Origin of the sequence: Streptomyces sp. W1SF4 (assembly GCF_003950035.1) — a bacterium.
GTDB lineage: Bacteria > Actinomycetota > Actinomycetes > Streptomycetales > Streptomycetaceae > Streptomyces > Streptomyces racemochromogenes.
Genome location: NZ_CP034350.1, coordinates 6872460 through 6986491 on the forward strand (window position 1 = coordinate 6872460; position 114032 = coordinate 6986491).

The following is a 114032-nucleotide window of genomic DNA, read 5'->3' on the forward strand; positions in this document are numbered from 1 at the left end:
TGCCGCGATCCAGCCGAGGGTGTCGGGCGCCGTCGTCAGCCCGGGCACCGCGCCCGCGAGCCCGCCGGGGACGGCCGCCGCCAGCATCGCGGTCTGGTGCCAGCACAGGACGGTCATCGCGGACAGGTTGACCACCACCACCGGCGCCCACAGCACCGGCCGGGCCAGCAGCCCCGCCAGCCGGTCCCGCAGCAGGATCGCCGCCCCCGACTGCGCCGAGGCCAGCGCCAGCACCAGCAGCGACGGCGGATGCGAGTTGGTCCGCGCCTCGCCCGGCACCCCGACCATCGACGCCGGGTAGTGGAAGACGAGCAGCAGCACCGCGAACAGTGCCGCCCCGCCCGCCAGCAGCAGCCACGCCCCGCGCCGCCCGATCCGCCGCCCGGCCCACGCCACGCCCAGCTGGTACGCGAACATCCAGCCCGGCAGCACGTTCAGCACGGACAGCCAGGACGGCACCGCCCCGGACAGCGGCCCGTACCGCAGGAAGTCCACCACCGCGACCGACCCGAGCAGCGGCGCTGCCGCCCACCCGCCGAGCCGCCCCGCCGCCCGCACGCAGTACGGGGTCAGGGCCGTGACCACCGCGTACACCCCGACGAACCACAGGGGTTGCACCACCAGCGTGGCCCCCGTACGCAACGTGGCCTCCGGCACGCCCGCCGCGTACAGCACCGGAGCGGCCAGCGCCCACACCACCGTCACCCCGAGCACCGGCCGCCCCAGCCGGACCATCCGCCCCTTCAGCCACGCCCCGGTCGAGCCGGTGCGGCGGCCGAAGGAGAGCGCCGACGCGTAGCCGCCCACCAGGAAGAAGACGCCGAGCATCTGGAGCACCCAGCTCGCCGGGGCGAGGGCGCCGAAGGCCGACAGCGGGCTGGCGTTGTGCAGGCCGCCCTCCGCGTCGAGGGTGAATCCGCCGAGCAGCCAGTGCCCCGTGGGCACCGCCAGCAGGGCCAGCGCCCGCAGGCCGTCCACCGCCCGGTCCCGGTGGGCCGGCGTCCGCCGCTCGATCCGCTCCGCCGCGCCCCGCAGCAGCGCCACCGCGCTCATCGGACCTCCCCCTTCGCGATCACGGCGAACGCCGCCAGGGACCGGGTGCCCGGCGTGAAGTAGCCGGTGTGGCCCCGGACGTCGCCGGCCGGGACCCGGCGCGCGCCGAAGGCGGGGGAGGACGGGTCGGCGCCGTGACCGAGGCCCGCGAACTCGACGTTCGGCACGTCCGCGATCCAGTCGGAGGGCCCGCGTGCCGCCCACACGCGGGCCCGGGTGCCGAGGCCCGCCGCCGTGTCCGCGCGCATGCCCGGGGAACCGAGCGCGACGACGTCGGAGGCGTCCGTGTGACGGGCCGCCAGGCCGCACACCACGGAGCCGTAGCTGTGGCAGAACAGCACCGGATCGGGAGCCCCGACCGCGTCCAGCCCGGCGGTGAACCGGGCCAGCCGGACCGCCCCCGCTCCGGCCAGCCGCCCGGTCGCCGCGTCCAGGCCCACCCCCACCGGGGTGGTGTAGCCCGTCCACGCGATGACGGCCGTCCCGTCGCCGGCGGCCCCCCGCAGCGCGCGGGCCATCCCGGCCGGTCCGGTGTGCGGGGCCCGTGCCGCGTCGTGCGTGCCGGCGTCGTTGTCCGACCCCGGTACGACCACCGAGACGTGCGCCGCGCGCTCCAGGTCCCCGAACACCTCCACGACCTGGCCCCGCCCGCGCGGGTCGAAGGCCAGGATCCGCCGGCCGGGTCCGGCGAGGGAGGCGTAGCGGGCCTCGCCCGTCGCGAGGACGGCCAGCCGGTTGGCCTCGTACCGCAGGGGGAGCGGCGCCCCGTCCAGATTGCCGACCACGAGCGGGTGGGCCCGTACCAGCTCCCGGCGCGCGTCCCCGTCCAGGGCGGCGAAGAACCGCGCCACCTCGTACGGGGAGGCCGCCTCCGGATCGGGCAGCGCCCGCCCCCCGGCCGACCCCGCCCGCCAGGCGGCACTCCCGGGCGGCGGCCCGGTGACGGCCGGCCGGCTGTCCCCGGCGGCCCATCCGGCGGTCCCCGCCACCACGGCCACCGCCAGCGCTGCCGCGACGACCGTCCTACGGAAGCGGCGCATGCCCCTTCCCCCTCTCCTCGAGCCGGCCCCCGTGCCGGGCCGTTGCCGAGGAGGAAGGTAGGAAGCAGGTACCCGGCCGCACGTCGGACCGTGGAGCCAAGCCGGATGTCATACCCCGGTAGGGGGTGGAGGAGGCGGGTCGCCATCGGAGGCGTTCCTGCGGGTGAAGGTGGCCACCTGATCGGATGACGGACCTTCCCGAGGACGCGGAGGGCCGATAGAACCAAGCTCGTGACCAGCACCCTCGCCCGCCGGGCCGCCGCCTTCGCCCTGGCCTTCGTCCCCCTCTCCCTTCCCGCCACCACGCACGCAGCGCCGACCGCTCAGCTGGCACAGCGCATCGTGCTCACGAACTCGGACGACGGCCGCACCCTGGTCGCGAACCCGGGTGACGAAATCGAAGTCCGGCTCACCGGTTACCGCGAGAACGGACTCACCTGGACCTGGAGCACGCCGACGTCCGGCGATTCCACGGTGTTCCGGCGGACGGCGGGACGCACGGCGCCGAACGGAGACGCGTCGGCCGCCTTCCAGGCGGAACAGGACGGCGCCGCGACCATCACCGCGCAACGAAGCTGCCGCCCCGACGCGGGCCGGGTCTGTCCCTCGGTGATCACGCCGTGGAAGGTGACGGTCGAAGCGAAGTGACACGCCATTGACGTGCCCCGCCGTGTGACGAGCCCCGGGCGGCGCCTCCGGCACGGCGCCTCCGGCACGGCGCCTCCGGCACGGCGCTCAGGACGGCGTCACCAGCATGCGCAGGAGCCCGGGTTCGCCTTCGAGTGACGACAGGGCCTTCCCGAGGATGGCCCCGATTGCCTGCCCGCGGTCGGACACGCGCATGGCGCACCCCTCGGTGGGTGAGGTCGTGAGGAGGTCCCCCGTGGAGATCGCCCCGTACTGAGGGTCTGCTTTGACGTAGACCTGCCCTGCGAGTGCCAGCGTTACGTGGTGCTCGGAGTCGGGGTTGCTCTGCATGACGGATCCAGGGTTGAGGCCGCCGGCCCCTGATACGACTCCGGTCGCGCGTGTCGTATTGCGTGCCGCAGGGTGTGAGGAGACCTTCGTTTCCGATGACGAGCACGGTACCCGGTTCGAAATCGTCTTCCGACGCAAAGGTCTCCGCATAGTCGCCGCCCAGCGCGCTGAATTTGTAAGAGCTCACCTCATCGGGGAAATACCCGGTTTTCGCGCTTACTTGATTGGTGCTCTCCAGGTTGCCCTCGATTCTGACATTTCCTGAAGCCAGGACCCTGCCATCGAATCTCGCGGCGTACTGCTGGCCCTTGCCGTAGACGCCGATGCCCTGTTCGCTGTGGCCTGCGACCCCGCAGGTACTTCCCTTGCCCTGTCCGCGTACAGCGTCTGTTCCCGCTCCGCCTGTTGACTCCCCGTAGACGCCGATCCAGGTTTCGCTCACCCCTACGACGCCACTCCCGCGTGCTCTCCCCTCGACCCCGAATCCGTCCTTGCTCACGCCCGAGACTGCTGTGGCATTGGCCTTTGCCACCAGGGTAACTACGCCATCCGCCGTGGTGATCCGCACTTGTTCATTGAAGTCGCTCGCTTGATCCTCCGAGATGGAAGACGGGCGGTAGTCGATCCAGGAGAAGCTGACCGATTGGCGGCAGCGGAAAGTCGGCTACTCTTCGAACGTACGACTGCGTTCGGTACGGCAAGTCGTCAAATGCGATTGAAATTGCAATATGTGATGGGGCGACGAAAGATTCGGCGACGGCCTGTCCCGGCGCGACGACGGACACAGGTCTGCGCCTCGTGACGGAGCGGCCGAGCGGCTGACCCGGGCCCTGGCCGAGGGCGGGGTCGCCGGGGTGGTGCCTCCAAGGCGGGCCGGGTGCGGTCACCGGCGGTCTGTCACAGGGGCCTCCCGGAAAGGGCTTCCGGGAGGCCGGTTGCGCGCGTCAGCGGGCGGCTGCCTCCAGGAGGACGTCGACCAGGCGGTCGGCCGCGTCCGGGCGGCCGTACGCGCGGGCGCGGTCGGCCATGTGGGCCCGGCGGTTGGGGTCGGTCAGGAGCGGGCCGATCGCGTCGGCCAGGTGCTGGGCGGTGACCTCGCCGAGCAGTGCGACGGCGGCGCCCGCGTCGGCCAGGTGCTGGGCGTTGTGCGCCTGCTCGTTGCCGGCCGAGGTGGCCAGCGGGACGAACACCGCCGGCTTGCCCAGCGCCGTGAGCTCGGCCAGCGTGCCGGCCCCGGACCGGGACAGCACCACGTCGGCGAGCGCCAGGACGTCCGGCAGCTCCGGGCCGACGAAGCCCGTCACGTGGTAGCGGCCCTGGAGGACCGGGTCCAGGCCGGCGGCCGCGAAGCGCAGCTCGTCCACGTTGGCCGGGCCGCACTGGTGGATCACGTTCGCGTGGCTCAGCAGCCACGGCAGCACCTCGCGCACCACGCCGTTGATCTGCTGGGCGCCCTGCGCGCCGCCGGTGACGTAGACGGTCGGCAGGCGGCGGTCGAAACCGGTGAGGTTCAGCGCGTGCACGGCCTTGTCGGGGTGCCCGGACAGCACCTCCGGGCGGACCGGGTTGCCGGTGACGACGGCGCGCTCGCGGACCTCGGCCGGCAGCAGCGGCAGCGAGGACTCCGAGGACACGGCGATGCGGGTGGCCGACCCGGCCAGCTTCCGGTTGGCTAGGCCCAGGCGCACGGTCTGCTCGTGCAGCACCAGCGGCCGCTTGCACATCCGCGCCGCCAGTCCGGCCGGCACCGCGACGTACCCGCCGGTGGCGAGCACCACGTCGGGGGCGAACTCGGACACGATCGTCCGGGCCTGGGCCACGCCGAGCGGCACCTTCGCCATGTCCTTCATGTTCGCCGCGGACAGCATCTTCAGCGGGTTCGCCGAACGGCGGATCTTCCCGGTGGCGACGGTCTTGAACGCGATCCCCTCGGCGGGGGCGACCCGGGCCTCCAGGCCGTCGGCGGTTCCGATCCACAGCACGTCCAGCGTGCTGCCGGCGGCCGCGAGACGGCCCTGCAGGGTACGGATCGCGGTCAGGGCGGGGTAGGTATGCCCACCGGTCCCCCCGCCAGTGACGAGCAGCCGGAAGGAACGGGGAAGCGCGGAAGAAAGGTTCACCCGGCCACCCTAACCGCCCTGGTGGAGCGGGCCGCGGCGCCGGGTGGCCCGACGCGGACCGGACCGGCGGACACACCGGCCGTCAACTGTCAGGAATGGGGTCTATTGGGGTGTATCCGCCGCTCGGACCGCCCCGGGGGTGTCCTCACCGCCGGGTCACGGGTCCCGGCGTACCGTGGCGGGGTGCACACCGCCCCGGCCCAGGTGCAGGCCGTCCTGGAGGCACTGCCGCGCGCCGCCATCGTCCAGAGCGGGGACGAGCAGGTGATCGCCGTCAACCGCCGCTTCACCGACATGTTCGGCCTCGACGCCGTGGGCGTCGCCCACACCCCCGGTGCCCCCCTCGGCCCCGTGGTGGAGGCGGTCTGCGCGACCTTCGCCGAACGCCCCGCCTGGGTGGTCGACACCGCGCACGCGATCGCCGCCCGCAGGATCCACCGGACCGCCGAGATCCCCCTGAAGGACGGCAGGATCATCCGCCGCGACGTGGAGCCCCTCTACGACCCCGACCGCAACCTGCTCGGCTCGCTGTGGACCGCCGAGGACGTCACCGAGGAGAAGCGCCGCGCGCACGCCCTCGAACGGGACAACCGGACCCTCGCCGAACTGGCCGGCCAGCGCAACGAGTTCGTCGCCCTGGCCTCGCACAGCCTGCGCACCCCGCTCGCCTCCGTCATCAGCTTCTGCGAACTGCTGGCCGATCCCGTCTCCGGCCCGCTCACCGCGGAGCAGCGCGAGTTCCTCGACGCGGTCCACCGCAACGCCCGCCGCATGGAACGGGTGATCACCACCCTGATGGAGACCACCAGGATGCGCGCACCCCAGCTGAACCTGGAGTTCGGCCAGGTCGACGTACCGCGCATGCTCACCCACGCCGTCCTGGACCGGATCGCGACCACCGAGGCCGCCGGCGTGTTCGTCGTCCTCGACGCGGCTCCGGGCCCGCCCCTCCACGGCGACGAGCTCCGCCTCGAACACGTCCTCGCCAACCTGCTGGAGAACGCCGCCAAGTTCACCCCGCCCGGCGGCACCGTCACCGTCACCTCGGCCGTCGACGGCGACCACTGGACCGTCGACGTGGCCGACACCGGCATCGGGGTGCCCGCCGACTACCGGGAGGAGATCTTCTCCGGCTTCGTCCGCGCCCCCAACGCCGAGAACGGCGGATACCCCGGGACCGGCCTCGGCCTGGCGCTGAGCCGCGACATCGTACGGCGCCACGGCGGCGACCTGTTCGTCGCCGACGCCCCCGGCGGGGAGGAGGGCGGAGCCGTGTTCACCGTACGGCTGCCCGTCGCCGGGCCGGGCCCCCACACCGGCGCCGACACCGGCGCGGTCGTCCCGTGAGCCGGATCCTCCTCGTCGAGGACGACCCCGACCTCGCCGCCGCCCTGCGCGCCCTCCTCGGCCGAGCCGGGTACGAGGTCCGGCACGCCGCCGACGGCAGGGAGGCCCTGCGCCGCCTGTTCGCGGACCGTCCCGACCTGATGCTCCTCGACATCGGCCTGCCGGAGCTCGACGGCTGGCAGGTGCTGGAACGCACCCGGGACCTGACCGACCTCCCGGTCCTGCTCCTCACCGCCCGCGGGGAGGAGGCGGACCGGGTACGGGGGCTGCGCGCCGGTGCCGACGACTACCTGCCCAAACCCTTCGGGCAGGAGGAACTGCTCGCCCGGATCGAGGCCCTCCTGCGCCGCGCCGGACGGCCGGGCTGGGCGGGGGACCGGCAGGACTCCGCGCTGCACCTGGTCCCCGAGCGCCGCGCCGTCCTCTGGCACGGCGCCGAGATCCGCCTCAGCGACATCGAGTACCGGCTGCTGCAGACGCTCGTACGCAACCGGGGGCGGGTCGTCACCACGGACCAGCTGCTCGTCCAGGTGTGGGACGACCCGGCGGGCCTGGGACGGGACCGGGTCAAGTTCGCGGTACTGCGGGTCCGGCGCAAGATCCAGCAGGCCGCCGGCCGCCACGCGGAGGACCCCATCGAGGCGGTGCGCGGACTCGGCTACCGCTACCAGGGCGACGAACGCGACGAACGCGACGAGCGGCCTTGAGGCCGTTGCCGGTCCCGGTCCCGCTGCCGGTCCCGTCGCCCAGGCCCGGGACGTAGGGCCCGCCCCCGGCGGGGCGCAAAGGCCCCGCCGGCACGGGCCGAAAGGCCCGAGCCGCCCCGCCGTCCGTGATCGCAACCGTCCGGCAACCGGTACGGCGGCGTGCGGCAACCCCCGCTCCCCACGCTCCGGGGTGTCCCGCCCCGTCCGGCCGCAAGGAGCCTCCGCATGACCGGCCTGCCCCCGCGCAGCATCGCCGTCGTCCTCGGGACCCGTCCCGAACTGGTGAAGCTGACCGAGCTGTGCCGCCTGCTCGGCCCCGCCGCCCGGCTCGTGCACACGGGGCAGCACTACGACGAGGACATGTCCGGCCGCTTCCTGGGCGAACTGGGCCTTCCCGAGCCGACGTACCTGACGGGCATCGGCGGCCGGCCGCGCGCCGTGCAGATCTCGGCCGGCCTCGCCCAGCTCGACGAGCTCTTCACCCGGCACCGGCCCCGCGCGGTCGTCGTCCAGGGCGACACCAACGCGGCCCTGTCCGGCGCCCTCGCGGCCAACGCCCGCGGCCTGCACCTGGTCCACGTCGAGGCGGGGCTGCGCAGCCACGACCGGGCCATGCCGGAGGAACACAACCGGGTGCTGATCGACCGGCTCGCCGACGTGCTGTGCGCGGCGACCCCCGAGAACCGGGAGAACCTCCTGGCCGAGGGCCTGCCCGCCGACCGGATCGAACTCACCGGCAACACGGTCGTCGAGGCCGTCCGCGCCCACCTGCCCGGTGCGCGGGACCGCGACGCCCTGCTCGCCCCGCTCGGCGTGCACCCGGACGCGTACGTACTGGCCACCGTGCACCGGCCCGAGAACACCGACGACCCGGCCGCGCTGCGCGCCGTGCTCGGCGAACTGGCCGGCCTGGCCCGGACCCTCCCGATCGTCCTCCCGCTGCACCCCCGCACCCGGGCCCGGATCGAGGCCGAGGGCCTGGCCGGGGCCCTGGACGCACTGCGGGTCACCGCGCCGCTGGGCTACGCGCAGTTCCTGGGGCTGGCCCGGCACGCGGCGCTGCTGGTCTCCGACTCCGGCGGGGTGCAGGAGGAGGCGACCGTACTGGGCCGCCCGCTGGTCGTGGTCCGCAACTCCACCGAACGCCCCGAAGCCATGGCCGACTTCGCGACCCTCGTACGCCCCGGACCGGAGCTCGGCGCCGCCGCGCGCGAGCGGCTCGGCCAGGGCCGGGCCCTGCGCGAGCGGCTCGCCGCGCTGCCGAGCCCGTTCGGCGACGGCCTGGCCTCGCGCCGGATCGCCGCCCTGCTGGCCCGCCCGGCCACCCCCGCCCCCGCCGCCACCGCGTCCGCCCCCGCCGCCCGGCCCTTCGCCGCCTGAGGACCCGCCCCCGTGCCGCACACCGACCACCTCCTCCTGTTCCTCTTCCCCTTCCTCCTCCTCGCCGGCTTCCTCCTCTACGCCGCCGGATCCCGGCACGCCTACCGCAACCGGCCGGCGACCGAACCGGGCGATCCGGCCGCCTTCGACTGGCACTTCTTCGTCCCCTGCCGCGACGAGGAGGCCGTGGTCGCCACCACCGTCGCCCGGCTCCGCGCCGACTTCCCGTACGCCCACGTGTGGGTGGTCGACGACGCCAGCGACGACCGCACCGGCGCCATCGTCGCCGCCCTCGCCGAGGACGACGTACAGCTGCACCTGGTGAGCCGGTTCCGGCCCGAGGCCCGTACCGGCAAGGGCGCCGCGCTCAACGCCGCGTACCGCGAACTCGGCGAGCTGCTCGGCCCCGGCGCCGACCGGGAGCGGGTCGTCGTCTGCGTCGTCGACGCCGACGGCCGGCTCGACCCCGCCGCCCCGTCCCTGGTCAGCGGCCCCCAGGGGTTCGGTCACCCGGACACCGGGGGAGTGCAGGTCAGCGTGCGGATGCGCAACGTCGACGACCCGCGGCCGCTGCCGGACCGCGGCCGCGCCGCGAACGCCCTCGCCCGCCTGCTGGTCCGCGTCCAGGACATGGAGTTCGCCGTGTCCAACGCCGGCATGCAACTTTTGCGCGCCCGCACCGGATCGGTCGGGCTCGGCGGCAACGGCCAGTTCACCCGCCTGTCGGCGCTGGACCGGATCGCCGAGGCCGAACGCCGCCCCTGGCGCGAGGCGGCCCTGCTGGAGGACTACGAACTCGGCCTCCACATGATCCTCACCGGCCACCGGATCAGCCACGTCGCCGACACCTGGGTGTCCCAGGAAGGCCTGCCGCACGCCCGGCGCCTGCTCGCCCAGCGCACCCGCTGGGCCCAGGGCAACCTCCAGTGCGTCCGCTACGCCCCGCGCATCCTCTCCTCACGCCACTACACCGGCAGCGGCGTCCTGGAGACCCTGTACACCTTCGGCCAGCCGCTGGCGCACCTCTTCTCCCTGGTGCTCTCCGCCGTCCTGCTGGCGGTCCTCGCCCTGAACGGTTTCACCGGTGCCCTCGCCTGGTGGCCCCTGGCGCTCGGCCTGGCGGTGCTCTCGGTGCTGCCCTTCCTCCTGTGGGGCCCGGTCTACCGCAGGGACTTCACCCCCGACGCCTCCCGGGCCCGGGGGCTCCTGTGGGGCGTCGCCCTGTGGCTGTACGCCTACCACCTCTTCCCCGTCGCGGCCCGGGCCTTCGTCCGCATCCTCCGGGGCCGCACCGGCTGGTCCAAGACCCGCCGCAACGCCGACCCCGTCACCACCGGCCCGGTCGCCCTGGAGCACTAGCCACCCGCCACCAGGCACCGGCCACCAGGCACCGCCACCACGCATCAGGCGGCGTCGCCCGGGCGGACCAGGCCCGCCTCGTACGCGAAGATCACCGCCTGGGCCCGGTCGCGGAGGTCCAGCTTCCCCAGGACCCGGCCGATGTGCGTCTTCACCGTCTGCTCCGCCAGGACCAGGTGCGCGGCGATCTCCTGGTTCGACAACCCCCGCGCGATCAGTTCCAGCACCTCCGTCTCGCGCGGCGTCAGCCCGTTCAGCCGCAGCGCCGGATCCCTGCGCGGGGCCGGCCGCTGCCGGACGAAGTCCGCGATCAGCCGGCGCGTCACCGACGGCGCGAGCAGCGCCTCGCCCGAGGCGACCACCCGGACCGCCGCGATCAGGTCCGCCGGCGGGGCGTCCTTCAGCAGGAACCCGGACGCGCCCGCGCGCAGCGCCTCGTACACGTAGTCGTCGATGTCGAAGGTGGTCAGCATCAGCACCTTCGGCCGGTGCGTCACCCCCGGCGGCGGGTCCAGCAGCTCGCGGGCCGCGGAGAGCCCGTCCAGTTCCGGCATCCGTACGTCCATCAGCACGACGTCGGGGTGCACCGTGCGCGAGACCCGGATCCCCTGGCGGCCGTCGGCGGCCTCGCCCACCACGTCGATGTCGGCCTGCGCCGACAACAGCGCGGCGAACCCCGCCCGGACCATGGCCTGGTCGTCGACGATGATCACGCGGATGGTCAACTGGGCTCCTCGGTGCGGGAGGCGACGGGGTCGGGCGGCGGGTCGAGGGGGAGCCGGGCGGCCACCCGGAAACCGCCCTCGGGCAGCGGGCCGGCGTCCAGCGTCCCGCCGGTCAACCGTACGCGTTCGCGCATCCCCACCAGCCCGTGCCCCGTCCCGGAACGCTCCAGCTCCACCACCGCGTCCCGGGCCGGCCCGTTGACGACCAGCACCAGGACCTCCCCGTCCTGCGCGGAGTACGTCACCGAGACGCGGGCCGGCGCGCCCGGGGCGTGCCGCACCACGTTGGCGAGGGCCTCCTGCACGATGCGGTACGCCGACAGGTCCACCGCCGGCGGCACCGGCGCGTCCGCCAGAGCGGCGGCCAGGGAGCACTCCACCGGCTGCCCCGCCCGCACCGTCGCCTCCACCAGCTGCTGGATCCGCGCGATGCCCGGCTGCGGCGCCCGGTCGCCTTCCGCGCCGTCGGAGCCCGAGTCGCCCCGCAGCACCGTCAGCAGCCGCCGCATCTCGCCGAGGGACTCGCGCGCACTGGCCGCGATCGCCGCGAACTCCTCCCGCACCGGCCCCTCCAGGCCGGGCAGCCGGTACGGGGCGGAGTCCGCCTGCACCGTGATCACCGACATGTGGTGGGCCACCACGTCGTGCAACTCCCGCGCGATCCGCGCCCGTTCCTCCAGCAGGGTGCGCCGGGCCCGCTCCGCCTCGCTGATGCTCTCCTGCTCGGCGACGCGCTGCCGAGCGTCACCCAGCCCGCGCAGCGCGCCCGTCACGGCCAGCACGCAGCCGCTGAGTACGAACAGCAGCGCCACCGTGTTCGTCACCCCGGCCGGCGCGAAGAACCCCAGCACCACCCCGGCCGCACCCGTCACCAGCCCCACCCGCACCAGCGTCCGCACCGGCTCGCGCAGCCCCACGCACACCATCAGCGCCAGGTAGCCGACCACCACCATCGGCGTCCACGGCCAGGCTTGCCCCGCCACCCGGTCCGCGCCCACCAGCAGCAGCACCGCCCCCACGACGTCCGCGAGCAGCACCGCGCCCCAGGCGGCCACCGGACGCGACACCGCCAGCAGCAGCGGCACCGTCTGCGCCACGCCCAGGGCCCCGGCCAGGCCGCCGCCCATGCCGTAGTCGTTGGTCAGCACCGCGATCGTCACCGGCAGCAGCGACACCACGAAGACGCCCATCACGGCGAAGGGCAGCATCCGCAGCCACGGGCTGGCCGCCCGCGCCAGCAACGGCTCGCCCGCCCGCGCGGGCGTCCGCAGCGCCCGCGCGAACCGGTCCCACCCGACGGACGGCCGCGGCTCACGGGCCGCGCCGGCCGTCGCCGCCCCCGCGTCCGGCCTTCTCCCGCCGGCGGGCTTGCGCACTCTCAGGCTCATGATCCCGCCAGCCTATGCGCACGCGCCGCCGGCCGGGATCCGCGAGGGTCTCGTTCCCCCGGCGCGTCCCGCTCGTTGAGCGGGCATGGAGCTGCTGCCGACCATCGCGGGGCCGGGCGTCGGTGAACGGGCCGACGCCGCGGCCGACGCCGCCTGCCACCTCTACGACGCCGTCGCGCCCTGGAGCGGGGGAGGGCCCGGCGGATGGAGCCGGACCGCCGCCGAGGACGCCGCCGAGACCATCGAGACCACCGCGCACGCCCTCGCGTACGTCCACCCGCGCGCCGAGGTGATCCTCGCGCCGGTGCACGCCGCCCTGGCGGACCTGCGCCGCCAGCTCGCCCTCTCCCCGGCCGACCCGCTGACCGCCGCGGGCGTCCCGGCGACGCCCCGTACGGTCGGCAACCCGCGCCGCACCCGCTGGGAGCGGGTGGTCACCGCACCAGTGCCCCGGCAACCGCCGTCTGGTACAGCTTCCTGATCTCCGCCCCGAAGTAGGAGCTGTACGAGGTGTCCGCGGTCGGCCCGCCCGTCTTCCAGCCGCCGATCACCCCGACGACGTCCCCGGTCATCGTCTGCGCGTCGTAGCGGGCGAGGAAGGGGCCGCCGCTGGTCCCGCCGGGATAGCCGGTGCAGTCGATCCGCAGGAAGGAGCCGGGGCTCTTCGGGTCGCCGCTGGTGAACTTGGTCGTCTTGTTGACGCACACGCGCGGGCGGGCCGCCGCCGCCGGATGGCCGATCAGGGTGACCTTGGGGTGGTTGAAGGTGGCCCCGGTGACGAGCCGGTTCCCGCCGACGACGTCCTCCACCGGGAGGCCGTCGGAGCCCGGACCGACCTGGGCGAAGGCCACGTCGAGGGTGGCCGCCCGATCGGGCCCGTCGGTGCGGTACCGGGGGGCGATCCACACCTTCGAGCGGCCCGCCGCGTCCCGCAGCACGGGGAAGAGGCCGTACGGGCGCGGTTTCGCGCGCGTGTACTGCGGTACGAAGGCCACCTGGCGGGTGTCCGTGCCGAGCAGGCAGTGCGCGGCGCTGAGCACCATGTCGCGGCTGGGGGAGGAGACCACGCTGGCGGTGCAGAAGTAGGCGCCGCCGCCCTGCATGACGAACATCCGGCCGACGACCGGGATGCCGTCGAAGTCCTGCCCGACGCCGTTCGTGGCCGGCACGGCCGCCTTGTCGGACCCGCTCGGCGCGGGCGCCGGTACGGGCACGGCGGGTTCGGTCGGCGGTGCCGGTGCCGGTGCGGCCGGCGCGGGTGTGGCGGACGCCGGGCCGGGGACGGCGGCGTCGGGTGCCTCAGGAGCGGGCACGGCGGCGTCCGGAGCGGGTACGGCGGCATCGGGGGAGGCCGGCGCGGGCGGCGCCTCCGGCCGGGCCGGCGAGGCCGGGTCGGCAGCCTGGGACGGGGCCGTCGCCGGGGACGGCCCCGGCGACGCGGGACCGGCCGCCGCCGGCCCGGGACCGGAGGCCGGGACGGCGCCCGAGCCCGGCTCCGGTTCGGTCACGGGCAGGGCGGAGGCCATCCGGTCCTCCGTCCAGAAGGCCGTGGCCTCCCGCGCCGACCAGCGCTCGGAGGCGGCCTCGGCCCGCTCCGCCGGAGCGACGGGCAGTGCCCCGCCCGGCAGCATCAGGGCGGCGGCCGCCGCGGCCGCGGCCGTCACCACTGTCAACAAACGTCGCATGTCTCGCTCGCTCCTGTCGTGACCGGCCTGATCCACAAGACGCCGCCTAGACGGCCTGGGGGAAGCGGAACAGCCTGCCCGGGTCGTAGGCACGCCTGATCTCCTCCAGGCGGGGGAGGTTGGACCCGTAGTAGGCCCCGCGCCAGCCGGCGAGTCCCGGGTCGGCGTAGTTCTGGTAGGCGCGGCCGCCCGCACACGGGCGCAGGTCCCGCCACAGCCCGTCGAGCCAGCCCTGGTGCCGCACGACCTCGGCGGGCGCCGCCGACCGGGGCCAGTACGCGAGGTACTGGGCCAGGAAGGCGCTGTCCCGGTGCACGAACGCGGTGGCCGCGGCGGGCACCCGGTTGACGGCCCCGCCGCACACCCCGTCGAGCTGGACCACCCCGAACCCGCCGCCCGGCACCTCGCGCCCGTACCGCCCGATCGCGGCGAGCACCGCCGCCACCGCGGCATCCGGCAGGCCCCCGCCGTCCCAGAAGTCGGAGCGGGCCGCGTACGACTCCCGGCCCAGACGCCCCCGCGGATCCCGGCCGGGCAGCCGCCCCGGCAGCCGGCACTCCCCGGCGCCGCGGTCCGCGCAGCCGGCCATGGCCCGCACGGTGTCCCCGTAACCGCGTACGGCGGACCAGGCGTCCCGCGGCTCCCGGCCCACCAGGCCGGTCAGCCGGGCCAGTTCCCGCTCCAGCTCCGCCCGCCCGTCCAGGCACACCGCCCGGAGGGCCGGGACCGACTCCCGCCCCGCCTCCACGGTGAACTCCACCTGGCTCCAGAACGGGTCCGGCAGCCCGCCCAGCCACCGCTGCCAGCCCCGCACCACCGCCGCGGAGTCCCCGGCGGGCCAGTGCAGTTCGGCGTACGCGGCGTCCCCGACCGGATGGGTGCGCAGCCGGAGCTCGGTGACCACGCCGAAGTTGCCGCCCCCGCCGCCGCGCAGCGCCCAGTACAGGTCGGGGTCCCGGTCGGCGCCGACCTCGCGGACCACCCCGTCCGGGGTGACCACGCGGGCGCCCGAGAGCCGGTCCGAGGTCGTCCCGTATGCCCGCGAGCCCAGCCCCAGCCCGCCGCCGAGGGCCAGCCCGGCGATGCCGACGGAGGGGCACAGCCCGGCGGGGACGCCCAGGCCGCGCGCGGCGAGGGCTTCGTGCACCTCCGCGAGCCGGGCCCCGGCGCCGACCCGCACCTCGTCGCCGTCGGCCGTGACGGCGGCCATCGCCCCGGTGTCCACCACCAGCGCGCCGGCGGCCGTCGACCACCCCGCGTAGCTGTGGCCGCCGCCGCGCGGCACCACCGCGGCGGCGGAGCGCCGGGCGAAGTCGAGGCAGACGGCCACGTCCCCGGCGTGCGCGGGATAGGCCACCGCCGCGGGCGCGACGGTGTCGTAGCGGGGTTGGAAGAGCTGCCGGGCCTCCGCGTAGTCCGCGTCCCCCGGAAGGACCAGCCGGCCGTCCATCGCACGGCCGAGCGCCCCGAAGTCGGGCCCCGCCCCGCCCGCGGAACGCGCACCTGGCCGCCCGCCGGCGGTCCGCGCGCCGGCGGTCCGCGCGCCGTCCGCCCGCGCGCCCGTCCCGGTGGCGGCGAGCACGGCGGCTGCCGTACTCGCGAGAATCCGGCGGCGTGGAAGGCTCATTCCTCCTTCCTGCCACCGCCGGGCCCGATCGCCGAGCAGGCGGGCCCGCCGGGCGCCGCTTCCCGCCCGAACGGACCACGGCCGCGCCCGCGGGCGGCCCCCCGACCGGCTTTAACGTTCCGCCAGCGCGGCCAGCGCCGCACGGGCCGCGTTCTCGCCCTCCTCGTACGCGTGGGCCCGCGCCTCCCGCACGGCGTCGTCGAGCTGGCGCACCGCCTCGCCCCTGCGGCCCGTCGCGGCCAGAGCCTCGCCGTACAGGGTGCGCAGCACCACCCGCCGGGGCGCCGCCGCCGGCGGGGCCACCAGCGCCAGGCCCCGGACCGCGTGGTCGGCGGCCGCCTCGGCCGCTCCCACCGTCAGCAGGTGCTCCGTGAGGTGCTGGAGGGCCAGGGCGGCCGTGTCCGGCCGGGCCGCCCGCTCGGCCAGCGCGAGCGCCGCGCCCAGCAACTCCGCGGGCCGGGCACGTTCCCCCGCCCGTACGAGCGCCACGGCGAGGTTGATCCGGGCGATGGCCTCCGCGTTGGCGTCGCCCGCCAGGGCCGCGAGGTCCGGCGCCAGCTCCAGCTGCGCGAGGGCCTCCTCGGGGCGGCCCTCCTCCGACAGCACCCAGCCGAGCAGGGCCCGGGTACGGGACTGGGCGCCGGGGTCGCCGTCGGCCTCGGCGCAGGCCAGCGCCCGTTCGAGCAACGGCACCCAGCCGTCGCGGACCTGCCACACGATCAGCGGCCACTGGAGCAGCACCAGCCGCCAGGCCCGGTCGTGCAGCCCGGCGGCGACGGCCGACTCGACCGCGCCGCGCAGCGCGTCCCGTTCGGCGGAGAACCAGGCCAGGGCGTCCGCGCGGTCGGCGAACGGCCGCACCGGGGCGGCCCGCCGGACCCCGTCGGGCAGCGCACAGCAGGGCTCGCTGCCCGGCTCGGCGGCGGCGCAGGCCGCGAGGAGCGTGCGCAGCCAGTGGTCGAGCAGCCGCAGCAGCCCCTCCGGGTCGTGCCCCGGCGACAGGCTGCGGGCGTAGAGCCGCACCAGGTCGTGCAGTACGTAGGACTGCGGGCCCGCCTCCACCACCAGCTGGGCGGCGGCCAGCTGGTCCAGCGCCGCGGCGGCCTGACTGGGCAGGCAGCCGCCGAGCGCGGCGGCGGTGCGGACGTCGAGGGCGGCCCCGGTGTGCGGCCCCAGCCGGTGGAACATCCGCCGGGCCGGCTCCGGCAGGTGCTGGAGCGTGAGGCGGAGCGCGGCGGCGACGCCGGTGTTGCCCACGTTCAGCAGGTCCAGCCGGGTGTGCTCGTCGGCGAGTTCGCCCGCGAAGGCGGCCAGCCCCTGGTGCGGGCGGGTCGCGAGCCGGGCCGCCGCCACGCGCAGCGCCAGCGGCAGGCCGTCGCACAGCCCGGCGAGGCGCGCGGCGGCCTCCGGCTCGGCCGCGACCAGCTCCGGGCCGAGCACGGCGGCGAGCAGCTCGGTGGACTGCGCGGCGGGCAGCTCGCGCACGGGCACGGGGCGGGCGGCGTCGGAGACCACCAGCTCACCGAGCCGGCTGCGGCTGGTGACGAGGGTGACGCAGTCGTCGCCGCCGGGCAGCAGCGGCCGCACCTGCGCGGAGTCACGGGCGTTGTCGAGCACGACCAGCATCCGGCGCCCGGCGGTCAGCTCCTGGTAGCGGGCACCGAGGGCCTGCGGCGAGTCGGGCATCCGCTCGGCGGGGAGGCCGAGCGCGAGCAGGAACTCGCGCAGCACGGAGGTGGTGTCCCGGGCGGGGATGGGGCTGTAGCCGTGGAGGTCGGCGAAGAGCCGGCCGTCGGGGAAGTCCGCGCGGCGCCGGTGCGCCCAGTGCAGGGCCAGCGCGGTCTTCCCGACGCCGGCGCTGCCGGTGAGCATGACGACGGGGCCGGGGCCGGCCGCCACGGCCCGGTCGAGCGCCGCCAGTTCCCCGCCGCGCCCCGTGAACCCCCCGGGCCGCCGGGGCAACAACTGCGGCCCCACCGAGTCCCGCCCCCACGAAAACGCCTCCCCATACCGAGCCCCGGGGGTGCCGGGGGTGCCGGTGACCCCTACGGCCCCTATGGCCCCGGGGGCCCCTATGGCCCCGGGGGACCCCTCGGCCCCGGTAGTACTCGCGGCCTCGGGTGCCCCGGGGGTACCTGCGGTCCTGCCGGCCCCTGTGGCCCCGTCCGCGGCCCCGCCGCGGCCTACGGCCCGGGGGGTCCCCGCCGCGCCGGTAGTCCCCGCGGCCTCGGGAGTGCCGGTGGCCCCGGCGGGGCCAATGACTCCGGATGCCCCGGGGGTCCTCGCGGGGCCGCCAGTACCCGCGGCCTCAGGGGCGCCGGTGGTCCCGGCGGTGCCTGTGCCCCCGAGTGCCTCGGGGGTCCTCGCGGGGTTGTGGGTACCCGCGGCCTCGGGGGTGCCGGTGGTCCCGGCGGTGCCTGTGCCCCCGAGTGCCTCGGGGGTCCTCGCGGGGTTGTGAGTACCCGCGGCCTCAGGGGTGCCGGTGGTCCCGGCCGTGCCTGTACCCCCGGATGCCCCGGGGGTCCTCGCGGGATTGTGGGTACCTGCGTCCTCGGGGGTGCCGGTGGCTCCGGCGGTGCCTGTGCCCCCGAGTGCCTCGGGGGTCCTCGCGGGGTTGTGAGTACCCGCGGGCTCGGGGGTGCCGGTGGTCCCGGCGGTGCCTGTGCCCCCGAGTGCCTCGGGGGTCCTCGCGGGGTTGTGAGTACCCGCGGCCTCAGGGGTGCCGGTGGCTCCGGCGGTGCCTGTTTGCGCGGGTATCCCAGGGTTCCCCGCAGCGCTGCCGGTACCCCCCGCCCCAGGGGTGCCTGCTGTCTCGGTGGCTCCGGGAGTGCCCGCCACCCCTGCGGCTCCACCGGCCTCGGGGGTCCCTACGCCCTCGGCAGCCCCTACGACTCCACTGGCCCCGGCAGTACCCCCAACCCCTTCGTCTCTGGAGGCATCCGGGGTCCCGGCAGCGCCAGTGCCCCAGGGGGTCCCTGTGGTTCCGGGGGTACACGCGGCCCCGGTACTCGTGGCCCCGGGGGTCCCGGAGGCCCCCGTGATGCCGGGGGTATGTGTGGCCCCGGAAGCCCCTGTGACCCCCATGGCCCTGTGGGCACCTGACGTCCCGGCAGCATCCGTGGCACCGGTGGTACCTGCGGCCCCCGCTGCCCCTGCCGCCTCGGCTGCGCTCGTGGCCTCGGTGGCCCTTACGGTCCCGGGCGTCCCGGATCCTCCCGGCGTCCCGGATCCCCCCGGCGTCCCGGGCGTCCCGGCTACCCCGGCCACCTCGGACGTTCCGGGGCGGGGACCGGTCCCGGCGGCTCCCATTCCTGTCGCCCCGGCCTGCCGCCCGGCTCCGCTGCCTGCCGTGCCCGCCGGCCCGGCCTGCCGCCCGGGTCCGCCGACTCCCGGGCCTGCGGCCCCGCCGGCTCCACGGCCCGGCCGGGCTGGGGGCCTTGTGGCCGCACCGGGGGGCGTCGCGGAGCGGAGCAGAGCGGTGTACGCGTCCGAGAGCACCGCTCCGGGGTCGACACCCAGTTGCTCGGCGAGCAGTTCCCGCGTGCGGTGGTACCAGTCCAGGGCGTCCGACTGCCGGCCCGACCGGCCCAGCGCCAGCATCAGCGCGGCGATCAGCGGCTCCCGCAGCGGGTGCAGCACGGCCTCCACCCGCAGCAGCGCCGCCGCCGCCGCGTATTCGCCCAGCAGCGAGTGCGCCCCGGCCAGCTCCTCCACGGCGGCCAGCCGAAGCTCGTCCAGCCCGTGCGCGGCGGCCTCCAGCAGGGGCCCGCCCACGGTCCCGCCCAGCGCGGGCCCCTCCCACAGCGCGAGCGCGTCCCGCAGGAGCCGTACCGTGTCGGCCGGTTCGCACTGTTCCCGGGCTTCCCGGTGCAACCGCTCGAAGCAGTGGGCGTCCACCCGGGCCTCGGGCAGCCGCAGCGCGTACGCCGGCCCCTGGGTGAGGAGTTCGACCCCGTGGTCGGCGGCGCCGTGCTCGGCGAGCAGGGCCCGTAGCCGCGAGACGTGACCCTGTAGCACCGTCCGGGAGTGCCGGGGCGGGTCCTCGTCCCACAGCGCCCGGGTCAGCCGGTCGACCCCGACGGCCGCGTTGGGCCGCAACAGGAGCATCGCCAGCAGGCTCCGCCGCTTGGCGGGACCCAACTGCACGGGCCTCCCGCACTCCGCCACCGCGGAGACCGTCCCCAGCACGCGGAACCGCATGCATGCCCCTTCCATCTGCTTTTCCCCGCCCGAGCATATGTCTCGGTATTTCGGTGGATGAGGGGGATCCCGGCCAATCGTCACCGGCCCGCGCAACCGCCCCGCACCGCCCGTACCTGCGACGACGCGCGGACGGGCACTCGGACGACAGTGTGACGCAAGGATCCGGCGGCGGTTCCTTAGCCCGGCGTTAGGGCCGCGTTTGCGGGCGCTGGAACGCTGTTCCTCGTCGGGGGAGGCCCACACCGGACACCCGTCCTCCCCGCCCCGTGGGGGCGGGTGCCCGGTGCGGCCGACTGACCGGTGTGGCGTCGGCGGCTCCGGCCCCGGCCCGGCCCGGAACCCGGCCGCGGCCGGCTCCTGCCACGTGTCCGGCCTCGGCGGCGACTACGTCTGCGAGTACGGGGAGGCCTGGCAGACCTTCCCGGACGGCACGCGACAGGTCTTCATCGTCGGCACCGACTTCGCCGTGTGGACCCGCTACGGCAACACAAGCGGCGGCTGGTCCGGCTGGGAGTCGATGGGCGGCGAAGTCCGCGGCGGCGTCCGCATCGAGGGCAACCACACCTGGAACCCGACGATCTCCGCCGTGGGCAGGGACGGCGACCTCTGGTTCCGCCACCGCCTGAACAGCGGCAGCTGGACCGGCCGGCAGAGCTGACGACACCGGGCGGACGGCGGAGCCACCCGTGCGGGCCCGCCCGGCCCCGCAACGCCCCGGCACGCGGGCCAGCCCGCGCACCAGGCGCGTCCGGAGCCGCCCCCGGTTTCCCGAGCGCGCCCGCGGCGCCCCCGCGCGGCTCAGCCCACAGCCCCCGCCGGGCCCTGCGGGGCGGCAGGAACCCGCGCGGCTCAGCCCGCAGCCCCCCGCGGGGGCTTGCGGGCCAGCAGGAAGCCCTGGGGGTCCTGCTCGTCGGCGCCGGGCTCCCGGACCGTGCGGGCGACTTCCGCGAGGCCCGCCCCCGCGAGCAGCGAAGCGATCAGCTCCGGCGGGGTCCCGTACACGTCGAGGTCGACCGGATGCCCGTAGGCGTGCTCCAGCCGGCGCTGCCCGTCCCCCGCCGCGAACGCGACGAGCGCATGGCCTCCCGGCGCCAGCACCCGGGCGAACTCCGCGAAGACGGCGGGCAGTTCCCCGGGCGGGGTGTGCACGGTGGAGTACCAGGCGAGGACCCCGCCCAGCACGCCGTCCGCCATGTCCAGCCCGGCCATCCGGCCCACCTCGAACCGCAGACCCGGATAGCTGCGCCTGGCCACCGCCACCATCGCGGGGGAGAGGTCGACGCCGAAGGCCCGTACGCCGAGGCCGTCCAGGTAAGCCGTCACCCGGCCGGTGCCGCAGCCCAGGTCGGCGACCGCCCCGCCGCCCCCGCCGCGCACGTACTCGGCGAAGGCGTTCAGCAGCGCCCTGTCCAGGGGCCGGCCCTCCAGGTCGCCGTCCAGCAGCCGGGCGTAGTCGGCCGCGACGGTGTCGTAGGACGCCTGGACGGCACTGAGCCGCGAGGTCTGTGTCATGCCCCTGAACAGTAGCCCGTCCGGCAGCCCCGCTCACCCCGGCAGCCCGACGCCGGTCAGCCCCCGGCGAGCGGCGGCGGCAGCTCCGCCCACTGGTCGCCCGGCACCCCCGGACTCAGCCGCATCAGCGTGAGCGCCTTGACCGGCAGCGGTCCGCTGCGCAGCGCGTCCGCGTCGGCGGTGGGCTCCGCGGCGTCCAGCCCGGCCGCCAGGCAGTCGGCGAACGCCTCCGCCGAGCCCGCCGTCGAGGCGAGGGCCCCGGCCGCCAGGGAGCCGAACAGCTTGCGCCGCAGCGCCGTCCCGTCGTCCGTGACCAGCCGCCCGGAGAGCGGCGGCACCGGCAGGCCGTGCCGGGCCAGCCGGGCCGGGCTGATCCGGATGTCCGCCAGGTCGCGGTAGACCAGCCGCAGCGGGCTCCCGTCGGGCGCCAGCACCACCAGCAGGTTCTGCCCGTGGGCCTCCAGCGCCACCCCGAGGTCCAGCACCCGCAGGCACACCGACAGCGCCAGCCGGGCGAACGCGGCCCGCCAGGCCGCGGACCCGGCCAGGTCCGTGCCCGCCAGCGCCGCCACCGGCACGACCCGCTCGCCGGGACCCGCGTACGCCTCGGGGGGCTCGCGGAGGACCGCCGCCAGGTCCGGGCTGTACGCGGTGGCCGCGCCCAGCGTGCGGGTGACGTGCAGCCGGCCGTCGAGCCGCTCGGTCAGCGCGTGGGCGAACGAGGAGACCACGGCTGCCGTCTCCACCGAGTACGCGGAGATGTCCCGGACGGAGGAGGTCAGCCGGGTGCTCAGCGCCGTCTTCACGTGCGGGCCGCCCGCCGCCGGGGCGAGCGTGCGCAGCGCCATCAGCGGGTGCGCGGCGAACCCCGGCAGGACCTCCTCGCCCTTCAGGACGTGCTCGGCCTGCCAGGGGTGGACCGGCACCAGGATCCGGTCCCCGTCGCGCAGGTGCTCCGGCCACCGGCCGGCGACCAGGCACTCCGCGGCCCGTACGGGAACCAGCCCGAGCTCCACCACCGGCCGGTGCTCCGGCGCGTACGCCAACTGCTCGGCCACCGTGAATCCGGGCCGGGAGCGGCAGTTGGGGTGGTACGGGTGCCCGTCCACCACCCGTTGCTCCCACTCCCACCCGGCCGCCGGCTCCGCCCGCTCCCCGTCCGGCTGCCCCGCCCGGGACAGGGCCAGGGAGGCGGAGCTGTCGTCGAGTTCGGCGGCGAAGGCGGCGCCGTGCGGCACCCCCAGCGCCTCGACCAGCCGGGCCGCCTGCCGGTGGGGCCGCCCGTCGAGCCGGACCTCGGCGACGCGCGAGCCCGTCGCGTACGGGTCGGGGCGCGGCCCCTCCAGCCGCCGGCCGTCGGCCAGCAGCAGGGTGAGGGAGTCCGGCCCCGGCTCCCGGCCCGCCACCCACGGCAGCGGCTCGAAGGCCAGCGCCCGCCAGAGCCGGGTCAGCACGGCGGAGCGGGCCCCGTCCAGCGAGGCCTCGTACGCGGCCCCGAGCCCGGGCCGTACGCCGGCCAGCGCGAGCGCGGCGGCCGCCTCGGCGGCGGTGGCGGGAGAGTGCCCGGGGTCGGGCGGGGAAACATGCCTGCTGCGGTCCAGGGGTCCGGTCCTCTCGGGTCGGTTCAACCGGTGATCAGGTCATCATCGCGGATACTGAAGATCACGGCCGGTGGTCCCTCCCGCGCACCGCCGGCACACCTCGGACGGACCGAATGGAACCAGTGGACCTCAACACCGACGCCGACGCCCGCAGCGCCGCCCCGCTCCTGAACTGCCTGCTCCGGGAGGTGGGCGAGGCCGAGGGCGGGCAGGTCCACCGGCTGCGCGGCAGCGGGCGGCTGCTGCGGGTCTCCGGCGGCCGCCGGCCCGACCGCGCGGAGCTGCGGACGGCGGACGGCTGGCACCCGCTGGGCCACGCGGAGCTGGTCAAGCTGGTCTCCGACGAACTGCACCGCTACACCGGCGTCTCCAACGACGAGCTGCCCGGCGAGATCGAGGACAGCCGCCGGGCCGTCGCCGCGCTGCTGGCCGCCCGGGCGGCCGCCGACGCGCCCGAGGACCCGTACGTCCTGTCCGAGCAGGCCCTGGTGACGGGCCATCCGCACCACCCCGCGCCCAAGGCCCGGGGCGGCGCGCCCGCCGCGAGCTGGCTGCCGTACGCCCCCGAGGCGCACACCCGCTTCCCGCTCGTGATGCTCGGGCTGCGCGAGGACCAGGTGGCCGAGGAGGGCGGCCGGGCCGCCGCCGACGCGGTCGACGCGCTGGCCGGGATCCTCGACGGCCCCCGCCCGCCCGCCGGCTACCGCGCGCTGCCCGCGCACCCCTGGCAGCTGGAGCTGGTCGGCGGCCGGCGGGAGGTGCGCGAGGCCTTCGCCGACGGGCGGCTGCTGCGGCTCGGCCCGACCCGGCTCCCGGTGTGGCCGACCGCCTCCGTGCGGACCGTGTACGCGCCGGGGGCCGACGCCGACCTGTTCGCGAAGTTCAGCCTCGACGTCCGGATCACCAACGACGTGCGCCGGCTGTGGCGCCACGACCTGCTGAAGCTGCGCCGCACCGACTCCGCGGTGGAGGCCGGCTTCGCCGACCTGCGCCGCCGTACCGGATCGGGTGCGGTGTGGCTGGCCGACCGCGGGTACCGCACCGCCGCCTTCGCCTTCGAGGAGCTGGCCGTCCTCGTCCGCGACGGGTTGCGCGGCGGGGTGGCGGCGGGCGCGGTGCCGCTGCTGTCCGCCGCCCTCGCGGAGGGCTACCCCGGCAGCCCGCTGGAGTCCGCGCCCGACCCGGCCGGCTGGTGGCGGGCGTACCTGCGCCATGTCGTGCCTCCGGTCCTGGACCTGTTCGCCCGGCACGGGATCGTGCTGGAGGCCCACCTCCAGAACTGCCTGGTCGCCGTGGACGGCCGGGGCGTGCCGGTGCAGGCCCTCTTCCGCGACGCGGAGGGCGTGAAGCTCCCCGGGGACATGCCGCGCGAGGACGCCTGGCAGCGGCTCGTCTACTGCCTGGTCGTCAACCACCTCGCGGAGGTGGGCGGGGCCCTGGCCGAACGGCACCCCGGGGCGGCCGGCGGGGTCTGGCCGGCGGTCCGCGAGGAGCTGCTGCGCTACGACGCCGAGCACGGCCTGCCGGAGATCGCGGAGCTGCTCGCGGCCCCGGCGCTTCCGGCCAAGACGAACCTCCTGCTGCGCTGGACCCGGGCGGACGGGGCGGACGCGCGCTACCTGCCGCTGCCCAACCCGCTGCGGGGGGAGTGAGCGGGCGGCGGCCGGGCGTGGGATTCGGCCAAGCTGGGCCGGGCCGCCGCAGCCCCCGTGTGGAAAGGTATAGACCAATGCTAGGTTGGGCGGGCAGACCGCGCAGTCCTTGACCACCCGTCAGAGGAGAAGCCATGCCCTCCCCTTCGCGGGGCGGCGGCCCGGCCGCCACGCCCAAGTACCAGCGGATCGCCGCACAGCTGCGGGACGAACTAGACCTCGCCGCCCGGACATCCGGCGGCAGACTGCCCTCCGAACGCACCCTGGCCGCCCGCTACGCGGTCAACCGGCAGACCGTCCGGGCCGCGCTCCAGGAGCTGCGCGCCGACGGACTGGTCGTCACCGGGCGCCGGGGCACGCGGGCCGTGGTCCTCCCGGGCGCCGGGCGCGCGGGCGCCGGCCCCCGGAGCGGGCCGTCCGCCGCCGGTGCCGGTGCCGGTCCCCGCCTCACGCGGACCCGGCTCGCGCTGGTCACCGTGCCGCCGTCGCTCGCCGGGCTGCTCGGGATGGGCGGCGGGGAACGCACCCTGGTCCACCACCACCACGTGTACGGGCCGGGCGGGCGCGCGGTCCGGCACACGGTGACGTACCTCTGCCCGCGAACCGTGGCCCGGACCCCGGAGCTCGCGGCCTACCTCGACCGGCCGGACGGGGCCCGCGGCGACGACCTGCGGCCGCTGCACCGCTGGCTGGAGCGGGCTGCCGCGCACGGGCGGACCTCGGAGACCATCACCATGACCCGCACCACCCGTCCGGCCGGCGGGGCGACCGCCTGCGGGCTGTCCGTGCGCCGCACCGTGCACGACGGATCGGGCCGGCTGCTGGCCGTGACGGACCTGGCGTTCACGGACTGGGACCGGCTGACGTTCCACCGGGAGCCTGCGGCGATCGGCTTCCGCGTGACATAGCGCACATCGCGGCCGGGGCGGGTGGGGGCGCCGCTGCGGGGGTGCGGGTGCCGCTGCGCGGGCTGCTCCCCGCCCCACCCTTCGCCCGTTCCCCGGGCTGCGCCCGGACCCCTCCCGGGGGCTCCGCCCCCAGACCCCCGCGCCTCAAACGCCGGCGAGGCTGGGGGTGCCGGCTCGGCCCCCGGACCCCCGCGCCTCACACGTCGGCGAGGCTGGGGGTGCCGGCTCGGCCCCCGGACCCCCGCGCCTCACACGCCGGCGAGGCTTGAACGGGCGCCTCACACGCCCGCGGGGCTGGAGTGGGGGTGGGTTGGCTGGGGGCCCGCCGTGTAGGTCTCCCCGGCGGTTGCGGCGACCGGATCCGGGGCGTAGGCCGCGGTGGCGTCGGCGCCCTCGGTGTCCGCGTCCTCCTCACCCGCCTCCCCCGAGGGCGGGGCGCCGGTGAGGAGGGCGAGCAGGCCGGCCACCGCCACCCCCGCCTCCGCGGGGTGCCGGAACATGGCCCCCGGCGAGATCTCGTAGCGGTTGCGCCGCCCGTCGCGGGCGCGCCGGAGGTAGCCGTCCGATTCGAGGTCGGCCACGATCGCCTGGACCGTGCGCTCGGTGAGCGCGCACACCTGGGCGACATCCCTCAGCCGCGCCGCCGGGTCCCGGGCGATGGTCACCAGGACGCGCGCGTGGTTTGTGAGAAATGTCCAATTCTGTCGACGTGTCATGCTCCCCATCTCGTCATGATGCGGCATGTGTTTGACGCAAAACAAGACGCGAAAAGTATTTCAGGTATTTCTTGACGTGCGAGCGGAAACGGTCCAGAGTCGAGGGCAGTCCCGGTCCCGCGCCGCAAGCCGACCAGCCCAAGGAGCGAACCCCATGCAGGTCCCCGCCCACGCCATCCGTACCGCCGACCCCGCCGAGGCCCGTACCGCCGGCGCCGTCCTCCCCGGCCCCCGCCACAGCGGCCGGGCCGCGGCCCACGAGGCCGGGCTGCCCCGGATCGACGAGCCCCGGGAGGTGGCCCCGGCGGACGCGCGGGAGCTGTCGAAGGTCTTCTTCGCCCGCCTGCGCGAACTCCCCGAAGGCACCGCCGAGCGGCAGTACGTGCGCAACACCCTGATCGAGATGAACGCCTCGCTCGTCCAGTACGCCGTCCGCCGCTTCCGCGGGCGCGCCGAAGGGGCCGCCGGCGACGTCGACGACCTCGTGCAGGTCGGCACCATCGGCCTGATCAAGGCCATCGACCGGTTCGACCCGGCCCGCGAGAACGAGTTCGCCACCCTCGCCATGCCGTACATCACAGGTGAGATCAAGCGCCACTTCCGCGACACCGCCTGGGCCGTCCACGTCCCCCGCCGGCTCCAGGAGCTGCGCATCGAGATAGCCAAGGCGAAGGAGGAACTGACGGTCCGGCTTGACCGCTCGCCCACCGTCCGCGACCTCGCCGCCTACCTGGACCTCTCCGAGGAGCAGGTCATAGAGGGCCTGGTCGCCGCCAACGGGCACACCAGCGGCTCCCTCGACGCCCCGCACGCCGAGCACGGCGACGGTCCCGCCGAGGGCCACACCCTCGCCGAGGTCCTGGGCGAGGAGGAGCCGGCCCTGGAGCTCGTCGAGGACATCCAGACCCTGGCCCCGCTGCTGGTACGGCTCAGCGACCGCGAACGCACCATGCTTCGCATGCGCTTCGGCGAAGAGATGACCCAGGCCCAGATGGGCGCGGAGCTCGGCATCTCCCAGATGCAGGTATCCCGGCTCCTCACCCGGCTCCTCGCCCACCTGCGCACCTCCATGCTGGCCGACCCCGAGCCGGGTCCCGGACAGCCCGGCCGCTGACACGCCTCACACCCTTCTCCAACGTGAGTTGGATCACTTCACCGTTTGCTTGGGTGAAGGCCGGGAATGTGGGCCGCTGGAGCGGAACTGTGTGCTCCGGTCGGTTGGCCGGGGCGGCGCGGTACGCGCGGGCCGATCCCGCCCCGCTCCCCGGCCCGCGGCCTCCGGCGGCGGGCCGGACCCGGTACGACCCGCGAGGTGTATGTGTCCACGCTCCAGGCCGAGCACGTCTACAAGGTGTTCGCCAGACGACCCGACCGCCAGGCCGCCGCGGTCCGCGCGCTCGAAAGCGGCGCGGACCGCGACGAGCTGCGCGCCGACGGCACCACGGCGGCGGTGATCGACGCCTCGTTCCGCGTCGAGCCCGGCCAGATCTTCGTCGTCATGGGCCTGTCGGGCTCGGGCAAGTCCACCCTCCTGCGGATGCTCAACGGACTGCTGGAGCCCACCTCCGGCCGCATCCTCTTCGACGGCGAGGACCTCACCTCGCTGACCCCGCGCGAGCTGCGCCGCGTACGCTCCACCCGCGTCTCCATGGTCTTCCAGCACTTCGCGCTCTTCCCGCACCGCGACGTCCTGGCCAACGCCGCCTACGGCCTGGAGGTCCAGGGCGTCCCCCGGGCCGAGCGCGAACGCCGCGGCGCCGAGGCGCTCGCGCTGTGTGGGCTCGGCGGCTGGGAGAACTCCTGGCCCGACGAGCTCTCCGGCGGCATGCAGCAGCGCGTCGGCCTCGCCCGCGCCCTGGCCACCGACGCCGACCTGCTCCTGATGGACGAGTCCTTCAGCGCGCTGGACCCGCTGATCCGCCGCGACATGCAGGACCAGCTCCTCGAACTCCAGCGCACCCTGCGCAAGACCATCGTCTTCATCACCCACGACCTCAACGAGGCCATGCGCATCGGCGACCGGGTCGCCGTCATGCGCGACGGCCGGATCGTCCAGCAGGGCACCCCCGAGGACATCCTCACCCGCCCCGCCGACGAGTACGTCGCCTCCTTCGTCCAGGACGTCGACCGCTCCCGCGTCCTGACCGCCGACGCGGTCATGGACGAGGTCGCCGAGGACGCCGAAGCCTGCGCCTGCCCCACGGTCAGCGCCGACACCCCGCTCGCCGACCTCTGCTCCGTCAGCGCCCGCGTCCCCCACCCGGTCGCCGTCACCGGCGCGGACGGCACCGTCGTCGGATCCGTGCCCAAGGACCGGCTCGTCGCCTTCATCGGCGACGAACAACGGCCCCCCATGGCCTGCGCGGAGGTGGCCGCCTGATGCCCCGCCTGCACCTCGGAGCCTGGGCCGACAGCGCGGTCGACTTCCTCCAGCGCCACCTGTCCTGGCTCTTCGACACCGTCAGCATGCTGGTCGGGGGGCTCTACGACGGCGTGAACGCCGTGCTGTCCGCCCCCGCACCCCTGCTCTTCGCCGGCCTCCTCGCCCTCGCCGCCTGGTGGCTGCGCGGCCTCCTCGCGGGCCTGCTCGCCTTCGGGGCCTTCGCGCTCGTGGACTCCGTGGCCCTGTGGGACGAGGCCATGTCCACCCTGGCCCTGGTCCTCGTCGCCACCCTCGTCACGCTGGCGTTCGCCGTGCCGCTGGGCATCTGGGCCGCACGCTCCGAACGGGTCAGCGCCGCCCTGCGGCCCGTACTGGACTTCATGCAGACCATGCCGGCCATGGTCTACCTGATCCCCGGGATCATCTTCTTCGGCGTCGGCGTGGTCCCCGGGATCATCGCCACCATCGTCTTCTCGCTGCCGCCGGGCGTACGCATGACCGAACTCGGCATCCGCCAGGTGGACACCGAGCTGGTCGAGGCCGCCGAAGCCTTCGGCACCGCCCCGCGCGACACCCTCGTACGCGTCCAGCTGCCCCTGGCCCTGCCCACGATCATGGCCGGCGTCAACCAGGTCATCATGCTCGGCCTGTCCATGGTCGTCATCGCCGGCATGGTCGGCGGCGGCGGACTCGGCGGCGCCGTCTACCGGGCCATCGGCAGCGTCGACATCGGCCTCGGCTTCGAAGCCGGCCTGTCCATCGTCGTCCTCGCCATGTACCTAGACCGGATGACCGGGGCCCTGGGCCGCCAGGTCTCCCCGGTCGGCCGCCGGGCACAGGCCCTGGCCCGGTCCGCGGCGAGCGGCACCGCCCGTCTGTGGAACCACCGCCCGCAGCCCGCGTACGCCGTCACCGCGGCCGTCGTCCTCGCCCTCGTCGCCGGCGGACTGAGCACCTTCGGCGGCTCCGGCTCGCCGGCCGCCGCCGACGGGGCCGAGAACACCGGCAAGGGCCGCAAGATCAGCATCGGCTACATCCCCTGGGACGAGGGCATCGCCTCCACCTTCCTGTGGAAGGAACTGCTGGAACGGCGCGGCTTCCAGGTGGACGCCCGGCAGCTGGAACTCGGCGCGCTGTTCACCGGGCTCGCCGGCGGCCAGGTCGACCTCCAGACCGACGCCTGGCTGCCCGTCACCCAGGCGCAGTACTGGGAGAAGTACGGGAACAAGCTGGACGACCTCGGCTCCTGGTACGGGCCCACCTCCCTCGAGCTCTCGGTCCCCTCCTACGTCAAGGACGTGCGTTCCCTGGAGGACCTCAAGGGCAAGGGCGCCCGGTTCAAGGGCCGGATCATCGGCATCGAGCCCAGCGCCGGAGCCATGTCCGTACTGAAGGAGAAGGTCCTCAAGGAGTACGGGCTCGAAGGCGAGTACCAGGTCGTCGACGGATCCACCCCCGGCATGCTCGCCGAGCTCAAGCGGGCCTACGAGAAGAAGGAACCCGTGGTGAGCGTCCTGTGGTCCCCGCACTGGGCGTACTCCACCTACGAGCTGACCAAACTGGCCGACCCCAAGGGCGTCTGGGGCGAGGGCGACGGCATCCACACCCTCGCCCGCAAGGGCTTCGCCGAAGACGAGCCCGAGGCCGCCGCCTGGCTGCGCTCGTTCAAGCTGACCGAGGCCCAGCTCACCGGCCTGGAGGCGAAGATCCAGGAGACGGGCAAGGGCAAGGAGCAGCAGGCGGTCCGCGCCTGGCTGGCCGACCACCCCGAGGTGGCCGCGCTCGCCTGACGGACCACGCGCCGGGGCGCCCGGGACCACACGGTCCGGGGCGCCCCGGCGTACGCGTACGCGGCTCAGCCCACCGGCACCCGGTCCGCTTCCGGCCGGGCGGCCCGGGGCTCGTCGCCGCGCACCCGCGGGCGCAGCGGCCACCACAGGGCGCGGCCCAGCAGCGCGGCCAGTGCCGGCACCAGTACGGCCGACAGGACGAACGCGGACAGCAGGATCCCCACCGCCGTGGCGAAACCGGTCTGCTGGGTCCCGGCGTGCGGGCTCACGGCCAGGCTGCCGAAGGACGCGGCGAGCACCAGCCCGGCCGTCGCGATGGCCGGCGCGGTGTGCCGCACCGCTCGGGCCACCGCGGCGCGGGCCGGTCCGGGGCGTTCCATCTCCTCCCGCAGCCGGTCGCTGATCAGGATGTTGTAGTCGGTGCCCAGCGCCACCACGAACAGGAACAGCACCAGCGGCAGCGTGAAGTCCACGCCAGGCCGCCCCAGCCCGTGCTGGAAGACGAGGGCCGAGGCCCCCAGCGTGGCCGCGAAGCCGAGCCCGACCGCGAGCATCAGCACCACCGGCGCGAGGACGCTGCGCAGCAGCACCAGCAGGATCACCGCGATCAGTACCGCCGCCACCGGGAAGATGACCCTCAGGTCCTCGTCCACAGCCACCGCGATGTCCGCGAACACCGAGGCGGTGCCGCCGACATGCGCCTCGGTCCCGGCCGGCAGGTTCGCCCGGACCGCCGCCCGGACCGGCCCGGAGACCAGGTCGCGGGCCTGCTGCCCGCCGGATTCGACGTTCAGCAGCAGGTCGATCCGGGCCGCCTTCCCGTCCTGGCTCAGCACCGTCGGCGCGACGCCGCCCACCCCGGGGACCCGGGCGAGGGCCCCGGCCAGTCCGGCCACCCGCTGCGCGCCGAGCGGAGTGCCGTCCTTCGCGGCGACGAACACGCTCGTGGGGTCCGAGACCCCGGCGGGCAGGGCGCGGGAGATCTCCTCGGCCGTCTCCACCGCCGCGGTCCGCTCGCCACCCGCGCCGGACTGCCCGTAGTCCATGCGGATCCCCGCCAGACCAGCCGTCAGCGCGCCGAGCAGCACCAGCGAGGCGAGGACCAGCGCCACCGGGCGGCGGGCCGTGAGCCGGCCGAGCCGGCCCGCCACACCCTCGCGGGGCGCGCGCCGCAGGGCGCGCGAGGGCCAGAACATCCTCCGGCCGGTCACCGCCAGCAGCGCCGGCATCAGCGTGAGGCTGCCCAGCAGCATCACCAGGACCGACACCGCGATCGCCGGGCCCAGCACCCGGAACTGGCCGAAGGAGGCGATCCCGAGGGTGGCGAACGCGGCCACGATCGTCAGCGCCGCCGAGGTGACGGCCGTGCCCACCCGGCCCGCGACCTCCGCCGCGGCCCCGCGCCCGCTCTGCGCCGGGTTCTGCCGCAGCTGCTCGCGGAAGCGGAACAGCAGGAAGAGGAAGTAGTCGATGCCGATGCCCATGAGCACCACGTTGATCAGCCCGGGAGTGGAGGGGGCCAGCCGGACACCGCTCGCCACCGACGCCATGACCACGGTCCCGGCCGCCGCGCCGCCGATGACCGCCATCGCCAGCAGCGGCAGCAGCGCGGCGAACACGCTGCGGAAGACCAGGACGTGGAGCAGCACGATCAGCCCCGTCACCACCGCGCCGACCACCGTCGACCGGGTCTTCTCGGCGTCGGCGGTGTCCACCGTGGCGGCCAGCCCGCCCGTGAACCCGGTCCGCAGGCCCGCCTCGCCGAACGCGGACCGCGCCCGCTCGCGGAACTCCTTGTAGGTGCTCTGCACCCCGGGGTCCTGCGGATTGCCCTTCAGCTCCACGGACAGCAGCCGGAAGGACCGGTCGGGGGCCGTCATCCCGGCGCTGATCCGGGGCGTCTGGGAGTGGTCCTGCGTGAAGGGCATCTCCTCCTTGTCCTTCGGCATGACCACCCGCTGCCCGGCCAGCCGCCGCGCCACCTCCTCGACGCGGCGCTCGTCGGGAGCGGTGAGCGCCGCCCCGTCCGTACGGGCCACCAGGACCGTCAGCGGGTCGGAGTCCGGCCGGGCCCCGAAGTGCTCCTCGGCGATCCGCAGCGCGGCCGCCGAATCGTAGGAGGCGGGCAGGAAGCCGTCGTCGCCGGGCTGGGTGGCGCGGAAGACGAACACCTGGCCCAGGATCGTCAGCCCGATGCCCAGCACCGCCCACAGGGCGATCACCTGCCACGGGTTCCTGGTCGAGCATCCCGTCAGGGCGCGGATCACTGTTCTCCTCCGGTCTGTCCGTGCGGTCCGGCCCCGGTGGCCGTCCGGTCTCCAGACCATCAGCGCGAGGAGCGGGAAACGTCCTGGTGGAGAAGGAGATGGCCGCCGGTACCACGGTCCGGGATCCGGCGCCGACCAGGACCGTGGTCCTGGTCGGGACCGGTCCCCGCGGGCGGTCCGCGGCCGCCGGCCCGATGGGAGAATGGAGTCAGGAGGGCGGCCCACGGCGGTCCGCGGAAAGAGGGGCCGAGGAGATGGGCACGCGCGCCGAGAGGCTGACGTGGACGCGCAACGACGCACTGGTGGCGGTCGGGGCGGCCGCCGTGGACCTCACGGGCTTCGCCCTCGAGACCCAGTTCGAGGGAGCCTCCCTGGAGGTCTTGGCGGCGTTCACCGTGGTGGCCTCGTCACTCGCACTGCTGGCCCGGCGCCGTCACCCGGTGATGACGCTCTGCGCGGTACTGCTGCTGGGTGCGGTGGTCAACCTGACCGCCTCGGTGTCCCCGCACTTCGGCCTCACCCCGGCCGTCGCCCTCTACTCCGTCGCGGTGGCCTGCCGGCCCTCGGTGGTGGCGGGCGCCGCCCTCGTGACGGCGCCGCTCAACAGCCTCGGGCAGGGCGGCCTGCTCTTCGACCCGGGCCCCGGTCTCCTGGCCAACTGCGCGGCCACCCTCCTCATCGTGGTCACCGGCGTCCTGGTCAGGCGCTGGCAGCGGGAGACGGAGGCCAAGCGGGCCCTGCTCGCCGAACGGGCGGTGGCCGACGAACGCCGGCGCATCGCGCGGGAGCTGCACGACATCGTCGCCCACCACATCACCACCATGCAGCTGATGGCCGGCGGAGCCCGCGCCAACCTCGCCCACGACCCCGGTGTCGCCCGCGAGGCCCTGGTGACCCTGGAGCAGTCCGGCCGGATGGCCCTCGGCGAGATGCGGCAGTTGCTCGACGTCCTGCGGGCCGGGGAGGAACCGGAGACCGCCGTGCCGGCCCCGCAGCCCGGAGCCGGGGACCTCGACCGGATCGTCGCCGAGGCCCGGGCCGCCGGGTCGGACACCGAGCTCACCGTCACCGGCCCCGCCCGCCCGCTGCCGCCCACCGTCGGCCTGACGGTGTTCCGCGTCGTGCAGGAGGCCCTCACCAACGCCCGCAAGCACGCCGGGAACGCGCCGGCCCGGGTACGGCTGGCCTACGGCCCGGAGGAGGTCGCCGTCGAGGTCTGCGACGACGGACCCGCCGACGGCACCGCCGCCCGCCGCCCGCACCGCGGCGGCGGGTACGGCCTGATCGGCATGCGGGAACGCGTCGCCCTGCACGGCGGCACCCTGGAGGCCGGACCCCGCGAGGAGGGCGGCTTCCGGGTCGCGGTCCGCCTTCCCGCACCGGCCGAGCCCGAAGCGCACCGCCGGCCCCACCCGAAGCGAGAGGAACTCCGCCGATGATCCGCGTGCTGATCGCCGACGACCAGCCGCTGGTCCGGCGTGGCCTGGCCCTGATCCTGGCCCCCGACCCCGGCATCGAGGTCGTCGGCGAGGCCGCCGACGGCGCCGAGGCCGTCGCCCTCGCGCAGGAGCTGGGTCCCGACGTGGTGGTCATGGACATCCGCATGCCCGTCCTCGACGGCGTGGCCGCCACCGCGCGGCTGGCCGAAGTCCGGCCCGCGACCCGGGTGCTCGCGCTGAGCACCTTCGACATGGACGAGTACGTGGTCGCCGCGCTGCGCGCCGGCGCCTGCGGGTTCCTGCCCAAGGACGTCTCCCCGGAGGAGCTGATCGCGGCCGTCCGCACCGTCCACACCGGCGAGGCCGCGGTCGCGCCGAGGCTGCTGACCCGGCTGCTCTCCACCTACGTACGGACCGCCCCGCGCGAACCCCGGCCCGCCCCGGCGGCCCCCGACGGACTCACCCCGCGCGAGCTGGAGATCTGGCGGCTCCTCGCCCGGGGCCTGGACAACGCCGCGATAGCCGCCGAACTGGACATCAGCGTCTCCACCGTCAAGAACCACCTCACCGCCGTCTTCGGGAAGCTGGGCGTCCGCGACCGGGCCCAGGCGGTCATCGCCGCGTACGAGACGGGGCTGGTCGAGGCCGAGCGGAGGAGCGGTTGAGACCCAAGTGCCCGCAGACACCCGGAATCACCCGGGCCCTCGCACCCCTGACCAGCCAGAACCCTGGATGATCCGCCGGTGCGCGGGGGGCTTCGCGCATGGCACAGTGCCAGGAGCACAGCCGCCGGACCAGGGAGCCCCCATGCGTGAACCGCACACCGCGCCGCCGGTACTCGCCGCACCGGCCTCCCCGCTGCCGGCCTGTCCGCGGTGCGCGGACGCGCCCGAGCGGATCTCCTGGCGCCAGCGCCCGGGCGAACCGGTCGTCCTGGTCTTCGACCCCTGCGGCCACCGCTGGACGTCCCCCGCCCCGCCCGTCCTGGCGGTCACCCCCTGAGGGGGTGTTGCGCCCTAACGGGCTCCGAGCACCGCGGCGATCCGCAGGGCGAACGCCTCCTCGCCGAGGATCTCGATCCCGGCGGCCTCGGCCCTGGCCACCTTGCCGCCGGCCTTCTCCCCGGCCACCAGCAGGGTCGTCCTGCCCGACAGGGAGCCGGAGGACCGGCCGCCGGCCCGCTCGATGAGCTCGCGGACCCGGTCGCGGGTGTCGTACGCGGCCAGGGCGCCGGTCATCTTCCCGGTGACCACCACGTTCTGGCCGGCCAGCGGCCCCGCGTCCGCCCCGCCCGCCGGCGCCGCGGCCGCCACCTGCGGTTCGACCGGGCGGACGCCCGCCGCCGCCAGCTTGTCGATGACCGGGCCCAGTTCCGCGACCTGCGCCACGATCGCCGCCGCCTTCCTCTCCCCGACCAGCTCCACGGCCGTCATCGCCGCCGCGTCCGCCGCCCGCACCGCGTCCATCGTCCCGAAGTGGCGGGCGATCCGCCGGGACATGCCCCGCCCGGTCCCCACCACGCCCAGCGCGCAGAACACCCGCGACAGCGGCAGCGCCTTCGCCGCCTCGATCCGCTCCGCGAGCTTCACGGCCCGCTTCTCGCTCCCGGCGGCCCGCGCCAGCGCCGCCGGGTCCAGCGTGAACAGGTCCGCCACGTCGCGCACCCCCTCCTCCTCGACCAGGGCCCGCACGTACCGCTCGCCCAGCCCGTCGATGTCCAGCTGGTCGCGCCCGGCGGCGTACAGGATCGCGGCGATCCGCCCGCAGTCCGCGGGCTGCGCGCACCGCCACCGCTCCTGCGAGCGGTCGATCTCCCCCTGGCAGCCGGGGCACACCTCGGGCACCGCGACCGGCCGCTCCGCCCCGGTCCGCAGCTCCACCACCGGGGCCTCCACCCGGGGGATCACGTCACCGGCCTTGTAGACCGTCACCGTGTCGCCGATCAGCAGGCCCCGGCGCGCGATGTCGGCGGGGTTGTGCAGGGTGGCGTGCCGCACCACGGAGCCGTCGACCTCCACCGGCTCCAGCACGGCGGTCGGCGCGAGCACCCCCGTACGGCCCACCGCCCAGGTCACGTCCAGCAGCCGGGTCCGCCGCTCGACGGCCGCCAGCTTGTACGCGGTCGCCCAGTGCGGGTGGCGCGAACCGGTGCCGGCCGCCGCCTGCTCGGACAGCGAGTCCAGCTTGACGACGACCCCGTCGATCCCGAAGGGCAGCCCGGCGCGCATCCCCGCGATCCGGTCCACCTGCTCCTGCGCCCCCGCCGCGGTGGCCGCCACCGTCAGCCCGGCCGCCGTGTCCGCGGCGGTGCGGACGCCGGCCGCCGCCACGTACGCCATGACCTCGGAGTGAGTGGTGCCCGGCAGGGCCGTGCCGCCCTCCAGTTCCACCGCGCCGAAGGCCCAGAAGCTCATCTCCACCGTGTACGCGCGTCCCTTGGCCCGCAGCGTGCCCGCCGCCCCGTTGCGGGCGTTGGAGAAGGGGCCCGCCCCGTGCTCCGCGCGTATCCGGTTCGCCCGCTCGAACTGCTCCGCCGTCAGCAGCACCTCGCCGCGCACCTCGAAGGTGGCCTCCACGGCCAGCCGAGGGGGCAGCCCGGCGATGGTGCCGATGGCGTGCGAGACGTCCTCGCCGCTGGTGCCGTCGCCCCGGGTCACGAGCTGGACCAGCCGGCCGGCGCGGTAACGGGCCGCCAGCGAGGCCCCGTCCAGCTTCGGCTCCACCGCGTACCCGCCGGTGACGGGCCCGCCCAGGCGTCTGACCAGCGAGGCCTCCCAGTCCAGCAGGTCCTGCGGGCCGAAGGCGTTGGCCAGCGAGAGCATCGCCGCCGTGTGCGCCACCTCCCCGCCGGCCACGGCCCCGCCCGCGACCTTGCCCGTGGGGGAGGCCGGGTCCACGTGCTCCGGGTAGGCGGCCTCGTACGCCTGGATCAGGGACACGAGCAGGTCGAAGGAGGCGTCGTCGAGCGGGGAATCGCCCGAGCCGTAGTAGGCCGCGGAGGCCTTCACGGCGGTGGCGATTGCGTCGGCGTACTCGTCACGGCCGGCCAGCGCCGACACGGTGGTGATCGTCATGCCGTGATCGTCGCGCACGGGTCTGACAACGGCGGGGCCCGGCCGCCCGCGGCGACCTCGTATCCTGCACCTGACACACCTGTGATCAGCATCGACGAGCCGTGCCGCGCGACGGGCGCCGGCCGGCGGGAACGGGAGAACCCTGATGGACGTGCAGCACTTCGAGCGGATCACCGCGTTCATCGAGGCCCGGCTCACCCCGCTGTTCGACGCGGAGACCGGCAGCGAGCGCGGATTCGCGATGGACGACACCTCCCGCGCCCTGCGCGCGCTGCGCAACAGCGTGCTGGAGGCCTCCGCCGTCAAGGGGCTCATCGCGACGCGGGAGACCGCCGAGCCGCTCCTGCGCAAGGTCATCGACCAGTCCGTGGAGCACCACTGGGACGTGCTGCGCGGCATCGCCCGCCAGTGGGAGGACCACGCCGACTTCCAGCGGGAGTTCAAGCGCCACGCGTGGGAGCTCGACGAGGCCCCCGCCTCCGCCTGAGCCCGGACGCGCGGCGCGCCCGCACACCGGCTGGCTACCGGCTGGGCGCGCCGCCGATCAGGTAGCCGACGCGGCGCTCCAGCCCGCCCCAGCGGCGGTCGTGCCGGTACGCCCGCTTGATGGTGCGGGCCCGGGTCCTGGGGCGGTGCCCGTAGAAGCGGCGCGCCCACGGCGAGGCCGGGCGGGCCAGCCGTACCGCCGCGAACAGGGCGATCACCGGGACGACCACCCCGAACACCGCGAGCCGGGGCTTGCCCTTGAACAGGGCCACCGCCGCGAGCAGCAGGTTGAACAGCACGGTGGCGCCGAGGAACAGACGGTTCGCCTGCTGGTCCTCGGTCAGCCCGTCCACGCCCAGCGGCAGGAACCCGCACAGCAGCAGGCCGGCCAGGGCGGAGGTCATGACCACCACCTCGACGCTGAGGGTGCCCTCCTCGGTCCAGTAGACGTCGCTCAGGTGCAGGATCAGCGCGAACTCGTCCAGGACCAGGCCCGTGCCCATCCCGAACAGCACGGCCGCCACCCAGGAACCCCACCCCGTACGGCCGCCCGCGATGGCGGTGAAGCCGCCGACGGTCATCAGGATCACGCCGGGGACGCAGTGGTGCACGTGCAGGCCGCCCGGGGTGACGTTGCGGAACGGCCCCTTGCCGGCCCGGATCATCCGGGTGACGACCCGGGTCACCGTGAACGTCACCACGAACGCCGACAGCGCCAGGAGCAGGGGCAGTTTCCCCGGCTCCAGGATGTTGCGGTACCACCAGTCGCCCATGCCGTCACCCTCCCGGCCCCGGCCGCCCCGCGCACCGCGAGGACCGCCGTTCGGGCGCCCGGGTCAGGCGGTCGCGCCCGTCGGGTCCGGCTGGGGCCCGGCCTGTGCCTCCCGGGCGGCCCGGCGGCGCTGCGCGTCCTCGTCGGTGTCCGCGTCGTAGGAGATCAGCTTCGGCAGCAGGGCGGCCAGCAGCGCCACGGACGCCACGCACGCGAGCCCGCCGCTCCAGAACGCCGGCCGGGTCCCCGTCCAGCCCGCCATGGTGCCCGCCCGGACCTGTCCGAGCTGGGGGCCGACGCTGTACGAGAGCACCTCGATCCCCGCGAGGCGTCCCCGCAGCTCCTCCGGGATCGTCTGGTTCCAGATCGTGGAGCGGCCCAGCGCGCTCAGCATGTCGCCGGCGCCGGCCGCCGCGAGGCACAGGAGCACCAGCCAGATGCTCGAGAACCAGCCCGCCGCCGCGATGGCCAGTCCCCACGCGGCCGCTCCGAAGACCACCAGCAGTCCGTGCCGGCGCACCCCCGACACCCAGCCGCTGGTCAGTCCCAGCACGAGCGAGCCCACGGCGCCCGCCGCGTACATCAGACCCAGGGCCCACACGGCGTCCAGTTCGTCGGCCAGGAACGGGAAGATCGTGTTCGGGAACGCGAAGAACATGGCCGCCAGGTCGACGGCGTACGTGCCCAGCAGCACCGGCCGGCTCCACGCGTACCGGGCGCCCTCGGCGATGCCCCGCAGCGAGGGCCGCTCCGCGCCCCCGGCCGGCGGTGCCGGGCTGAGCCGCGCGCACAGCGCCACCGAGACGGCGAAGCCCGCCACGGTCACCGCGTAGGCAGACGCGTAGCCGGCGTACGCGACGACCACACCGGCCAGCGCCGGGCCTGCGATCGCCCCGAACTGGTAGCGCAGCGCGTTGAGCGCGGCGGCCGCGCTGAGCTGGTCGTGCGGCACGATCCGGGCCATCAGCGAGTCCAGCGCCGGACGCTGGAGGCCGGTCAGCGCCGACACCCCGGCCGCCACCACGTACAGCGGCCACAGCAGCGGGTCCGGCAGCAGCGAGTTCACCAGGAGCACCAGTGCGAGCAGCCCGAGCCCGGCCTCGGTCAGCAGGATCAGCCGGCGCCGGTCCACCGCGTCGGCCAGCGCCCCGCCGTACAGCCCGCAGACCACCAGCGGGACCAGCTCCACCGCGCCCATGGCACCGACCGCCAGCGGCGAGTCCGTCAGGTGCTTGATCTGGAGCGGCAGGGCGATCATCGCCATGAAGGAGCCGAAGAAGGTGACCGTCCCCTGGAAGAACAGCAGCCGGAAGTCACGGCCGGAACGCCAGGGGGCCAGGTCGGGCAGTACGGAGGCCAAGCGGGATCTGCTCACGGCCGACCATCCTGCGCGGCGGGCGCACACCCGGGCAACGCATTTTCGCCCCGGACGGGTCAAAACGGCACCCGGGGCGTGGCAGCGGCCGCCGCCGGTGGCACCCATGGGTCATGCCGCCGGTGTCCCCGTTCCTGCGTACGGCCGCCGCCTACGCCTGGCGCCTGCTGGTCGTGGGCGGGGCGGTTTACGCCGTGTTCTCGCTGCTCGGCCGCTTCCACGAGATCGGCGTGGCGCTCTTCCTCGGCCTCGTGGTGACCGCCCTCCTGTCGCCGCCCACCCGGGGCCTGGCCCGGATCCTGCCCCGCTCCGCGGCCGTCGCGGTCACCCTCGTCGGCAGCACCGTCCTGCTGCTGGGCATCCTCGCGCTGGTCGGCGAAGCGGTGGCGGGGGAGAGCACCACCCTGGTCCGGGAGTTCCGCGAGGGCCTGGCCAGCATCGAGACATGGCTGGAGCGGCCGCCCTTCCGGCTGGACCCGGGAGCGCTCACCGGCCTCCAGGCCAAGATCGGCGACTACCTGTCCACGCACCGCTCGACCCTGCTGAGCACGGCGGTGAGCGGAGCCGGCCACGTGGTGCAGGTGCTCACCGTGCTGGCGCTCGCGGTGTTCTCCTCGGTGTTCTTCCTGCACGGCGGCGGCCGCCAGTGGGCATGGTTCTGCGCCCAGCTGCCCGAGCGGGCGCGCGGCCGCACGGCGCTCGCCGGGAGCGCGGCCTGGCGTACGTTCACCGGGTACACGCACGGGATCGTGCTGGTCGCGGCGACCAACGCGGTGCTCGTGGGGGTGGCGCTGTATTTGCTCGGGGTGCCGCTCGCCCTCCCGCTGGCCCTGCTGGAGTTCTTCGCGGCCTTCGTGCCCCTGGTGGGATCGCCCGTCGCCCTCGCGGTCGCCGCGGTGGTGGCGCTGGCGGCGCGGGGGCCGGTCATCGCGGCGGTGGTGATCGCGCTGATCGTGGTGATCGGGCAGATCGAGGGGCACCTGCTGCACCCGCTGGTGATGAGCTGGGCCGTGCGCCTGCACCCGCTCGTCGTGGCCGTCTCGGTCGTCGCCGGGGCCATCGCGGCCGGCGTGGTCGGCGCGGTGGTCGCGGTCCCGCTGGTCTCGGTGGCCTGGTCGGTCTACTGCGCCCTGCGCTCCGGGGCCGGCGAGCCGGGGGACGAACCGGCGCCGGCGCGGCCCCCGGAGCCCGAGCCGGGCCCGGACGGCTGATCCGCCGCGACGCGTCTACCGTAGGACCTGGAGGTGGTTGCCATGGCGGAGCACGCCGAGGGTGCGGCGGCGCGGAAGCTGGAGGACGGCCGGCTGCTCAAGGAGCTGGAGACCATCCACCGCACGCGCCACGAGACCCTGCTGCACGGCTCGGACGACGCGCTGGCCACGCACACCCAGCGGCTGAAGGAGCTGGAGGACGAGTACGTCCGCCGCCACCCGGACCGGGCCCGCTCCGCGGCCCGTACCCGCTCGGGGGCCCGCGCCCGCACCCCGGGCGAGGGCTGAGGCCCGCCCCCCGCACATTGGTCCGCCCCGCGAATGCGCGGGGCGGCAGTGGGCTTGTGCCCGGGGGCGGCCCCGTGAAACCCGGGGAGCGGCCGGCTCCCCGCGCTTGCCGGACGAGGACCCTGCTATGAGTCTTCGTTGCTCCGATTGAGACATCCTTGTATCATTCGGGGCGACGGAGACTCATTCTGGTGCGCACAGGCACCCCCTCGAACGGAATTCCATGCACACCCCCACGCGGGACCCCCGCCGCTGGATCGTCCTCGCGATCCTCTCCGGCAGCCTCCTGCTCATCTCGATGGACACCACGATCCTCAACGTGGCCTTCCCCTCGCTCGTCGCCGATCTCCAGCCCGGAGCCGTGCAGCAGCTGTGGATCATCGACGTCTACGCCCTCGCGCTGTCCGGACTGCTCGTCACCGCCGGAGCCCTCGGCGACCGCTGGGGCCGCAAGCGGCTGCTGATGGCGGGCTTCGGCATCTTCTCCGCCGCCTCGCTGATCGCCGTGTTCTCCACCGAGGCCTGGCACGTGATCGCCGCCCGCGCCCTGCTCGGCGTCGGCGGCGCGGCGATCATGCCGGCCACCCTCTCGATCCTGCGCAGCGTCTTCACCGACGCCAAGGAGCGCGCCTTCGCCCTCGCCGTCTGGGCCGCCGTGTTCGGCGGCGGCATGGCCTTCGGCCCCGTCGTCGGCGGCCTCCTCGTCCAGGACCACGGATGGCACTCCGCCTTCCTCCTGAACCTCCCCGTCGCCGCCGTCATCGTCGCCGCCGGCCTGCGCTACCTGCCCGAATCGCGCGCCCCGCGCGGCGACGGCGCCTGGGACTGGTGGGGCGTCGCCCAGTCCGTCGCCGGCATGCTCGCCCTTGCGGGCGGCATCAAGCAGCTCGGCAAGAGCGGCATCGCCGACCCGCTGTCCTGGGCCCTGCTCGCCCTCGCCGCCGTCGCGCTCACCGTCTTCGTCCGCCGCCAGCTGCGCCTGGAGCACCCGCTGCTCCAGGTGCGGCTGTTCGCCAAGCCCGCCTTCAGCGTCGCCGCCACCGCGATCTTCCTCCCGATGGTCGGCATGGGCGCGGTCCTCTTCCTCGTCACCCAGTGGTTCCAGTACGGCCAGGGCTACACCCCGCTGGAGGCCGGACTGCGGCTCCTGCCCGCCCCGCTGGCGCTGATCTGCGCCTCGATGGTGGCCCCCGCCCTGATGCAGCGCCACCCCGTGCGGCACGTGCTGGGCGCCGGACTCGTGGTCCTCGCGGCCGGCATGGCGATGCCCTGGACCGTCCAGCAGTTCACCGAGCCCGGATACGCGGCCTTCGCGGCCGGCCTGACCGTCATGGGGCTCGGCGCAGGCCTCGCCACCACCGTGGCCTCCGTCACCCTGGTCTCCGCCGCACCCGCCGACCAGGTCTCCAGCGCCGCCGCCATCGAGGAGACCTGCTACGAACTCGGCTCCGCGATGGGCGTCGCCATCCTCGGCAGCACCGCCGCCGCGCTCTACCGGGGCAACCTGCCGGTGCTCGACCTGGACGGCCCCGCCGCGAACGCCGTACGGGACTCGGTCGGCGAGGCGGCGCACACCGCCGAGCGGCTCGGCGGCGCGGTCGGCCAGACCCTCCTGGAGACCGCCACGCACGCCTACACCCTGGCGATCACCCCGGCCTTCCTCCTGGCCGCGGCCCTCGCCGTCGCCGCCGCGGCCACCGCCTGGGCGCTGATCCCGCGCGACCTCCGGCCCACCGAGAACCACTGACCGGCCGGCCCCACCCCGGCGCGGCCTCAGCGAGGCGGCGCCGGGAGCGGGGCCAGGTGCGCCGGGGCCGCCGGCGCCGGGCCCAGGGTGGTGGTGCCCGGCGCCGCGCGGTGCCCGAGTCCGGTGCGGTAGGCGTCCATCGCCGCCTCCGTACGACCCTCCCTGCGCAGCAGGTCGCCCAGCAGCCTGCACAGGTCCGCCATGTCCCCGCCCGCCCCGCTGCGCTCCAGCAGCGCCAGCGCCCGTACGTAGTGCTCCTCGGCCGCCTCGGCGTCCCCGCGCTCCTCGGCGATCAGCCCCAGCAGCCGGTGCGCGCCGCCCGCGTGCACCGCGCCCGGGCCCGAACCCTCCTCCAGCAGCCCCGACACCAGCCCGGCGGCCTCCTCGTAGCGGCCCAGGCGGCGCAGCACGTCGGCCAGTTCCACCTCCACCTGCGCGGTGTAGAGCGCCGCCCGCCGTGCCACCAGCATCTCCCGTGCGGTCCGCAACTCCCGCTCCGCCGCCGCCAGTTCCCCGTGCTGCGCCTGGACGTAGCCGCGCATCCAGTGGCAGTGCGCCAGATCGGTCCGCAGCCGCAGCTGCCGGTACACCGCCTGGGCCTTCGCGAGCGAGGCGTCGGCGTCGGCCACCCGGCCCTCGGTCAGGAAGGTCCGCGCCACCTGCCGGTGCATCCCCGCCACCAGCGCCGGATCACCGACCTGGGGAGCCAGTGCCAGCGCCAGCTCCGCCGCGTGGGCCGCGCGGGCGTGGGCGCCCATGTCGATGTACGGGCCGATGACCGCCGAGTACAGCAGCACCAGCGCCTCCGGGTCCCCGAGCCCGCCCGCGTTCAGGGCGTCGATCGCCGACTCCAGCAGGTAGCAGGCGTAGCGCAGCTCCCCGGCCAGCAGGTGGGCGACCGCGCGGCCCCGGACCGCCCGGGCCCGGCGGGGCAGCGGCTGGTCCGCCAGCAGCAGCTCCGCCGCCTCGAAGTGCCGTGCCGCGTCCGCCAGTTCCCCGGCCTCCAGCGCGCAGTCGCCGAGCCCGAGCAGCGCCTCGGCCCGCTCGTCGGCCAGCTCCAGCCGCTCGGCCTCGGCCAGCAGCCGCCGGAACTGCGCCGCGGCCTCCCCCGCGGGGCCGGTGGCCAGAGCGCGCTGGGCGTCGGTCAGGGCGAGCCGCAGCTCGGTGGCCAGGTGGGCCGGACGGCCCGTGGCGAGTTCCTCGTACGAGGTGCCGAGCCGCCCGGCGAGGAAGCGCAGCGCGGTTTCGGAGGGGCGCACCTTGCCGGACTCCAGGGTCGACACGTACGCCGGGGTGTAGGAGGGCTGTGCCAACTGCCGCTGGGTGAGACCGCGTTCGGTGCGCAGCCGCTGTACCCGGCGTCCGATCTCGGCCGGCTCGTCCATGAATTCCCCCTGTTGTCGCCCTGCTCGTGCCAACTCCCCAGTATCGAACCGGAGTCGGCCATTGCGCACGGTCCGGCGCGCCGCCTAGTTTAAGCAGCCAGTTCAGCAGAGTTAATCCAATGCTTAACACCCTGCCCGACTCCTTTTCCCCACGGAGGACTTCATGAGGCGAACCGTCCGGCCGACCCTGCGCACGGCGCTCGCCGCGGCCTGCGCGAGCGCCGCGCTGCTGGCCGCCGCTGCCGCCCCCGCGACCGCCGCCGACCCGCCCCGCCCGGCCGGCGTGCGCGTCGAGATACCCGGGCCGGAAGACGGCGGCGACGCCGGGTCCGGCCACGCCCTGGTACCCGCCGCCGGGCGGTCCCAGGCCGCACCCCGCCTCTCCGAGGCCGCGCGCGCCGCCGACGGCCGGGTCACCAAGACGATCGACAACGGCCCCACCGCGGACCGGCTCGACGTCGTCGTCATCGGCGACGGCTACACCGCCGGCGAACTGGACCGCTTCCACGCGGACGCCCGCGCCAAATGGGCCGAGGTCACCGCCGTCGAGCCGTACACCACCTACCGCGACCTCTTCAACGTCTGGACCGTCGACGCCGTCTCCGCCCAGTCCGGGGTCTCCGGCGACCCGGGCCCCGACACCGTCCGGGACACCGCGCTCGGCTCGTACTTCTGGTGCGAGTCCATCGAGCGGCTGCTCTGCGTGGACCAGCCCAAGGTGGACGCGTACGTCGCCAGGGCACCCGCCGCCGACCTCGTCATCGTCCTCGCCAACAGCGCCAAGTACGGTGGCGCGGGATACAACGAACCCAGTGCCGCCCTCGGCTACGAGGGCATCTCGACCGCCTCCGCCGGCCACCCCAAGTCGGGCCAGGTCGCCATCCACGAGACCGGCCACTCCCTCGGCAAGCTCGCCGACGAGTACTTCTACCCGGGCGTCCCCGGCTACGAGAAGTACACCGGCGCCGAACCCGGCGACCCCAACACCTCCACCCTCGACGCCGGCCGGATGGCGGCGGAGCGGACCAAGTGGTACCGCTGGCTCGGCGAGACCTCACCCGACGGCGGCACGGTCGGCGCCTACGAGGGCGGCGGCTACTACGTCACCGGCCTCTACCGGCCCACCGACAACTCCCTGATGCGGGTCCTCGGCAAGCCCTTCAACCTCCCCGGCGTCGAGGCCATGACCACCGGCTTCCACCGGCACGCGCGCCTGGCCACCCCGCTCACCCCCACCGACCGCACCCTGCGGCTGCGGCACACCGCCAAGGTGACCGTCCCCCGCCTGCACGGCCCGGACGGACGGCAGCCGGAGATCCGCTGGTACCTCGACGGCCGCGAGCTCAAGCGTTTCGCGGGACGCACCGAGGTCCGCGTCGCCGAACTGTGGCTGCTCGACCTGCGCGGCCACAAGCTGTCGGTCGGCGTCGCCGACCGCACCCCCTCGGTCCGCGACCCCGAAGCCGCCCGCGCACTGACCACCAGCCTCACCTGGGACGTCCGGCTCTGAACGCGCCCCGCTCACGGAGCGGGTGACCGCGTGAAGGACAGGGAGTCCCACAGGGCGCAGTGGTGCTCCGCCGCCGCGTCGACCGGGCGGACCCCGCCCGGTCCCGGCGCCAGCTCCAGCACCGAGCGGGAGCCCGGTGCGAACCGGGGCCAGGCGGGGGCGCCCGGCACGTCCGGCGCCCCCGTGCCGGCGAAGCGCGTCCAGTAGCCGGTCATCCGGCCCGACAGAGCCCGCTGCGGCTCCGCCAGCGCCACCGTGGTGAACAGATAGGGCAGTTCGAAGCCGTGCGCCGCCCCGAAGGGGAAGCCGGCGGGCTCCGGCAGCCCGGTGAAGTCCGGCGCCCCCCGGTCGGCGAACAGGTACTGGTACACCGGCACGTGCCGGGCCAGCGCCCGGCCGTCCCGCAGCGTCGGGCAGGTGAAGGAGGCGTCGGTGAGCAGCGCGGCCCACGCCAGCGACGGCGTCGCGAAGGCGTCCGGCGGGTACGCGGCCCCCACCTCGGCGGCCGCCGCGCCGAAGGAGGTCCGCAGCCGCGCCCGATAGCCCTCCTCGCCGCCCACCGGATACGCCGCCAGCGTCTGCGCCAGGAACAGCCGCATCTCGTCGAGGTTGCTCCCCTGCACCACCGGCACCCGCTGGAACCGCCCCGCCGCCAGCGCCCGCGCCGGCTCCAGCGGCAGCAGGGCGTTGCCGTACGCGACCCCCGAGAACCGCTCCATCAGCTCCGCCGTCAGCAGCCGGCCCGTGTCCAGGGCGCGCAGGCACTCCAGCACCCGCCCGTTTGGCCGGCCGCCGCAGCCGAGGGAGGACGCCGCGGTCGCGCCGGCCGCGACCGTGCGCTCCTCGGGCACGAAGGGCTCGTACGTCCCCACCGACGGCAGCACCGAGTACGGCGGCATCGTCGTCGAGCAGGAGCCGCTCTGCACGGCCGCCCGGTGGAAGAGGCCCGCCGAGGCGGGGGAGACCAGGTGCGCGCAGACGCTCAAGGCGCCCGCCGACTCCCCGAAGACGGTGACCCGGCCCGGATCACCCCCGAAACCGGCCGCGTTCGCCCGCACCCAGCGCAGCGCCGCCTGCTGGTCGGCGAGCCCGAAGTCCGGGGCGCCGCCCAGCTCGGGGTGGCCGAAGAACCCGAAGACGCCGAGCCGGTAGTTGACCGTCACCACCACCACACCGCCCGCGGCCACCAGCGGCTCCGGCCGGTACGCGTCCCCCGAGCCGAAGCGGAAGCCGCCGCCGTGGAACCACACCATCACCGGCCGCGCCCGCCCCCGCCCCGCCGGGGCGGTCACGTTCAGGAACAGGCAGTCCTCCGAGCCGGCCGGCCCGCCCGGCCCGAGTGCCGGCAGCTGCGCGCAGCGCGCCCCCGGAGCCCCGGCGTCCAGCACCCCCGTCCGGCGCGGCGCCGGCCGCGGCGGACGCCAGCGCAGCGGGCCGGTCGGCGCCGCCGCGTACGGGATTCCCTCGAACGTGTCGTACGCCCCGTGCCCGCGGCCGCGAACGGGTCCCTCGGCGGTCCGCACCTGCGGCCGCTCCCCGCTTCCGGCCCCCGCCACCGCGGCCGGCGGCCCCGAGGCGGCGGCACCGGGCATCAGCAGGACCAGCGCGGGCAACAGCGCGCCCAGCAGCCCGCGGTGGACGCGGCGGCGGCGGGCGGGACGGGGATCCGGCACGGCTCAGCCCCTCCTCGACGGTCGGTCAGGCCACTGTGCGCGCCGCCGCCGCACCCGTCCCGCCCCGCCCCCGGCGTGTCCGGCCCGGGGCGCGGACACGCCGGGACGCCCCCCGTTTGCCCGCCCCGAATGGCGCAGTCGTGGCCGGTGCCGCTGAATGTAACAAAGCGTGCGATTCCCATGACGCACGATGACCGGCGCGCGATGTGTAGACCCGCGCGTCGGCGAACGGAGCTTTCCATGAATGACCCCAGCACCCTCGCGGCGCCGGACCACGGCGACCGCGACGGGTTCCCCGCCACCCCGCACCCCACCGACGGACCCGCGCCCCCGGCCCCCGAGGCCGCCCCGGACCCGCCGTCCGCCGGCCCGGCCCCGGCCGGACCGGACCCCGCACCCGGCCCCGCCCCGCACCCCGCCGCCCCGCACCCCGAGCCCGTCCGCACCCTGCTGGAGACGGCGGCCACCTGCCGGCCCGTCGAGGAGGTCACCGCGCTGGTCAGCCTCCTGAAGGAGAGCGGCCGGCTCGACACTCCGGGGCACGACGCGCTCCGCGCCGCCGCCGTCGCGCGGCCCGTGGACGACGTCCGCCACATGGTCGCCCTGCTGGGCGAACACCCCCTGGAGGAGGCCGAGGCCGACATCACCCTGCGGGCGGCGGCCGTCGGCCGGCCCATCGAGGACGTGGCCCTGCTGGCCAGCATCCTCGGCCCCGACGGCACCCCCCGCACGGACCCGCCCCCCGAGCGGACGGATCTGCCCCCGCCACCGCAGGACCCGGCTGCGGCGGCCGCCGCGCCGGAGCCGGTGCGGGCCCCCGCCGCGCAGGCCGCCGCGGCCGTCGCCGCGCCGGCACCGCCCGAGGACGAGCTGGCGCCGGCCGGGACGGACCGGGCGCCCATAGCGCCGGACCGGTCCGCCGCCGCGCCGGACCGGAGCCCCGCCGCCGCCCCGGCGGCGGGCGCGCTGGGCCACGTACTGCGCTGGCCGACCGCCGCCGTACTGCTGCTGTGCGGGGTCCTCCACCTCCCCGGCAACCTGGCCCGGCCGCCCGCGCCGGAGACCCTGGCCGCGCTCGCGGTCTCCCTGCTCTGCCTGGCACTGGGGGCCCTGCTCGCCGTGCGCGACGCCCCGGCGGTCTGGCGGGTGGCGGCGGTGGCCGCGCTCGCCGTGGTCACCCTGCACGTCGTGGGCGGCCTGGTGCTCTTCGACCCGCTCGAAGGCGCCCTCGGCGGGCCCTACGCATGGTCCGGCGTCACCGCCGTGCTCTGCGCCGGCACCGGCGCCGTGCTGGCCGGGCTGGCCCTCACCTACCGCCGCCCGTCCACCGGCACGGGAGGCTGACCCGGGCACCCGCCCACCGACGGGCCCCGGCCGCTCATCGCGCGGCCGGGGCCCGTCCCGTTTCCCGCGGTTTCCCGCCGTTTCCCGCCTACGACCGGGTCCAGGCGAGCAGCCGCTCGGCGGGCCAGGTGTTGACCACCCGATCCACCGGAACCCCGCACTCCGCCGCCCGCGCGCAGCCCAGGATCTGCCAGTCCAGCTGGCCCGGCGCGTGCGCGTCGGTGTCGACCGCGAAGAGGGTGCCCGCCGCGACGGCCATCCGCAGCAGCCGTCGGGGCGGGTCGAGGCGCTCGGGACGGCTGTTGACCTCCACGGCCGTGCCCGACTCCGCGCACGCCGCGAAGACGGCCTCGGCGTCGAAGACCGACTCGGGACGGGTCCGGCCCGTGACCAGCCGGCCCGTGCAGTGCCCGAGGACGTCCAGCAGCGGATTGCGCACCGCCTTGAGCAGCCGGCGCGTCATCGCGGGCGACTCCATCCGCAGCTTCGAGTGGACGGATCCCACCACCAGGTCGAGCTGCTCCAGCAGCTCCGGCTCCTGGTCGAGGGAGCCGTCGAGGAGGATGTCGCACTCGATCCCGGTCAGCAGGCGGAACGGTGCCCACCGCGCGTTCAGCTCCGCCACCACCCGAAGCTGCTCGCGCAGCCGCTCCGGCGACAGCCCCCGGGCGACCTTCAGGCTCGGCGAGTGGTCCGTCAGCACCGCCCACTCGTGCCCCAGCTCCGCCGCGGCCCGCCCCATCGCCTCGATCGGGCTCCCGCCGTCGGACCAGTCCGAGTGCAGGTGGCAGTCCCCGCGCAGGGCGGCGCGCAGCGCGGTGGCGGCCGCGGACGGGGGCGGCCCCTGCGGCACCGCCGCGGCCTCCTCCTCCAGGGCGCCCAGGTATTCGGGGATCCCGCCGGCCAGCGCCTCGCGCACCACCTTGGCGGTCTTGGGGCCGATGCCCTTGACCGCCTCCAGCGAGCCGGCCGCGGCGCGCTCGGCGGTCTCCCGTTCGCCCAGGTGCGCCACGGCGGCCGCCGCCGTACGGAAGGCCCGCACCCGGTAGGTCGGTGCCTGCGCGCGCTCCAGCAGGAACGCGATCCGGTCCAGTGCCGCCACCGGGTCCATGGCGTACCTCCTCCCGGACCCAGTCTCCCCGCGGGGCCGGGGACCGGCGAGCGGACCCGTCAGCGCGGGCCGTCCTCCCGCGGCGGGGGCGGGCCGACCCGCTCCGTCAGGGTGAACAGGGCCCCGTCCGGGTCGCGGAGCAGCAGGAAGCGTTCGGTGCCGTCCGAGGTGACCACCGACACGGCGCGCCCGCCGAGGTCGAGCGCCGACTCCACGGCGGAGTCCAGGTCCGCGACCCGGAAGTGCACGTGCCAGCGGGCCCGTGTGTGCGGGGTGTAGGCGCCCTGCTCGGCCGGGCCGCTGTCCAGCCGGGCCACCGGCTCCCCGCCCTGCCGCAGGACGACCCGCTCCTCCTCGTACGAGACCTCACAGCACCCCTCGCGCCCCGTGGCCCACTCCAGCACCTCGCCGTAGAACAGCGCGGCGTCGAAGGCGTTGCGGGTCCGCAGCTCCAGCCAGGCCGGGGCCGGTCCCACGCCCACGCGCCAGCCCGAGGAGACGGGCCCCTGCCAGACCCCGAAGACCGCGCCGTCCGGGTCGGCGACCAGCGCGGCCCGCCCGCCCCCGGGGAAGGAGACCGGGCCCACCGCGACCGTGCCGGCGCGCTCGCGGATCCGGGCGGCCGCCACGTCCACGTCGTCGACCGCGAAGTACGGGGTCCAGGCCACCGCCACCGCCAGATCCGTGGCCAGCGCCCCGATCCCGGCCACCGGTACACCGTCCATCACGGCCACCGAGAAGGCCGCGCCCAGCCGGGCCCGGCGGAAGCTCCACCCCACCACCGCCGCGTAGAAGCGCTGGGACGCCTCCAGGTCGCGGGCCATCAGACTCACCCAGCAGGGGGCCCCGAAGACGTCCTTCGCAGAAATTTCCACACGACAAGGAGTAGCGTCCGTGCCCCCTCGCCGCAGCGCAGGCGCGCCCGGAGGTCACCACCAGTACGCGGGGTACCTCGGAGCGCCGCGGCGGATGCGGGAACCGGCGTAGCCGGTGAGGACCAGCAGCACGGTCGACCCGAACAGCAGCGGGACGAACCGGGCGGGCGTCGGGCTCTGGAGCACGGTCACCACGGCCGTGGCCACCGCCGGGGAGTGCGGGGTGCGGGCCAGCGTCAGCAGGGCCAGGGTGAGTCCGGCCGCCAGGGCCGCCGCCCAGGCGCTGCTTCCCGCCGCGGCCAGGACCGCGAAACCGGTGGCCGCGCCGATCAGGTGCCCGATGACCACCCCGCGCGGCTGGGCCAGCGGCAGGGTGGGGGCGCTGTGCACCAGCGCGGCGCTCGCGGCCAGCGGGGGTATCAGCACCGGCTCGTGGATCATCGCGCCGATCCCCACCAGGACCAGCAGGACGGTGGTGGCGGCGCTGACGCTGTGGACGGCGGCGGCCGTGCTCGGCCGGGCGGGGGCCCGGGGCGTGATCAGGCGCCTGCGCGGGGAGGGGACGGGGGCGGGGGCGTCGCCGGGGGCGTCGGCGACGGTGGTGCTGGGGTGCATGCGGGGCAGGTTTCCGTACGGGCGGGGCAGGGAGGCAGGAGCGGCCGCGCCTGGACGGTGATCGACCGTCGGCCGGGCCCGGGGCGCGTCCGCGGACACCCCCTTGCGCCCGATCCGGTCGAGGACGGCGCAATCCGGACACGACCCTACCGCCCGGGCCCGCGGGCGACGCCGCCGGGGTGTGGCCGGGGTGCGACGGGAGGGACTGCGGGCAGTCGGAACACAAACAGCGGATCGGCCGGAAACGGTCGGCCGTGATCGTGTATGACTGCGGAGGCACGAGCTCGCGGCAGGGAAGGACCAGCCATGACGACGCACCCGCACCTCGCCGGGATCCTCACGGACCTCGACGCGGTGATCGCCGAAGCCCCCGCCGACGCGACCGGCGCCCTGTGGCGGCTGACCGGAACCGGGCGCGGCCTGGACGCCAACCTGATCCGGCTGCGTCCGGGAACGGTCATCGCGGAGCACGCGGAGCCCGCCCTCGACGTCCTGCTGGTCGTGGTGGAGGGCGGCGGCCGGCTCGACACCGAGGACGGCCCGCACCGGCTGCGCCCGCACACCGCCTGCTGGCTCGCGCGCGGCGCCCGGCGCTCCCTGACCGCCGGCCCGCAGGGGCTGGCGTACCTCACCGTCCACACCCGGCGCCCCGGCCTCGGCATCGGCACCGCCGAAGGCGGGGAGACGGCGTGCCTGCTGCACCGGGTCTGCCCCGACTGCGGCCGCCTCGCCACGGAGTCCGCCGCCCGCTACTGCTCCCGCTGCGGCACCCCCCTCCCGGACTGACCACCCCGGCCCCGGCCCGCCGCCCGGAACCTACCGGCCACGTCCGGAGCACTCGGGCCCGTTCGGCGGTCACAGTGGTCCCACGGCCCCTACGCTCGGAGCGGACACCCGGCCCCCTTCCCGGAAGGCAGGTCCCCATGCCCCGCACCCAGGTACCCGTCATCGACCTCGGGCCGTGGCGCTCCGGCGACCCAGCCGCCCGTTCCCGGACCGCCGCCCGCGTCGACGAGGCGCTCCAGACGGCCGGCTTCCTGCTGGTCACCGGGCACGGCGTGGACCCGGAACTGCCCGCCCGGATCCGCGAGGCCGCCCGCGCCTTCTTCAGGCTGCCGCCCGAGGCGAAGCAGCCGTACGCCGTGAGCGTCGGCGGGCGCGGCTGGCTCGGTCCCGGGGCGGAGGCCAACAGCTACGCGGAGGGGACGGCCTCGCCGCCCGACCTGAAGGAGTCCTGGTCCTGGGCGGCCGAGGAGCCGACGGGGGTGGCCGCGGTGGACGCCGAGTGGTTCCGCCCCAACACCTGGCCCGCCGAGGTGCCGGCGCTGCGGCCGCCGGTGGCCGAGTACCTGGCCGCCATGCGGGCCCTCTCGGACGAACTGCTGGAGCTGCTGGCCGTCGCCCTGGCCCTGCCCGCGGACCACTTCACCCGGCACACCGGGCACCCCACCTGGGGGTTCAACGTCAACTGGTACCCGGGTGCCGAGGTGACCGGCGAGCCGCTGCCCGGGCAGTTCCGCATCGGGCCGCACACCGACTTCGGGACGGTGACCGTCCTGGACCGCGAGAGGGGCGCGGGCGGCCTGCAGATCCACACCGACGAGGGCGGCTGGCAGGACGCACCCTGGGACCCGGCGGCGCTCACCGTCAACATCGGAGACCTGCTGGCCCGCTGGACCGGGGACCGCTGGCGGGCCGGCCGCCACCGGGTGCTGCCGCCGCCCGCGCACGCCCCGGCCGAGGAGCTGCTGTCGCTGGTCTACTTCTACGAGTGCGACGCGCACACCCGCGTCGAGTCCCTGCCCGCCCCGGTCGGCCGGGTGGCGCACGAGCCGGTCGACTCGCACGTCTACCTCCGGGCGAAGCTGGACGCCATCACGGTGCCCTGAGGGCGGCCTCCCGCGCGGTCCGGGCGGGCCCGATTACCCCTGGTCGGACCGCGTTCGGCAGGATGTGGGCATGACCGAGATCCGCACCCCCCGCCTCCTCCTCCGCCGCTGGACCGACGACGACCTCGTCCCCCTCTCGGAGATCCACGCAGACCCGGACGTGATGCGCTGGACCGGCGACGGCTCCGCGCTCGGCCTGGAGGAGACCGCCGACGCCATCGAGCGCTGGGAGGAGGAGTGGGACGACGAGGGCTTCGGCCTGTTCGCCGTCGAGCTCCTCGCCTCCGGCGAGCTGATCGGGGCCGTCGGCCTGTCCGCCGCCGACGACCTGCCCGAGACGCGGCACCAGGTGCAGATCAGCTGGCGCCTGGGCCGGCCCTTCTGGGGCCAGGGCTACGCCTCCGAAGCGGCCCAGGCGGCCCTGGAGTTCGCCCTCCAGGACCGGGGCCTCGACCGGGTCGTCGCCGTCAACCGGGTCGGCAACGAGGAGTCCGCGAACGTGATCCGCAAGCTCGGCATGGAGAGCGACGGGGAGACCTCCGACCCGGAGACCGGAGCCCGGGTCACCCTCCACAGCATCGACCTCAGCGAGTACGAGGCCTGAGCCGCCCCAAAGCCCGACTTTGGCACCCCATAAGATCCGGTTATGGGGTCATAACCCGGGGGCGGGTGCCGGGTTAGGGTGGCCTTAGTTTAGGGTTTCCTTGATCAGTCAGATTGTCGGTCGAAGGGAACCCAGTCATGCCTCGCTCTCTGCGGGTAGCAATCGTCGGTGCCGGCCCCGCCGGTATCTACGCGGCCGACGCGCTGCTGAAGTCCGAGGCGGCGGCCGACCCCGGTGTGTCCATCGACCTCTTCGAGCGGATGCCCGCGCCCTTCGGCCTGATCCGTTACGGCGTGGCCCCCGACCACCCGCGGATCAAGGGCATCATCACCGCCCTGCACCAGGTGCTCGACAAGCCGCAGGTCCGCCTCTTCGGCAACGTCGACTACCCCGGCGACATCTCGCTGGACGAGCTGCGCACCTTCTACGACGCCGTCGTCTTCTCCACCGGCGCCACCGCGGACCGCGCCCTCGGCATCCCGGGCGTCGACCTCGACGGCTCCTACGGCGCGGCCGACTTCGTCTCCTGGTACGACGGCCACCCGGACGTGCCGCGCACCTGGCCCCTGGAGGCCGAGAAGGTCGCCGTCCTCGGCGTCGGCAACGTCGCCCTCGACGTCGCCCGCATCCTCGCCAAGACCGCCGACGAACTGCTCCCGACCGAGATCCCGGCGAACGTGTACGACGGCCTCAAGGCCAACAAGGCCCTGGAGGTCCACGTCTTCGGCCGCCGCGGACCGGCCCAGGCGAAGTTCAGCCCGATGGAGCTGCGCGAGCTCGACCACTCGCCCAACATCGAGGTCATCGTCAACCCCGAGGACATCGAGTACGACGAGGGCTCGATCGCCGAGCGGCGCAAGAACAAGCAGACCGACATGGTCGCCAAGACCCTGGAGAACTGGGCGATCCGCGACATCGGCGACCGCCCGCACAAGCTGTTCCTGCACTTCTTCGAGTCCCCGTCGGAGATCCTCGGCGAGGACGGCAAGGTCGTCGGCCTGCGCACCGAGCGCACCGAGCTGGACGGCACGGGCAACGTCAAGGGCACCGGCCGGTTCACCGACTGGGACGTCCAGTCCGTCTACCGGGCCGTCGGCTACCTCTCCGACGAACTGCCCAAGCTGCCTTGGGACGTGGAGTCCGGCACGGTGCCCGATGAGGGCGGCCGCGTCATCGAGAACGGCGGGCACCTCGCCTCGACGTACGTCACCGGCTGGATCCGGCGCGGCCCGATCGGCCTGATCGGCCACACCAAGGGCGACGCGAACGAGACCGTGGCCAACCTGCTGGCCGACCACGCCGAGGGGCGTCTGCTGACCCCCGCCGCCCCCGAGCCGGAGGCGGTCGAGGCCTTCCTCGCCGAGCGGCGGGTCCGCTACACGACCTGGGAGGGCTGGTACAAGCTGGACGCCGCCGAGAAGGCGCTGGGCGAGCCGCAGGGCCGCGAGCGCGTGAAGATCGTGGAGCGCGAGGAGATGCTCGGGGCGAGCGGCGCCTGAGACCACGGGTGGGGCCCGCCGTCGGCGGGCCCCACCGGCGTGTCCGGGATCAGTCCCGGATGGCGGTGATCTTCCTGGTCGCCAGGTCGGCCTGGACGTGGACCGTCGTGGTGGTGTTCGCGCTCCAGGTCAGCGTGACCGCGGCGTTGGTCTTGCCCATCCCGCTGTCCACCGACGTCACCTTCCACTCGAGCGGCACGTTCTGGGCGCGCAGCACCCCGTCGGCGTGGTGGGTGTCCTCCCACTGCCGCAGCTCCCGCCGCAGGGGCTCCGAGAGGTAGAACGCGCGCAGCCGGTCGGCGGTGGCACCGTCCCCGTCGTAGACCGCGTCGACGTACGAGCCGTAGAAGTCGGCGATCCGGGTGAACGCCCCCTCGGGGCTGCCGGAGACGGACGGCGGCGCCGCCGCGGTCGCGGAGGTGCCCGCGGCGACGGCCAGGGACAGGGCGGCCGCACCCGCGGCGGCGGTGAGGGCGAGGGAGGTGACGCGCTTGGTCGGGAGCTGGAGCATGGGTCGTGGCCTTTCCCCGGGATCGCGTGCCGGTACGATTCCCGGCTGCCCCGGATGACGGACCCCGAACGCGCACCGGTTCTACTTGTCCCGGAAATGGCGAGATTTCGCCCGTACGGGCGATCCGTTCCGCCGCGTCGTGCGACGGCGGAATGCGGCGCCCCGCCAGGAGGTTGCGACGGACGCGACATCCGACTCCGTACGCACTGGAGAGCTCATGAAGATCGGCATCATCGGCGCCGGCAACATCGGCGGCAACCTCACCCGCCGGCTCACCTCGCTCGGCCACCAGGTCTCCGTCGCCAACTCCCGGGGCCCGCAGACCCTCACCGCCCTCGCGGAGGAGACCGGGGCCACCCCCGTCACCGTCGCCGAGGCGGCGCGCGGCGCCGAGATCGTGGTGGTCACCATCCCCTTCAAGAACATCCCCGACCTGCCCGCCGGACTCTTCGACGGGGCGGCCGAGGGCTTCACCGTCATCGACACCGGCAACTATTACCCGAAGCAGCGCGACGGCCGGATCGCCGGCGTCGAGGACGAGGGCCTGACCGAGAGCCGCTGGACCGAACGCCACCTCGGGCACCCGGTGGTGAAGGCCTTCAACGGCACCTACGCGGCGGACATCATCGACCGGGCGCGGCCCGCCGGGCACCCCGAGCGGATCGCGCTCCCCGTCGCCGGCGACCACGAGGAGGCCAAGAAGACGGTCCGTGAACTCATCGACGAGCTCGGTTTTGACACCGTCGACGCGGGCGGCCTCGACGAGTCCTGGCGCCAGCAGCCCAACACCCCCGTCTACGGGCTGCGCGGCGGCGTCGAGGCCGTGACCCGGGCCCTGGCCGAGGCGTCACCCGTTCGCACGGACGAGTTCCGCGGCTGATTCCGTACACCCGGTCGATGTAACGCTCTGCGTTTGCCCGGGACCCCTGTGCTACGGTCCTGGCAGTTGCAGGTGTGGTTCCCGCGGTTCTTCGGACGGGGTCAATCATCACGGCGACGCCGGGCCCGCACAGTGCGGACCCGGGTACGGCCCCGAAGGAGAATCGATATGGCGTCCGGCACCGTGAAGTGGTTCAACGCGGAAAAGGGCTTCGGCTTCATCGAGCAGGACGGCGGCGGCGCCGACGTGTTCGCCCACTACTCGAACATCGCCACCCAGGGCTACCGCGAGCTCCAGGAGGGCCAGAAGGTGAACTTCGACGTCACCCAGGGCCAGAAGGGCCCGCAGGCCGAGAACATCGTGCCCGCCTGAGGCTCCGGCCGGCTTCCCCGCGCCGCCGGGGTCCGCACCTGTGGGTGCGGACCCCGGCGGCGTGCGTTCCGGGCCGATTCCGGCCCGGGGAGCGGTCCCAGCGGGCAGACTGTCCGACGTGACGACAATGAGCAAAGGCGCCAACCTCCCGGTCGCCGCCCCCTCCGTCAGAGCCGTGCTCGGCTGGTCGCCCGGGCCGGGAGTGCCCGACGTGGACGCCTCCGCGCTGCTGCTGGCCGGCACCGGACGGGTCCGCTCCGACGGGGACTTCGTCTTCTACAACCAGCCGCGCCACGCCTCCGGCGCCGTACGCCACCGCGGCAAGCGGCCCGGCGCGGACACCCTCGACGTCGACCTCGCCGCCCTGGAAGGGGACGTCGAGCGGGTCGTGCTCTGCGCCTCCGCCGACGGCGGCACCTTCGGCCGGGTCCCGGGACTGCACCTGTGCCTCCTCGACGCCGTCTCCGGCGCCGAACTGGCCCGCTTCGACATGGAGGCCGGGCCGGAGACCGCCTTCGTGAGCGGCGAGCTCTACCGGAGGGCCGGGGCCTGGAAGTTCCGGGCCGTCGGCCAGGGGTACGCGAGCGGGCTCGCCGGACTCGCCACCGACTACGGCATCACCGTGGACGACGCCCCGCCGCCCGCGGCCGTCCCCGCGCCGGCCCCGCCGCCGCCCGCCGCTCCGGCTGCCGCCCCCGCTCGGCCGGCTCCCGCGCCCGCACCCGCGCCCGCTGCCGCCCCGCCGGCCGGTGAGGCGGTCGTGCGGCTGGTCAAGGGCGAGGAATGGCTCCCCGAGGACATGCGGGGACGGCTGTCGCTGCGCAAGAGGCAGGTGGCCGTCAGCCTGAGCAAGGCCGGCGCCCAGGGCGTCACGGCCCGCGTGGTCCTCGTCCTCGACGCCTCCGGATCGATGAGCACCCTGTACGCGCGCGGCACCGTCGCGAGCGTGGTGGAGCGGATGGCGGCCGTCGCCGCGCAGCTGGACGACGACGGCGAGATGCAGGCCTGGACCTTCGCCACCAACCCGGCCCGGCTGCCGGACCTCGCCGTCGGCGACCTGCCCGAGTGGCTGCGCCTGCACGTGCGCGTCGGCCAGATGAGCCTCTTCGGCCGCAAGAAGCCGCCGAAGGGCCTGGTCCCCGGCCAGGTCGACATGCGGCACGTCGGCTTCCAGAACGAGGAGCAGAAGGTCATCGCCGAGGTGCGGGACTTCGTGCGCTCCCACCCGGTACCGGCCCCGACCCTGGTCCTGTTCTTCTCCGACGGCGGGGTGTACCGCAACGACGAGATCGAGCGGGAGCTGCGGGCGGCCGTGGAGGAGCCGGTGTTCTGGCAGTTCGTCGGACTGGGCCGGGCCGGCTTCGGCGTGCTGGAGCGCTTCGACACCATGCCCGGGCGGCGCGTCGACAACGTCGGCTTCTTCGCCGTCGACGACATCGACAAGGTCTCGGACCAGGACCTGTACGACCGGATCCTGTCGGAGTTCCCCTCCTGGCTGCGGGCGGCCCGGCAGGCGGGCATCCTGCGCTGACCCGTCCCCGGGCGCGGGGAGAGCAGCAACGTTTCCCCGGGTGAAACGCGCGGCCAGTCGGGTGAGCCGGGCCCGCCCGGCCTGTCGCGCGGGGGCCTCCGGCGGCTAGACACCTGGGCGTGATCAAGGAACTCGCCGGCTCCCGGACGCGCCGCCGCCTGCGCCGCCCCGGTCGGCCCCCGTCCGCCGCCGTTCCGGCCCGCGCGTCCGGCGTGGTCCGGGTGTTCGCGGTGGCCTGCGCCGCTCTGGCGGGCTGGGCGGTGCTGGCGGGCTGTGCCGGGAAGGCCCCCGCCCCGCGGCCGGGCTCCGGCGCCGACCCCGACGAGCTGATCAAGGCCGCCACGCAGCGCCTCACCGACGCGTGCCTGACCCGCCAGGGGCTCGTACCACCCCGCGCCGGGCCCGTCCGTCCGCGCGACGCCGGCGACCGGCGGGTCAGCGCGGCCCTGTTCGGCGCGGGCCCGGCGGAGCTGTCCCTCGCGCTCCCCACCGGCCACGTCGTACGCGCCCACACCGACGGCTGCCTCGCCGCGGCGCAGCAGCGGCTCTACGGGGACCAGCCCGGCTGGTTCCGCGCCTCGGTGGTCGTCAACAACCTCCGGCCCGAGGCCGACCACACCCACCGCGACCTCGCCGAGGTGCGGGCGCGCCACCGCGCCGAGATCGCCGACTGGGAGCGGCTGCGCGCCCGTGCCGTCACCGAAGCCACGACCGTCCTCACGTCACCACCACCGAAGGGAAACCCGCCCGCATGAAGCGCTTCACCACCCTCCTCGCGACCGTCCTGGTCGCCACCGCCGGGATCCTCGCCACCTCGGCCGCCGCCGAGGCGGCGGACTGCCGCAGCGGCTACTTCTGCGTCTGGACGCACGCCAACTTCGACGGCATGAAGATCGAGCACAGCGGCGACGACTCCTGGTGGGAGGGCGACATGTTCAAGCAGGACTCCTCCTGGGCCAACCACGGCGTGTCCGGCCCGGGCGTGCCCGACCACGTGAAGGTGTACGAGGGCCGCAAGCACCTGGGCCGGGTGACGCTCTGTCTGGCCCCCGGCCAGGAGGTCGGCTACAACGCCGGCGCCAACGACCAGGGCGGCTCCCACACCTGGTCGACGGGCTGCTGACGCATCCCGGATAGGCTCGGCCCCGGCCGCCCGGGTCCGTACCGCCCGCCCGGCGGTACGGACCCGAAGGAAGGAAACACCACCATGCCCGGCCCCGCCGAGATCCGGATCCTGCGCGCCGCCGACCGGCCGGCCGCACCGTGGAAGAACGGCGGCGGCCTCACGCGCGAGATCGCGGCCCGGCCCGAGGGCGCGGGCACCGCCGACTTCGCCTGGCGGGTCAGCCTCGCCGAGGTGGAGGCCGACGGCCCCTTCTCGCACTTCCCCGGCGTCGACCGGATCCTCACCCTGGCCGAGGGGGCGGGCATGGACCTCACGGTCGGCGGCACTCGGCGGCTCGTCGGCGAGCGGTACGCGCCGCAGCACTTCCCGGGGGACCGGGCGACCGACTGCCGGCTGCTGGGCGGCCCCGTCGTGAACTTCAACGTGATGTACCACCGGGACAGGGTCCGGGCCCGCACCGCCGTCGTACGGGGCGAACTCGCCCTCACCGCGCTGCCGGACGAGACCCTGCTCGTCGTGGCCCTCGAGGGCCCGGCGGCGCTCCACCACCCGGGGTTCCAGGAGGCCCGCACCGAGCTCGGCCCCTACGACGCCGTCCTGCTGCGGGAGTTCCCGGCCTGTGCGATCCGTACCGAGGGGCGGGTGGCCGTTGTGGGATTGCACTCCACGGCCCGGGTGGATTGAGTCACCGCCCGACGGATTTCCGTCAATGACCTTGTACGCATGGGTCAAGGGACGGTAAAGCCGGGTACCGTCGCGCATGCTTTCGAACATACGCACTTCGAACATCTCTCCCGAGGTCGCTCCCCCCAACCGTGCCGTGCACAGGGCGGGTTCGACCAGCCGGCGCACCCTGCTGCGCACCGCCGTGGCCGGCACCGCGACCGCCGGATCCGTCCTCGGCCTGGCCTCCGCCTTCCCCGCCTCCGCCGCCCCTCCGGCTCCCGCCACCGGATCCCGTCCCCAGACCCCCGAGCAGGCCCTGCGCGAACTCGCCGCCGGCAACCGCCGCTGGCGCACGTACCGTCAGGAGCACCCCCACGAGTCCCCGTCGACCCGGCTGCGGCTCGCCAAGGGACAGAGCCCCTTCGCCGTCGTCCTCGGCTGCGTGGACTCCCGGGTCCCGCCGGAGCTCGTCTTCGACCAGGGCCTGGGCGACCTGCTGACCGTCCGCTCGGCGGGCGAGGTGCTGGACGAGGCGGTGCTCGGCAGCATCGCCTACGGCGTCCTGGAGCTCAGGATCCCCCTGGTGCTGGTCCTCGGCCACCAGTCCTGCGGGGCCGTCGGCGCGGCCGTCCACGCCGACGAGACCGGCGAACGACTGCCCGCGCACATCCAGTACCTGGCCGATCAGATCAGCCCCGCGATCGACCGGACCCAGCACGGCGACGCCCGCGTCCGCGCCACCATCGACGCCCACGCCCGCCGCACCCGCGACCGGCTGGCCGCCGAACCGGACCTGGCGCGCGCCGTCGCCGCCGGGAAGCTCGCCATCGCGGCGGCCCGCTACGACCTGCACGACCAGCGGGTGAACACCCTCAACTGACGTCCGGCCCCAACCGACGTCCGGCGGGGGAGGAGTGGCAGCTTCCGCCGTGCGCCGGGCAGAATCGAACGGTGATCACGACCGAACCCGGGACAGACCCCTTCGACGAACACCGGCGGCTGCTGTTCGCCACCGCCTACCGCATGCTGGGGACCGTCAGCGACGCCGAGGACATCGTCCAGGACGCCTGGCTGACCTGGAACAAGGCCGACCGCTCGGAGGTCCGCCACCCCAAGGCGTACCTCGTGCGCACGGTCACCAACCTGTCCCTGAACCGGCTCACCTCCGCCCGCGCCACGCGGGAGGAGTACGTCGGCCCCTGGCTGCCGGAGCCCCTGCTCACCGAACCCGACGTGGCACAGGAGCAGGAGCTCGCCGAGAGCGTCTCCACGGCGATGCTGGTCGTCCTGGAGACCCTGGGCCCCGTGGAGCGCGCCGTGTTCGTGCTGCGCGAGGTCTTCGGCTACTCCCACGCCGAGATCGCCGGCTTCCTCGACCGTCCGGAGCCGGCGGTCCGGCAGATCTCCAGCCGGGCCCGCAAGCACGTCGCGGAGCGCCGCCACCGCTACGACTCCGACAGCGCGGAGCGCGAGCAGATCACCCGGCGCTTCCTGAAGGCCTGCGCCGGCGGAGACCTGAACGCCGTCCTGGAGATGCTGGCCCCCGACGTCACCGCCTGGTCCGACGGCGGCGGCAAGGTCACCGCCGCCCGCCGCCCGCTGTACGGCGCGGACCACGTCGGCCGGTTCCTGCAGGGGGTGCTGGCCAAGCCGGCCATGGCCGGGGTCACCGTCGTCCCGGCGGTCATCAACGGCGAGCTCGGCGTCCTCGCCCTGGCCGGGGACGAGCCGATCGGCTCGCTCACCTACGACCTGGAGGGCGGTCTGATGCGCAACATCCGCATCCAGGTCAACCCCGACAAGCTGGCGGGCCTGCGCCGCTGACGGGCCGTCGGTGCGGGGGCCGCCCGCCGGACCGCCACCCGGGGCGGCCCCCCGTGTGACCGGCCCCACACGCAGGAAGCCGCCCCGCCCGTCACATCCGCGGGGCGGCCCGGGTCAGAGGGGTATGACCACGAAGAAGACCGCCCTCGCCGTCCCGCTCGCCGCCGCCCTCCTGGCCGTCGCCGCCACCGCCACCGCCGCCGTCCCCGCCGCTGCCCACACCCCCTGGGACAGCGCCTGGGGCGCCGCCCCGCAGGCCCCCACCCACACCGACTGGTTCCCCAACTGGTCCGAGGAGGGCTTCCGCGACCAGTCGGTGCGCCAGGTGGTCCGGGCCGGCGCCGAGGGCTCCGAACTGCGCGTCCGGCTCACCAACGCGTACGGGAAGACCCCGCTGCGGCTCACCGGCGCGACCGTCGCCCGCAGCGCCGGCGGTGCGGCCGTCCAGGCCGGCTCCGTACGCACGCTGCGCTTCGGCGGCGCGGGAACGGCCACCGTCCCGGCGGGCGGCACGCTCGCGAGCGACCCGGTGGCCCTTCCCGTCAAGGCCTTCGAACAGCTCACCGTCACCCTCTGGTTCCAGGGCCCCACCGGCCCCGCCACCTTCCACAACGTGGCCATGGGCACCTCCTACCGGGCCGACGGCGACCACCTGCGCGACACCGCGGGCGACGCCTTCGCGGCCCCGGGAAACCAGAGCTGGTCCTGGTACCACCTGGCCGGGATCGACGTGAGGGGCGGCGGCGCGGGCGGCGCCCGCCGAGCGGTCGTCACCTTCGGCGACTCCCTCACCGACGGCTTCGGCGCCACCCCCGGCGCCGACCGCCGCTACCCCGACGCCCTCGCGGAACGCCTCGCGGGCCAGGGCCGGCCCCGCCCCGTCCTGAACGCCGGGATCGGGGGCAACAAGGTCCTGAACGACTCGCCCTGTTACGGCGAGAGCGCCCTGCACCGCTTCCGCCGCGACGCGCTCGGCCGGCCGGACACCGGCACGGTGATCGTCCTCCAGGGCACCAACGACATCATCCAGCCCGACGTGCCGCAGGACCGCTGCACGGCCGGCCCCCGGGCCACCGCGCAGGAGATCATCGCCGGTCACCGGCAGCTGATCCGCGAGGCCCACCAGCGCGGGGTCCGGATCCTCGGCGGCACCCTCCCGCCCTACGGCGGAGCCCCGTACTGGAACCCGGCCGCCGAAGCCGTCCGGAACGAGGTCAACACGTGGATCCGCACCAGCGGGTCCTACGACGCGGTCGTGGACTTCGACCGGGCCGTCGCCGATCCGGAACACCCGCAGGAGCTGAAAGCGGAACTCGCCTTCGCCGACCGCCTCCACCTCAACGACGCGGGCTACCGGACGATGGCCGAGGCGGTGGACCTCAACTCCCTCTGACCGGCCCCAGGTCCACGGACGCCCGCGGCGCGCGACCGGTACCCGAGTCCGGCCCGAGCCGGACACCAATCGCGCGCTACCGGGTCTGACTACCTTGCAAAGACCCACCGCACGTCCAGTACCAAAGGGGCAGGCACGTGAACCACGCGCGCACCCGCCGCATCGCGGCATCATTCGAGGACCTCGTCGGCGGCACACCGCTGTTCCGGCTCCAGCTCGACGGCCTGCCCGAAACGGCCCAGGTCCTCGCCAAACTGGAAGCGGCCAACCCGCTGTCCAGCGTCAAGGACCGGGCCGCCCTCTTCATGATGAGAGCCGCCGAGGAGTCCGGTGCCCTCCAGCCGGGCGCCACCGTCATCGAGTCCACCTCGGGCAACACCGGCATCGCCCTCGCGGCCCTCGCCGCCGCCCGCGGCTACCGCTGCCTGATCGTGCTCCCCTCCAACGCCTCCCGCGAACGCGTGCTGACGCTGCGCATGCTGGGGGCGGAGGTGGAGTTCACCGACCACACCCTCGGCTTCCCCGCCTGCGTCGAGCGCGCCGAGCAGCTGCACGCCGGCATGCCGGGCTCCTGGTACGCGCGCCAGCACCAGAACCCCGACAACGTCCGCGCCCACTACGAGACCACCGGCCCCGAGATCTGGTACGACACCGACGGCCGCGTCGACTACCTGGTCTGCGGGATCGGCACCGGAGGCACCCTGTCCGGCACCGCCCGCTACCTGCGCGAGCGCAACCCGGACCTGAAGGTGGTCGCCGTCGAGCCCGCCGGTTCGGCGCTGCTCTCCGGCGGACAGCCCGGACCGCACGCCATCCCCGGCCTCATCGGAGGCTTCCTCGCCCCCGTCACCGACATCCACCTCATCGACGAGGTGATCACCGTCCAGGACGCCGACGCGGCCGCCACCACGCGCGCCATCGCCGCCCGCTCCGGTCTCCTCGTCGGGATCTCCGCGGGCGCCGCCGCGTACGGCTGCCTCGAACTCGCCCGCCGCCACGACCTGTCGGACGCGGTCGTCGCGACCGTCTTCCCCGACAGCGGCGAGCGCTACCTCAGCTGGTGGCCGCAGGAGGACACCGCCGGCCGGGGGTGACCCCGCCCCCGCCCCGTCCCACCCCCCGTTCCCACCCGAGTACGAGCCAGAAGAATTCCCTGCGGCCGCAGGGGGAGAAGAGAGCTGATGAACCCCGAGCGCACCCTGCTGCTGGTCGGTGCGACCGACGAGACCGTACGAAAGGCCCACGACCTGGGACTGAGCGTGCTGCTGCTCCAGCACCCCACCAAGGTCAGCGAGGAGCAGAACCGGCTCGCCGCGGCCGTCGAGGTCGTGGACTTCACGGAGTGGGAGCAGATCGAACCCCTCGTCCGGGCCTGGCACGAGAGCCCCGGCTTCGCCGCGGCCGTCTCCCTGACCGAGCCGGGGCTGGAGAACGCGGGCCGGATCAACGACCTGTACGGGCTCGGGGGGACCGGCTACGAGGTCACCGCCCGCATCCGGGACAAGGCCGCCATGCGGCGCTACGTCGCCGAGCACGACCCCGAACACGCGGTGGGCGCCCGGTCCCTGAAGACCCGTGAGGACCTGGACGCCTTCGGGGCCGACTACGGCTTCCCCTTCATCGTCAAGCCCGTCGACGCCACCGCCAGCATCGGCGTCATGCGCGTCGAGGGGCCCGGGGACGCCGACCGGGTGTGGGCCGAGGTCAGCCGGCTCTCCGGCACCCGCACCGACCGGGTCTCCTCGCTGTTCGTCCTGAAGGACTTCCTGATGGAGGAGTTCCTCGACGGACCCGAGTTCAGCGTCGAGTCCTTCAGCTTCGGCGGCCGCCACGTCATCGTCACCGTCACCGAGAAGTTCACCTCCGACGGCCACTTCGCCGAGCTCGGCCACGCCGTCCCCGCCCGGCTGTCCGACGCCGACGAAGAGGCGATACGCGAGGGCATACGCGGCTTCCTCGACGTGATGGGCCTGCGCGACGGCGTCTGCCACACCGAGGTCCGCCTCACCGCCAAGGGCCCGCGCGTCATCGAGGGCCACAACCGGATCGGCGGCGACTCCATCCCCGAACTGGTGCGCAGCGCCTTCGGCGTCGACCTGGTCACCCTCGCCGTCGGCGCCCCCTTCGGCCTGGTCGAGGAGCTCCCCGACCGGCCCCGGGCGCACGGCGGCGCCAGCGTCCGCGCGCTGATCGGCACCCCCGGCACCCGGGTCGAGTCCATCGCCGGGATCGAGGAGGCGCGCGCCGCGGAGGGCGTCATCTCCGTCACCCCCAGCGCCAAGCCCGGCGACGAGGTGCGCGTCCTGCAGGACAACTGGGACCGCCTCGGCCTGATCGCCGTCGCCGCCGAGGACACCTCCGCGGCCATCCGCCGCGGCGCCGAGGTGATCCGCGAGCACATCCGCATCACCCTCACCGGACCGGACGGCGAGACCGTCCTCGCGCAGCCGTCCGAGATCGCCCCGCGCGAGAACCTGCTGATCCTGCACCGCAACCCGCTGGAGCCGTTCCCGTACCGCTCCTGGCTGCCCGGCCACACCGGCGACATCGTCGTCCTCGCCGCCCGCGACAAGATCGAACTCGCGGGCGAGAAGGTGCCGGACGGCGACCTCGGCTACACCCGCCTGGAGATCTTCGACGACTTCGACGCGGAGGAGGTCGACGCCCGCGCGGCCGCGCTCATCGCCGAGCACGGCATCACCGGCGTGACCGCCCTGCACGAGGCCGACATGCTGCGCGCCGCCCGGCTGCGCGAGCGCTTCGGACTGCGCGGTGCCTGGCACGACGACGTGGTGCCGTTCCGCGACAAGGCGCTGATGAAGACCCGCGCGCAGGCGTCCGGCATCGACGTCGCGGCCTGGGTGCAGGCCCGCACCGCCGGCCAGGCGCGCGAGTTCGCCGCGGCCGAGGGCTTCCCCGTCGTCTTCAAGGAGCGCAGCGGATTCAACGCGATCGGCCTGCGCATCCTGCACGACGAGGCCTCCTTCGAGGAGTGCCTGACGGAGGTGTACGCCGGCGGCGAGCGCGACGACGTCCTGCTGGAGGACTTCGTCCCCGGCCGCATGTGCCACGTCGACGGCGTGGTGCGCGACGGCCGGGTCGCGATGGCCTGGCCCTCGCAGTACCAGTACGACCTCTCCTCCTTCGCCGCCGACCCGGGCCCGCGCATCGACCTCACCCTCGACGAGGACGACCCGGTCACCGCGCGCCTGCTCGACCTCGCCGAGCGGGTCCTGGCCTCGCTGGCCCCCGAGGGCTCCCGGCTGCGCGACCACGCCTTCCACATGGAGGTCTTCCACACCCCGGACGACCGCCTCGTCCTGTGCGAGATCGCCTGCCGCCCCGGCGGCGCCAAGATCCGCGAGGTGTTCCACAGCCTGTTCGGCGTCCACCTCGGCGGGTACGCCGTCCGCGCCGACGCGGGCCACGAGCTCCAGCCCGAGGTGCGCCGGGGCGACGACCCGGCCGGGCTGCCCAGGCCGCGCCACATGGCGGGGCAGCTGCTCATGATGAAGCGGCCCGGGCTGGTGCGCGAGCTGCCCGGGGTCCCCGGCCACGACTGGCTCGACGGGTTCTGGCTCTACGCCGAGGAGGGCCAGGTCATCGCCCCGGCCTCCGGCTCCTCCGACTTCCTCGCGGCCGCGGTGGGCACCGGCCCGACCCGCGCGGAGGTCGAGCGCAGGCTGCGCGAGCTCGGCGAGTGGGTGCGCGAACACAGTGTGATCGGCGACGCGTCATGAAGGGGGCCCGCCTGTCCGCGAAGACGCGGTACATGCTGGGGATGGTCGTCGACGCCACCGGCGCCGGCATGTACCTGCCCCTGTCGCTGCTCTACTTCCACCACGTGACGGGGCTGCCGCTCACCCAGGTGGGCACCCTGATGACGGCCGCCGCCGTGATCGGCCTGGTCAGCAACCCGGCGGCCGGCGTCCTCATCGACCGGTTCGGGGCCAAGGCCGTCGTCACCGGCGGGTACCTGCTGCGGGCCGCGGGCTTCTGCACGTACCCGCTGGTGGACAACGGCTACACGATGTTCGCCGTGCTCCTGCTGGTCGCGCTGGGCGACATCTCGTACCCGCCCGCGATCCAGTCGTTCATCGCCGAGTTCGTCCAGGGCACGGAGCGGGACAAGCTGCTCGCCGCGCAGCGCAGCCTGCGCAACGCCGGTCTGGGCGTGGGCGGTCTGGTGGCCGGCGGGGTCCTGGCCCTGGGCAGCGACGCGTTCTACTACGTGATCGTGATCGGCACCGCCGCCGGGTACCTGCTGGCGGCCGCCTGCTTCGGCTCGATCCCGATCGCGAAGTCGGCCGCCCCGGCCGCCCGCACCTCCCGCAAGGGCGGCTACCGGCTGGTGGCCCGCAACCGGCCGTTCCTCGCCCTGACCCTGCTCAACGTGCCGACGGCGTTCGGCTACACGGTGCTCGCCATCGGCATCCCCGCCTACGTCACCCAGGACCTGGGCGCGTCCACCTCGCTCGTGGGCGTCCTGTACGCCGTCAACACGGTCGGGATCGCGCTGCTCCAGATCCCGGTCACCCGGGCGCTCGTCGCCTACCGCCGCACGCGGGCGGTGGCCCTGGGCGCGGCCGTGTTCGCCTCGTCGTTCCTGGTGTTCGCCGTGCTCGCCGCGGTGGGCGACAAGACCGCCATCCTGATCGGCATCTTCGCCGCGACGGCCCTGTTCACGGCCGGCGAGCTGATGCACGGGGCGACGGCGTCGGCCCTGTGCGCGCAGGCCGCGCCGGAGGAGACGCGGGGCCGCCACCTCGCCGTGTACCAGCTCTCCTGGGCGGTGCCCAGCGCCCTGGCCCCGGCCGTCCTGACCGCCCTGCTCACCCTGTCGCCGCTGGCGATGTGGCTGGTCCTCGCGGCGGGCGCGACGGTCTCGGCCCTGGGCGTCCTGCGCCTGGAGCCGAGGCTGCCGCAGGAGGCGGTCCACCCGCGGCCGCGTCCGGTGCCGGAGGGCAGGGGCCTGCCCGCCGAGCCCGCGGCGGCCTGACCGCCCGGGGCGCGCCGCCCCCGTACGGAGCCCCCCGCCCGGACCGCGTCACCGCGGCCCGGGCGGGGGGCTCGTGCGCGGCCGGGGGACTCAGGAGGGGGTGCCCACCGGCATCGTCCCCATCGGCACGGTGCCCCTGGGGGCCGGGGTGCCCGAGGGCTCCGGGTGCGCGGACGGCCCCGGGATGGCGGCGCCGGTGCCGGCGGGGCTGGGCGTCGCCGCGCCGGCGGGGGCGCCCGTCAGGACCTCCACCTCGCCGGTGTCGAGGGAGTAGTAGCCGCCGACGACCACGAGCGACCCCTTCCTGACCAGGGGCGCCAGATCCGCGTTGGCGCGCAGGTCGTCGGCGGTCAGCTTGATCTGGGCGCGGATCATCCGGTCGACCGGGTCGCCGGTGCCGCCCTCCTTCGCCACCTGGAGGTACGCGGGCTTCAGGGCCTGCTGGACCGCCCGGAGGTTGCCCGGCAGGTCCTTCCCGTCGCGCAGGGCCTTGTACGCGGCCTCGATGGCGCCGCAGCGCTGGTGCCCGAGCACGAACACCAGCGGGGTGCCGCCGGTCACCGGCCCGTACTCGACGGAGCCGGTCACCACCGGGCCGACCGCCTGACCGCCGGTGCGCAGCACGTACAGGTCGCCGAGCCCGGTGTCGAACACCAGCTCGGGCGCCACCCGGGAGTCGATGCAGGAGAGCACCACCCCGAACGGCTCCTGGCTGTGCGCGACCAGCTCACGCCGCGTGGGGTCGCGGTCGGGGTGCTGGAGCGAGCCCTCCACCCAGCGCCTGTTGCCCTCCATCAGCCGGGCGAAGGCCGCGTCCGGCGTGGCCGGCGTGGCCGGCGTCGCGTTCGGCGCGGCGGCCTCGGGCCGTGCCGCCGTACCCGCGACCCGCGGGGTGCCGGCGGCCGTGCACGCCGAGAGCGCGCCCACCAGGGCGGCGAGGCCGCCCGCGAGCAGCGCCCTGCGGCGCGGTGGTCCTGTGCTGTCCATCGCACGTTCCTCCGATTCGTCGTGACCCTGGCGACTATCGGACGGAGGGCGGCCGGCAGCGGCGCAGGCGCGAGCGGCGGGAGCCCGCGTTCCCGCCGTCGGCGCACAGCGTCAGGGGTCAGGAATCGGGCAGCCGGCGCGCCGCGGTGGGGTGGGCGAGGGCCTGCTGGCCGCCGGAGGCGAGCATGCGCACCTCGTCCCGGTCGCTGATCTCCGCGCGGACGATGCCGGAGGCGTCGGCGTAGACCGGGTGGCCGCCCGGGCCGGACAGCTCCGTGCGCTCCACGACCACGGTGTCCAGGCCCGTCCCGTCGGCGCCGGGAAAGGTCAGCTCGTACCGTCGGACGCTCATGAGTCCATCGTGGGCGGTACCCCGCCGGACCGCCCTTCGGCTTTACCCCGGCTTTGCGAATGCCCCCGGCCCCGCGGAAGCTGCCCCAGGCAGGCCAGGGCCGCCGACGACAGGGCCTCCACCCCGGCCGGGAGGGCCGTGCGGACGTCCGGGGCGAAGTCCGGGGCGTGGTTGGCGGGGAGGCCCGCAAGCTTCGCCGCCGCGCCCTCCCCGGGCGCCGCCGCCCACGCGGCCGGCCCGATCACCCCCAGCATCCAGTACGCCAGCCGCACCCCCCGCGCCCCGTGCAGGGACCGCCCCGCGTCGCCGAACAGCCCGAAGTCCTCCGTGGCCAGCGACGGCGGCCACATCGCCACCCGCTCCGCCCCCAGCCGCGCCGTGTGCGCCGCCCGCACCGCGGCCGTCGTGGCCGGATCGGGGTGCGTGACGGGCGAGGAGCCCTCGCGGACGATCTCCGGCTCCCGGGGACAGCCCGACGCGGCGCACTCGGCGCGCACGATCCGCTCGACCGCCTCCGCCGCCCGGGCGAGCGCCGCCTCCCCGGCCGCCCGTACGGTGATGCCCAGCTCCGCCCGGTCGGGGACCACGTTGGGCCGCTCGCCGGCCCGCAGCGAGCCCACCGTCACCGCCACCTGCTCCGACGGCGCGGCCTCCCGGGCCACCACCGTCTGCAGCCGCGTCACCACGTGCGCCGCCGTCACCACCGGGTCCACCGTCAGGTGCGGGGCGCCCGCGTGCCCGCCGCGCCCGTGCACCACGACCCGGAAGGTCACGCTGCCGGCGGTCATCGGCCCGTACCCGTGGGCGACCATCCCGGCGGGCAGCGGGGCGGCGTGCTGCGCGAGCACCACGTCCGGGCGGCCCACCCGCTCGTACAGCCCGTCGGCGAGCATCGCCCGCGCCCCCTCCAGGGTCTCCTCCGCCGGCTGTCCCACCACCACCAGCGTGCCCCGCCAGGCCCCGTCGGAGGCCCCCGCGAGCAGCGAGGCGGTGCCGGCGGCCGCCGCCAGGTGCAGGTCGTGCCCGCAGGCGTGCGCCGCCGGGCCCTCGCTCGCGTACGGCAGCCCCGTGGTCTCCCGCACCGGCAGCGCGTCCAGCTCGGCGCGCAGCACCACCGTCGGCCCCTCGCCCCGGCGCAGCACCCCGGCCACCCCGTGCCCGCCGATCCCGCGCGCCGTCGCGTACCCCGCGGACTCCAGCCAGTCCGCGAACCGGGCGGCCGTGCGCTCCTCCCGGCCCGACAGCTCGGGATGCCGGTGCAGGTCCAGATACAGCGTCGTCAACGGCCGCAGCAGCGGCCGGAGTCCGGGGAGCGCGGGCGCGGATGCGGTCATGCCGACCATGCTCGGCCACCGGCCCCGGGCGGGACTGTCAAGGCGCTGACACTTCCTGTCAGGGGAGTGTCAGGAGATGAACAGGTGACGTGAAGGCGGCGCGGGTTCTCCTGGAAGGGCCCCAAGGGAAACCAACCGAAGGAGAGTCCCATGGAGAAGTCGCCGCTCGCCTCGCTCGCCGACGAGATCCTGGAGCTGGAGTCGGAGACCTTCGAGATCTCGGACTACTCGGACGCCAGCGAGGTCGTGCTCGCCGGCTCCACGAGCTGCAGCTCCACCTCGACCTGTTCCTCCACCACCAGCACCACCTCCTGCAGCGCCTGACACCCCCGGCGCCGCACCCGCAGACACCGGATGCCCCGGACCCCGAAGGAAGGGGTCCGGGGCATCCGGCGTGGCACGCGAGCGGCGGCGCGAAGGGCCCCGGGGCGGTCCCCGGGGCCCCGCACGGTCAGGGGAACGGGTGCGGCACCAGACGGACCTCCGCGTCCGTCAGCGGGGTGTCGCGCAGCCCCGCCCGCATCGCGGCCGTCCGCAGCCGCGGCATGTACGGGGCCCGCTGGCGCGACCAGCCGAAGTCGATCGGCAGCAGCCCCGGCACCACGGCGCACACCGTGCTCAGCCCCATCCGGCGCTGCTCCGGCGTGGTCTGGTCGACGACGACCACGTCGTGCCCGGCGTCCGTCAACTCCCGTACGCACAGCAGCAGGTCGTCCCGCAGGTCGCCGGTCCGCGGCCGCCCGCCGGACTCCCAGCCCGCGTACAGCTCCGCCATCGAGCGCACGCCGAGCGGCTCCCGGTAGCCGCGCACGTGCGGGGTCATCGCCGGCAGCCCGTACAGCTGGGCGTGGTCCTTCAGGTGCAGCACCTTGCGGAAGTCCCGGCTCATCGCCTCCAGTTCGCCGCGCCGCTCGGCCACCTGCCGGGGCAGGTGCGGGATGTAGGTGAGCACCTCCGACAGCGCCGCCTCCACCGCCGACGCCGGATCCAGCGCCGCGCCCGCGCCGAACGAGTACAGCCCCGGCCCGCCGTCCCGGCGCACGGCCAGCCCCGTCACCACCGGCACCGCCAGGTCGATCCGGTTGTCGAAGGCGTGCACGTCGTACCCCTGCAACGCCGCCCGGTCCACCATCATCCGCACCGCCGGACCCGGTACCGAGTCCAGGTCGATCTCCGTCAGCCGCTGCCCCCCGTACCAGGCGAGCAGGAACGCGTCCCGCTCGATCAGCTCGAGCAGCGCCCCGAGCAGTGCCTCCTCCGGGCAGCCGCCGATGGCGCAGCCGTTGGAGCACTCGAAGACGAAGTTGTCGGCGGCCAGGCCCGCGCTGTAGTACGCCAGCCGGGCCGGCACCAGCACCGGCCGGTCGTCACGCAGCGAGTGCCCGTACACCCAGGGGATGGGCCGCTCCGGGTCGAAGGGCGACACCAGCGGGTCGTCCCGGTAGGTCTCCGGCGGATAGAACCCGCACTCCGCCGGGTCCAGGGCCCGGTCGCCCAGCTCCGCGTACGAGGCGGTGAGCGCCTCCGTGCCGGTGCGCCGGTGGGTGCCCGCGTACCGCTCCAGCCCCTCCAGGAACGCCAGGTCCCGGCTGGCGGAGAAGCTGTTGGCCTGCCCGCTCCAGGTGACGTCCGTCAGCCCCGCGTAGCCGCGCATGAAGACGCTGCCCGCGACCGGGGCGGTGGTCGGCGAGGTCACGTTGATCCACGTGCCCCCGCCCAGCACCCCGGTCACCGGATTGGCCAGCGCCTCCCGCGGCACCGGGTACGAGGACGCCTTCCGCAGCCGCTGCGCGTCCGGGTCCGGCTTGGGCCGGGACGCGGGAGTGAAGGGAGCCGGCGCGGCGGCGGCGCGCGGCCCGCAGTCGGGGCACAGCGGGTCGGCGGCCAGCGGGTACGTGCGCACCTGGAGGGTCTCCAGGTCCAGCCGGGACACCTGGGGCAGCGCCCGGTCGGCCGCCACCGCGCCCGGGGCCCGCGCCTCGCCGCCCGCCACGGCGGCGTGCAGCGCCACGACCGCGTCCCGTACGTACGGCGACAGCCGCGGCCACCGGGCCGAGACGGGGGTGCGCGGCCCGGTCCCGGTCTCCAGCGCGTCCCGTTCGCTCCTGCTGCGCAGCCGCTGCCAGCGCATCGCCAGGCACTGCCCGCAGGCGGGGGCGGTGCCGTCCCCGCCCCAGGGCCCCACCAGCACCGCCTGCGCGCCTAGGTGGACGGTGGCGGCCGGGCGGACCCCGGCGAACGGGTCGCCGGTACGCGGCCCGAGGGCGTCGTGCACCCCGAGCGTGACCACGTACGGCGCCGCCGCGCCCGGGGCGGCGGCAGAGGCCAGGGCCCGCTCCAGCCGGCGGCGGGCCTCCTCCAGCGCGGTGCCGTCGGGGGCCGCGGCCGCCCGTACGGTCTCCGTCGCGGTGCCGGTCATGACTGGTCGCTCCAGCGGAAGGTCTTCAGCCCGATCGCGCCGAACAGGAGGGCGAAGCCGGCCAGCGCCGCGCAGCCGATCCCGATCGAGGCGAGGGAGCCGGTGCCGGTGAGGGCCCCGGAGGCGGCGTCGTTGAGGTAGCGCAGCGGCAGCACCCGCGAGACCGTGCGCAGCCAGGACGGCATCATGTCGAGCGGCAGGAAGGAGCCCGACAGGAACGCCATCGGCACCATCATGCAGTTGGCGATGGCGGCGACGGCCTCGGGAGTCCGCGCGTAGTTGCCGACGATCACCCCGATGGCCATGAAGGCGGTGATGCCGAGGACCAGCGCGGGCAGCACCAGCGGCCACCGCCCGTCCAGTTCCAGCCCGAAGCCGGGCAGCATGGCGACCGCGACGAACACCGCGGCCTGCACCACGCCGACCACCAGCGCCAGTACGTAGCGGGAGGCCAGCACCGTCGTCAGCGGCGTCGGGCTGAGCCGGATCAGCCGCAGCAGGTCGTCGCGGCGCCACTGCATCAGCGTGAACGCGATTCCGAACACGGCGGCGTTGGCGACGCCCCAGGACATCACGCCGGGCGCGATGTACGAGATGTACGGGCGGCCGCTCTGCTCCACGTCCTGCCCGCTGAAGATCAGGCCGAAGACGACGAGGAACAGCAGCGGGAAGGCGAAGGTGAAGAACAGGGTGGCCTTGTCCCGGACCTGGGCCCGGTAGCCGGCTGCGGTCAGTGCCGTGTAGGCGCTCATGCGCGGGACTCCAGGGTGTGTGCGGGCGTGCCCTCGGCGGGGGAGCCCTCGGCGGGGGAGCCGCCTGCGGCGGGGGAGGAGCCGCCGGCCGCGGCGTTGCCGGTCAGCTCCAGGTAGACGTCCTCCAGGGTGGCCGTACGGGTGATCACCCCGTCGAGCCCGGTGAGCGCGTCGACGGCCTGGAGCACCTTGCCGGGGACCGACGTCTCCAGCACCAGCGAGCCGCCCTGCTCGCCGACCCGGTCCACGCCGTCCAGCACGGCGGCATCGGCCGGTGTGATCCGTCCCTCGGGGACCAGCAGCCGGGTCCGGGCCCCGGCGGAGGTGATCAGCCGGTGCGGGGAGTCCAGCGCGGCGATCCGGCCGCCGACGAGGATGGCCACCCGGTCGCACAGGGCCTCCGCCTCGTCGAGGTGGTGGGTGGTGTAGACGATGGTGCGGCCCTCGCCCTTCAGGGCGCGCAGCACCTGCCACAGGTCCCGGCGGGCCTGCGGGTCCAGCGCGGCGGTCGGCTCGTCGAGGAAGATCAGCTCGGGGTCGTGGACCAGCGCGGAGGCGATGGCGAGCCGCTGCCGCTGGCCCCCGGACAGGTTCTCCACGAGCACGTCGCGCTGCTCGGTCAGCCCGACCAGCGCCAGCGAGCGGTCCGCGGCGGCCGCGTCCTTGCGGTACAGCCCGGCGACGGTGACGAGGTGCTCGCGCGCGGTCTGCCGGACGAAGAACGCCGAGGCCTGGGTCTGGACGCCGATCCGGGGCAGCAGCGCCGTGTTGCGCGGCCAGGGGGCGTGCCCGAGGACCTCGACGGTGCCCGAGTCGGCCTGGCGCAGGCCCTCGACGATCTCGATGAAGGTGGTCTTGCCCGCCCCGTTGGGGCCGAGGAGTCCGAAGAACTCGCCGCGGCGCACGTCGAGGGAGAGCCCGTCCACGGCCTGGCGGTCCCCGTAGCGCTTGCGGACCTCCCGGACGGCGACGGCGACGGGCGCGTCGGGCGGCGGAGTGCGGTCAGTTGTCATGGGCGTGCGGTTCCCTCGGTGTCGGAATCGGATGGGGGACGGAGATGGGGCCGGGGGTGTCAGACGGTGAGTACGACGGCGGCCGCGAGCCCCGCGGCCAGCAGCAGGACCAGCACGGCCGAGCCGATCCCGTAACCGAGGTACAGCCGCCGGGCCCGTACCGGGTAGGCGGCCGCGGCGGCCTTGTCCCGCATCCGCAGCCGCAGGTACGCCGAGCTGGCGGGCGCCAGCCGGGTCACGCGCAGCGCGTGCCCGAGCAGGGTGTAGCCGTCGAGCGGCGGCAGCGGGACGAGGTTGACCAGGGCCTGCGCGCTGCCGAGGAGCAGCAGCGCGCCGAGCACCCGGCGGGTGGGGTCGCCCGCGGGGAGCGCCGCCCACCAGGCGCAGAACGGCAGCAGGAACAGCAGGTTGGCGAAGGCGCCCGCGCCGGCCACGGCCAGCTGGTCGCGGCGGCGCGGCAGGTAGCGGTAGTTGTCGACCCGGCAGTACATGATCACCATCGGCAGCCGCCAGCGCAGCCCGATCTCCCCGACGGTGCCGCCGACGTGCCGGGCCGCTATCCCGTGGGCGAACTCGTGCAGGGCCGTGCTCAGCCACAGCAGCGAGGCCACGGCCAGCAGCGGCGCCGGACGCCCCAGCAGCCACCACAGGTCGCCGGACAGGGTGCCCGCCGAAGCCGCCAGCCACCCCTCCATCGCCAGGAGGACCAGCAGCAGCCCGCCCAGCACCGCCGGCCGCAGCACCGGCCGCAGGACGCGGTGCAGCCAGGCCGTCGTGGCGTCGGCGTCCGCGACCAGCCGCAGGGTGCCGCGCAGCAGGGTCCCGGTCCGCTGCGGCCCGGGGCCGGCCTGCGCCTGCGGAGCCGGGCCGCCGGCCAGCAGCCGCCGGGTGCCGAGCAGCCCGAGCAGCTGCTGCCAGTTCCGCTCGCCCAGCCGCCGCCCGAAGGCACGCCCGTACGCCTCGCCGATCTCCGCCAGGCTGCGCGAGCCGTCGAGCCGCGACACGAGGAAGTACTCCTTCGGCCCGATCTCGAACGCCGCCCCGGACACCGGGTCCTTGACCAGGTGCACCACGGCCGCGCCGTTCAGCAGCGGCGGCGACAGCAGGACCCCGGCCCGCAGGGCGGGCCGGTGGCCGAGCATCTCCGGGGGCGCGGTCACGGCACGACCACCGGGCCGGTCCCCGCGCCCTCGCGCAGCACCCGGCCCAGCAGGTGGGAGAGGTAGGCCTCGTCCCGGATCGTCACGTGCAGCCGGTTGTTGGTCATGTGCATGTACGGGGACAGCAGCAGCGGCAGCGCCGCCGCCGGATCGCTCACCCGCTCGTCACGGCTCCCGTCCCAGGACCGGAACACCAGCTCCCCGGCCACCGCCAGCGCCTCCGCGCGCCGCCGCAGCTCACGGCAGTGCTCGGCCCAGCCGGCCAGGAAGCCCGGCAGCCGGCCCGTCTCCCCGGAGCCCAGCGCCTCCAGCACGGCCTCGAACCGCCGCCCGAGACCCGGGCCCGTCTGCTCGTACGTCCGGTCGTACTCGCTCGAGCCGATGAAACCGGTGCCGGGGAACGCCCGGTGCCAGAACCGGTAGTAGCTGTCCAGGTAGTCGCCGAGCTCCTCGCGGCCGGGCAGGAACACCCCGGCCATCACCATCATCAGCTGCGCCGAGGTGCCCAGCAGTACCGTCCGCAGGTGCAGGTTCATCGACCCCAGCGCCTCCGTGACGAGGTCACTGGAGTGCGCGAAGTGCCATTCCGCGAGCTCCACCCCGGCCGGACCGCCGTACTTGCCGTACTCCGGCTCGTACGGCTCCCAGGAGAAGGAGTTGTTGGGCCGCAGGTTCATCCGGCCGTCCTCGCCCATGAACGCGGCCCGGTCCCCCTCCGGGAACTCGATGTCGAACAGGGTGTTGTAGAACTCGTTGAGGAAGCCCGAGTCCACCTCGTACAGCGCCGGACGGGCCTTCAGGAACGCCGACACGGCCTCCTCGGCCCGGCGGCGCACCTCCGGCTCCGCCTGCGGGCTCACCGGCCGCAGCCGCAGCCGGACGTGCGGGCCCTCCAGCCAGTAGTTGATGAAGAAGTGCCCGGCCAGCAGCCCGTCCGCCGTCAGGGAGGCGATCAGCGGCCGCACGCACTGCACCAGCAGCGGCTGCGGGTTGGCGGCGTAGAACACGTGCATGGCCTGCCACGCGCCACGCGTCGGGGTCAGCTCAGACATGCGGGTGCGCCCTCCTCGGTCCGGACGGTCGTGGTGAAGGTCTCGACGGCGAGCTCGGCGACGTGCCCCCCGCGCGCCGAACGGACGTGCAGTCCCCCGGGATCCGGGAGCATCTCCCGGAAGACGACCCGGTGGTCCCCCTCGCGCAGCAGCGGCTCGAACGCCGCGAGGGACAACAGGCTGGAGAAGTCCACGTACTGCGGCTTCGCCCCGAGCGCGGACGGCCCCGCCGACACGGTCGCGAACACCCGCTCCGGCAGCCCGTGCGCCCGCCGCCAGCGCTGCCACTCCAGGAAGTGCCCCGCCTCCCGCGCCCCGTGCGCGGGCAGTTCGCCCGCCGTGGTCGTCCAGCTGCGCCGGCTCAGCACCAGGTCCCCGTGCACCACCCGCGGCCGCGTCGTCACCCCGGCGTGCGGGACGCCCTCCGGCACCCCCGCCCAGACGTCCAGCGGGGACATCGAGGACGGCGACAGCAGCAGCAGGGTGCGCGGTACCGCCGGCAGCGCCAGCGGCACCAGGTACCCGAGGTAGACCGGGATCACCTCCAGGCCCAGCCGCCGCGAACGCAGCACCACGCGGCCGGTGTCCGGCACGTGCTCCGCGTACAGGTCGTCCAGGCGCAGCAGCCGCTCCTCGGGCAGGGTCCCGCTCTCGCCCGGGCAGACGATCTCGTACTCGGTGAGCCGCCCGTGCAGGTTCAGGTTGGTGGTCACCGCCCCGCCCGTCACCTCGGCGAACACCGCCCCGGGCGGGGTGACCGCGGCGGCCGCCGCGCGCAGCTCGCCGTCCAGCCCGGCCGGCTCCGGGTAGAGGTGCGTGAACCGGCTGAACGGGAAGGAGAGCCCGCCGTACGAGCGGTTGAGCACGGTCAGCTCCGCGCCCGTCCGCGGGTCCCGGGCGAGCTGGAGGTGGTGGCAGCGCGGTGCGAAGCCGGGCACCACCGGCTCCAGTTCGGCCGCGACCGCCTCCACGTCCTCCCCGGACAGCCGCAGTTCGCCGCCGCCCGCGCCGTGTTCCTCGTACGCGGCCCAGTGCGCCCGCATCCGGCCGGTGAAGGCCCGCCGCGCCGCGTCCAGCGCCCGGATCCCCGGCAGGCCCAGCCAGTTCTCCTCCGGCACGTACTCGCCGCGCGCGTCGAAGGGGGTGCGGCGCGCGGTGAAGGACAGGTACTGGTCGAAGAAGTCCTCGTGGAAGTCGTGCACCAGCCCCAGCAGGTCCTCGCACCGTCCGCCCGGGCCGTAGCGGGCCGTGAAGAACCCCTCGAAGGTGATCCGCTGGGCCACCGTCAGGTCGAAGGCCGGCAGGATCCGCTCGACCGAGCGCAGCGACCCGCCGCCCGAGCCCGGCTCCGCCCAGGACGGAGGGGCCGCCGCCAGGTCGCGGCCCGCGCTGGTGTCCTCGTACACCAGCGTCTGCGGCAGCGGCGCGTCGGCCGGCGCGCCCAGCTCCTCCTGGACCCGGCGCAGCGCGGCGCGCAGGGCCGACAGCAGCTCCCGGCGCTCGGCGCGGCCGGCGAGGGGATAGCGCTCCAGCAGCCGGGCGGGCTCCTCCAGGAGCGCGGCCAGCTCGTCGGCCCAGGCCCGCTCCAGGCCGGACAGGGCCCGCTGGAAGGACCGTACGGGGTCCCCGCTGTGCACCTCGGTGTCCAGGCACGGGACGCGGACCATGCCGAGCTGGAGGAGGGCCCCGATGTACGCCTCGCACTCCTCGGGGGCCGCGTCGTGCTCGGCGGCCAGCCAGTCGGCCAGCTCGTGGTGGCGCAGCTCGGGCTCGCCGCCGCCGGCCCGTTCCGCCCGCTCGGCGAAGAGGGCGAGCAGCCGGTCCAGGGTGCCGCTGCGGCGCAGGAAGAACAGCCGGTCCTTGACCGCGTCGAAGGTGACGGCGGCCGAGTCGTCGCCGGCCGTCACCGAGCGCCGCACGTACCGGATCCGGTCGTCCTCCCGGCCCCAGCCCGGCGCCGGGCGCAGCGGCAGGTCCCGGCGGCGCACCGGGTCGGCGAGGACCAGCTCGGCGAGGCGCGCCAGCACCACCACGTTCAGCCGGACGTGGCTGCTCCAGGCGTCCTCCACCCGGATGCCGTCCGCCCCCGCCCCGGGGGTGAACCGGCCCGTCGCCACCCCGGTGAAGGTGCTGAAGGGGCTGGTCTTGCAGGCGGTGCGGTAGAGGTACGAGAGCACCGAGCGCTCGGCCTTGCGCGCCCGTCCCCCCGGCTCCCCGCCCCCGGCGGTCGCCGCCAGGTACGCGTCGAGCTGCCCCTCCAGCACGGGCGAGGCCAGCAGCAGCCCGTGCCGCAGCCGGTCGTCCTCCAGCAGCCCGCGCAGCGCGGCCCGCCCCCGGCCCAGATCGGCGGCGAGCAGCGGCTCCCCCTCGGCGAGCAGCTTCTCCAGCTCACGGGTCCGCTCCAGCCAGAGCGCCAGCCGCTCGCCCGCCTCCTCGCCCAGGCCCGCCACCGCCCGCAGGGCGGACCCGGGATCGGCGGGCACGCGGCCGTTGTGGATCCGGCGGCGCAGGCCCAGCAGTTCGCGCCGGAGCGCCGCGCCCGGCCCGCCCGGCTCCGGGTCGGTCGCGCCGACCGCCCGGTGCAGCACCTCGCTCAGCCACTGCGCGTCCGCCCGCAGCGCTTCCTCGGCCGCGAGCACGTCGGCCGCCCAGCGCCCGGTGTCCGCGCAGCGCAGCGCGTCGGCCGCGGCCAGCGGCAGGCCGGCGACGCGCAGCATGAAGCGCTCGCCGGTGTGCCATCCGGTGGTGGTGTCCATCCTGTGTCCCCTGCGTCTCTCGTGGCCCGGTCAGGCGATCTCGTGGCGGAAGTCGGCGGGCCGCGGCCGCTCGTGACCGAGCAGCATGATCAGCAGCGGCGCCTCGTCGGTGTCCGCCAGCCCCAGCCGCTCGGCGTACGAGACGTTGTCGAAGCCCAGCGCCACGCCCGCGCCGAGCCCGTGCGCGGCGGCGGTGGCGTAGAAGCTCTGCGCGACCGCCCCGACGGCCGCCCCCATCAGGCGGTAGCCGCGGTCGCCGACCGCGTCGAGGACGGCGGCGGTCCGCACGGTCGGCACCAGGACGGCGCCCGCCTGCTCCAGGTTGTAGTTGGACAGGAAGTAGTTGGCCTGGAGGAACGGCCCCGGCGGACCCGGTACCACCAGCCGCAGCGCGTGCGCCTCGGCGTCGTAGGCGTAGCTGCCCGGCTCGATCCCCTCGACGTGGTTGACGAAGGCGTACAGGGAGGTCAGCGGCGGCCCGTCGGGCCGCTCCGCCTCACTGCCGGGCCGGGTCGCCGCGCACTCCGCGAGCGCCGCCGCCAGCTGCTCCGCCGTCACCGCCCGGGTGGCGTCGAACCGGCCGAAGCTGCTGCGCCGGGCCCGCAGCGCGGCCGTCTCCCCCATCGGGGGCGCCGGCGGGGCGGGCAGCGGGACGGGCTCCCCGCCCCGCGGCGGGTACGCGGCGGCCGCGTCCAGCGCGCCGGGCGCCGGACGGTCACCGGCCCGGCCGAGGGTGGCCGCGTGGATCCGCTCCAGCGTCTCGAAGGCCAGCACGGTGCGGGACCGCTCCGCGTCCCGGTGCCGCACGCCGGCGCCCGTCGACGGCGCCCCCGCGGCGGCGCCAGCGGCACCGCCCTCCCACTCCAGGGGGATCACCGCGAAGACGCCCTCCTCCCCGGCGGTCACGCCGAGCAGCCGGGCGAGGCGCTCCTCGTCGAACCAGAGCACGGGCGCGATCCGCAGCCCGTACGCCCGGGCCCACAGCCGCCAGGTCTGCACCAGCGCGCCCACGTCCATGCTGACCGCGTGGAAGGAGAAGCTGTTGTACTTGAAGGAGTTCTGCCAGTACTTGACGCTCAGCACCAGGTACTGCGACGAGCCCTCGCCCGGGCCGAGCCCCAGCGCCTGACGCACATCACCGGTGACGTCGCCGGCCAGCAGCCGGCGCAGCCCGTGCTGGTGCGGGGCGTAGTGGTACAGGCCCGGGGCGAGCGGACCGCCCGCGCCGGCCGCCCAGTACACGCCGACCGGGTAGAGCCCGCCGCCCGAGGCGGTGCCCCGCGACCAGTTGGCCTGCGTGTAGTGGGGGAGCGCCGCCAGATCGGTGTTGGCCTGCACGCCCAGGCGCCGGCCGGTCAGGCCGTACGACTCCTGGAGCATCCCGGACAGCAGCGGCAGGTCGAACCCCGGTGCGGGGCGCGGCCCGCCGGCCGCCGGATCCGGCAGCGGCAGGGTCTCCGCGCCGGGGTAGTACTTCGCCTTGCGGGGGCGGTCGGCCCAGTCGGGCACGAAGTCGACGGGCTCCATGGGCACCCGGCCCCGGTACAGGATGGCGCTGGCGTAGTCATGGGCGTAGCCCACGGGTCCTCCTCGGTTCGTGCGGCCGTGCCGCCGCTCGGCGGCCGGCGGCCGGTTCAGGGGAAGGGGTGCGGGGCCGGATTGAGGTCGGCCGGCTCCAGGTCGCGCCCGCGCAGCCCCGCCTCGCGCAGGGCGGTGCGCATGCGCGGCATGCCCAGGGCGCGCTGCCGCGACCAGCCGAAGTCGATCGGCAGCAGCCCCGGCACCAGCACGCTCACGGTGTGCAGGCCCAGCGCCCGCTGCTCCGGCAGGGTCTGGTCGACCACCACCACGTCGAACCCGCCGGCGGCGACGGCCTCCACGCACCGCGCCAGGTCCACGGCCACGTCGTCCGACACCCCCTCGGGGCCCAGCAGCGAGGACACCGGCCGCAGCGGACCCCGCGAGGGCCCGCGCAGCAGGAAGTCCGCGTGGCGGCCCATCTCCGGCACCCCGTACACCAGCGGGTGGTCGTGCAGCGCGGTGACCAGGTCGAAGTCGGCCGCCATCGCGCGCAGCCGCTCCTCGTCCCGCTCGGTGCGGCCGGGCAGGTTCACCGCGTCCGTGGCGATCTCGCACAGCGCCGAGTCCAGCGCCGACTCCGGGTCCAGCCCGGCCCCGGCACCGAAGCACATCCGGCCCGGGCCGCCGTCGAACCGCTCGGCGACCGCCGTCACCACCGGGATCGGGAAGCCGATCCGCGTGTCGAAGAACCGCGCCCGGTACCCGTACAGGGCCAGCCGGTCCACCATCGCCCGCGTCGAGGGCCGGGAACTGGTGGCCGGGTCGATCTCGGGCAGCGGCTGCCGCCCGTACCAGGTGAGCAGGAACGCGTCCCGCTCGACCACCTCCATCAGCCCGAAATAGGCGGCCTCGGCCAGACTCCCGCCCGAGGCGCAGCCGTTGGAGCTCTCCTGCACGAACCGGTTCTCCAGACCCGGAGCGTGGTAGTACGTCAGCACCTCCGGAACCAGCCTCGGCTCCCGGTCGCGCAGTGACCACCCCCACACCCACGGGATCTCCCGGTCGGGGTCGAAGGGCCGCACCCGGGGGTTGTCCCGGTAGAACGCCTCGCTGTACAGGCCCACCACCCGCGGGTCGACGGCCCGCGCGCCGAAGCCGTTCAGCGAGCCGGTGACGCTGGTCGTGCGCGAGCGCGAGCGCATCCCCGCGTACCGCTCCAGCCCCTCCAGCACCCCGACGCGGGCGCTGCGGTCGAAGGAGTCGGTGTGCCCGCCCCAGAACGTCTCGCGCAGGTACTCGCCCGAGCGCATCGAGAAGCAGCCGATGGTCGCCGAGGTGGACGTCGAGGAGACGTCCTGCACCAGCGAGGGCCCCAGCGCCCCGCACAGCGGGTTCGCGAACGCCGCCACGTCGATGGCGTACGCCTCCACGGGCCGGGTACGGAACGCCCCCGGCCGGTACTTGGGCGCCGGCTCCGGATCCAGCGCCCGGGCCGCGTCCGCCTCGGGCGTCCCGCACACCGGGCACTCCGGGTCCGGCACCAGCGGGTAGCGCCGCACGCCCCCGCCGCGCAGGTCCAGCACCCACACCCCGGGGAACGCCCCGCCCGCCGCCCCGGCGGCGCCGGAGGCCGCCGAGACCACCAGCGCGGCCAGCGCGTCGGCGGCGAAGGCGTGCGCGTACGGCCAGCCGCCCGCCGCCCGGGTCCCGCCGCCCAGCTCCAGGGCGTCCCGCAGCGCGACCGACCGCACCGCCTGCCAGCGCCGCTCCAGGCACAGCGCGCACCCCGGCCCGTCCCCCGGGAGGGGGCCCACCACGGCCTGGTGCCCGTACAGCGCGACCGGCACCGCGCCCGCCGGCGCCTCCCGGTCCGCGACCCGGAACGCGTCCCGCAGCCCCAGCGCCCGCACCGACACCGGCGGCCCGCCCAGCGCGGCCACCGCCCGCTCCAGCAGCCCCGTGAACCGCCCGGCCTCCTCGCCGAGCCCGTCCGCCACCGCGGCGGGGCCGCTACGCGTCATCGCCGGACTCCCGGACCGCCACCCGCGCGAGCAGCACCCGCACGGTGTGGATCCCCGCCCCGGCCAGGTCCGCCGACCCGGTCGGCACCGCGTACGCGTCGAGCCCCGCCCCGGCGAGCCGCTCCAGCACCCGCTCCCAGGGCGTGCCGGGCTCCGTCCCCAGGGGCGCGGCCGGCTCCGCGGACACCGCCAGCGCGCGCGGGTCCAGGTCCCGCAGCAGGGGATCGCGGCCCGCGTCGGCGGAGTCCGCACCGTACTGCGCGGCGCCCAGCAGCTCCCGCAGGGCCGCCACCGCCGCCGTACGCCGGTCCAGACCCTCGCCCAGCGCCCAGCGCTCCCCGGCGCGCGCCAGCAGCACCTGCACCCCGGAGCACGCGCCCTCCCCGAGGTCCAGCAGCTCCGGCTCCAGCTCCAGCCGGTCCGCCGAGCGCAGCAGGAAGACGAGTTCGGCGTCCTCCCCGTCACGCTCCGGCAGGGGCACCCGGGCCGCCAGGTCCCCGCGCACCGCCCGCAGCAGCGCGGCGTGCCCGAGCGCCGACAGCAGCCCGGCCGCGGCGGCGTCGGCGGGGGAGGGGCCGGCGCCGGCACCCGCGCGGGTGCGCTCGAAGAGCCGCCCGGCGTTGTGCGGCCCGAACGGCCGTACCGCGCCCGCCGGGACCAGCGCGGGCTCCTTCGTCAGCAGGGACACCGCGGGCTGGTACGCGGACGCCCCGCCCGGTATCCCGGAGGCCGTCGCCAGCGCCGCCGCGGGAACGGTGCCCGGCGTTCCGCCGCCGGTCACGCCGCGGGCCGGCACCACGTGCTCCGCGTACACCAGCGCCGCCGCGTCCAGGGCCCGCATGCGCGCCCCGGCCACGTGGTGGACGTCGAACGCGGCCACGGTGCGCGTCCGCCCGTGTCCGAGGCCCAACTCCACCACCCCGGCCTTCAGCGGGATCTGGGTCAGCTCCTCGTCCGCGTACCGGGTGAACACCCCCGCGTACGGGCGCACCAGGGCGGAGCGCCGGTTCAGCTCCTCCACCAGCGCGTCCGCCTCCCGGGCGGTCTCCAGCGTCGGCAGCTCGGGCGTGCCCGAGGTGCCGGCGGCGCTGAGGTCCAGGGGGGCGGCCTCGGTCTCGCCGGGCGCGCAGAACGGGCAGCGCGGGTGCGGCAGGAGCGGCTCGGCGGTGACGTCCAGCGAGGCCGTGTCCTGGACCAGGAGCCGTCCGGCGGTCTCGGCGGGCAGCGAGCCGGAGGCCGCGCGGAACACCTCGTACCCCAGCAGGTTGCCGATCATCGCGGCCAGCGGCCGACCCGGCACCGGGCCCTCGGCGAGGGGCGCCTCCGGCAGCGCGAGGGCGCTCCACAGCGCGGCCGCGGCCGGGCCGCCGCGCGCCGAGCCCAGCCGCAGGGCCGCGCAGGACCAGCAGCCGGCGGTGCCGTGCGCCATGAGCGGGCCGACCACCACGTCGTTCCCGTACGACCAGGCGGGCAGCAGGGTGCGTCCCTCGGGGATCCCGGCGCGCAGCAGCGGCAGCAGCCGGGCCGGGGCGGCCGCCCCGCCGGTCACCACGACGAAGTCGTACTCCGCCAGGGCGGCCCAGCCGAGCGGGTCTGCGGGCAGCGTGCGGACCTGTACCGGGCAGCCGTCGGCGACGGCCTCGGCCGCCTCGGCCAGCAGTTCCTCCGCGTCGGCGCCCGGCAGCACGCCGATGGTGGCGCAGCCGTTGCGCACCAGGCTCAGCGCGCACCAGCGGGCCACCGCGTCCTCGCCGAGGACGGCGACCCGGGTGCCGCGGAAGCGCAGGAAGCGGGCTTCGGCGTCATCGGCGTAGTGGTCGGCGTAGGCGATCTGCGGCGCGAATCTGCGCGCCACGTCCGGCGGCGGGGGCGCGGCGGCCCGGCCGGCGTCGGCCGGTTCGGCGACCGAGCGGGCGAAGTCCCGTTCGTACAGGGTCTTGACGAGTTCGCCGACCATGGCGCGCTGGGTGTCGCCCAGGCCCTGACACAGCTCGGTGACGGTGTGTTCGCCGGTCAGGTGCGGGACGATCAGCGTGGCGAACCGGTAGGCGGTGCGGGCGGTGAGGCGGAAACCCCCGTCGGAGTTGTGGAACAGCACCCCGTCGGGCGTCTCGGTGAAGAGCACGTCCCGGCGGATCCGGGGGCGTGTCGCGGCAACGTGCTGATAGCTGTCCAGGGACATGGAACACCTCTGTTTGCGGTCAGGTGGGGACGAAGACGTGAGGTGGGAAATGTCGGGGAGGCGTCAGGGGCCGCCTCAGCGGGGCAGGAGGGCCGCGGTGCCGGCCCGGTCCCGGGCCAGCCACCGCGCGTACCCGCGGAGGAAGGCGTGGATCCGGTAGGGCTCGCCGGGTGGTCCGTCCTCCAGCATCCCGGCCTCCACGAGCTGTTCGAGCACGCTCTCTTCCGCGGCTGTGGCGGGACCGGAGCCGGGCTCGAGCGAGCCCAGCAGCAGGAACGCCTCGCGCAGTTCGGGCGGGAGCGCGCCCACGGCCCGCCCGAGGACCTCCGGCACGGACAGCCGGGGGTCCTCGGCCAGGGCCAGCCGGCCCGGCGGGTCCGCCGCCAGCCAGGCCGCGCAGTCGGCGACGGACAGTCCCGGCCGGGTCAGCAGCCGTCCGGCGGCGATCCGCAGTGCGAGCGGGAACCACCCGCACACGGCGGCCAGTTCACGCGCGGCCTGCTCCTCGGCGGCGATCCGCTCGGCTCCGACGAGCCCCGCGAGCAGGGCGTGCGCCTCGGCCGGGCAGAGCACGTCGAGCCGGTGCACGAAGCCGCCGTGCGTGGCGACCGCCGCGGCCAGGGCGCGCCGGCTGGTCACCAGGACCGTGGCGCCGGCGGTCTCCGGCAGCAGCGGCAGCACCTGGCCCGCTCCGGCCGCGTTGTCGAGGACCAGCAGCCGCCGGCCGTCGCCGCCCGGCCCGGGCAGCAGCGCCCGGGCCTCCCCGGCGTCCAGGGGGCTGCCGTCGGGCCGGGTCAGGTCGATGGCGGACACCCCGCCCGGGAAGGCCGTCCGCATCTCGTACGCGCTCTGCCGCGCGAGCGCCGACTTGCCGATCCCGGGTGCTCCGCAGACGACCAGCAGCCGGGGGCCGCGGGGGTCGGTGAGGCGGTCCGCCAGGGCGCGCAGGTCCGCACCGCGTCCGGCGAAGCCGGGCACCGGCGGTGGTCCGGCGGGCCCGGGGGCGCTGCGGTCGCGGACGGCGAGGGCGGCGTGCCGCGGGGCCCGTTCGGGCGCCAGGGGGCGGGCGGCCGGGCCGAGTTCCTCGGCCCGCAGGATCGCCATCTCCAGGCGGCGCAGGCCCGGGCCTGGGTCGACGCCGAGTTCCTCGCGCAGCCGCTCGCGCACGGCGCGGTACTCGGCCAGCGCCTCCGCCTGCCGGCCGGTGCGGTAGAGGGCCTCGACGAGCTGCTCGGTGAAGCGCTCGCGGACGGGCCGGTGGCGGGCGCCCTCGTACAGGTCGACGAGTACCTGATGGCAGTTCCCGGCGGCCAGTTCGAGGTCGCACACCCGCTCCAGGACCCGCAGCCGCTCCTGTTCGAGGGCCGGCACCGCGTCCCGCTGGAGCATGCCCGAGGCCACGTTCGACAGGGGCTGCCCCTGCCAGAGGGAGAGGGCCTCGCGCAGCCGGTACAGCTCCTCCGGGGTCCCGGAGGCCGCCCGCGCCTGCGCGGTCAGGAACCGGAACAGCGCGAGGTCGAGCGTTTCGGTGTCGTTGCGCATCCGGTAACCGCCCGGCACGGCCTCGATGGTGGTCGCGGATATTCCGTATTTCGCGAATAACCTGCGCAGCCGCAGCACACAGGTCTGGAGTGCGGCCCGGGCGGTCGCGGGAGGTTCCTCGTCCCATACGGCACGCAGCAGATAGCCGGTGGAAACCACCGTCCCGGGATGGAGCAGAAGGGCGGCGAGGAGGCTGGTCGGTTTGGATGGTTTGAGAACTACTGTCTCGGGGCCGTGCGCAATACTCAAGGGCCCCAAAAGCTGGAACCGCATTGGTGGTCCCCCGTGTCGGGTCACGTGTCGCAAATGAGCGTGACGGGGGCGTCATTCCCGCGAGCCGGCGTGACGGACACGCCTCCGGAAAAGTCCGGACCAGTGCCCGCGGCCGCTCGCCGCCCCCCGTTGGGCGGTGAATAACTGGAACCCTACAGAACGGATCTTGTGAAAGTCGAGTTCGGATGCGGATCAATTCCGGCACACCCGGCCGTCTCCTCCTCTCTGTCACTCCGGGGATCCGTGGAGTTACCGGCGGTTCGGCAATTCTGTTCACAGCTAAACGAGTCGCGATAAAGGATCGCTTGAGTACGGAGGGAACGAGCATTCCCGATCGGCTCCCGCATGGCCGGATCGGATGGCGGATTGGCGGATTCCGGATAGTGGTCCGGAACCGGAATCCGCCGTGGCAGGAGGATCGCGAGAGGACTACTCGAAGCGCGCGGTGTCGCCCGCCCCGCGGCGCAGGATCTCCGCCCCGCCGCCGGAGAAGTCGATGACGGTGGTCGGCCGGGTCCCGCAGTCACCGGAGTCGACGACGGCGTCCACCACGTGGTCGAGCCGCTCCTTGATCTCCCAGCCCTGCGTCAGCGGCTCCTCCTCGTCCGGCAGCAGCAGGGTGCTGGAGACCAGCGGCTCGCCCAGCTCCGCGAGCAGCGCCTGCGCGACGACGTGGTCCGGGATCCGGACCCCGACCGTCTTCTTCTTCGGGTGCATCAGCTGGCGCGGCACCTCCGAGGTGGCCTTCAGGATGAAGGTGTAAGCGCCCGGGGTCGCCGCCTTGACGGCCCGGAACACGTCGTTGTCCACGTACACGAACTGCCCCAGCTGGGCGAAGTTCTCGCACACGAGGGTGAAGTGGTGCTTGTCGTCGAGGTTGCGGATCGACCGGATCCGCGCGAGGCCGTCGCGGTTGCCCAGCTGACAGCCCAGCGCGAAACAGGAGTCCGTGGGGTACGCGATGAGCGCGCCGGAGCGGAGGGAGTCCGCCACGCCGGTCAGGGTGCGGCGCTGGGGATTCTCGGGGTGAACGTCGAAGTACTTCGCCATCCGCCGAGCCTACGGGACCGGACCGCCACGCTCCGGAGCTCGCACCCGGTACTCCGTCCGGGTTCACTTGCGACGCCCGTTCGGCCGCAGAGCCGAGTTTATGATCATCGGTTCGGCTTCCCGTCCCCTTTGATGCTGCCAGACGGCCGGAGGACGACTGGGAGGGCTGTGTGGCGATGTCACGGACGAAGGCGTGGACCGCGGTCACCGCGGTGACGGGGGCCGCCGCGCTGGCCCTCGCCCACGCACCCGGCGGCACGGCCGAGGCCGCACCCGCCGCCGCCCCGGAGGCCGCGGTCACCCTCCTGGTCGGCCACGCCCTGGACGGCGGGGTCCGCGCGGACGACGCCGTCTGGTGCGCCGCCGGCGCCTTCCGCGGCGGCCGCTGCGGCACCTGGCGGGAGCAGCGGGTGCTCGCCACCGCCCGGGGCGGCGCCGTCCTGTGGGACCCGGCCCTCCCGGACGCCGGCGAACTCCCCACCGACTCGGGCTCCCCGCTGGAGATCCGCCTCGCCCGGGCGGAGGCCGGCCGCCTCACCGACGTCACCGTCACCGACGGGCACGGCCGCCACCTCGCCGGCGAACTCGGCCCCGACGGCGGGCACTGGCGCAACACCGAACCCCTGCGCGCGGGGGAGGGATACACCGTCCGCGTCGGCGCCCAGGACGGCCGCGGCGCCCCCGTCGGCGTCAGCATGGCCTTCCGCACCGCGCCGCCCGACGCGCCCGCCGACGGGAACAGGATCACCGCCGAGTTCGGCCCCGGCCCGGGCACGTACGGCGCCGGCGAGGTCGTCACCGCCGAACTCAGCCACCCCGTCCCCGCCGACGACCCCGAAGCCCGCGCCCGCGTCGAGCAGGCCCTCCAGGTCACCTCCCGCCCCCGGGTGGAGGGAGCCTGGCACTGGGTCGACAGCTCGACCCTGCACTTCCGGCCCCGCACCTACTGGCCCGCCCACACCGTCGTCCGCGTCCGCAGCGGCCTCGACGGGGTCGAACTCGGCGAGCACGGCTACGGCGGCCCCTCCGAGCCCCTGGAGTTCACCGTCGCGGACCGCATCGAGGCCGTCACCGACTCCGCCGCCCACGAAATGACCGTACGCCGCAACGGACGCGTCATCAGGACCATCCCCGTCACCACCGGGAAGGCCGGCTTCCTCACCCGCAGCGGCATCAAGGTCGTCCTCGGCAAGGAGGCCAAGGTCCGCATGCGCGGCGACAGCGTCGGCATCAAGAAGGGCACCAAGGAGTTCTACGACCTCCCCGTCCTCTACGCGACCCGGGTCACCTGGAGCGGCGAGTACGTCCACGCCGCGCCCTGGTCCGTCGACTCGCAGGGCGAGGAGAACGTCAGCCACGGCTGCACCGGCATGTCCACCGAGGACGCCGCCTGGTTCTACGAGACCGTCCGCGAGGGCGACATCGTCGAGGTGGTCAACAGCGGCGGCGAGCGGATGGACCCCTTCGGCAACGGCATCGGCGACTGGAACCTGGACTGGCGCACCTGGCTCTCGGGCAGCGCCCTGACCCCGGCGGCGGCCGCCGCGGACCGCACGACGGACGCCCCCTCCCGCCTCGACCCGACGACCTGAGCGGTGTCCCGCCTCACGCCGACCCGCCCGGCCCGGTCCGCCCCCGGACCGCGCCGGGTCCTGCTCGCGGGTTCCGCCGGGAACTTCACCGAGTGGTACGAGTTCGGCGTGTACGGGGCCTTCGCCACGGTCATCGCCGACCGGTTCTTCACCCCCGCGCACGCGGCCGGCCAGGGCGGCGCCGGCCCGCTGGTCGCCGCCTACGCCTCCTTCGCGGTGTCCTTCTTCTTCCGTCCCGCCGGAGCCGTCCTCTTCGGCCGCATCGGCGACCGCGCCGGCCGCCGCCCCGCCCTGGTCCTCGTCATCGCCCTGATGACCCTCGCCACCACCCTGATCGGGCTGCTCCCCGACCGGGACACCATCGGCGTCGCCGCGCCGTGGCTGCTCACCCTGCTCCGCGTACTGCAAGGGCTCTGCCTGGGCGGGGAGTTCGGCGGGGCCGTGGCCCTGATGGCGGAATCCGCCCCGCCGGGCCGGCGGGGCCGGCACGGAGCCTGGCAGTCCTTCACCGTCGCCCTGGGCCTGCTCGCCGGCGCGGCCGTCGCCGCCCTCCTGGCCGCGCTGCTCACCCCCGCCGCCCTGCACGCCTGGGGCTGGCGCGTCCCGTTCCTGCTGGCCCTCCCGCTCGGCCTGGCCGCGTACCGCCTGCGCACGGGCCTCCCCGACGACCCGCCCCCGCCCCCGCCCCCGCCCGCTGCCGGGGAGCCCGGGCGGAGGGCCGTCGGGACCGTGCTGCCCGTCGGGACCGTGCGCGCCGTCGGGCTCGGGGTGGGGCGGCTCATGGGGTGGTCCGCAGCCGGGTACACCTTCCTCGTGGTGCTGCCCTCCTACCTCCAGGCCACCCTCGGCGCCTCCTTCCGGCAGGCCCTGACCGCGACCGCCCTCGCCAACCTCGGCTTCGCCGCCGCCATCCTGCCCGCCGGGATCCTCAGCGACCGGGTCGGCCGCCGCCCGGTCATGCTCGCCGGGGCCCTCGGCGTCACCCTCCTCGCCCTCCCGCTGTTCCACCTCCTCCAGGACCCGGCGGCCGGCGCCCCCGTCAAGGCCGCCGCCGTCCTCGGCGCGGGCGCCACCGTCGGGCTCCTCGCCGGCCCGGGGCCCGCCATGCTCGCCGAGATGTTCCCCGCCCGGGTGCGCTGCACCGGGCTCGGGCTGGCGTACGCCCTCACCGGCGCCGTGTTCTCCGGCTGCGCGGGCCTGGTCATCACCGCCCTGACCGCCGCCACGGGCGACCACGACGTCCCCGCCTACTACGCCGCCGGCACCTGCGCCCTCAGCGCCCTCGCCCTGGCCGGGGTGCGCGGCGACGACCACCGAAGGCCCCTGCGATGAGGGTGATCGGCCTGATGTCGGGCACCTCGTACGACGCCGTCGACGCGGCCGCCGCCCGCATCACCCCGGAGGACGGCGGCGAGACCCTGCGGCTGGTCCCGCTCGGACTGGTCAGCGCCCCCTACGGGACCGCACTGCGCGACGCGCTCGCGGCGGCCCTGCCGCCCGCCCCCACCACCCTGGCCGACGTCTGCCTCCTCGACACCCGCATCGGGCAGGCCTTCGCCGCCCTCGCGGCCCGCGCCGACCGCGAACTGTGCGCCGGCCGCGCCGAACTGATCGCCTCGCACGGCCAGACCGTCTACCACTGGAGCGACGCCGGCCAGGTCCACGGCACCCTCCAGCTCGGCCGCCCCGCCTGGATCGCCGAGGCCACCGGACGCCCCGTCGTCTCGGACTTCCGCCCGCGCGACATCGCGGCCGGCGGCCAGGGCGCCCCGCTCGTCGCCCTCGTCGACCTGATGCTGCTGCGCGGCCGCCCCGGCACCCCCGCCGCCCTCAACATCGGCGGCATCGCCAACCTCACCGCCCTGCCGCAGGCCGGGCCGCCCGTCGCCTTCGACACCGGCCCCGGCAACGCCCTGATGGACGCCGCCGTACGCGAACTCACCGGCGGCCGGCTCGGATACGACGAGGACGGCGCCCTCGCCGCCGCCGGCCGGGTCCACGAACCGCTCCTGCTGCGCCTGCTCGCCGAGCCCTACTACCGGCTGCCCGCGCCCAAGACCACCGGCAAGGAGCTCTTCCACCACGGCCACCTGCGCGCCGCCCTCGACGGCTGCGCCCCCCTCGCGCCGCAGGACCTCCTCGCCACCCTGGCCCGGCTCACCGCCCGGACCGTCGCCGACGCCCTGCGCCCCCTGCGCGTCACCGAGGTCGTCGTCTCCGGCGGCGGCACCCGCAACCCGGCCCTCATGGCCGTGCTCCGCGAGGAACTGCCCCCGCGCACCGCCCTGCTGGACTCGGCGGCCCTGGGACTGCCCGCCGCCGCCAAGGAGGCGTACGCCTTCGCCGTGCTCGGCTACCTCGCCCTGCACGGCCTGCCCGGCAACGCGCCCGGGTGCACGGGGGCCCGGGGGCCCCGCGTGCTCGGCTCCCTCACCCCGGGGCGCGCACCGCTGCGGCTGCCGCCCGTGCCCTCCCGGCCGCCGGTACGGATCGCCGTCGGGCCGCCACCGTGAGCCCGCCCGCCACCGTGAGCCCGCCCGACGCCGCGCGGGGCGATGGCCGCGCGCGGCCGTGCCGGCAGCAGACGGCGCTGGTCCCGGGCGGCAGCACCCGCACCCGCGGCCCCGGCCGGTCCGGCAGCAGCGCGAGCAGCGCCGGCAGGGCGGAGGCGAAGCACAACCGGCCCTCCTGCGGCTCCCAGTGGTAGTAGAGCGGGGTGCCGCCCGCCCCGGCGGCGGCCAGCACCAGCACCGGTTCGGCGCGGGCGTCGACCACGGCCGCCGCGTACGCGCCCGCGACGTGCGCCGCGAACCCCGCGCCGTCCAGCGCGAAGGCGGAGTGCGCCAGCGCCGCGTCGTTGCGGTCGGCGACCGGGAGGCCGCGGACCTCCAGCCGGGTGGCCAGGGCGAGCCGGCCCCCGATCCCGCCGTCGAGGGCCACCGCGACGCCGCCCCGGTCGAAGACCCGGCCGGACGCCAGCGCCCACCCCTCGCCGCGGCTCAGGCGGATCCCGCCGGAAGGGCCGGTGCGCAGCCGCGCTGCGGCGGCGTGCAGCCGGTGCGCCGGGAGGCCGGCGCCGTAGTGGCCGAGGAACGCGTACATGGTGATCACTTCCTTGAGACGGCCCCGCCCGGGGCGGGGAGCCCGCCGTCCCGGCCGCCCGGGACGGAGACCCGGGCGCGGTCCCGGTCGGGTACCGGGATCCGCCGGGCGGCGGGCACGAGTTCGGCGAGCGCGGCTTCCAGCTCCTCGGCGCGGACCGGCGCGAGCAGGGAGCCGTGGTGGGCGTACGGGTCTCCCAGCCCGCGCAGCAGCACCATGCGGGCCTCCTCCCGGCCCCCGGTCACGGCGGCCGCGAGGTCGCGCGGGCGGATCCCGTCGGGCAGGGTCCGGGCGGCGCCGGCGGCGGCCAGCAGCTCCTCGTGGGCCGCCTCGTCGGCGCGGCCCAGCAGGCCCCGGCGGCGGGACACCGCGGCGGCGGCGCGCAGGCCCAGGGCGAGCGCGTCCCCGTACGGGAGGCCCGGCCCGGCGAGGCCCCGCACGGCCCTGGCGACGGGCTCGCCGTAGCGCAGGGCGGCCGCGGGGCCGCGGCCGAGCGGGTCGTGGGAGCAGAGCGCGGCCCGGGCCTCCAGGCAGAGCGAGACGTACGACGCGAGGGCCTGCGGGTCGTACCCGCCGCCGGGCCGCAGCCGGGAGGCCACCCGCCCGGCCGACGCCGGTACGACGGCCAGCACGGTGCGCAGCAGCGGCGCCAGCCCGGCGCGCAGCCGGTGCGGCGACAGCGTCGCCAGGTACTCCAGGTCGATCCGGACCAGGGCCGGCGCCGCGACGCGGCCGGCGGGCCCGGCCACCGACAGGGCCGTGTCCGTCATGGCCCGCAGCGTGGTGGGCAGCCGGACCAGGGCCGGCCGGGTGCCGTCGGGGCACCGCGCCCGGTCGGCCGCCTCGATCACGCGGCTGCCGCCGAGCGCGACGGCGAGGGCGCCGTCCGGCACCGCCAGGGGGCCGTCGCCGTCGGGCCACAGCACCCCGGTGGGCGCGGCCGCGCCCAGCAGGCGCAGCAGGCGCGCCGCGTGCTCGCGCGGCAGCCCGGGGTCGGTGACCAGGGCGATCCGGCCCGGGGCGAGGTCAGACAGGGCGTGGGGGAGTCCGTCCGACGGGCCGTCGCCGCAGCGGATCTGCACGGGGACGTGCACCGGGCCGGCGAGCAGGGACCGGTCGATGCGGACGGAGGAGAGGTGTGCGGACATGCCGCTCACGATCCGGCGGCCGCCACCCCGGCGGCATGAGGCGCAGACCCCGTTCCGGTCCCTCCCGTCAGGTCCCACCCCCGCCCCGTCCGGTCCCACCCCCGCGCACGGCGCGGCCCCACCCACGGCCCGGTCACCCAGAGCGACTGATCATGACTGCTAGTGTCGATGCGTGGACGAAGAAGACCGCACCATTCCCCGGGTCTTGATCGTCGACGACCACCCCCTGTTCCGCGAGGGGCTGCGGGCCGCCCTGGAGAGCACCCGGGGCGCGGTCGTCGTCGCCGAGGCCGAGACCGGCGGCGAGGTCCCGGACGCGGTGGACCGGCACCGGCCGGACGTGGTCGTGATGGACCTCTCCCTGCCCGACGTCTCCGGGATCGAGGCCACGCGCCGCCTCGCCTGCACCCACCCCGGCCTGCCCGTCCTGATGCTCACCATGTCCGACGACGACGGCAGCCTGCTCGCCGCCCTCCAGGCGGGCGCCCGCGGCTACGTCGTCAAGGGCGCCGGCTCCGAGGAGGTGCTGCACGCCCTGCGCACGGTCGCGGCGGGCGGCGCCGTCATCGGCTCCGAGATCGCGGCCCGGCTCTCCGAACTCCTGGCCGGAGGCCGCCGCCGCGACGCCGGACAGCTCTTCCCCTCCCTCACCTCCCGCGAGGTGGAGGTGCTCGAACTGATCGCGCGCGGCCACGACAACCGGCGCATCGCCCGGGAGCTGGTCCTGTCCGAGAAGACCGTCCGCAACCACATCACCCACGTCTTCGAGAAGCTCCAGGTCACCTCCCGCGCCGAGGCCGTGGCCCGGGCCCGGGACGCGGGCCTGGGCGGCGACGCCGGCTGACCCCCGGCCGGGCTACGGGCCGGCCGGAAACCGGGACACCCGCCCCATGCGCCCGGGACCGGGCAGGCACCAGGCTGGAAACCAACGCACCCCCGAGCGGCCGGGGAGGCCGACATGCGCACAGCGAACCGGACCACCGCGAACACGCCCCGCTCGGGGCCGGAGATGCTGCCCGCCTACGCCGTCTGCGTCCTCACCATGCTCGCCGCCATCACCTGGGGCATCGTCACCCTCACCCACATCGGCCACCCCGCGCTGCGCACCGTACGCCTCCACCTCGCCGCCGACCACGTGCTCGTCGGCCTCGGCATCGCCCTCACCGGCATGGTCTTCGCCGCCCGCCGGACCGCCCGGGTCCTCGGGTGGCTGATGCTCTGCTCCGGCTGCGCGCTCACCCTCGCCCAGGTGGTGCCGCAGACCGCCGTGGTGCACGGAGCCGGGCCGCGCGTGCTCACCGCCGTGTTCATCCTGGTCATGGTCGCCTTCACCCTGATCAACGCCATCATCTACCCCATGCCGCTGTGGCTGCCCACCGGCCGCTTCCCCCGCTGGGGCGCGCCGTACGTGGCGTTCACCGCCCTCTTCAGCGCCGCCCAGCAGTACTACGTCTTCACCCGCCCCGGCTTCGTCTACTACGGCGTCGAGTCCCCCATCTCCGGCCCCGGGTGGGCCGGCCCGGAACGCCTGCTGACGCCGTGGATGGACACCGCCTCCCGCTGGGTCCCGCCCCTCATCGCCGGCGTCGGCATCCTCCTGATGGCCGTCCGCTGGCCGCGCACCCCCAAGTCCGACCGCCCCTACGCCATCCTGGCGGTGCCCTACCTGCTGTGGCTCGCGGTGATCGCCGTCAACCAGTACGGCGACCCCCCGATGGGCTTCGAGGTCGTCATCGTCTACCTCGCCGCCGCGTCCTGGCCGGCGACGGTGGGCTACGTCCACATCCGGGAGCGCACCTGGGCCCTGGACCGGGCGGGACGCCGCATCCTGACGGCCTTCGTCCTCACCTTCGGCCTGTTCATGGCCTACGCGGGCGGCGCCTTCGTCCTCGACTACTTCGCGCCCGGCTCCCTGACCCCCGAGTCCGGGCTGATGGCCTGCCTCACCCTGCTGGTGGGCTTCCTGCTGCGCCCCACCGCGCGCTGGTCCGCCCGGCTCGTCGACCGCTACTACTACGGCGAACGCGCCCAGCCCTACCAGGCGGTGCGCGCCCTCGCCGACCGGCTCAGCCACGCACTCGACCCGGGGGACATGCCCCGCCTGCTGTGCGACACCGTCGTGCACACCCTGCGGCTGCCCGCCGCCCGCCTGGTGATCAGCACCCGGCACGGCGAGCGCGAACTGGCCCGCCTGGGCAGCCCCGGCAGCGGCGACGAGGCCTTCCCCCTGGTCCACCGGGACAACGCCATCGGCCACCTCTACGTCCCGCCGCGCGCCGGCGAACTCGCCCTCGACCAGCAGGACCGCGAGGCCGTGCGGATCCTGGCCGACCACAGCGCGCCCGCCATCGCCTCCCTCCAGCTCTACGAGGAACTCCAGACGAGCCGCGAACAGATCGTCCTGGCCCGCGAGGAGGAGCGGCGCAGGCTGCGCCACGACCTCCACGACGGCCTCGGCCCCGCGCTGTCCGGACTGCGCCTCCAGGTCGACGCGGCCCGCGCGGCCATACCCTCCGGCACCCGGGCCACGGACTCGCTGGCCGCCGTGTCCGAGGGCATCGGGCAGGCCATCGACGAACTGCGCCACATCACCGGCGGACTGGCCCCCGCCGCCCTGGACGGCGCCGACCTGCCCCGCGCCCTGCGCCAGCTCGCCGAGCACCTGGGCCGGAACCTGCGCATCACCGTCAGCCTGGCCCCCGAGCCGTTCCCGGGACTGCCGGCCGCCGTCGAGGTGGCCCTGTACCGGATCGCCGCGGAGGCCCTGAACAACGTCGTCCGCCACGCGCGGGCCGGCCGCGCCCACGCCGCGGTGGTCCTCACCCCCGAGGCGGTGACGGTGGAGGTCACCGACGACGGCTCCGGCGTCCCCCAGGGCGGCGCGCCCCGCGACGCCGGGGTGGGGCTGCGCTCGATGGCCGAGCGCGCCGAGGAGCTGGGCGGCACCTTCGACCTGGTCAGCTCCGGGACCGGGACCGTGGTCAGGGCCGTGCTCCCGCGTACGGCCGGGACCGGCACGGGACCCGGGGACCATGTGCCCGGGACAGGAGGCTCCGTACGTTGATGGTCCGAAGCCCGAACGGGCCCGGAGAACCCGAAGGAGAGGAACCATCATGTACGCGAAGATCGTGAAGCTCGCTCCGGTGGCCCTGGTCACCGCCGGCCTGGTCCTGGCCGGTCCGACCGCACTGGCCGCCCCCCGGCAGCAGTCCGACGCCGTGTCGGTGGTGGAGCACAAGACCAGCGGCAAGAAGGGCCCCTACCCCAGCAAGTCGTCCTGTGAGGCGGCCGGCAAGGCGGGCCACTACAAGAGCTACTACTGCCAGCAGCACGACCACAAGTGGTGGCTCTACTACACCTCGAAGTAACCGGAGGACAGCTCCTCCAGCCGGGCCCGGGACGCCATGTCCCGGGCCCGGCGCCCTGCCGTGCGCCGCCGCCGCGCCGGGTCAGGCGCGGCGCGCGGGCGGCGCCGCCAGGGGCGCGTCGCCGAGCTGCACGAGCGTCAGCAGGACCAGCGCGTCCGTCCAGCCCAACGGCACCACGGCCTTCGGGAGGCCCTGCGCGTCCACCGTCTCGGGGAGCTCACCGAGCACGTTGCGCTGCGCCAGCACCCAGTCGAGCACCGCGGAACCCTTCGCCCGCTCGCCCGTCGACGCCCAGGCGAGCGCGAAGAACGAGGTGCTCGCCGTCCAGGTGATGTTCCCCCACCGGGTGTCCGGGTCACTGCCCGGCACCAGCCCGCCGTTGGGCCGCAGCAGCTCCTGGTAGGTGGTGTCGAGCGCCCCCGCGAGACCGGCCGGCGCCTCGTTGAACGGGGGCGCCATGAACGCCGCCGCGCTGTCGTGGCCGTGCAGCCCGTCCACCGTGCGCTGGTAGCCCAGCGGCGCGAACCGCTGGGCGATGCCCCGCTCCAGCCGGCCCGCCGCCTCCGTCCAGCGCGCCGCCTCCTGCTGCCGCCCGAGCCCCGCGGCCAGGTCGGCGGCCGCCCGCAGCCCGGACAGCAGCGGCGCCGCCGTGCCGATGTTGGCGGTGTCCGTGGGCAGTTCCCAGTAGTCCGGGGAGGCCGGCGGCAGGCCCTGCGCGTCCAGGGACGCCGCCGCGAAGTCGGCCGCCTTCAGGATCGCCGGGTACAGCACCCGCAGCCGTTCCGCCCGGTCCGCCGCGGGCGCCGTCCGGTACCACTGCCAGGCGGCCCAGGGCACCCAGCCGTTCGCGTCCAGCTGCCACGGCCGGGTGTCCGGCGGCCCCGAGCCGTCCAGCTTGGTACGGGCCTCCCAGGTGCCGTCCGGCCGCTGCGTCCGCGCGTTGTACAGCAGGATCCGGTACGCCTCCTCGTCGTGCCCCGTGTGCGCGAACGCCGCCGCGGCGAAGGCGGAGTCCCGAGGCCAGGAGAAGTCCCAGAACGGGTACCAGGCCGCCGCCAGCGCCCCGTTGGGCCGCAGCAGCGCCCGCATCGACAGCAGCGCCCGCTCCGCGCCCTCGCGCCGGGCCCCCGCCGCCCCCGGCACCCGGCCCCGGGCCAGCCAGCGCCGCGACTCGGCGATCTGGGCCAGCGCGCCCGCGTCGCCCGCCTCGACCACCCGGGACTTCTCCGCGCCCGCCGGCAGGTAGCGCCAGCGGCCCGAGGGCAGCACCAGGACGTTGCTGCCCTCCACGTAGCGGGCCCCGACGGCGAACGCCGGGTCCAGGGCCTCCACCGCCCGCCCGTTGGAGAGCAGGCCCGCGGTCCGGGCCGGCTTCATCGAGGCCGGGACGTAGCAGGCCTCGGTCTCCCCGCACCGCTCGGACCCGGCCGGGTTCACGTAGAACGCCAGCCGGCCCGAGCCCGGCTGCCAGCCGCCCCGCGCCTGGTCGTACTGCGCGGCCGCGGGGTGGCCGGCCGCGGCCGCCCGGGTGCCGTACCAGGTCACCGCCCCCGCCTCGGCGGTGGCGGCCTGCGCGAACAGGTAGTACCGGGCACCGGGCCGCAGCGCCGCCGCCAGCGGCACCTCCACCCAGCCCGTGCCCGGACCGCCCAGCGCGGCCAGGTCCACGGTGGCCGAGGCGATCGCGGAACCGGCGTCGTCCCGGGCGGTGCGCACCTGCACGCTCAGCGTCCCGGTCGCGGCCGTGCCGCCGAGGAACAGCGAGACCCTGGAGAGCCGGCCGTCGTCCGTACTGAACTCCTGGGCCGCGGCCCGCCCGGCGCTCCCCGCGCCCTTGATCCCGTACAGGGGCACGTCGTGCCCGGCCTGCCCGTCGAGGGCGGCCCGTCCGCCGCCTTCCGGCCGTCCCCCGGGAAGGAGGGGCACCTCGTGCCCGGACCGTCCGTCGTAGGCCGGACGTTGGTCGGGCGCCACGGGCGGCCCGCCCGCGGCGGCCGCCCCGTCCGCCGTCTGCAGCAGCGTCGCCAGCAGGGCGGTGGCCAGCAGGACGGACCGTGTGCGCATCACGCATAGCCTCCACTGTGATGAAGCGTCAATAAGCCCGGCAGAGCGCGTACGCGGAGCCATTCATCCAATATCCCCGGCCGGGGCGCCACCGGGGGACGTGAACGCCCCTGCCGCGCCGGACGCCCCGCAGCACCGCCCGGACGGTCCAACGCGCCGTCACCGGGCGGGGTAACGGCCCGCACACCACCGCCGCCTCACCCGTGCTCCACAGCCGCACCAGCGGCACACCACCGCACTCGAACACGCTCTCCCTGTTCAGCCACGCGCACCCATCACGCGCACCCGACCAGACCGGCACACGAGGCGCCGGGCCACACCCACGGGGGAAATGTGATTACTCGACGGACCGCACTGCGGGCAGGCGTCGCCGCCACCAGCATCGTCGGCACCGGTGGCATGCTGCTGCCCGTCGTGAACGCCGCCGGGACCGGCACGGCCGGGGCCACCGCGGGCGCCGCCGAACTCGACCCCGTCGGCATAACCAAGTTCACGCAGAAGATGCCGCTGCCGCCGGTCCTGCAGCCCTACCTGAACACGGGCACCACCAGCTACTACCGCATGACCCTGAAGGAAGCCGCCAAGGAGATCGTGCCGGGCGTCAAGACCCCGCTGCGCACCTTCAACGGCTCCTTCCCCGGCCCCGTCATCAAGGCCGAGTCGGGCCGGCGCGTCGTGATCAAGCAGACCAACTCCCTCGCCGTGCCCACCTCGATCCACCTCCACGGCGCCCACGTCCCCCAGGACAGCGACGGCGCCCCCATGGACCTGATCGCGGCCGGCGGCGGCACCAAGACGTACACGTACCCCAACACCCAGCCCCACGCGAACCTGTGGTTCCACGACCACGCCCACCACATGGAGTCGGAGAACGTCTACCGCGGGCTGACCGGCACCTACATCCTCACCGACGACATCGAGCGCCGGCTGCGCCTGCCCTCCGGCCAGTACGACGTCCCGATCGCGCTGCGCGACGCCCGCTTCCTGGAGAGCGGCGAACTCATCTACCAGATGGGTGACTTCATGAAGCGCAACGTCATCATGGCCAACGGCAAGGCCTGGCCGTACTTCGAGGTCGCCGCCCGCAAGTACCGCTTCCGCCTCACCAACACCTCCAACCAGCGCTTCTTCGACCTCCACCTCGCCGACAACTCCGAGCTCGTGCAGATCGGCACGGACGGCGGCCTGCTCCCCGCGCCGCACCGCACCGACGTGGTCCAGATCAGCCCCGGCGAGCGCGCCGACGTCGTCATCGACTTCTCCCGCTACCCCGTCGGCACCGTCATCGAGCTGCGCAACAAGGACATCCCGCCGTACGAGCCCGCCGACGCGGTCAGCAAGGTCCTCCAGTTCCGCGTCACCCGCACCGCGGCCGACCGCAGCGTCATCCCGGACCGGCTGCGCACCCTGCCCCCGCTCGGCCCGGCCAGCGTCACCCGCGACTTCGACATGAAGATGGACGAGGGGGCCGGCGGCACCGGCGCGTACATCAACGGCAAGACGTACGACATGGACCGGATCGACACCGAGATCGCCTACGGTGCCACCGAGATCTGGACCGTGACCAACAGCAACAAGCTCGCCCCGCACAACTTCCACATGCACCTCGTGCAGTTCCGGGTGCTGGAACGCAACGGCAAGCCCGTCACCTCCGGCCCCGAGACCGGCCTGAAGGACACCGTGCCGCTCAAGCCGGGCGAGACCGTCAAGGTCCAGGCCACCTTCGACGGCTACCGCGGCACCTACGTCTACCACTGCCACCTGTTCGACCACGGCGCCATGGGCATGATGGCCAACATGCGCATCTCCTGACGCCCCGCACGCCTTCCCCTCCCCCCCTCCGCCCCGGCGGCCTCGTCCGGCCGCCGGGGCGGACCCCTCCCGTTGCCGAACCGCCACCGTGATCGTTTGACCGCCCGACGGGCGGACGGGCGGGAACCACACGGGAGCGGGTCGGCGGCATGCGGACGGAGCGCAGGACGGTACTGCGGGCGGCTTCGGCCGGAGCACTGGCGGCACTGACCGGGACCGGGGCCCCGCCGGCCGCCGCCCGCCCGGCCGCCCCGCGTAACGACGGCCGGGCCGCCCCGCCCAGCGACGGCCCGGCCGCCCCGCCCAGCGACGGCCGGGCCGTGCTGCGCTTCACCCGGGCCACCAACGGCGCGGCCACCGCCACCGCCGACGGGCGGCGCGTCATCGCCGAGGTGCAGAACGTCCTGTGGTCACTGCCCCCGGACGGCTCGCCCGCCACCCCCCTCACCCCGCCCGACCTGGAACCCGGCCGGCCCGTGTTCTCCCCGGACGGGCGCCGCGTCGCCATGAGCGCCTACCGCGGCGGCACCTTCCACATCTGGGTGATGCGCGCCGACGGCACCGGCCTGCGCCGCCTCACCGACGGCCCCTTCGACCACCGCGCCCCCGCCTGGTCCCCCGACGGCCGCACCCTCGCCTTCTGCTCCGAACGCGGCGGCGACCCCGTCGCCGGCAGCCCGTACCGCATCTGGACCGTCTCCCTCACCGACGGCGGCATGCGCCGCCTCACCGGAGTGCCGGGCCAGGCCGGACCCGGCCAGGACGGCCCCTGGGAGGACCTCGACCCGGTCTTCTCACCCGACGGCACACGCGTCCTGTTCCTGCGCGCCGTCCCCTCCGGCGAGGCCCTGCCCGCCCGCACCCTCGCCTCCGCCGCCGCCGACGGCAGCGGCCCCGTACGGACCGAACACACCGTCACCGAAGGCAGCCTGCTGGCCCCCGCCCTCTCCCCGGCCGGCCGCACCGCCTGGCTGTCCGCCGCCCCCGGCCCCCGCAGGGCCGAGAAGCTCACCCTGTACGCCGACGGGCGCCCCGTCCCCCTCGACGGCGACCTCGCCCCCGCGCCCCCGCGCTGGATCGGCGACGACCGCCTGCTCATCACCCTCGACGGCCGGTTCCGGCTGATCCGCCCGCACCGCGACGGCCCCGCCCGGGACATCCCCCTCGACGCCACCCTCGAACTGCCCCGCCCCCGCTACCGGGTCAAGGAGTACGACCTCGAAGCCGACCGCCCCCGCCCCGTCCGCGGCATCCACCTGCCCGCCCTCTCGCCCGACGCCCGCAGCGTCGCCTTCGCCGCGCTCGGCGCCCTGTGGACCGCACCCGTCACCGGCGGGGCCCCGCGCCGGATCCTCCAGGCCCCCGCCACGGCCTACGTCCAGGGCCCGGTGTGGACCCCCGACGGGAGCGCCCTGCTCTACACCGACGACCGCGACGGGCTGAACACCGTACGCCGCCGCGGACTCGCCGACGGCCGCGACGGCGTCCTCTCCCCGCCCGGCCGGGTCTACGGCTCCCTCTCCCCGGACGGCACCCGGCTCGCCGCCCTCGACCTCGCCGGCCGGCTGATCGTCCGCGACCTCGCCTCCGCCACCGACACCCCCCTCGTCCCGGCCCTCGGCGGCGGGGGCCTGCCCAGCCCGCCCAGCTGGTCCCCCGACGGCCGCCACCTAGCCCTCTGCGACCGCAACCGGCTCAGCCGCCGCTTCCGCGAGGGCTACAACCTGATCCGGATCGTCGACACCGCCACCGGCGCCACCCGCCTCCACGCCCTCGCCCCCCACACCTCCCTCTCCGACCGCTACGCCTGCGGCCCCGTCTGGTCGCCCGACGGCCGCCACCTGGCCTGCGTCGCCGAATCCGCCCTCTGGCTGCTGCCCGTCACCCCCGACGGCACCCCCGCCGGGCCCGCCCGCCGCCTCACCGACGAGCCCGCCGACCACCCCTCCTGGTCCGCCGACTCCCGCACCCTGCTCTACCAGTCCAACGCCAGGCTGCGGCTGCTCACCCTCCGCCCCGACGGCACCCCCGACGGGGCGCCCCGCACCGTCCCCGTCTCCCTGTCCTACCGCCGCCCCGAACCCGTCGACACCGTCGTCCACGCCGGCCTCCTGTGGGACGCCACCGGCACCCCGCCCCGCGCCGACGTCGACCTGCTCGTCAGCGGCGGCCGCATCACCGCCGTCGAACCGCACCGCCCGCGCCGCCGGGCCGCCCGCACCGTCGACGCCTCCCGGGGCACCGTCCTGCCCGGGCTGTGGGACGCGCACGTCCACCCGTACCCGTACACCTACGGGGCCCGTCAGGGCGCCCTGCACCTGGCCTACGGCATCACCACCGCCGTCTCCCTCGGCGGCTCCGCCTACGAACAGGCCCGGCTGCGCGAGGACATCCGCGCCGGCCGCCTCGCCGCCCCCCGGCTGCTGGCCGGCGGGGAACTCCTCGACGGGTCCCGCGTCGCCTACAGCATGGGCCGCGCCCACCGCACCCGCGCCGGACTCGCCCGCTCCCTGGCCCGCGCCGAAGCCCTGGACTGGGACTTCGTCAAGACCTACGTCCGCGCCCCCTACGCCTTCATGGAGGAGGCCGCCCGCTTCGCCCGCGAGGTGCTCGGCGTCCGCTCCGGCTCCCACCTGTGCGCCCCCGGCATCCAGTCCGGCCAGGACCTGACCACCCATCTGGTCGCCACCGAACGCGCCGAGTACGGCCACGGCACGACCCCAGCCGGCCACACCCACCAGGACACCCTGGAGGTCTACACCCGCGGCGGCTTCGACCTCGTCGCCACCCCCTTCACCGCCCTGCCCCTGATCGGCGCCGACCCCTCGCTCGCCGCCGACCGCCGGGTCACCGCCATGATGCCGCCCTGGGACGCGGCCACCCTCAAGACCGCCGCCGCCCAGCCGCCGACCCCCGAGCAGTACACCGCCCTCGAACGGGAAGTGGCCGTCTACCGCGCCGTCCTCGCCGGCGGCGGCCGCGTCGCCCTCGGCACCGACGCCCCGCTCACCCCCGTCGGCCTCCACCTCCACCTCGCCCTGCGCGCCCTCCACCGGTACGGCCTCTCGCCCGCCGAGGCACTCACCACCGCCACCCGCACCCCCGCCCGCGTCTACGGCGCCGACGCCCACCTCGGCACCGCCGAACCGGGCAAGCTCGCCGACCTCACCCTCGTCGACGGCGACCCCTTCACCGACTTCGCCGACCTGGTCCGCGTACGGGCCGTCCTGCGCGCCGGCACCCCCTTCGCGCGCGCCGACCTGGAAGCCGCCTACCCCGCCCCCGCCGCCCCCGCCCCGGAGCGGGCCTGGCGGCCCGTTCTGCGCCAGCTGCACCGCGACTCCTGCTGCACCGCCCACCGGGTCAACGGGCGCCTCCTGTAGGGGGGTTACCCCCACCCCCGGAAGCCGGTCTGCCGGATGGGCCGCCGGGGCGCCCTGCACGAGGCTGGCCCCATGACGAACTCCCGGAACAAGGCCCTCCTCCTCGCCCTCTCCGCCGCGGCCGCCGCCACCGCGCTCACCGCCGCCACCCTCCCCGCCCAGGCGGCCCCGGCCCCCCGCGCCGAGGCGCCCGCCCTCGGCTGGCACCCCTGCGCCAAGCCGGGCGGTCCCGCCACCCAGGAGTGCGCCGACCTCCCCGTCCCCCTCGACTACGACGACCCCACGGGACCGCAGGTCAAGGTCGCCGTCTCCCGCATCCGCAGCGACCGCCCCCAGGCCCGCCGCGGCACCCTCCTCGTGATCCCCGGCGGCCCGGGCGGCTCCGGCGTACAGCGGCTCACCCAGAAGGGCGCCGCCCTCCAGCAGCAGCTCGGCGGCGCGTACGACCTCGTCGCCTTCGACCCGCGCGGCGTCGGCGGCTCCACCACCGCGAGCTGCCGGCTCGCCCCCGAGGACCGCTACCTCACCGCCCTGCGCTCCTGGCCCGCCCCCGACGGCGACATCACCGAGAACCTCGCCCGCGCCCGCCGCACCGCCGAAGCCTGCGCCCGCAACGGCGGACCCGTCCTGCGCAGCTTCACCACCGCCAACCAGGTCCGCGACACGGACCGCCTCCGCGCCGCCCTCGGCGAGCGCAAGCTCTCCGCCTGGGGAGTCTCGTACGGCACCTACGTGGGCGCCGTCTACGCCCAGACCCACCCCGATCGCACCGACCGCTGGGTCCTCGACAGCAGCGGCGACCCCGACCCCAAGCGGGTCGCCCGCGGCTGGCTGGCCAACATGGCCCAGGGCTCCGACGACCGCTTCCCCGACTTCGCCGCCTGGGCCGCCCACCCCGACCGCGACAAGGACGGCCTGCGCCTCGCCCAGCACCCCGAGGACGTCGAACCCCTGCTGCTCTCGCTCTTCGCCTCCCTGGACCGCACCCCCCGCCCCTCCACCACCCCCGGCGTGCCCCTGACCGGCAACGGCCTGCGCCAGGCCCTGCAGAACACCCTCTACAGCGACTCCGCCTTCCCCGCCTTCGCCCGGCTCGCCGCCGCCCTGCGCGACCCGGCCCACACCCCCGCCCTGCCGCCGGAGCTCGCCCGCCCCCTGCGCGACGAGGACGCCGCCCAGCTCGTCGCGGTCCTGTGCAACGACGTCGCCTGGCCCGGCGGTTCCCAGGCCGACCGGCAGCGCGCCGTCGACGAGGACCGGGCCCGCCACCCGCTGACCGCCGGAATGCCGGTCAACGTGCTGCCGTGCTCCTTCTGGAAGGACACCCCCCGGAGGAAGCCCACCAAGATCACCAATCACGGTCCCTCCGGCGTCCTGATGATCCAGAGCCGCCGCGACCCCTCCACCCCCCACTCCAAGAGCCTCAAGATGCGCGAGGCCCTCGGCGACCGGGCCGTCCTCGTCACCGTCGAGCAGGGCGGCCACGGCGTCTACCTCGGCAACGGCAACGCCTGCGGCGACCGCACCGTCACCCGCTTCCTGACCACCGGCGAGCGCCCCGCCCGCGACACGAGCTGCCCGAACTGAGCACCGCCGCCGCGCGGCGCGCGGGCTCACCCGTACGGCGGCACGATGGAACGGACAGCGCCTTCCCCAGGGCCGTGGAGACCATCATGAGCACGCACAAAGTCGGGCCCGACACCACCGTTCTCGCCGACTGCCTGGAAGTCCCCGGAATCGGCTTCGTCCCCGTCAACGCCTTCGTCCTGCACGCCGAGGAACCCGTCGTCGTCGACACCGGCCTGGGCCTGCCCGACCGGGACTTCCTCACCACCCTCGCCGGCGTGATCGACCCGGCCGACGTGCGCTGGATCTGGCTCACCCACCCCGACCGCGACCACACCGGCGGCCTCTTCGCCCTCCTCGACGCGGCCCCCCGGGCACGGGTGATCACCACCTTCCTCGGCGTCGGCGAGATGTCCACCGAGTCCCCGCTGCCCCTGGACCGGGTGTACCTCCTCAACCCCGGCCAGAGCCTGTCCGTCGGCGACCGCACCCTGCGCGCCTTCCGGCCGCCGCTCTTCGACAACCCCGCCACCGTCGGCTTCTTCGACGACCGCACCGGCACCTGCTACAGCTCCGACTGCTTCGGCGCCCCCCTGCCCACCGCCGACCTCGCCACCTGCCCCGACGTCGCCGAGGTGGACGCCGAGGACCTCAAGGCCGCCCAGCTCCTCTGGGCCAGCGTGGACAGCCCCTGGGCCCAGAACGTGGACCCGGCCCGCTTCCTCGCCACCGCCGACCCGCTGCGCTCCGCCGGCCCGGGCACCGTCCTGTCCACCCACCTGCCCCCGGCGACCGGCCTGACCCCCCGCCTGCTGGACACCCTCACCGCGGTCCCGGGCCTGACCCCCTACACCGGCCCCGACCAGGCCGCCCTGGAACGGATGCTCGCCACCTTCGCCCCGGGCCCGCACTGAGCAGCGTTCGGCGCCGCCGGACCGCCTCCGTACGGGGGCCGGTGCGGGGATCCCCCGCGCGTCACACCACCGCGCGCCGGGGCGGTGGTTGACTGGCCGCATGCCGCTCGACTCCTACGGGGTGCTGTCGGGAACGCTGCACCGCCACTTCCGCGACACGCCGGACACCCAGGGGCACTGGTTCCACGTCAACCTGGAGGTGGACGCGCCCGCCGGCCGGTACCGGTGCGCGGTCGACGTGGACAGCAAACAGTCCACCACCGGCGTCCAGTGGAAGGTGCTCACCCTCGCCGCCTCCGTGCTCGACCCGGTGCCCTCCCTGGACCCCGGCTACCACGAGCTGTCCACGAGCTCCGGCTCCGGCGCCCTCGACTACCAGCGGCATCCGGCCCTCCGACACCGGCCCGGCTGCGCCTTCCCCGTCCGCCCGCCCGCCCGGCTCCGGAACCTGATGGACCGGCTGAACCCGCCCCACCCCTGGAGCTCGGGCTCCAACCTCGACGCGGCGCGGGCACTGGAACCCATCCTCCTGCCCGGCCGCGAGATCATGGTCTTCGGAGAGCCCTTCGACCACGGCCTCGGCATGCACAACATCCACCAGAACCAGGGCGACCCGTACGGCAGCCAGTGGTGGGACGACAACGGCACCTGGCAGGACGGCGCCACCCTCACCCGTCGGCCCGACGGCCTGTACGACGTCTTCCTCAACCGGTTCACCACCCAGGCCGAGCACACCGGCCCCGACGGCCACCCCGTCTAGCCGTGCCGGAGGAACGCTTCGACACCTGGGCCGCCGCGGACGGCTACGAGCGCTACATGGGCCGGTGGAGCCGGCGGGTGGCCGAGGTCTTCGCCGGCTCCCTCGGGGTCGCCCCCGGCGCCCGGTGGATCGACGCCGGCTGCGGTACGGGCGCACTGGCCGGGGCCGTGGCGGCCCGCTGCCGGCCGGGACTGGTGCTGGGCGTGGACCGGTCCGCCGCCTTCGTCGCGGCCGCCCGGGCCGCCACCGCACCGGCCGGCGCCCCGGGGCCGGTCTTCGCGGTGGCCGACGCGCAGGCGCTGCCGGTGCGCGACGGGGCGTTCGACGCCGCGGTCAGCGCCCTCGCCCTGAACTTCCTGCCCGACCCCGGCGCGGCGGTGGCTGAGGCTGCCCGGGTCGTGCGCCCGGGCGGGCTGGTCGCCGCGTACGTATGGGACTACGCCGACGGCATCGGGTTCCTGGCGCGCTTCTGGGACGCCGCCGTCGCCCTGGACCCGTCGGCGGCCGCGCTGGACGAGCGCCGCCGCTTCCCCCTGTGCCGTCCGGAGCCGCTGGAGACGCTGTGGGCGGGGGCCGGGCTGGACGCGGTACGGGTCGTCCCGGTCGAGGTGGCGACCCCGTTCACCGGCTTCGCGGACCTGTGGGAGCCCTTCCTGGCCGGGCAGGGCCCCGCGCCCGGCTACGTCGCCTCCCTGGCCCCGGCCGCGCGCGGGCGGCTGCGCGACGGGCTCGCCCGCGCCCTGCCGGTCCGGGCCGGCGGGCCGATCGCGCTGACCGCCCGCGCCTGGGCGGTCAGCGGCCGCCGAACAGGTCGCTGAAGGGGGCCGCGGCCGCGTCCCGGAGCGCCGGCAGCTGCCGGTAGAGGGCGCTGCCCGGGCACTCGGTGGCGAAGACGTCGCGGTGGCCGGAGACCCGCTCCACCGTCACCCGCTCCCCGGCCCTGAAACGCCCGTTGTCGATGGAGGAGGTCAGCTCGACGGTGCCCGAGGGGACGTGCCCGAACCGGCCGAGGGCCCAGGCCGCGAGCCGGGCGACGGCCGCCGTGGCCTCCGGCGGCGCCTCCACGTCGGTGTAGTGGCCGATCACCGCGACCCCGACCGTGTCGACGTTGAAGCCGAGGGTGTGCGCCCCGGTGACCGGCCGGCCGGAGCCGCCGGCCCGGCCCTCGAAGACCGTGCCGCACTTGTCGACCACGTAGTTGTAGCCCAGGTCCTTCCAGCCGTTGACCCGCTGGTGGAGGGTCTGGAGGCCGCGTACGACGGCGGGGGAGTCGGCGCAGTCGTAGTCGTTGCTCTGGGCGGTGTGGTGGACGAACACGGCCTTGACGTCCCTGCCGTACACGGCCTCCTCGCCGGGCCCCTCGGTCGCACCCCACCCGTCGCGCGGGACGATCCGGGGCCGGGAGCCGGCGGCCCTCGCGTAGGCCGCGGGCACGGGTGCCGCGGCGCGGCGGGGGTCCGGCCCCGGGTCGACCAGGTCGAGGCGCAGCCCGGCCGGCAGTTCCCCGCCGGCGCCCGCCGCGCGCACCTCCACGGCGTCGGACGGCCCGGCCCACCAGGGCTCCCCGCCCTCCACCACCGTCCACGGCGACCAGTGGCCGGAGCCCCGCTGCCGGGCGCGGACCCGGTACGTGCCGGCGCCCGGCCCGCCGCCGGGGAGGTCGCCGGGGGCCGTCACGGCCAGCATGCTGAAGGGGGTCCGGGCGTTGGCGAGGACGGGGGCACCGGCCGAGGTCAGGGTCACGGCGCGCGGCGGCGGGGGAGGGGTGGCCGGTTCCGCGCCGACCGCGGCCATGGTGACGAGCAGGCAGCTCAGGGCGGCGGTGAGGGGCGTCAGCGGGAATCCGCGGGTGCGCAAGTCGGCTCTCCAGGATCCCCGGGCGACGGTGGACGTGAACCGGAACAGCGGCTGCTCCGACACGCCCCCGAACCGGTCCCGGGCCCCGAGGACACAAGGCGCCGACCGGGCTGGAAGTGCCCGGTCGGCGCTCTGCGCACTTCGCTGACCGCCCCCTTCAACGAGCCCGCGGCCCGGGGGTCACGGCCTGCGGCCGGCGGGTTCCTCCGCTCCCGCCGCTCAGTTGGCCGCGTACACCCGTACCGCGAACTCCGCGATGTCCGCGTCGGAGAGGTTCTTGGCCAGATTCGCCTCGGTGATCATGCCGACGAGGCGGTGGCCGCCTTCCACGTCGATGACGGGCAGCCGCTTGATCTGGTGGACCTCCATGGTCTCCAGCGCCTCCATGGCGTTGCTGTCGGCGTCGATCCAGTGCAGGTTGCCCGCCAGCTCCCCGGCCCGCATCGCCGCCGGGTCCTTGCCGTCGGCGCAGCACTTGACGACGATGTCACGGTCCGTGATCATCCCCTGGAGGCGTCCGTCGTCCCCGCAGATCGGCAGGCAGCCGACGTTCAGCTCGCGCATCATCCTGGCCGCGTCCTGCAGGGACTGGTCCTCGCGTACGCACTGCACGCCCTGGGTCATGATGTCCCGGGCCCGCAGGTTCCTGTCCATGGCTCCTCCTTCCGTGGCCTTCCCTCCCTTCCCTACGAGCACAGCACGGATGGACCGGGGCTGCCCGCCGGGAGCGCCAGGGCGCCGGCCCGGCAGAATTGTTGACCGTTCGTTCCAGATGGTTCTATGATCTTCGACGTGGCAAGGATCAAGGAATTCGACCCGGACGCCGTGCTCCAGTCGGCCCTGGAGCTGTTCTGGCGGCGCGGCTACGAGGCGACATCGGTGGCCGACCTCGTCGAACACCTCGGCATCGGACGGGCCAGCATCTACGCGACCTTCGGCAGCAAGCACGAGCTGTACCTGAAGGCGCTGGACCGCTACGCCGAGACCTTCGACCCGCTGCTGCTGGAGCAGCTCTCCGCGCCGGGGCCCGCCCTGCCCGGCGTACGGGCCGTGGTGCGCCGCTTCGCCGCCGAGGCCGCCTCCCCGGCGGACCGGCTGAGCGGCTGCTTCATCACCAACACGGCCGCCGAGCTGGCCTCCCACGACGCCGCGGCCGCCCGCCGGGTCGGGGTGAGCTGGGACCGCTTCGAGACCCTGCTCCACTCGGCGCTCGTCCGCGCCCAGGGGCAGGGGGAGCTGGCGGGCGAGCGCGACCCGCGGGCGCTGGCCCGGATGCTGCTGGTCCTGCTCCAGGGCGTCCGCGTCGTGGGCAAGGCCTCGGACGACCCCGCCCGCGTCCGCGACGCGGCGGAACAGGCGCTGGCCCTGCTGGACTGACGGCCCGCCGCCCCGTACGTCCCGTATGTCCTGGCTCCGCCCTTCCGCATGCCCGAATTCTGAACCGATCGTTCAAATATGGGGCCCCGGCCCCCGAAGGAGTCACCGAAGATGAACCGCTTCACCGGCAAGACCGCCCTCGTGACCGGCGCGGGCTCCGGCCTGGGCCGGGCCATCGCCCTCGCCTTCGCCGCCGAGGGCGCCTCCGTCGTGGCCGCCGGACGCACCGCCGCCACCCTGGACGAGACGGTCGCCCTCATCGAGGCGGCCGGCGGCACCGCCGCCGCCGTCCCCGCGGACGTGACCAACTCGGGCCGGCTGGAGAACCTGGTCCGCGAGACGGTCGCCCGCTTCGGCGGACTCGACGTCGCCGTCAACAACGCGGGCATACTCCGCGGGGTGGGCCCCGTCGGCGACGTCAGCGAAGAGGACTGGGACGCGGTCCAGCGCACCAACGTCACCGGCGTCTGGCTGGCGATGAAGCACGAGATCGCGCACATGAGGCGCAACGGCGGGGGCGCCATCGTCAACGTCTCCTCCAACCTGGGCGCGCACCTGCGGATCCCGAACGCCGCCGCCTACATCGCCTCCAAGGCCGCCGTCTCCGCCCTCACCCGGGCCGCCGCCCTCGACCACATCCACGAGGGCATCCGCATCAACGCGGTCAGCCCCGGCGCCGCCGCCGGCCCCATGTCGCTGCGGCCCGGCGAGACCGAGGCCGACCGCGCCGAGCGGATGAAGCAGGAGAACCCGCTGGGCCGCCTCGCGGAGGCCGAGGAGGTGGCCGCCGCCGTGCTCTACCTCGCCTCGCCCGCGGCCGGCTCGGTCGTCGGCACCGACCTCGTCATCGACAGCGGCTCCTCCGCCTGAGCCCCGCCGCGGGCGGCCGGATCCGGCAGCGGCCGCCCCGCGCACGCGGCGTCCGCCTCCGGCATCCGGCCGTCGAGCAGGAAGTCCTCGACGTAGCGGTCCACGCACGCGTTCCGCGACTGGTACGCACCGTGGTCGCCGCCGCCGACCGTGATCAGGCGCGACCCCGCGAGCCGCCCGTGGGCCCGTACGGCCCCCTCGTAGTAGGTGGCCGGGTCGTGCTCCGAGTTGAGCATCAGGACCGGCGGCAGGCCCCGGCCGGTCACCTCCACGCGCGGGGCGCCGGAGCGCGGCCAGGCGGCGCAGACCGAGGTGAAGGCCAGCTCCCGCGCGCCCGCCATGGGGAAGTCGCGGCTGTCCGCCCCGCTCCGGCGCACCCAGTACGCGGTGTCGCGGTTCCAGGGGGTGTCCTGGCAGACCACGGAGAAGAAGTCCGCGGCGAAACGGGCGTCCATCGGGTGCCTCAGCTTCTGCGCGAGGGCCCTGCGCGTGGCGGCCGGGGCGCCCGCCGGGTCCTCCAGGACGGCCAGGAGCGCCGCCAGGTCCGGGAAGCGGTCGCCGCCGTAGATCATGGAGGTCGCGGCGGCGTCCAGGTGGTCGGGCAGGACGCGGGTGCCCTCCAGGTCGAGCGGGTGCTCGCGCAGCGAGGCGCGCAGCCGCTCGTACGAGGCCTTGGCCTCGGCCGGGGTCCCGCCCCGGTGGTAGGTCGCGTCGTTCGCCGCCAGCCACGGCAGGAAGTCCTGCTCGAACCGGCGCTGGAAGCTCATCGGCTGGCCCGTCAGGAAGTCCTGCCAGCTGCCGCTGAAGTCGATGTTGCTGTCGAGCACCACCCGCTCGACCCGGCTCGGGAAGCGGGTCGCGTAGACGGCGCCGAGGTAGGTGGCGTAGGACGGGCCGTAGTACGACACCTGCCGGACGCCCAGCAGGGACCGGTACAGGTCCATGTCGTGCACGGCCTGGTCGGTGGTGATGTGGGGCAGCAGGCCGCCCGAGTTGCGCCGGCAGTCGCGTACGAAGTCCCGCGCGCGCCGCACGGTCCCGCGGACGGCCTCCTCCGAGCGGTCCCGCAGGTCGCCCCCCGCGAACAGGGCGTCCACCTCGTCCTGCCCGGAGCAGACCACGTTCGTGCTCGCCCCCACGCCCCGCTGGTCGAAGCTCACGATGT

At 75.5% G+C, this 114032-nt stretch carries 93 protein-coding genes and 2 pseudogenes (2 of these 95 cut by a window edge); 52 read left to right on the forward strand and 43 right to left on the reverse strand.

The window, feature by feature from the left end; genetic code table 11:
• A protein-coding gene (locus D1J60_RS31875) for an acyltransferase (RefSeq protein WP_125823497.1) crosses the window boundary here: on the reverse strand, window positions 1-1053 show its 5' portion. 174 nt of this gene lie to the left of the window's left edge; 1053 of the gene's 1227 nt are visible here — the first part of the coding sequence; its start codon is at window positions 1051-1053; its stop codon lies beyond the left edge, outside the window.
• Window positions 1050-2093 carry an alpha/beta hydrolase gene (locus D1J60_RS31880; RefSeq protein ID WP_125823498.1) on the reverse strand — a complete coding sequence of 348 codons (1044 nt, stop codon included), beginning with the start codon at window positions 2091-2093 and terminating at the stop codon, window positions 1050-1052. Before D1J60_RS31880 ends, D1J60_RS31875 begins: the two co-directional genes overlap by 4 nt.
• Window positions 2094-2324: 231 nt before the next feature.
• On the opposite strand from D1J60_RS31880, the gene D1J60_RS31885 reads away from it, so the two are divergent.
• Window positions 2325-2741, forward strand: coding sequence for a hypothetical protein (locus tag D1J60_RS31885; RefSeq protein WP_125823499.1), 417 nt, complete (start codon window positions 2325-2327; stop codon window positions 2739-2741).
• A gap of 87 nt (window positions 2742-2828) precedes the next feature.
• Here D1J60_RS31885 and D1J60_RS31890 read toward each other — a convergent pair whose 3' ends face one another.
• Together D1J60_RS31890 and D1J60_RS31895 are read right to left on the reverse strand one after the other, a co-directional pair.
• On the reverse strand, window positions 2829-3071 hold the full coding sequence (locus D1J60_RS31890) for a hypothetical protein (protein ID WP_125823500.1): 243 nt from the start codon (window positions 3069-3071) through the stop codon (window positions 2829-2831).
• Between the two features lie 944 nt (window positions 3072-4015).
• A complete protein-coding gene (locus tag D1J60_RS31895; RefSeq protein ID WP_125596401.1) occupies window positions 4016-5191 on the reverse strand; it encodes a UDP-N-acetylglucosamine--N-acetylmuramyl-(pentapeptide) pyrophosphoryl-undecaprenol N-acetylglucosamine transferase in 1176 nt (391 codons plus the stop codon).
• A 183-nt stretch (window positions 5192-5374) separates the two neighbouring features.
• On the opposite strand from D1J60_RS31895, the gene D1J60_RS31900 reads away from it, so the two are divergent.
• The 4 genes from D1J60_RS31900 to D1J60_RS31915 all read left to right on the forward strand — a co-directional run bounded on the left by D1J60_RS31900 (window position 5375) and on the right by D1J60_RS31915 (window position 9984).
• Complete coding sequence (locus D1J60_RS31900) at window positions 5375-6538, forward strand: PAS domain-containing sensor histidine kinase (protein WP_241253472.1); 1164 nt, start codon at window positions 5375-5377, stop codon at window positions 6536-6538.
• On the forward strand, window positions 6535-7245 hold the full coding sequence (locus D1J60_RS31905; protein WP_125823502.1) for a response regulator transcription factor: 711 nt from the start codon (window positions 6535-6537) through the stop codon (window positions 7243-7245). The genes D1J60_RS31900 and D1J60_RS31905 overlap by 4 nt, the downstream gene beginning before the upstream one ends.
• 225 nt (window positions 7246-7470) lie before the next feature.
• On the forward strand, window positions 7471-8625 hold the full coding sequence (gene wecB, locus D1J60_RS31910) for a UDP-N-acetylglucosamine 2-epimerase (non-hydrolyzing) (protein WP_125823503.1): 1155 nt from the start codon (window positions 7471-7473) through the stop codon (window positions 8623-8625).
• A 12-nt stretch (window positions 8626-8637) separates the two neighbouring features.
• Window positions 8638-9984: a glycosyltransferase gene (locus tag D1J60_RS31915; RefSeq protein WP_125823504.1), complete on the forward strand. Its 1347-nt coding sequence runs from the start codon at window positions 8638-8640 to the stop codon at window positions 9982-9984.
• Window positions 9985-10028: 44 nt separating this feature from the next.
• Here D1J60_RS31915 and D1J60_RS31920 read toward each other — a convergent pair whose 3' ends face one another.
• Window positions 10029-10709, reverse strand: coding sequence for a response regulator transcription factor (locus D1J60_RS31920; protein WP_125596412.1), 681 nt, complete (start codon window positions 10707-10709; stop codon window positions 10029-10031).
• Window positions 10706-12097: a histidine kinase gene (locus D1J60_RS31925; protein ID WP_241253473.1), complete on the reverse strand. Its 1392-nt coding sequence runs from the start codon at window positions 12095-12097 to the stop codon at window positions 10706-10708. Before D1J60_RS31925 ends, D1J60_RS31920 begins: the two co-directional genes overlap by 4 nt.
• Before the next feature lie 85 nt (window positions 12098-12182).
• Here D1J60_RS31925 and D1J60_RS31935 point away from each other — a divergent pair, with 85 nt between their 5' ends.
• Window positions 12183-12578: a hypothetical protein gene (locus D1J60_RS31935; protein ID WP_125823505.1), complete on the forward strand. Its 396-nt coding sequence runs from the start codon at window positions 12183-12185 to the stop codon at window positions 12576-12578.
• Here D1J60_RS31935 and D1J60_RS31940 read toward each other — a convergent pair.
• The 4 genes and pseudogenes from D1J60_RS31940 to D1J60_RS31960 form a co-directional block, all read right to left on the reverse strand.
• Window positions 12532-13782, reverse strand: coding sequence for a trypsin-like peptidase domain-containing protein (locus D1J60_RS31940; RefSeq protein WP_125823506.1), 1251 nt, complete (start codon window positions 13780-13782; stop codon window positions 12532-12534). The two genes, D1J60_RS31935 and D1J60_RS31940, sit on opposite strands and share 47 nt — an antisense overlap.
• Window positions 13783-13828: 46 nt before the next feature.
• Window positions 13829-15409, reverse strand: coding sequence for an FAD-binding oxidoreductase (locus tag D1J60_RS31945; RefSeq protein WP_125823507.1), 1581 nt, complete (start codon window positions 15407-15409; stop codon window positions 13829-13831).
• Window positions 15410-15520: 111 nt separating this feature from the next.
• Window positions 15521-17371, reverse strand: a complete 1851-nt coding sequence (locus tag D1J60_RS31950; RefSeq protein ID WP_241253628.1) for an NB-ARC domain-containing protein — start codon at window positions 17369-17371, stop codon at window positions 15521-15523.
• Window positions 17372-18937: 1566 nt separating this feature from the next.
• Window positions 18938-19624, reverse strand: a pseudogene (locus D1J60_RS31960) (AfsR/SARP family transcriptional regulator); the annotation flags it as partial.
• A gap of 271 nt (window positions 19625-19895) precedes the next feature.
• Between D1J60_RS31960 and D1J60_RS31965 the strand changes: the two are divergent.
• Window positions 19896-20270 (forward strand): hypothetical protein, encoded by a 375-nt coding sequence (locus tag D1J60_RS31965; protein WP_125823508.1) that lies wholly within the window; start codon window positions 19896-19898, stop codon window positions 20268-20270.
• A gap of 191 nt (window positions 20271-20461) precedes the next feature.
• Here D1J60_RS31965 and D1J60_RS31970 read toward each other — a convergent pair whose 3' ends face one another.
• Window positions 20462-21124: a class I SAM-dependent methyltransferase gene (locus tag D1J60_RS31970; RefSeq protein WP_125823509.1), complete on the reverse strand. Its 663-nt coding sequence runs from the start codon at window positions 21122-21124 to the stop codon at window positions 20462-20464.
• Window positions 21125-21180: 56 nt separating this feature from the next.
• Window positions 21181-22725, reverse strand: coding sequence for an IucA/IucC family siderophore biosynthesis protein (locus D1J60_RS31975; RefSeq protein WP_125824310.1), 1545 nt, complete (start codon window positions 22723-22725; stop codon window positions 21181-21183).
• A gap of 113 nt (window positions 22726-22838) precedes the next feature.
• On the opposite strand from D1J60_RS31975, the gene D1J60_RS31980 reads away from it, so the two are divergent.
• On the forward strand, window positions 22839-24377 hold the full coding sequence (locus D1J60_RS31980) for an IucA/IucC family protein (protein WP_125823510.1): 1539 nt from the start codon (window positions 22839-22841) through the stop codon (window positions 24375-24377).
• A 134-nt stretch (window positions 24378-24511) separates the two neighbouring features.
• A complete protein-coding gene (locus tag D1J60_RS31985) occupies window positions 24512-25285 on the forward strand; it encodes a GntR family transcriptional regulator (protein ID WP_125823511.1) in 774 nt (257 codons plus the stop codon).
• A 443-nt stretch (window positions 25286-25728) separates the two neighbouring features.
• On the opposite strand, the pseudogene D1J60_RS38315 reads toward D1J60_RS31985, so the two are convergent.
• Window positions 25729-26010 (reverse strand): annotated as a pseudogene (locus D1J60_RS38315) (winged helix-turn-helix domain-containing protein); the annotation flags it as partial.
• A gap of 145 nt (window positions 26011-26155) precedes the next feature.
• On the opposite strand from D1J60_RS38315, the gene D1J60_RS32000 reads away from it, so the two are divergent.
• The 3 genes from D1J60_RS32000 to D1J60_RS32010 all read left to right on the forward strand — a co-directional run bounded on the left by D1J60_RS32000 (window position 26156) and on the right by D1J60_RS32010 (window position 30174).
• On the forward strand, window positions 26156-27115 hold the full coding sequence (locus D1J60_RS32000) for a SigB/SigF/SigG family RNA polymerase sigma factor (RefSeq protein ID WP_241253474.1): 960 nt from the start codon (window positions 26156-26158) through the stop codon (window positions 27113-27115).
• Between the two features lie 204 nt (window positions 27116-27319).
• Window positions 27320-28381, forward strand: a complete 1062-nt coding sequence (locus D1J60_RS32005) for a betaine/proline/choline family ABC transporter ATP-binding protein (RefSeq protein ID WP_125823512.1) — start codon at window positions 27320-27322, stop codon at window positions 28379-28381.
• A complete protein-coding gene (locus D1J60_RS32010; protein WP_125596610.1) occupies window positions 28381-30174 on the forward strand; it encodes an ABC transporter permease/substrate binding protein in 1794 nt (597 codons plus the stop codon). Before D1J60_RS32005 ends, D1J60_RS32010 begins: the two co-directional genes overlap by 1 nt.
• 65 nt (window positions 30175-30239) lie before the next feature.
• Here the strand turns inward: D1J60_RS32010 and D1J60_RS32015 are convergent, their stop codons facing one another.
• Complete coding sequence (locus D1J60_RS32015) at window positions 30240-32441, reverse strand: MMPL family transporter (RefSeq protein ID WP_125823513.1); 2202 nt, start codon at window positions 32439-32441, stop codon at window positions 30240-30242.
• A 254-nt stretch (window positions 32442-32695) separates the two neighbouring features.
• Here D1J60_RS32015 and D1J60_RS32020 point away from each other — a divergent pair, with 254 nt between their 5' ends.
• From D1J60_RS32020 to D1J60_RS32030, 3 genes are all read left to right on the forward strand, one after another.
• Window positions 32696-33880: a sensor histidine kinase gene (locus D1J60_RS32020; protein ID WP_125823514.1), complete on the forward strand. Its 1185-nt coding sequence runs from the start codon at window positions 32696-32698 to the stop codon at window positions 33878-33880.
• Entirely contained in the window at window positions 33877-34545 is a 669-nt protein-coding gene (locus D1J60_RS32025; RefSeq protein WP_125823515.1) for a response regulator transcription factor, read from the forward strand. The genes D1J60_RS32020 and D1J60_RS32025 overlap by 4 nt, the downstream gene beginning before the upstream one ends.
• A gap of 142 nt (window positions 34546-34687) precedes the next feature.
• Window positions 34688-34882, forward strand: coding sequence for a hypothetical protein (locus D1J60_RS32030; protein ID WP_125596623.1), 195 nt, complete (start codon window positions 34688-34690; stop codon window positions 34880-34882).
• A 14-nt stretch (window positions 34883-34896) separates the two neighbouring features.
• On the opposite strand, the gene ligA is transcribed toward D1J60_RS32030, so the two are convergent.
• Entirely contained in the window at window positions 34897-36954 is a 2058-nt protein-coding gene (gene ligA, locus D1J60_RS32035) for an NAD-dependent DNA ligase LigA (protein WP_125823516.1), read from the reverse strand.
• A 145-nt stretch (window positions 36955-37099) separates the two neighbouring features.
• Between ligA and D1J60_RS32040 the strand changes: the two genes are divergently transcribed.
• Entirely contained in the window at window positions 37100-37441 is a 342-nt protein-coding gene (locus D1J60_RS32040; protein WP_125823517.1) for a hypothetical protein, read from the forward strand.
• A gap of 34 nt (window positions 37442-37475) precedes the next feature.
• Here the strand turns inward: D1J60_RS32040 and D1J60_RS32045 are convergent, their stop codons facing one another.
• Window positions 37476-38213: a hypothetical protein gene (locus D1J60_RS32045; protein WP_125823518.1), complete on the reverse strand. Its 738-nt coding sequence runs from the start codon at window positions 38211-38213 to the stop codon at window positions 37476-37478.
• Between the two features lie 63 nt (window positions 38214-38276).
• On the reverse strand, window positions 38277-39587 hold the full coding sequence (locus D1J60_RS32050) for an MFS transporter (RefSeq protein WP_125596633.1): 1311 nt from the start codon (window positions 39585-39587) through the stop codon (window positions 38277-38279).
• A 113-nt stretch (window positions 39588-39700) separates the two neighbouring features.
• Here D1J60_RS32050 and D1J60_RS32055 point away from each other — a divergent pair, with 113 nt between their 5' ends.
• From D1J60_RS32055 to D1J60_RS32065, 3 genes are all read left to right on the forward strand, one after another.
• The gene (locus D1J60_RS32055; protein WP_125823519.1) at window positions 39701-40798 is read left to right on the forward strand and encodes an AI-2E family transporter; all 1098 of its coding nucleotides are present in this window, start codon (window positions 39701-39703) and stop codon (window positions 40796-40798) included.
• Window positions 40799-40840: 42 nt separating this feature from the next.
• Window positions 40841-41086, forward strand: a complete 246-nt coding sequence (locus tag D1J60_RS32060) for a DUF6158 family protein (protein WP_125596639.1) — start codon at window positions 40841-40843, stop codon at window positions 41084-41086.
• A gap of 223 nt (window positions 41087-41309) precedes the next feature.
• Entirely contained in the window at window positions 41310-42833 is a 1524-nt protein-coding gene (locus D1J60_RS32065; protein WP_125823520.1) for an MFS transporter, read from the forward strand.
• A 26-nt stretch (window positions 42834-42859) separates the two neighbouring features.
• Here D1J60_RS32065 and D1J60_RS32070 read toward each other — a convergent pair whose 3' ends face one another.
• The gene (locus D1J60_RS32070) at window positions 42860-44218 is read right to left on the reverse strand and encodes a helix-turn-helix domain-containing protein (RefSeq protein ID WP_125823521.1); all 1359 of its coding nucleotides are present in this window, start codon (window positions 44216-44218) and stop codon (window positions 42860-42862) included.
• Between the two features lie 163 nt (window positions 44219-44381).
• Between D1J60_RS32070 and D1J60_RS32075 the strand changes: the two genes are divergently transcribed.
• Window positions 44382-45728, forward strand: coding sequence for a M64 family metallopeptidase (locus D1J60_RS32075; RefSeq protein ID WP_125823522.1), 1347 nt, complete (start codon window positions 44382-44384; stop codon window positions 45726-45728).
• An 11-nt stretch (window positions 45729-45739) separates the two neighbouring features.
• On the opposite strand, the gene D1J60_RS32080 is transcribed toward D1J60_RS32075, so the two are convergent.
• Window positions 45740-47401 (reverse strand): carboxylesterase family protein, encoded by a 1662-nt coding sequence (locus D1J60_RS32080; RefSeq protein ID WP_241253475.1) that lies wholly within the window; start codon window positions 47399-47401, stop codon window positions 45740-45742.
• 240 nt (window positions 47402-47641) lie between these two features.
• Here D1J60_RS32080 and D1J60_RS32085 point away from each other — a divergent pair, with 240 nt between their 5' ends.
• Window positions 47642-48745 (forward strand): hypothetical protein, encoded by a 1104-nt coding sequence (locus D1J60_RS32085; protein ID WP_125823523.1) that lies wholly within the window; start codon window positions 47642-47644, stop codon window positions 48743-48745.
• 88 nt (window positions 48746-48833) lie between these two features.
• Here D1J60_RS32085 and D1J60_RS32090 read toward each other — a convergent pair whose 3' ends face one another.
• The 3 genes from D1J60_RS32090 to D1J60_RS32100 form a co-directional block, all read right to left on the reverse strand.
• Window positions 48834-49856, reverse strand: coding sequence for a PHP domain-containing protein (locus tag D1J60_RS32090; RefSeq protein ID WP_125823524.1), 1023 nt, complete (start codon window positions 49854-49856; stop codon window positions 48834-48836).
• Between the two features lie 59 nt (window positions 49857-49915).
• A complete protein-coding gene (locus D1J60_RS32095; RefSeq protein ID WP_125824314.1) occupies window positions 49916-50680 on the reverse strand; it encodes a VOC family protein in 765 nt (254 codons plus the stop codon).
• A 105-nt stretch (window positions 50681-50785) separates the two neighbouring features.
• The gene (locus D1J60_RS32100) at window positions 50786-51346 is read right to left on the reverse strand and encodes an HPP family protein (RefSeq protein ID WP_125823525.1); all 561 of its coding nucleotides are present in this window, start codon (window positions 51344-51346) and stop codon (window positions 50786-50788) included.
• Between the two features lie 306 nt (window positions 51347-51652).
• Here D1J60_RS32100 and D1J60_RS32105 point away from each other — a divergent pair, with 306 nt between their 5' ends.
• From D1J60_RS32105 to D1J60_RS32120, 4 genes are all read left to right on the forward strand, one after another.
• Window positions 51653-52132, forward strand: a complete 480-nt coding sequence (locus D1J60_RS32105) for a hypothetical protein (RefSeq protein WP_125603133.1) — start codon at window positions 51653-51655, stop codon at window positions 52130-52132.
• A gap of 137 nt (window positions 52133-52269) precedes the next feature.
• Window positions 52270-53235, forward strand: coding sequence for a 2-oxoglutarate and iron-dependent oxygenase domain-containing protein (locus tag D1J60_RS32110; RefSeq protein ID WP_125823526.1), 966 nt, complete (start codon window positions 52270-52272; stop codon window positions 53233-53235).
• Between the two features lie 70 nt (window positions 53236-53305).
• On the forward strand, window positions 53306-53839 hold the full coding sequence (locus D1J60_RS32115; RefSeq protein WP_125603135.1) for a GNAT family N-acetyltransferase: 534 nt from the start codon (window positions 53306-53308) through the stop codon (window positions 53837-53839).
• A gap of 137 nt (window positions 53840-53976) precedes the next feature.
• Window positions 53977-55338 carry an FAD-dependent oxidoreductase gene (locus tag D1J60_RS32120; RefSeq protein WP_125823527.1) on the forward strand — a complete coding sequence of 454 codons (1362 nt, stop codon included), beginning with the start codon at window positions 53977-53979 and terminating at the stop codon, window positions 55336-55338.
• Between the two features lie 49 nt (window positions 55339-55387).
• On the opposite strand, the gene D1J60_RS32125 is transcribed toward D1J60_RS32120, so the two are convergent.
• Complete coding sequence (locus tag D1J60_RS32125; protein WP_125823528.1) at window positions 55388-55849, reverse strand: hypothetical protein; 462 nt, start codon at window positions 55847-55849, stop codon at window positions 55388-55390.
• 139 nt (window positions 55850-55988) lie between these two features.
• Between D1J60_RS32125 and D1J60_RS32130 the strand changes: the two genes are divergently transcribed.
• The 12 genes from D1J60_RS32130 to D1J60_RS32185 all read left to right on the forward strand — a co-directional run bounded on the left by D1J60_RS32130 (window position 55989) and on the right by D1J60_RS32185 (window position 68640).
• Window positions 55989-56729, forward strand: coding sequence for an NAD(P)-binding domain-containing protein (locus tag D1J60_RS32130; RefSeq protein ID WP_277607519.1), 741 nt, complete (start codon window positions 55989-55991; stop codon window positions 56727-56729).
• Window positions 56730-56897: 168 nt separating this feature from the next.
• Entirely contained in the window at window positions 56898-57101 is a 204-nt protein-coding gene (locus tag D1J60_RS32135; protein WP_007268031.1) for a cold-shock protein, read from the forward strand.
• A gap of 127 nt (window positions 57102-57228) precedes the next feature.
• On the forward strand, window positions 57229-58632 hold the full coding sequence (locus D1J60_RS32140) for a VWA domain-containing protein (protein WP_125824315.1): 1404 nt from the start codon (window positions 57229-57231) through the stop codon (window positions 58630-58632).
• A gap of 119 nt (window positions 58633-58751) precedes the next feature.
• Complete coding sequence (locus D1J60_RS32145) at window positions 58752-59387, forward strand: hypothetical protein (RefSeq protein WP_125823530.1); 636 nt, start codon at window positions 58752-58754, stop codon at window positions 59385-59387.
• Window positions 59384-59755, forward strand: coding sequence for a peptidase inhibitor family I36 protein (locus D1J60_RS32150; RefSeq protein ID WP_125823531.1), 372 nt, complete (start codon window positions 59384-59386; stop codon window positions 59753-59755). Before D1J60_RS32145 ends, D1J60_RS32150 begins: the two co-directional genes overlap by 4 nt.
• An 84-nt stretch (window positions 59756-59839) precedes the next feature.
• Entirely contained in the window at window positions 59840-60442 is a 603-nt protein-coding gene (locus D1J60_RS32155; RefSeq protein WP_125823532.1) for a HutD family protein, read from the forward strand.
• A 76-nt stretch (window positions 60443-60518) separates the two neighbouring features.
• Window positions 60519-61304: a carbonic anhydrase gene (locus tag D1J60_RS32160; protein ID WP_125823533.1), complete on the forward strand. Its 786-nt coding sequence runs from the start codon at window positions 60519-60521 to the stop codon at window positions 61302-61304.
• 71 nt (window positions 61305-61375) lie between these two features.
• On the forward strand, window positions 61376-62248 hold the full coding sequence (locus D1J60_RS32165; RefSeq protein WP_125823534.1) for an RNA polymerase sigma-70 factor: 873 nt from the start codon (window positions 61376-61378) through the stop codon (window positions 62246-62248).
• Between the two features lie 124 nt (window positions 62249-62372).
• Window positions 62373-63641 (forward strand): SGNH/GDSL hydrolase family protein, encoded by a 1269-nt coding sequence (locus D1J60_RS32170; RefSeq protein ID WP_125823535.1) that lies wholly within the window; start codon window positions 62373-62375, stop codon window positions 63639-63641.
• A 137-nt stretch (window positions 63642-63778) separates the two neighbouring features.
• Window positions 63779-64735: a cysteine synthase family protein gene (locus D1J60_RS32175; RefSeq protein WP_125823536.1), complete on the forward strand. Its 957-nt coding sequence runs from the start codon at window positions 63779-63781 to the stop codon at window positions 64733-64735.
• Window positions 64736-64822: 87 nt separating this feature from the next.
• The gene (locus D1J60_RS38320) at window positions 64823-67381 is read left to right on the forward strand and encodes an ATP-grasp domain-containing protein (RefSeq protein ID WP_241253476.1); all 2559 of its coding nucleotides are present in this window, start codon (window positions 64823-64825) and stop codon (window positions 67379-67381) included.
• Entirely contained in the window at window positions 67378-68640 is a 1263-nt protein-coding gene (locus D1J60_RS32185; RefSeq protein WP_125823537.1) for an MFS transporter, read from the forward strand. Before D1J60_RS38320 ends, D1J60_RS32185 begins: the two co-directional genes overlap by 4 nt.
• A gap of 90 nt (window positions 68641-68730) precedes the next feature.
• On the opposite strand, the gene D1J60_RS38750 is transcribed toward D1J60_RS32185, so the two are convergent.
• The 3 genes from D1J60_RS38750 to D1J60_RS32200 all read right to left on the reverse strand — a co-directional run bounded on the left by D1J60_RS38750 (window position 68731) and on the right by D1J60_RS32200 (window position 71313).
• On the reverse strand, window positions 68731-69627 hold the full coding sequence (locus D1J60_RS38750) for a carbonic anhydrase (RefSeq protein ID WP_277607520.1): 897 nt from the start codon (window positions 69625-69627) through the stop codon (window positions 68731-68733).
• A gap of 118 nt (window positions 69628-69745) precedes the next feature.
• On the reverse strand, window positions 69746-69979 hold the full coding sequence (locus D1J60_RS32195) for a DUF6296 family protein (protein WP_125823538.1): 234 nt from the start codon (window positions 69977-69979) through the stop codon (window positions 69746-69748).
• Window positions 69976-71313: an amidohydrolase gene (locus tag D1J60_RS32200; protein ID WP_125823539.1), complete on the reverse strand. Its 1338-nt coding sequence runs from the start codon at window positions 71311-71313 to the stop codon at window positions 69976-69978. The genes D1J60_RS32195 and D1J60_RS32200 overlap by 4 nt, the downstream gene beginning before the upstream one ends.
• A 150-nt stretch (window positions 71314-71463) precedes the next feature.
• On the opposite strand from D1J60_RS32200, the gene D1J60_RS32205 reads away from it, so the two are divergent.
• Window positions 71464-71637 (forward strand): thiazolylpeptide-type bacteriocin, encoded by a 174-nt coding sequence (locus tag D1J60_RS32205; RefSeq protein WP_007268044.1) that lies wholly within the window; start codon window positions 71464-71466, stop codon window positions 71635-71637.
• A gap of 127 nt (window positions 71638-71764) precedes the next feature.
• Here the strand turns inward: D1J60_RS32205 and D1J60_RS32210 are convergent, their stop codons facing one another.
• The 11 genes from D1J60_RS32210 to D1J60_RS32260 form a co-directional block, all read right to left on the reverse strand.
• Window positions 71765-73732, reverse strand: a complete 1968-nt coding sequence (locus tag D1J60_RS32210; protein WP_206436607.1) for a TOMM precursor leader peptide-binding protein — start codon at window positions 73730-73732, stop codon at window positions 71765-71767.
• Window positions 73729-74484, reverse strand: a complete 756-nt coding sequence (locus D1J60_RS32215) for an ABC transporter permease (protein ID WP_125595287.1) — start codon at window positions 74482-74484, stop codon at window positions 73729-73731. Before D1J60_RS32215 ends, D1J60_RS32210 begins: the two co-directional genes overlap by 4 nt.
• On the reverse strand, window positions 74481-75497 hold the full coding sequence (locus tag D1J60_RS32220) for an ABC transporter ATP-binding protein (RefSeq protein ID WP_241253477.1): 1017 nt from the start codon (window positions 75495-75497) through the stop codon (window positions 74481-74483). The genes D1J60_RS32215 and D1J60_RS32220 overlap by 4 nt, the downstream gene beginning before the upstream one ends.
• Window positions 75498-75556: 59 nt before the next feature.
• Window positions 75557-76639 (reverse strand): M50 family metallopeptidase, encoded by a 1083-nt coding sequence (locus D1J60_RS32225; protein ID WP_125824318.1) that lies wholly within the window; start codon window positions 76637-76639, stop codon window positions 75557-75559.
• A 14-nt stretch (window positions 76640-76653) separates the two neighbouring features.
• Entirely contained in the window at window positions 76654-77709 is a 1056-nt protein-coding gene (locus tag D1J60_RS32230; RefSeq protein WP_125823540.1) for a lantibiotic dehydratase C-terminal domain-containing protein, read from the reverse strand.
• On the reverse strand, window positions 77697-80465 hold the full coding sequence (locus D1J60_RS32235; RefSeq protein ID WP_125823541.1) for a lantibiotic dehydratase: 2769 nt from the start codon (window positions 80463-80465) through the stop codon (window positions 77697-77699). Before D1J60_RS32235 ends, D1J60_RS32230 begins: the two co-directional genes overlap by 13 nt.
• Window positions 80466-80495: 30 nt before the next feature.
• A complete protein-coding gene (locus D1J60_RS32240) occupies window positions 80496-82046 on the reverse strand; it encodes a SagB family peptide dehydrogenase (RefSeq protein ID WP_125823542.1) in 1551 nt (516 codons plus the stop codon).
• A gap of 53 nt (window positions 82047-82099) precedes the next feature.
• Complete coding sequence (locus tag D1J60_RS32245; RefSeq protein ID WP_164721014.1) at window positions 82100-84007, reverse strand: TOMM precursor leader peptide-binding protein; 1908 nt, start codon at window positions 84005-84007, stop codon at window positions 82100-82102.
• On the reverse strand, window positions 83997-86189 hold the full coding sequence (locus tag D1J60_RS32250) for a TOMM precursor leader peptide-binding protein (protein WP_125823543.1): 2193 nt from the start codon (window positions 86187-86189) through the stop codon (window positions 83997-83999). Before D1J60_RS32250 ends, D1J60_RS32245 begins: the two co-directional genes overlap by 11 nt.
• Window positions 86190-86264: 75 nt before the next feature.
• Window positions 86265-88004, reverse strand: a complete 1740-nt coding sequence (locus D1J60_RS32255) for an AfsR/SARP family transcriptional regulator (protein ID WP_164721015.1) — start codon at window positions 88002-88004, stop codon at window positions 86265-86267.
• Between the two features lie 429 nt (window positions 88005-88433).
• Window positions 88434-89054, reverse strand: a complete 621-nt coding sequence (locus tag D1J60_RS32260; RefSeq protein ID WP_125595292.1) for an L-threonylcarbamoyladenylate synthase — start codon at window positions 89052-89054, stop codon at window positions 88434-88436.
• 170 nt (window positions 89055-89224) lie between these two features.
• Here D1J60_RS32260 and D1J60_RS32265 point away from each other — a divergent pair, with 170 nt between their 5' ends.
• From D1J60_RS32265 to D1J60_RS32275, 3 genes are read left to right on the forward strand one after another with little or no spacing between them, the layout of a single operon-like run.
• A complete protein-coding gene (locus D1J60_RS32265) occupies window positions 89225-90646 on the forward strand; it encodes an Ig-like domain-containing protein (protein ID WP_241253478.1) in 1422 nt (473 codons plus the stop codon).
• 3 nt (window positions 90647-90649) lie between these two features.
• A complete protein-coding gene (locus D1J60_RS32270; RefSeq protein ID WP_125823544.1) occupies window positions 90650-91978 on the forward strand; it encodes an MFS transporter in 1329 nt (442 codons plus the stop codon).
• A complete protein-coding gene (locus D1J60_RS32275) occupies window positions 91975-93159 on the forward strand; it encodes an anhydro-N-acetylmuramic acid kinase (RefSeq protein ID WP_125823545.1) in 1185 nt (394 codons plus the stop codon). The genes D1J60_RS32270 and D1J60_RS32275 overlap by 4 nt, the downstream gene beginning before the upstream one ends.
• Here the strand turns inward: D1J60_RS32275 and D1J60_RS32280 are convergent.
• Window positions 93077-93748 (reverse strand): hypothetical protein, encoded by a 672-nt coding sequence (locus D1J60_RS32280; RefSeq protein WP_125823546.1) that lies wholly within the window; start codon window positions 93746-93748, stop codon window positions 93077-93079. The genes D1J60_RS32275 and D1J60_RS32280 overlap by 83 nt on opposite strands.
• A 5-nt stretch (window positions 93749-93753) precedes the next feature.
• On the reverse strand, window positions 93754-94896 hold the full coding sequence (locus tag D1J60_RS32285) for a hypothetical protein (protein ID WP_125823547.1): 1143 nt from the start codon (window positions 94894-94896) through the stop codon (window positions 93754-93756).
• 172 nt (window positions 94897-95068) lie between these two features.
• On the opposite strand from D1J60_RS32285, the gene D1J60_RS32290 reads away from it, so the two are divergent.
• The 3 genes from D1J60_RS32290 (at window position 95069) to D1J60_RS32300 (ending at window position 98264) form a co-directional block, all read left to right on the forward strand.
• Window positions 95069-95740, forward strand: coding sequence for a response regulator transcription factor (locus tag D1J60_RS32290; protein WP_125604993.1), 672 nt, complete (start codon window positions 95069-95071; stop codon window positions 95738-95740).
• A 114-nt stretch (window positions 95741-95854) separates the two neighbouring features.
• The gene (locus D1J60_RS32295; protein ID WP_125823548.1) at window positions 95855-97960 is read left to right on the forward strand and encodes a GAF domain-containing sensor histidine kinase; all 2106 of its coding nucleotides are present in this window, start codon (window positions 95855-95857) and stop codon (window positions 97958-97960) included.
• A 49-nt stretch (window positions 97961-98009) separates the two neighbouring features.
• Window positions 98010-98264: a hypothetical protein gene (locus tag D1J60_RS32300; RefSeq protein WP_125823549.1), complete on the forward strand. Its 255-nt coding sequence runs from the start codon at window positions 98010-98012 to the stop codon at window positions 98262-98264.
• Window positions 98265-98345: 81 nt separating this feature from the next.
• Here the strand turns inward: D1J60_RS32300 and D1J60_RS32305 are convergent, their stop codons facing one another.
• On the reverse strand, window positions 98346-100328 hold the full coding sequence (locus tag D1J60_RS32305) for a hypothetical protein (protein WP_125823550.1): 1983 nt from the start codon (window positions 100326-100328) through the stop codon (window positions 98346-98348).
• Between the two features lie 333 nt (window positions 100329-100661).
• On the opposite strand from D1J60_RS32305, the gene D1J60_RS32310 reads away from it, so the two are divergent.
• The 6 genes from D1J60_RS32310 (at window position 100662) to D1J60_RS32335 (ending at window position 109581) form a co-directional block, all read left to right on the forward strand.
• Window positions 100662-102140, forward strand: coding sequence for a multicopper oxidase domain-containing protein (locus D1J60_RS32310; RefSeq protein WP_241253479.1), 1479 nt, complete (start codon window positions 100662-100664; stop codon window positions 102138-102140).
• A 149-nt stretch (window positions 102141-102289) separates the two neighbouring features.
• Window positions 102290-105523 (forward strand): amidohydrolase family protein, encoded by a 3234-nt coding sequence (locus tag D1J60_RS32315; protein WP_125823551.1) that lies wholly within the window; start codon window positions 102290-102292, stop codon window positions 105521-105523.
• Between the two features lie 72 nt (window positions 105524-105595).
• A complete protein-coding gene (locus D1J60_RS32320) occupies window positions 105596-107110 on the forward strand; it encodes an alpha/beta hydrolase (protein WP_125823552.1) in 1515 nt (504 codons plus the stop codon).
• Between the two features lie 86 nt (window positions 107111-107196).
• The gene (locus D1J60_RS32325; RefSeq protein WP_125823553.1) at window positions 107197-108003 is read left to right on the forward strand and encodes an MBL fold metallo-hydrolase; all 807 of its coding nucleotides are present in this window, start codon (window positions 107197-107199) and stop codon (window positions 108001-108003) included.
• Between the two features lie 100 nt (window positions 108004-108103).
• Window positions 108104-108763, forward strand: coding sequence for a DUF2278 family protein (locus D1J60_RS32330; protein ID WP_125823554.1), 660 nt, complete (start codon window positions 108104-108106; stop codon window positions 108761-108763).
• Window positions 108764-108765: 2 nt separating this feature from the next.
• Complete coding sequence (locus D1J60_RS32335; RefSeq protein WP_125823555.1) at window positions 108766-109581, forward strand: class I SAM-dependent methyltransferase; 816 nt, start codon at window positions 108766-108768, stop codon at window positions 109579-109581.
• Here the strand turns inward: D1J60_RS32335 and D1J60_RS32340 are convergent.
• Both D1J60_RS32340 and D1J60_RS32345 read right to left on the reverse strand, forming a co-directional pair.
• Entirely contained in the window at window positions 109556-110620 is a 1065-nt protein-coding gene (locus tag D1J60_RS32340; RefSeq protein ID WP_125823556.1) for an N-acetylmuramoyl-L-alanine amidase, read from the reverse strand. The genes D1J60_RS32335 and D1J60_RS32340 overlap by 26 nt on opposite strands.
• A gap of 219 nt (window positions 110621-110839) precedes the next feature.
• Window positions 110840-111274, reverse strand: a complete 435-nt coding sequence (locus D1J60_RS32345) for a CBS domain-containing protein (protein ID WP_125604115.1) — start codon at window positions 111272-111274, stop codon at window positions 110840-110842.
• Window positions 111275-111412: 138 nt separating this feature from the next.
• On the opposite strand from D1J60_RS32345, the gene D1J60_RS32350 reads away from it, so the two are divergent.
• Together D1J60_RS32350 and D1J60_RS32355 are read left to right on the forward strand one after the other, a co-directional pair.
• On the forward strand, window positions 111413-111997 hold the full coding sequence (locus D1J60_RS32350) for a TetR/AcrR family transcriptional regulator (RefSeq protein WP_125823557.1): 585 nt from the start codon (window positions 111413-111415) through the stop codon (window positions 111995-111997).
• A 111-nt stretch (window positions 111998-112108) separates the two neighbouring features.
• The gene (locus D1J60_RS32355; RefSeq protein ID WP_125823558.1) at window positions 112109-112867 is read left to right on the forward strand and encodes an SDR family oxidoreductase; all 759 of its coding nucleotides are present in this window, start codon (window positions 112109-112111) and stop codon (window positions 112865-112867) included.
• Here D1J60_RS32355 and D1J60_RS32360 read toward each other — a convergent pair.
• Window positions 112795-114032, reverse strand: the 3' portion of a protein-coding gene (locus D1J60_RS32360) for an alpha/beta hydrolase (protein ID WP_125823559.1). 382 nt of this gene lie beyond the right edge of the window; only the last 1238 of its 1620 coding nucleotides appear in the window; its start codon lies off the right edge, out of view; its stop codon occupies window positions 112795-112797. The two genes, D1J60_RS32355 and D1J60_RS32360, sit on opposite strands and share 73 nt — an antisense overlap.

Excerpts from the sequence above, each read along its gene's own strand:
- D1J60_RS31880 (WP_125823498.1), bottom strand. The coding sequence starts at position 2,093 with ATGCGCCGCTTCCGTAGGACGGTCGTCGCGGCAGCGCTGGCGGTGGCC.
- D1J60_RS31890 (WP_125823500.1), bottom strand. The coding sequence starts at position 3,071 with ATGCAGAGCAACCCCGACTCCGAGCACCACGTAACGCTGGCACTCGCA.
- wecB (WP_125823503.1), top strand. The coding sequence starts at position 7,471 with ATGACCGGCCTGCCCCCGCGCAGCATCGCCGTCGTCCTCGGGACCCGT.
- D1J60_RS31925 (WP_241253473.1), bottom strand. The coding sequence starts at position 12,097 with ATGAGCCTGAGAGTGCGCAAGCCCGCCGGCGGGAGAAGGCCGGACGCG.
- D1J60_RS31935 (WP_125823505.1), top strand. The coding sequence starts at position 12,183 with ATGGAGCTGCTGCCGACCATCGCGGGGCCGGGCGTCGGTGAACGGGCC.
- D1J60_RS31940 (WP_125823506.1), bottom strand. The coding sequence starts at position 13,782 with ATGCGACGTTTGTTGACAGTGGTGACGGCCGCGGCCGCGGCGGCCGCC.
- D1J60_RS31945 (WP_125823507.1), bottom strand. The coding sequence starts at position 15,409 with ATGAGCCTTCCACGCCGCCGGATTCTCGCGAGTACGGCAGCCGCCGTG.
- D1J60_RS31970 (WP_125823509.1), bottom strand. The coding sequence starts at position 21,124 with ATGACACAGACCTCGCGGCTCAGTGCCGTCCAGGCGTCCTACGACACC.
- D1J60_RS31980 (WP_125823510.1), top strand. The coding sequence starts at position 22,839 with ATGGAACCAGTGGACCTCAACACCGACGCCGACGCCCGCAGCGCCGCC.
- D1J60_RS31985 (WP_125823511.1), top strand. The coding sequence starts at position 24,512 with ATGCCCTCCCCTTCGCGGGGCGGCGGCCCGGCCGCCACGCCCAAGTAC.
- D1J60_RS32000 (WP_241253474.1), top strand. The coding sequence starts at position 26,156 with ATGCAGGTCCCCGCCCACGCCATCCGTACCGCCGACCCCGCCGAGGCC.
- D1J60_RS32010 (WP_125596610.1), top strand. The coding sequence starts at position 28,381 with ATGCCCCGCCTGCACCTCGGAGCCTGGGCCGACAGCGCGGTCGACTTC.
- D1J60_RS32020 (WP_125823514.1), top strand. The coding sequence starts at position 32,696 with ATGGGCACGCGCGCCGAGAGGCTGACGTGGACGCGCAACGACGCACTG.
- D1J60_RS32025 (WP_125823515.1), top strand. The coding sequence starts at position 33,877 with ATGATCCGCGTGCTGATCGCCGACGACCAGCCGCTGGTCCGGCGTGGC.
- D1J60_RS32030 (WP_125596623.1), top strand. The coding sequence starts at position 34,688 with ATGCGTGAACCGCACACCGCGCCGCCGGTACTCGCCGCACCGGCCTCC.
- ligA (WP_125823516.1), bottom strand. The coding sequence starts at position 36,954 with ATGACGATCACCACCGTGTCGGCGCTGGCCGGCCGTGACGAGTACGCC.
- D1J60_RS32040 (WP_125823517.1), top strand. The coding sequence starts at position 37,100 with ATGGACGTGCAGCACTTCGAGCGGATCACCGCGTTCATCGAGGCCCGG.
- D1J60_RS32045 (WP_125823518.1), bottom strand. The coding sequence starts at position 38,213 with ATGGGCGACTGGTGGTACCGCAACATCCTGGAGCCGGGGAAACTGCCC.
- D1J60_RS32055 (WP_125823519.1), top strand. The coding sequence starts at position 39,701 with ATGCCGCCGGTGTCCCCGTTCCTGCGTACGGCCGCCGCCTACGCCTGG.
- D1J60_RS32060 (WP_125596639.1), top strand. The coding sequence starts at position 40,841 with ATGGCGGAGCACGCCGAGGGTGCGGCGGCGCGGAAGCTGGAGGACGGC.
- D1J60_RS32065 (WP_125823520.1), top strand. The coding sequence starts at position 41,310 with ATGCACACCCCCACGCGGGACCCCCGCCGCTGGATCGTCCTCGCGATC.
- D1J60_RS32070 (WP_125823521.1), bottom strand. The coding sequence starts at position 44,218 with ATGGACGAGCCGGCCGAGATCGGACGCCGGGTACAGCGGCTGCGCACC.
- D1J60_RS32075 (WP_125823522.1), top strand. The coding sequence starts at position 44,382 with ATGAGGCGAACCGTCCGGCCGACCCTGCGCACGGCGCTCGCCGCGGCC.
- D1J60_RS32085 (WP_125823523.1), top strand. The coding sequence starts at position 47,642 with ATGAATGACCCCAGCACCCTCGCGGCGCCGGACCACGGCGACCGCGAC.
- D1J60_RS32090 (WP_125823524.1), bottom strand. The coding sequence starts at position 49,856 with ATGGACCCGGTGGCGGCACTGGACCGGATCGCGTTCCTGCTGGAGCGC.
- D1J60_RS32095 (WP_125824314.1), bottom strand. The coding sequence starts at position 50,680 with ATGGCCCGCGACCTGGAGGCGTCCCAGCGCTTCTACGCGGCGGTGGTG.
- D1J60_RS32100 (WP_125823525.1), bottom strand. The coding sequence starts at position 51,346 with ATGCACCCCAGCACCACCGTCGCCGACGCCCCCGGCGACGCCCCCGCC.
- D1J60_RS32105 (WP_125603133.1), top strand. The coding sequence starts at position 51,653 with ATGACGACGCACCCGCACCTCGCCGGGATCCTCACGGACCTCGACGCG.
- D1J60_RS32110 (WP_125823526.1), top strand. The coding sequence starts at position 52,270 with ATGCCCCGCACCCAGGTACCCGTCATCGACCTCGGGCCGTGGCGCTCC.
- D1J60_RS32115 (WP_125603135.1), top strand. The coding sequence starts at position 53,306 with ATGACCGAGATCCGCACCCCCCGCCTCCTCCTCCGCCGCTGGACCGAC.
- D1J60_RS32120 (WP_125823527.1), top strand. The coding sequence starts at position 53,977 with ATGCCTCGCTCTCTGCGGGTAGCAATCGTCGGTGCCGGCCCCGCCGGT.
- D1J60_RS32125 (WP_125823528.1), bottom strand. The coding sequence starts at position 55,849 with ATGCTCCAGCTCCCGACCAAGCGCGTCACCTCCCTCGCCCTCACCGCC.
- D1J60_RS32135 (WP_007268031.1), top strand. The coding sequence starts at position 56,898 with ATGGCGTCCGGCACCGTGAAGTGGTTCAACGCGGAAAAGGGCTTCGGC.
- D1J60_RS32140 (WP_125824315.1), top strand. The coding sequence starts at position 57,229 with ATGAGCAAAGGCGCCAACCTCCCGGTCGCCGCCCCCTCCGTCAGAGCC.
- D1J60_RS32150 (WP_125823531.1), top strand. The coding sequence starts at position 59,384 with ATGAAGCGCTTCACCACCCTCCTCGCGACCGTCCTGGTCGCCACCGCC.
- D1J60_RS32155 (WP_125823532.1), top strand. The coding sequence starts at position 59,840 with ATGCCCGGCCCCGCCGAGATCCGGATCCTGCGCGCCGCCGACCGGCCG.
- D1J60_RS32160 (WP_125823533.1), top strand. The coding sequence starts at position 60,519 with ATGCTTTCGAACATACGCACTTCGAACATCTCTCCCGAGGTCGCTCCC.
- D1J60_RS32170 (WP_125823535.1), top strand. The coding sequence starts at position 62,373 with ATGACCACGAAGAAGACCGCCCTCGCCGTCCCGCTCGCCGCCGCCCTC.
- D1J60_RS38320 (WP_241253476.1), top strand. The coding sequence starts at position 64,823 with ATGAACCCCGAGCGCACCCTGCTGCTGGTCGGTGCGACCGACGAGACC.
- D1J60_RS32185 (WP_125823537.1), top strand. The coding sequence starts at position 67,378 with ATGAAGGGGGCCCGCCTGTCCGCGAAGACGCGGTACATGCTGGGGATG.
- D1J60_RS38750 (WP_277607520.1), bottom strand. The coding sequence starts at position 69,627 with ATGGACAGCACAGGACCACCGCGCCGCAGGGCGCTGCTCGCGGGCGGC.
- D1J60_RS32195 (WP_125823538.1), bottom strand. The coding sequence starts at position 69,979 with ATGAGCGTCCGACGGTACGAGCTGACCTTTCCCGGCGCCGACGGGACG.
- D1J60_RS32200 (WP_125823539.1), bottom strand. The coding sequence starts at position 71,313 with ATGACCGCATCCGCGCCCGCGCTCCCCGGACTCCGGCCGCTGCTGCGG.
- D1J60_RS32205 (WP_007268044.1), top strand. The coding sequence starts at position 71,464 with ATGGAGAAGTCGCCGCTCGCCTCGCTCGCCGACGAGATCCTGGAGCTG.
- D1J60_RS32210 (WP_206436607.1), bottom strand. The coding sequence starts at position 73,732 with ATGACCGGCACCGCGACGGAGACCGTACGGGCGGCCGCGGCCCCCGAC.
- D1J60_RS32215 (WP_125595287.1), bottom strand. The coding sequence starts at position 74,484 with ATGAGCGCCTACACGGCACTGACCGCAGCCGGCTACCGGGCCCAGGTC.
- D1J60_RS32220 (WP_241253477.1), bottom strand. The coding sequence starts at position 75,497 with ATGACAACTGACCGCACTCCGCCGCCCGACGCGCCCGTCGCCGTCGCC.
- D1J60_RS32225 (WP_125824318.1), bottom strand. The coding sequence starts at position 76,639 with ATGCTCGGCCACCGGCCCGCCCTGCGGGCCGGGGTCCTGCTGTCGCCG.
- D1J60_RS32230 (WP_125823540.1), bottom strand. The coding sequence starts at position 77,709 with ATGTCTGAGCTGACCCCGACGCGTGGCGCGTGGCAGGCCATGCACGTG.
- D1J60_RS32235 (WP_125823541.1), bottom strand. The coding sequence starts at position 80,465 with ATGGACACCACCACCGGATGGCACACCGGCGAGCGCTTCATGCTGCGC.
- D1J60_RS32245 (WP_164721014.1), bottom strand. The coding sequence starts at position 84,007 with ATGACGCGTAGCGGCCCCGCCGCGGTGGCGGACGGGCTCGGCGAGGAG.
- D1J60_RS32250 (WP_125823543.1), bottom strand. The coding sequence starts at position 86,189 with ATGTCCCTGGACAGCTATCAGCACGTTGCCGCGACACGCCCCCGGATC.
- D1J60_RS32255 (WP_164721015.1), bottom strand. The coding sequence starts at position 88,004 with ATGCGGTTCCAGCTTTTGGGGCCCTTGAGTATTGCGCACGGCCCCGAG.
- D1J60_RS32260 (WP_125595292.1), bottom strand. The coding sequence starts at position 89,054 with ATGGCGAAGTACTTCGACGTTCACCCCGAGAATCCCCAGCGCCGCACC.
- D1J60_RS32275 (WP_125823545.1), top strand. The coding sequence starts at position 91,975 with ATGAGGGTGATCGGCCTGATGTCGGGCACCTCGTACGACGCCGTCGAC.
- D1J60_RS32280 (WP_125823546.1), bottom strand. The coding sequence starts at position 93,748 with ATGTACGCGTTCCTCGGCCACTACGGCGCCGGCCTCCCGGCGCACCGG.
- D1J60_RS32285 (WP_125823547.1), bottom strand. The coding sequence starts at position 94,896 with ATGTCCGCACACCTCTCCTCCGTCCGCATCGACCGGTCCCTGCTCGCC.
- D1J60_RS32295 (WP_125823548.1), top strand. The coding sequence starts at position 95,855 with ATGCGCACAGCGAACCGGACCACCGCGAACACGCCCCGCTCGGGGCCG.
- D1J60_RS32300 (WP_125823549.1), top strand. The coding sequence starts at position 98,010 with ATGTACGCGAAGATCGTGAAGCTCGCTCCGGTGGCCCTGGTCACCGCC.
- D1J60_RS32305 (WP_125823550.1), bottom strand. The coding sequence starts at position 100,328 with ATGCGCACACGGTCCGTCCTGCTGGCCACCGCCCTGCTGGCGACGCTG.
- D1J60_RS32315 (WP_125823551.1), top strand. The coding sequence starts at position 102,290 with ATGCGGACGGAGCGCAGGACGGTACTGCGGGCGGCTTCGGCCGGAGCA.
- D1J60_RS32320 (WP_125823552.1), top strand. The coding sequence starts at position 105,596 with ATGACGAACTCCCGGAACAAGGCCCTCCTCCTCGCCCTCTCCGCCGCG.
- D1J60_RS32325 (WP_125823553.1), top strand. The coding sequence starts at position 107,197 with ATGAGCACGCACAAAGTCGGGCCCGACACCACCGTTCTCGCCGACTGC.
- D1J60_RS32330 (WP_125823554.1), top strand. The coding sequence starts at position 108,104 with ATGCCGCTCGACTCCTACGGGGTGCTGTCGGGAACGCTGCACCGCCAC.
- D1J60_RS32345 (WP_125604115.1), bottom strand. The coding sequence starts at position 111,274 with ATGGACAGGAACCTGCGGGCCCGGGACATCATGACCCAGGGCGTGCAG.
- D1J60_RS32355 (WP_125823558.1), top strand. The coding sequence starts at position 112,109 with ATGAACCGCTTCACCGGCAAGACCGCCCTCGTGACCGGCGCGGGCTCC.